Annotated in this window: 73 protein-coding genes, 1 tRNA gene, 1 rRNA gene and 1 pseudogene (1 of these 76 running past the window's edge); 13 read left to right on the forward strand and 63 right to left on the reverse strand. The window is 40.0% G+C overall.

Going from position 1 to position 115,343, the window contains the following annotated elements; translation table 11 throughout:
• Window positions 1-17 precede the first annotated feature (17 nt).
• Both HMPREF9009_RS00005 and HMPREF9009_RS00015 read right to left on the reverse strand, forming a co-directional pair.
• Window positions 18-1,546 (reverse strand): 16S ribosomal RNA (locus HMPREF9009_RS00005).
• 1,086 nt (window positions 1,547-2,632) lie between these two features.
• The gene (locus tag HMPREF9009_RS00015) at window positions 2,633-2,980 is read right to left on the reverse strand and encodes a hypothetical protein (RefSeq protein ID WP_008645116.1); all 348 of its coding nucleotides are present in this window, start codon (window positions 2,978-2,980) and stop codon (window positions 2,633-2,635) included.
• A 360-nt stretch (window positions 2,981-3,340) separates the two neighbouring features.
• Between HMPREF9009_RS00015 and HMPREF9009_RS00020 the strand changes: the two genes are divergently transcribed.
• Both HMPREF9009_RS00020 and HMPREF9009_RS00030 read left to right on the forward strand, forming a co-directional pair.
• Window positions 3,341-4,414 carry an IS110 family RNA-guided transposase gene (locus tag HMPREF9009_RS00020; RefSeq protein ID WP_008645115.1) on the forward strand — a complete coding sequence of 358 codons (1,074 nt, stop codon included), beginning with the start codon at window positions 3,341-3,343 and terminating at the stop codon, window positions 4,412-4,414.
• Window positions 4,415-6,009: 1,595 nt separating this feature from the next.
• The gene (locus tag HMPREF9009_RS00030) at window positions 6,010-7,218 is read left to right on the forward strand and encodes a hexokinase family protein (protein ID WP_008026640.1); all 1,209 of its coding nucleotides are present in this window, start codon (window positions 6,010-6,012) and stop codon (window positions 7,216-7,218) included.
• A 236-nt stretch (window positions 7,219-7,454) separates the two neighbouring features.
• On the opposite strand, the gene HMPREF9009_RS00035 is transcribed toward HMPREF9009_RS00030, so the two are convergent.
• The 9 genes from HMPREF9009_RS00035 to HMPREF9009_RS00075 all read right to left on the reverse strand — a co-directional run bounded on the left by HMPREF9009_RS00035 (window position 7,455) and on the right by HMPREF9009_RS00075 (window position 23,039).
• Window positions 7,455-9,449, reverse strand: a complete 1,995-nt coding sequence (locus HMPREF9009_RS00035) for a glycoside hydrolase family 97 protein (protein WP_049701087.1) — start codon at window positions 9,447-9,449, stop codon at window positions 7,455-7,457.
• Window positions 9,450-9,562: 113 nt separating this feature from the next.
• On the reverse strand, window positions 9,563-10,660 hold the full coding sequence (locus tag HMPREF9009_RS00040; protein WP_049701088.1) for a cellulase family glycosylhydrolase: 1,098 nt from the start codon (window positions 10,658-10,660) through the stop codon (window positions 9,563-9,565).
• 59 nt (window positions 10,661-10,719) lie between these two features.
• Window positions 10,720-12,831: a beta-galactosidase gene (locus HMPREF9009_RS00045; RefSeq protein ID WP_049701089.1), complete on the reverse strand. Its 2,112-nt coding sequence runs from the start codon at window positions 12,829-12,831 to the stop codon at window positions 10,720-10,722.
• Between the two features lie 124 nt (window positions 12,832-12,955).
• Complete coding sequence (locus HMPREF9009_RS00050; protein WP_049701090.1) at window positions 12,956-15,007, reverse strand: SusF/SusE family outer membrane protein; 2,052 nt, start codon at window positions 15,005-15,007, stop codon at window positions 12,956-12,958.
• 26 nt (window positions 15,008-15,033) lie between these two features.
• The gene (locus tag HMPREF9009_RS00055) at window positions 15,034-16,032 is read right to left on the reverse strand and encodes a glycoside hydrolase family protein (protein WP_008026649.1); all 999 of its coding nucleotides are present in this window, start codon (window positions 16,030-16,032) and stop codon (window positions 15,034-15,036) included.
• Between the two features lie 32 nt (window positions 16,033-16,064).
• On the reverse strand, window positions 16,065-17,720 hold the full coding sequence (locus HMPREF9009_RS00060) for a RagB/SusD family nutrient uptake outer membrane protein (RefSeq protein WP_049701091.1): 1,656 nt from the start codon (window positions 17,718-17,720) through the stop codon (window positions 16,065-16,067).
• Between the two features lie 10 nt (window positions 17,721-17,730).
• Window positions 17,731-21,093: a TonB-dependent receptor gene (locus HMPREF9009_RS00065; RefSeq protein ID WP_049701092.1), complete on the reverse strand. Its 3,363-nt coding sequence runs from the start codon at window positions 21,091-21,093 to the stop codon at window positions 17,731-17,733.
• A gap of 270 nt (window positions 21,094-21,363) precedes the next feature.
• Window positions 21,364-22,377 carry a FecR family protein gene (locus tag HMPREF9009_RS00070; RefSeq protein WP_004316847.1) on the reverse strand — a complete coding sequence of 338 codons (1,014 nt, stop codon included), beginning with the start codon at window positions 22,375-22,377 and terminating at the stop codon, window positions 21,364-21,366.
• Window positions 22,378-22,448: 71 nt separating this feature from the next.
• Window positions 22,449-23,039, reverse strand: coding sequence for an RNA polymerase sigma-70 factor (locus HMPREF9009_RS00075; protein WP_049701093.1), 591 nt, complete (start codon window positions 23,037-23,039; stop codon window positions 22,449-22,451).
• A gap of 187 nt (window positions 23,040-23,226) precedes the next feature.
• Between HMPREF9009_RS00075 and HMPREF9009_RS00080 the strand changes: the two genes are divergently transcribed.
• Window positions 23,227-24,741 carry an SLC13 family permease gene (locus tag HMPREF9009_RS00080; RefSeq protein WP_049701094.1) on the forward strand — a complete coding sequence of 505 codons (1,515 nt, stop codon included), beginning with the start codon at window positions 23,227-23,229 and terminating at the stop codon, window positions 24,739-24,741.
• A gap of 61 nt (window positions 24,742-24,802) precedes the next feature.
• On the opposite strand, the gene HMPREF9009_RS00085 is transcribed toward HMPREF9009_RS00080, so the two are convergent.
• The 8 genes from HMPREF9009_RS00085 to HMPREF9009_RS00120 all read right to left on the reverse strand — a co-directional run bounded on the left by HMPREF9009_RS00085 (window position 24,803) and on the right by HMPREF9009_RS00120 (window position 42,102).
• Window positions 24,803-26,089 (reverse strand): histidine-type phosphatase, encoded by a 1,287-nt coding sequence (locus HMPREF9009_RS00085; RefSeq protein ID WP_049702178.1) that lies wholly within the window; start codon window positions 26,087-26,089, stop codon window positions 24,803-24,805.
• A 70-nt stretch (window positions 26,090-26,159) separates the two neighbouring features.
• Window positions 26,160-30,185, reverse strand: a complete 4,026-nt coding sequence (locus HMPREF9009_RS00090; protein ID WP_049701095.1) for a hybrid sensor histidine kinase/response regulator transcription factor — start codon at window positions 30,183-30,185, stop codon at window positions 26,160-26,162.
• Between the two features lie 243 nt (window positions 30,186-30,428).
• Entirely contained in the window at window positions 30,429-32,954 is a 2,526-nt protein-coding gene (locus HMPREF9009_RS00095) for a family 20 glycosylhydrolase (protein ID WP_049701096.1), read from the reverse strand.
• Between the two features lie 7 nt (window positions 32,955-32,961).
• The gene (locus tag HMPREF9009_RS00100) at window positions 32,962-34,035 is read right to left on the reverse strand and encodes a cellulase family glycosylhydrolase (RefSeq protein WP_049701097.1); all 1,074 of its coding nucleotides are present in this window, start codon (window positions 34,033-34,035) and stop codon (window positions 32,962-32,964) included.
• A 34-nt stretch (window positions 34,036-34,069) separates the two neighbouring features.
• The gene (locus HMPREF9009_RS00105; protein ID WP_049701098.1) at window positions 34,070-35,548 is read right to left on the reverse strand and encodes a BACON domain-containing protein; all 1,479 of its coding nucleotides are present in this window, start codon (window positions 35,546-35,548) and stop codon (window positions 34,070-34,072) included.
• 46 nt (window positions 35,549-35,594) lie between these two features.
• A complete protein-coding gene (locus HMPREF9009_RS00110; RefSeq protein WP_049701099.1) occupies window positions 35,595-37,010 on the reverse strand; it encodes a DUF5125 domain-containing protein in 1,416 nt (471 codons plus the stop codon).
• Window positions 37,010-38,653, reverse strand: a complete 1,644-nt coding sequence (locus HMPREF9009_RS00115) for a RagB/SusD family nutrient uptake outer membrane protein (protein WP_049702179.1) — start codon at window positions 38,651-38,653, stop codon at window positions 37,010-37,012. Before HMPREF9009_RS00115 ends, HMPREF9009_RS00110 begins: the two co-directional genes overlap by 1 nt.
• Before the next feature lie 32 nt (window positions 38,654-38,685).
• Window positions 38,686-42,102, reverse strand: coding sequence for a SusC/RagA family TonB-linked outer membrane protein (locus HMPREF9009_RS00120; protein ID WP_049701100.1), 3,417 nt, complete (start codon window positions 42,100-42,102; stop codon window positions 38,686-38,688).
• Window positions 42,103-42,447: 345 nt separating this feature from the next.
• Between HMPREF9009_RS00120 and HMPREF9009_RS00125 the strand changes: the two genes are divergently transcribed.
• Together HMPREF9009_RS00125 and HMPREF9009_RS00130 are read left to right on the forward strand one after the other, a co-directional pair.
• The gene (locus tag HMPREF9009_RS00125) at window positions 42,448-43,035 is read left to right on the forward strand and encodes an RNA polymerase sigma-70 factor (RefSeq protein ID WP_004310625.1); all 588 of its coding nucleotides are present in this window, start codon (window positions 42,448-42,450) and stop codon (window positions 43,033-43,035) included.
• Between the two features lie 54 nt (window positions 43,036-43,089).
• Entirely contained in the window at window positions 43,090-44,136 is a 1,047-nt protein-coding gene (locus tag HMPREF9009_RS00130; protein WP_049701101.1) for a FecR family protein, read from the forward strand.
• A gap of 257 nt (window positions 44,137-44,393) precedes the next feature.
• Here HMPREF9009_RS00130 and HMPREF9009_RS00135 read toward each other — a convergent pair whose 3' ends face one another.
• A complete protein-coding gene (locus HMPREF9009_RS00135; RefSeq protein WP_049701102.1) occupies window positions 44,394-46,592 on the reverse strand; it encodes a GH92 family glycosyl hydrolase in 2,199 nt (732 codons plus the stop codon).
• A gap of 271 nt (window positions 46,593-46,863) precedes the next feature.
• Here HMPREF9009_RS00135 and sppA point away from each other — a divergent pair, with 271 nt between their 5' ends.
• The 6 genes and pseudogenes from sppA to HMPREF9009_RS26340 form a co-directional block, all read left to right on the forward strand.
• A complete protein-coding gene (gene sppA, locus HMPREF9009_RS00140) occupies window positions 46,864-48,642 on the forward strand; it encodes a signal peptide peptidase SppA (protein ID WP_049701103.1) in 1,779 nt (592 codons plus the stop codon).
• A 10-nt stretch (window positions 48,643-48,652) separates the two neighbouring features.
• A complete protein-coding gene (lpxK, locus tag HMPREF9009_RS00145; protein WP_049701104.1) occupies window positions 48,653-49,783 on the forward strand; it encodes a tetraacyldisaccharide 4'-kinase in 1,131 nt (376 codons plus the stop codon).
• Window positions 49,740-50,549, forward strand: a complete 810-nt coding sequence (locus HMPREF9009_RS00150) for a purine-nucleoside phosphorylase (RefSeq protein WP_004316831.1) — start codon at window positions 49,740-49,742, stop codon at window positions 50,547-50,549. The genes lpxK and HMPREF9009_RS00150 overlap by 44 nt, the downstream gene beginning before the upstream one ends.
• A 16-nt stretch (window positions 50,550-50,565) precedes the next feature.
• Complete coding sequence (gene thiL, locus HMPREF9009_RS00155; protein ID WP_049701105.1) at window positions 50,566-51,603, forward strand: thiamine-phosphate kinase; 1,038 nt, start codon at window positions 50,566-50,568, stop codon at window positions 51,601-51,603.
• A 160-nt stretch (window positions 51,604-51,763) separates the two neighbouring features.
• Window positions 51,764-51,836, forward strand: a tRNA-Phe gene (locus tag HMPREF9009_RS00160).
• A gap of 292 nt (window positions 51,837-52,128) precedes the next feature.
• Window positions 52,129-52,257, forward strand: a pseudogene (locus tag HMPREF9009_RS26340) (site-specific integrase); the annotation flags it as partial.
• A 24-nt stretch (window positions 52,258-52,281) separates the two neighbouring features.
• On the opposite strand, the gene HMPREF9009_RS25605 reads toward HMPREF9009_RS26340, so the two are convergent.
• The 39 genes from HMPREF9009_RS25605 to HMPREF9009_RS00360 form a co-directional block, all read right to left on the reverse strand.
• Window positions 52,282-53,493, reverse strand: coding sequence for a metallopeptidase domain-containing protein (locus HMPREF9009_RS25605; RefSeq protein ID WP_049701107.1), 1,212 nt, complete (start codon window positions 53,491-53,493; stop codon window positions 52,282-52,284).
• A gap of 25 nt (window positions 53,494-53,518) precedes the next feature.
• Window positions 53,519-55,519 carry a glycoside hydrolase family 97 protein gene (locus HMPREF9009_RS00175; protein ID WP_049701108.1) on the reverse strand — a complete coding sequence of 667 codons (2,001 nt, stop codon included), beginning with the start codon at window positions 55,517-55,519 and terminating at the stop codon, window positions 53,519-53,521.
• A gap of 156 nt (window positions 55,520-55,675) precedes the next feature.
• Complete coding sequence (locus HMPREF9009_RS00180) at window positions 55,676-56,764, reverse strand: hypothetical protein (protein ID WP_049701109.1); 1,089 nt, start codon at window positions 56,762-56,764, stop codon at window positions 55,676-55,678.
• A gap of 9 nt (window positions 56,765-56,773) precedes the next feature.
• Entirely contained in the window at window positions 56,774-58,972 is a 2,199-nt protein-coding gene (locus tag HMPREF9009_RS00185; protein WP_151922078.1) for a glycoside hydrolase family 3 N-terminal domain-containing protein, read from the reverse strand.
• Window positions 58,969-60,471: an MGH1-like glycoside hydrolase domain-containing protein gene (locus HMPREF9009_RS00190; protein ID WP_053095293.1), complete on the reverse strand. Its 1,503-nt coding sequence runs from the start codon at window positions 60,469-60,471 to the stop codon at window positions 58,969-58,971. Before HMPREF9009_RS00190 ends, HMPREF9009_RS00185 begins: the two co-directional genes overlap by 4 nt.
• Window positions 60,472-60,690: 219 nt before the next feature.
• Entirely contained in the window at window positions 60,691-63,549 is a 2,859-nt protein-coding gene (locus tag HMPREF9009_RS00195; RefSeq protein WP_049701110.1) for a sugar-binding domain-containing protein, read from the reverse strand.
• Window positions 63,550-63,672: 123 nt separating this feature from the next.
• Complete coding sequence (locus HMPREF9009_RS00200; protein WP_049701111.1) at window positions 63,673-64,398, reverse strand: gamma-glutamyl-gamma-aminobutyrate hydrolase family protein; 726 nt, start codon at window positions 64,396-64,398, stop codon at window positions 63,673-63,675.
• A gap of 15 nt (window positions 64,399-64,413) precedes the next feature.
• Entirely contained in the window at window positions 64,414-66,603 is a 2,190-nt protein-coding gene (locus HMPREF9009_RS00205) for an alpha-galactosidase (protein ID WP_049701112.1), read from the reverse strand.
• A gap of 46 nt (window positions 66,604-66,649) precedes the next feature.
• Window positions 66,650-67,921 (reverse strand): DUF6055 domain-containing protein, encoded by a 1,272-nt coding sequence (locus HMPREF9009_RS00210; protein WP_232313552.1) that lies wholly within the window; start codon window positions 67,919-67,921, stop codon window positions 66,650-66,652.
• Window positions 67,922-67,999: 78 nt separating this feature from the next.
• The gene (locus HMPREF9009_RS00215) at window positions 68,000-70,297 is read right to left on the reverse strand and encodes a glycosyl hydrolase 115 family protein (RefSeq protein ID WP_049701114.1); all 2,298 of its coding nucleotides are present in this window, start codon (window positions 70,295-70,297) and stop codon (window positions 68,000-68,002) included.
• Window positions 70,298-70,414: 117 nt separating this feature from the next.
• A complete protein-coding gene (locus HMPREF9009_RS00220; RefSeq protein WP_118218998.1) occupies window positions 70,415-71,545 on the reverse strand; it encodes a hypothetical protein in 1,131 nt (376 codons plus the stop codon).
• A gap of 14 nt (window positions 71,546-71,559) precedes the next feature.
• Window positions 71,560-72,732, reverse strand: coding sequence for a hypothetical protein (locus tag HMPREF9009_RS00225; RefSeq protein ID WP_053095294.1), 1,173 nt, complete (start codon window positions 72,730-72,732; stop codon window positions 71,560-71,562).
• A 10-nt stretch (window positions 72,733-72,742) separates the two neighbouring features.
• Window positions 72,743-74,353, reverse strand: a complete 1,611-nt coding sequence (locus tag HMPREF9009_RS00230) for a BACON domain-containing protein (RefSeq protein WP_049701116.1) — start codon at window positions 74,351-74,353, stop codon at window positions 72,743-72,745.
• 30 nt (window positions 74,354-74,383) lie between these two features.
• Window positions 74,384-76,096 carry a DUF1735 domain-containing protein gene (locus HMPREF9009_RS00235; protein WP_049701117.1) on the reverse strand — a complete coding sequence of 571 codons (1,713 nt, stop codon included), beginning with the start codon at window positions 76,094-76,096 and terminating at the stop codon, window positions 74,384-74,386.
• A gap of 11 nt (window positions 76,097-76,107) precedes the next feature.
• Window positions 76,108-77,949: a RagB/SusD family nutrient uptake outer membrane protein gene (locus HMPREF9009_RS00240; RefSeq protein WP_162487415.1), complete on the reverse strand. Its 1,842-nt coding sequence runs from the start codon at window positions 77,947-77,949 to the stop codon at window positions 76,108-76,110.
• Between the two features lie 36 nt (window positions 77,950-77,985).
• Complete coding sequence (locus tag HMPREF9009_RS00245; RefSeq protein ID WP_049701119.1) at window positions 77,986-81,126, reverse strand: SusC/RagA family TonB-linked outer membrane protein; 3,141 nt, start codon at window positions 81,124-81,126, stop codon at window positions 77,986-77,988.
• 350 nt (window positions 81,127-81,476) lie between these two features.
• Entirely contained in the window at window positions 81,477-81,707 is a 231-nt protein-coding gene (locus HMPREF9009_RS00250; protein WP_049701120.1) for a hypothetical protein, read from the reverse strand.
• Between the two features lie 581 nt (window positions 81,708-82,288).
• Window positions 82,289-82,888, reverse strand: a complete 600-nt coding sequence (locus tag HMPREF9009_RS00255; protein ID WP_049701121.1) for an HU family DNA-binding protein — start codon at window positions 82,886-82,888, stop codon at window positions 82,289-82,291.
• Window positions 82,889-83,103: 215 nt separating this feature from the next.
• Complete coding sequence (locus HMPREF9009_RS00260; RefSeq protein WP_083444123.1) at window positions 83,104-84,315, reverse strand: L-serine ammonia-lyase; 1,212 nt, start codon at window positions 84,313-84,315, stop codon at window positions 83,104-83,106.
• 33 nt (window positions 84,316-84,348) lie between these two features.
• Complete coding sequence (locus HMPREF9009_RS00265; protein WP_198154739.1) at window positions 84,349-85,374, reverse strand: 6-bladed beta-propeller; 1,026 nt, start codon at window positions 85,372-85,374, stop codon at window positions 84,349-84,351.
• A gap of 50 nt (window positions 85,375-85,424) precedes the next feature.
• The gene (locus HMPREF9009_RS00270) at window positions 85,425-86,393 is read right to left on the reverse strand and encodes a TraB/GumN family protein (RefSeq protein ID WP_049701124.1); all 969 of its coding nucleotides are present in this window, start codon (window positions 86,391-86,393) and stop codon (window positions 85,425-85,427) included.
• Between the two features lie 73 nt (window positions 86,394-86,466).
• On the reverse strand, window positions 86,467-88,254 hold the full coding sequence (locus HMPREF9009_RS00275; protein ID WP_049701125.1) for a S41 family peptidase: 1,788 nt from the start codon (window positions 88,252-88,254) through the stop codon (window positions 86,467-86,469).
• A gap of 15 nt (window positions 88,255-88,269) precedes the next feature.
• Entirely contained in the window at window positions 88,270-89,577 is a 1,308-nt protein-coding gene (locus tag HMPREF9009_RS00280) for an HlyD family secretion protein (RefSeq protein ID WP_049701126.1), read from the reverse strand.
• A gap of 3 nt (window positions 89,578-89,580) precedes the next feature.
• The gene (locus HMPREF9009_RS00285; protein WP_049701127.1) at window positions 89,581-91,812 is read right to left on the reverse strand and encodes a peptidase domain-containing ABC transporter; all 2,232 of its coding nucleotides are present in this window, start codon (window positions 91,810-91,812) and stop codon (window positions 89,581-89,583) included.
• A 42-nt stretch (window positions 91,813-91,854) separates the two neighbouring features.
• Window positions 91,855-93,090 carry a TIGR04150 pseudo-rSAM protein gene (locus HMPREF9009_RS00290; RefSeq protein WP_049701128.1) on the reverse strand — a complete coding sequence of 412 codons (1,236 nt, stop codon included), beginning with the start codon at window positions 93,088-93,090 and terminating at the stop codon, window positions 91,855-91,857.
• Window positions 93,091-93,100: 10 nt separating this feature from the next.
• On the reverse strand, window positions 93,101-95,743 hold the full coding sequence (locus HMPREF9009_RS00295; RefSeq protein ID WP_049701129.1) for a hypothetical protein: 2,643 nt from the start codon (window positions 95,741-95,743) through the stop codon (window positions 93,101-93,103).
• On the reverse strand, window positions 95,740-96,996 hold the full coding sequence (locus HMPREF9009_RS00300; RefSeq protein WP_232313553.1) for a radical SAM peptide maturase: 1,257 nt from the start codon (window positions 96,994-96,996) through the stop codon (window positions 95,740-95,742). Before HMPREF9009_RS00300 ends, HMPREF9009_RS00295 begins: the two co-directional genes overlap by 4 nt.
• Before the next feature lie 34 nt (window positions 96,997-97,030).
• On the reverse strand, window positions 97,031-97,870 hold the full coding sequence (locus tag HMPREF9009_RS00305) for a GLPGLI family protein (RefSeq protein ID WP_083444124.1): 840 nt from the start codon (window positions 97,868-97,870) through the stop codon (window positions 97,031-97,033).
• Between the two features lie 235 nt (window positions 97,871-98,105).
• A complete protein-coding gene (locus HMPREF9009_RS00310; RefSeq protein ID WP_049701132.1) occupies window positions 98,106-98,960 on the reverse strand; it encodes a GLPGLI family protein in 855 nt (284 codons plus the stop codon).
• 61 nt (window positions 98,961-99,021) lie between these two features.
• Window positions 99,022-99,294, reverse strand: coding sequence for a TIGR04149 family rSAM-modified RiPP (locus HMPREF9009_RS00315; protein WP_049701133.1), 273 nt, complete (start codon window positions 99,292-99,294; stop codon window positions 99,022-99,024).
• A 299-nt stretch (window positions 99,295-99,593) separates the two neighbouring features.
• Window positions 99,594-100,313: a GLPGLI family protein gene (locus HMPREF9009_RS00320; protein WP_083444126.1), complete on the reverse strand. Its 720-nt coding sequence runs from the start codon at window positions 100,311-100,313 to the stop codon at window positions 99,594-99,596.
• A 45-nt stretch (window positions 100,314-100,358) separates the two neighbouring features.
• Window positions 100,359-101,201 carry a GLPGLI family protein gene (locus HMPREF9009_RS00325; protein WP_083444127.1) on the reverse strand — a complete coding sequence of 281 codons (843 nt, stop codon included), beginning with the start codon at window positions 101,199-101,201 and terminating at the stop codon, window positions 100,359-100,361.
• Between the two features lie 155 nt (window positions 101,202-101,356).
• Complete coding sequence (locus tag HMPREF9009_RS00330) at window positions 101,357-101,605, reverse strand: TIGR04149 family rSAM-modified RiPP (protein WP_049701136.1); 249 nt, start codon at window positions 101,603-101,605, stop codon at window positions 101,357-101,359.
• Between the two features lie 48 nt (window positions 101,606-101,653).
• The gene (locus HMPREF9009_RS00335; protein WP_049701137.1) at window positions 101,654-102,523 is read right to left on the reverse strand and encodes a GLPGLI family protein; all 870 of its coding nucleotides are present in this window, start codon (window positions 102,521-102,523) and stop codon (window positions 101,654-101,656) included.
• A gap of 87 nt (window positions 102,524-102,610) precedes the next feature.
• On the reverse strand, window positions 102,611-102,868 hold the full coding sequence (locus HMPREF9009_RS00340; protein ID WP_049701138.1) for a TIGR04149 family rSAM-modified RiPP: 258 nt from the start codon (window positions 102,866-102,868) through the stop codon (window positions 102,611-102,613).
• A 118-nt stretch (window positions 102,869-102,986) separates the two neighbouring features.
• Window positions 102,987-103,826: a glycosyltransferase family 92 protein gene (locus HMPREF9009_RS00345; RefSeq protein ID WP_198154740.1), complete on the reverse strand. Its 840-nt coding sequence runs from the start codon at window positions 103,824-103,826 to the stop codon at window positions 102,987-102,989.
• A 13-nt stretch (window positions 103,827-103,839) separates the two neighbouring features.
• Complete coding sequence (locus HMPREF9009_RS00350; protein WP_147351515.1) at window positions 103,840-104,898, reverse strand: hypothetical protein; 1,059 nt, start codon at window positions 104,896-104,898, stop codon at window positions 103,840-103,842.
• Window positions 104,899-104,918: 20 nt separating this feature from the next.
• A complete protein-coding gene (locus HMPREF9009_RS00355) occupies window positions 104,919-106,154 on the reverse strand; it encodes a TIGR04157 family glycosyltransferase (RefSeq protein ID WP_049701141.1) in 1,236 nt (411 codons plus the stop codon).
• Window positions 106,151-106,795 (reverse strand): lanthionine synthetase LanC family protein, encoded by a 645-nt coding sequence (locus tag HMPREF9009_RS00360; RefSeq protein WP_083444128.1) that lies wholly within the window; start codon window positions 106,793-106,795, stop codon window positions 106,151-106,153. Before HMPREF9009_RS00360 ends, HMPREF9009_RS00355 begins: the two co-directional genes overlap by 4 nt.
• Before the next feature lie 349 nt (window positions 106,796-107,144).
• Between HMPREF9009_RS00360 and HMPREF9009_RS00370 the strand changes: the two genes are divergently transcribed.
• Complete coding sequence (locus HMPREF9009_RS00370; RefSeq protein WP_049701144.1) at window positions 107,145-111,221, forward strand: hybrid sensor histidine kinase/response regulator transcription factor; 4,077 nt, start codon at window positions 107,145-107,147, stop codon at window positions 111,219-111,221.
• A 131-nt stretch (window positions 111,222-111,352) separates the two neighbouring features.
• On the opposite strand, the gene HMPREF9009_RS00375 is transcribed toward HMPREF9009_RS00370, so the two are convergent.
• From HMPREF9009_RS00375 to HMPREF9009_RS00385, 3 genes are all read right to left on the reverse strand, one after another.
• A complete protein-coding gene (locus HMPREF9009_RS00375; RefSeq protein ID WP_049701145.1) occupies window positions 111,353-111,841 on the reverse strand; it encodes a cold-shock protein in 489 nt (162 codons plus the stop codon).
• A 54-nt stretch (window positions 111,842-111,895) separates the two neighbouring features.
• Window positions 111,896-113,020, reverse strand: coding sequence for a DEAD/DEAH box helicase (locus HMPREF9009_RS00380; protein ID WP_049701146.1), 1,125 nt, complete (start codon window positions 113,018-113,020; stop codon window positions 111,896-111,898).
• A 376-nt stretch (window positions 113,021-113,396) separates the two neighbouring features.
• Complete coding sequence (locus HMPREF9009_RS00385) at window positions 113,397-113,699, reverse strand: RNA recognition motif domain-containing protein (protein ID WP_049701147.1); 303 nt, start codon at window positions 113,697-113,699, stop codon at window positions 113,397-113,399.
• Between the two features lie 316 nt (window positions 113,700-114,015).
• On the opposite strand from HMPREF9009_RS00385, the gene HMPREF9009_RS00390 reads away from it, so the two are divergent.
• Complete coding sequence (locus tag HMPREF9009_RS00390; RefSeq protein WP_049701148.1) at window positions 114,016-114,786, forward strand: LuxR C-terminal-related transcriptional regulator; 771 nt, start codon at window positions 114,016-114,018, stop codon at window positions 114,784-114,786.
• Between the two features lie 39 nt (window positions 114,787-114,825).
• On the opposite strand, the gene HMPREF9009_RS00395 is transcribed toward HMPREF9009_RS00390, so the two are convergent.
• Window positions 114,826-115,343 carry the 3' portion of a hypothetical protein gene (locus tag HMPREF9009_RS00395; protein WP_049701149.1) on the reverse strand. 67 nt of this gene lie beyond the right edge of the window, so the window shows 518 of its 585 coding nt (coding positions 68-585); its start codon lies off the right edge, out of view; its stop codon occupies window positions 114,826-114,828.

A 115,343-nucleotide genomic window follows, 5' to 3' on the forward strand; every position in this document is an offset into this window, starting at 1 on the left:
TTACGACATCGCTCCAGAAAGGAGGTGTTCCAGCCGCACCTTCCGGTACGGCTACCTTGTTACGACTTAGCCCCAATTACCAGTTTTACCCTAGGACGCTCCTTGCGGTTACGTACTTCAGGTACCCCCGGCTTTCATGGCTTGACGGGCGGTGTGTACAAGGCCCGGGAACGTATTCACCGCGCCATGGCTGATGCGCGATTACTAGCGAATCCAGCTTCACGAAGTCGGGTTGCAGACTTCGATCCGAACTGAGAGAGGTTTTTGGGATTAGCATCCTGTCACCAGGTAGCTGCCTTCTGTACCCCCCATTGTAACACGTGTGTAGCCCCGGACGTAAGGGCCGTGCTGATTTGACGTCATCCCCACCTTCCTCACATCTTACGACGGCAGTCTCTCTAGAGTCCTCAGCATGACCTGTTAGTAACTAAAGATAAGGGTTGCGCTCGTTATGGCACTTAAGCCGACACCTCACGGCACGAGCTGACGACAACCATGCAGCACCTTCACATTTGCCTTGCGGCTAACCTGTTTCCAGATTATTCAAATGCAATTTAAGCCCGGGTAAGGTTCCTCGCGTATCATCGAATTAAACCACATGTTCCTCCGCTTGTGCGGGCCCCCGTCAATTCCTTTGAGTTTCACCGTTGCCGGCGTACTCCCCAGGTGGAATACTTAATGCTTTCGCTTGGCCGCTTACTGTATATCGCAAACAGCGAGTATTCATCGTTTACTGTGTGGACTACCAGGGTATCTAATCCTGTTTGATACCCACACTTTCGAGCATCAGTGTCAGTTGCAGTCTAGTGAGCTGCCTTCGCAATCGGAGTTCTTCGTGATATCTAAGCATTTCACCGCTACACCACGAATTCCGCCCACCTCTACTGTACTCAAGACTGCCAGTTTCAACTGCAATTTTACGGTTGAGCCGCAAACTTTCACAACTGACTTAACAATCCACCTACGCTCCCTTTAAACCCAATAAATCCGGATAACGCTCGGATCCTCCGTATTACCGCGGCTGCTGGCACGGAGTTAGCCGATCCTTATTCATATGGTACATACAAAATCCCACACGTGGAATACTTTATTCCCATATAAAAGAAGTTTACAACCCATAGGGCAGTCATCCTTCACGCTACTTGGCTGGTTCAGACTCTCGTCCATTGACCAATATTCCTCACTGCTGCCTCCCGTAGGAGTTTGGACCGTGTCTCAGTTCCAATGTGGGGGACCTTCCTCTCAGAACCCCTATCCATCGTAGTCTTGGTGGGCCGTTACCCCGCCAACAAACTAATGGAACGCATCCCCATCGATAACCGAAATTCTTTAATAGTAAAACCATGCGGTTTTAATATACCATCGGATATTAATCTTTCTTTCGAAAGGCTATCCCCGAGTTATCGGCAGGTTGGATACGTGTTACTCACCCGTGCGCCGGTCGCCATCTTTAGTTTGCAAGCAAACTAAAATGCTGCCCCTCGACTTGCATGTGTTAAGCCTGTAGCTAGCGTTCATCCTGAGCCAGGATCAAACTCTTCATTGTAAAAGTATCTTTTCATCTGTTAAGATGATTTTTTGCTCTGTTCAGGACGCCGTAATTTATTGACCTTATTCAAATACCTATTATCTTCAATCGTATCGCTACTCTCTCGGACAAGTATTGACGGTTCTATTTTTTACTTGTACTACTTGTATTGTTTATCAATATTTCAAAGAACTTGCTGCTTTCGTTTTAAAAGCGGGTGCAAAGGTAAAGGCTTTATTTTTAACTACCAAACTTTTTCGGAAGTTTTTTTTCATTTTTTCTTTTTACTCATTTCTCAGGCTCTCTATGCGAAAGGGAAAGAATGTATAAAAGAAAAAACAAAGGCCGTTTTCTTTGCGAATCGGGCTGCAAAGATAAGAACTTTATTTATTATCCTCCAAAACTTTTCGGAAGTTTTTTTGTTCTTTTCTTTAAGCACAATTTCGCTTTTTCACTATGTCAATTCTGCAAGGCTTTCTTCTCTTGGAAAGCGGGTGCAAAAGTACGCCCTTTTAGTATACAATCCAAATATATTAAACTCTTTTTTCTAAGTTTTTTTGAAAGAATCGGCTAAAGTGCTGAAGGATAATGATGTTGTAGAACATATTTTTTTATCATGAGTGGATTGGGGGCGGAAACGGTACACATGAGACACATTATTATATCACACGCGGGCGCGTAGGCGAACGCAAGAGAGAAAAAGATGCAGAAGAAAGAAATAACAAAATTACAGTCGAATTACAGCTGAGAAAAAGACAACAGGAAGAAAGAGACAAGAAGATGATATAGAAGGAAAACAAGAAAAAGAACGAAATGTAAAAAGAATACTAGGGATATACCACAAAGGGACATTACAAAAGGAGATTATTAAAGGGGATGGATTAAAGAGGATTATTAAAGAGGATGGATTAATTGGAATGGTTAATTGGGCATGACTAATAGAGTAATTAACAGGATATATAGAAAAATATTATAAAAGCAAGAGAATTTATTGTCAACCGTTAGAATACTTGTTCTAAGCAGTCTAACGGTTGACTATTCCATATAGATATGCCGGATAAATACTGAGTATACCGATCAGATTCTATATACAAAATCAGAATATCATTCTTTTTTAGGATTCTCGATCCGCAGGCTGACAAGTTCAACCCACTTCTTTATGCCCAAATCAAAGCCGCCTTTTTCTAATAGATGAAGAGCGCCCGCATAATGAAGGGCAGTTTCCTCCCTACTACAGTTGATCTTACAAGACAACTCACCCAGATAATACTCCAGGCGAGCCATTTGGATATAGTCCAATAAAGTATAATCACCTTCAGTTGACAAATCAATCAATTCTCTTATCAAAGCATAGGCCAGTTCACATTCCGTATAGGTTAAATCCGAGAGAGGTTTGTGCATGACAGGATGCTGAACCAGCTGAACAACAATGCGATTAAAGTCTCCGTACATAGGTTGCGTTATTTACCGCATCAGTTCCCGATGGTGCGAGGGTTTATAAAAAAGAAAGAGCTCTAAGTTTGCAGTTAATAGATAAGAGGTCGGAAATTTATTTTAAAAAAGTCAAGCGAGACGAATAATTACCTCCGCATCTTATCAGGAAAATATCAGTCTTATTATCTTTGTTGTATTAAGATAAAGACTGATAGGCGGGAAGAGGACACCATAAAAGAGAAAGCACTTGAGGCTAGCCCACGTAACGGCCTCTCTCCGCCAAGCTGCAAAGCTCCGATAGAATATCAAGGTTGCGAGCCTATTTAGAGTTTAGAGTTCAAACAGCTTTTACCAGTCTTAGAAAAGTACAGCAAAAATATGAAAAAATTATTTATTGGAATTGATTTTTCAAAGGAGAAACTTGACGCGACGATAATTCTCGCATGTGGAATGAACGAAATAGGCTCCCGTGAGTATGGGTGTTTCCCAAATAACACTACGGGCTACCGCAAGTTATGTAATTGGGTTAAAACAAACGCTTGGAATACAATTGCTGAGGAATGGCTATTCTGTGGAGAAGACACAGGTTCATGTAGTATAGGACTGAGCAAATGGCTTTACGGAAAAGGCTATGACATATGGATTGAGAACGCTTACGCCATAAAACATAGCAGTGGTATCCAGCGTGTGAAAAACGATAAGGCGGACTCAGCAATCATTGCTGAATACGCATGGAGGCAACAGGACAAGGTTGTACCCTTTGAACCATTGAATGAATCCCTTGCGCAACTAAGGGAGATTTTCCTCTATAGGCATAAGCTAGTTGGGCAAAGAGTGGCAATGGAATTACGAAAAGAGGACAAATCACAATCAAACAAGTCAAAAGCAATATCCTTCATCAACCGCAAGAGCAAACACCTTATTGCGGAGATAAACAAAACAATTGCCGAATGCGATAAGGCCATTGATAGCATAATAGAGGCGGATGAGGAACTGAAAGAAAATTATGCTATTATAACCTCAATAAAAGGCGTAGCCAGGCAAAACGCAACCTGTATGTTGGTCTACACAAACAACTTCAAAAAATTCGGATATGACCCAAGAAAGATTGCATGCTATTATGGAGTTGCCCCCTTTGGTAAACAATCCGGAACGAGTGTAAATACACCTGCTCATACAAGCCATTTCGCCAATAAACTTATTAAATCATTATTAGGACAAGCAGCTCATATAGCCAAAATATATAATCCCGAAATTAGAGATTACTATCAAAGACTGATTAGTAAGGGAAAGAAGCCTCAAGTGGCTTTAAATAATGTCAAGAACAAACTCATAAGAATCATAGTGGCATTAGTCAGGAAGAAAGTACCATATGATCAAAATACATACAAATATTATGAAGAACGAGAAGTTATAGAAAGGAAAAAGAACGAGAAGTTAATTTATTGTTAAACGGAATAAGAGATTAGGATATTAGCATAGAATACGTGGAAACTATCTGCTCATGCCAATCATAGGTATCCGCTAAGACCCCCAGTGAACACAAGTGATAGTCCCACGCCCAATTGTGTATATAACAAAGTATATATGCAAAGGTGCGCGAGACCTGTCACTCATTGTCATTCACTGGTAAAAAATTAGCGGATTTTTATGATTGAATGCAACAAATAACCGTTCTCAATAAAAATATTAAAAAGTTACCTTCATCGCTCGAAAGTAAACTACGACAAAAGTAGCAATTTATATTTAGCAAACAAACAATTTTGACAAAGAAATAGGTATGAGACATAAAATTATTATAGCTATATATTGGCAACTTTCAAATCCCCACTAATTTGTCCTTACGACTTAAAGCAATGTATTGATGAATTAAACTCAGGCGGACGTTTGCCCTGATTGTATCAAAATAAAAACGCTCAGGGCAGGTTCCTGCAAACGATTTTCAATTTTCATTTCTCATATTCTCATAGTAAATACAATAACTATATATAAATCAAATGCATAACACTATGAGAAATACTATTCAAAACGGCATTTCTCATAGTATTACCAGCGTTTTATCCATAAAACAACGTATTTCTCATACCTTTTCATCACTTTCAAAAACATTTCTCATAGATTTTCCAAGCGATTCCAAATACTTTTTTACTTGTTTTGCAGAGTATTCAAGTTATTCTTCGACAAAACCGTAATAGTTAGCATGGACTGCAACGAAACACTCAGTAAAAAAAGAGTCTACTACAAGGCAAAGGAAGCATCAGACTATTATGAAGTCAAGCCAAGCTAGAGATGTAATCAGGTAATACTTAAATAATAGATTATAAAATGGACATGCAGAGTATAGAGAGTAGACATTAGCATATTTATGTATAAGCAGCCATATCGTTCCACTAGAGTGGAAAGGTCTGTGCACTAGAGTAGACAGTACCGTTCACTAGAGTGCAATGATCTGCCCACTCCAGTGAAACGATACAAATACTTATAGCAAAACACAACAATGATTAGGATAAAATATAAAGGGATAAGGAGAACTTAATACAGGAAAGCAGTAAAGTAAGGCAAGGTAATTGCTTTATAAAAAGTTACTTATATAAAAAAGGAAGAATAACAATCAGTCCGGAAAAAGACTGGGAGGAACAGAATGACGACCACAAAAAACAAGAAATAGAGAAAATGCATAAAAGGAATATGAGAATAAAAAAAAAGTCTATGAGAAATACACTATTTTCAGCATAAAAAGCTGGTAATATTATGAGAAATGCCGTTTTGAAAAGTATTTCTCATAATATATCTATTTGATTATCTTTCGTTTATCGAAAAACAATGAGAATATGAGAAATGCAAGTGAAAAATAGGCGACAGGAGAAAGTGTGCGTAAGTAACCTGAATTTTGCGTTTTTTAAGAAAGAGCAAAAAGGAAAAGAGCAAAAAGAAAGAGATAAATCCAGAAATCCGGCCGGAGCCATATACTGTATACCCACCGAGCAAAATTCCTTTTCAGTTGTTATTCATACATAAACATATTCTATACAATAAAAAATAATATCATGGAGAAAAATATTTTTCAGTTAGATAATGAGCAGCTCAAAGAAATTGCTCGCTCATTTAAAGCGAAAGTAGAAGAAGGTTTGAACACTGAAAATGCAGAGATACAATGCATTCCCACTTTCATCACTCCGAAAGCAAGTGGTATCAATGGCAAATCATTAGTACTCGACTTGGGAGGAACGAATTACCGGGTAGCAATCGTTGACTTCAGCAAAATGCCTCCCACCATTCATCCTAACAATGGTTGGAAAAAGGACATGTCGATTATGAAAACTCCCGGTTATACCCGAGAGGAGTTGTTCAAAGAAATGGCAGATATGATAACCGGAATAAAACGGGAAAAAGAGATGCCAATTGGATATTGTTTTTCTTATCCGACAGAGTCCGTCCCAGGTGGAGATGCCAAACTGCTACGTTGGACCAAAGGAGTTGATATAAAAGAGATGATCGGAGAAGTTGTTGGAAAACCTTTACTCGACTATCTGAATGAAAGAAATAAAATCAAGTTTACGAACATAAAAGTGCTCAATGACACTGTTGCCAGTTTATTTGCCGGACTTACCGACAGTAGTTACGATGCGTATATAGGTCTGATTGTAGGAACAGGCACCAATATGGCAACTTTTATTCCGGCTGACAAAATTAAAAAATTAAATCCGTCACATAAAGTAGATGGATTGATTCCCGTCAATCTGGAATCCGGAAATTTTCACCCACCGTTCCTCACTGCAGTGGATAATACAGTAGATGGAATCTCCGGGAATCCGGGAAAACAACGTTTCGAAAAAGCTGTATCCGGTATGTACCTGGGAGATATTCTAAAAGCCACTTTCCCATTGGAGGAGTTCGAAGAAAAGTTTGATGCACAAAAGCTCACCTCTATTATGAACTATCCCGATATTTATAAGGAGGTGTATGTAGAAGTAGCACAGTGGATATATAGTAGATCAGCACAGTTAGTTGCAGCTTCACTGACAGGGCTTATCATGTTGTTGAAGTCATACAACAAGAATATACGAAAAATTTGCCTGGTTGCCGAAGGTAGCCTTTTTTGGAGCAAGAACAGAAAAGACAAGAACTATAACATGATTGTCATGGAAAAATTACGGGAGCTTTTCAGTTTGTTTGGTTTGGAAGATGTAGAGGTCGATATCAAAAGCATGAATAATGCCAATTTGATAGGGACAGGTATTGCGGCTTTATCCTGACACCTCCCTGCCTATCATCGTCATTACAGGGTGATCCTCCCAATCGACTTGCTTATAAGAATCTGACAGGAATGTGCCAGAACTCTCTTTTTAATGTAATAGCCCTCGCTACAGATAGTTGTAACGAGGGTTATTCTTCGTTTATAAAGATTTGCACGCACCCTTATCTAACCTATTGCAGATATATCAAATCTATTTCAAGATTTAATATACAATGTAGTGTGTAAAGTGGTTGTTTACTTAATCTTCAAAGCAAAACCACCTCCGGGTGCCAAATGAATCTTCAACTTACTGTCATTTTTTATCCGGATGGATTCACATTTATAATCACGCCCGATCCGGTGAGCATTTGCTCCGTCTTTAAACAATGTAGCGTCATACGTCTTACCACCCAGGAAAGAGCAATCCACTTCGATGTCACGTGCCGTCCAATCGGTGATTCCACCTACATACCAGACATTTCCACTCCGGCGTGCTGTTACGATATACTCTCCCATCTTACCATCAAGCACGATACTTTCATCCCACACTGTCGGAACATCAGCAATAAATCCTGTTGATTCCGGTTCGCGCATATAGTTGCTCGGCGTATCACACAACATATTGAAAGGAGATTCAAATACAACATACAGAGCAAGTTGACGGCAACGAGTTCCCTGACTCATCGGTTCTGAATTGCAAGGATAATAGTTACCTTTCGAAGCATTGCGCATCGCTCCTTGAGTGTAGTCCATCGGACCGGATACTTGACGAGTGAAAGGAATCATCACGTCATACTTCACCTGATCCACCGAAGCTGGGCTCCATTTCATCTGTTCCAGACCATTGACACCTTCAAAGTTCAATACATTCGGGTAAGTACGATTCAAACCGGCCGGTTTGTGCGTTCCGTGCAAGTCGAGGATCAGTTTGTATTTAGCACACATTTCGGCAGCCCGATAATTGAACGCAGTCATAAGCTGATCGTCACGATCCATAAAATCGACCTTAAAACCTTTTACTCCCATGTCGGCATAATGACGGCAAACGTTCTCCATATCACGCTCGAAAGCATAATAACCGGCCCAAAGAATGATGCCTACATTTTTGGAGGCTGCATAATCTACCAATTCTTTCAGATTAATCTCTTTCACCACTTGCATCAAATCCGCTTGCAGATTTACCGCCCAGCCTTCATCAAGTATCACATACTCAATGCCGTTTGCAGAAGCAAAATCAATGTAGGCTTTATAAGTCGGATTATTGACTCCGGTCACAAAATCAACGCCATCCAAATTCCAGTCATTCCACCAGTCCCATGCTACTTTGCCGGGTTTGATCCATGAAAGATCCGTCAAACGGGAAGGGGCAGCCAATAAATAGCTCAAGTTGCTTGCTGCCAAATCCTTATCGGAAGTGGTAACAATGCTCATGCGCCACGGGAAATTCCGGGGTTTATCTACTTTGGCAATGTAAGTTTCATGCTCTTTCACCAACATTTGAAGTTGATTGTGTCCGCCTTGCACCATCTTCTTGGGGTATGGAGCGAAACGTCCCGTCAACCGGTTGTCTCCTTCAGCAGCAGACAAATAGAGACCGGGATAATTTTCCAGATCGGATTCTGTGATACAAATCTTAACGCCTTCGCCGGCATCTACGACTAATGGCAAAAACATCAAACGTTTTTTGTTCAGCTTCGACAATGGATCGGTAGCATAAGTATTTTCGAAGGAATTGAAATATTGAGAGTCATAATCACCGTCCTTTCCAGCTTTTACATACGGCACAGAAGCCACCATATCGGATGGGAAATGATAATCTACTGTTTCATCTACCACGTTGAAAGGCTTCTTCGCACGGCTGACAAAGCGGTAAGCAATACCATCATTGTACGCACGGAACTCTACATTCCAGTCTTTTTTAAACCGAAGAGTCAGTTCATTATAGTGGTCTCTCAATTCACTGGCACGATAGAAAGGAGAAGGAATCATCTGATCTACTTTTTTCCCGGAAGTGCCGGACAACTTTGCTTTCTCTCCCCAGACTTCTCCGTTATCCAATGTCATCGAAATTGGAGAAGGAGCAAGGATCTGCCGTCCGTTACAGTGGATGTCATAAGTCAGCTTATCACCTACGGTAATCGTCGTTTGAAGCTTTCCATCCGGAGAGCTCAAAGTAAATTGTTTTTGCGCCTGTACCGTAAGCGTACATGCAACAATACATAAGAATAATAAAATCTTCAGTTTTTTCATGGTTTTAATTATAGTAGTTATCAAATTATAGAAGAACGATACAAAAATAAAATAATATAGTATAGCAACCTATATGAAAACTAAAAAACAGAGATAAAAAAGAATACGTGATTCTATCTTTTTCCTGTCAGGAATTGAATACAATCGACTTCTTCCTGCTGATAAGGTACTCCGGTAGGACGATAGATATCATGAAACCATAATTCCGGTTCTTCACCCGACGGAATGACGTCATCCCAGGCAAAAATAGTATTTGTCTTTCCTGCAACAAATCCCCAATTGATGGCGCCTACCTTTTCTTTTTTCATCAAAGGAAGAACATTACAAAAGCGGCTGTCATTGCGACGGGCCATATATTCGGTACAGATCAACGGACGGTTAAGCATCTTCAGAAATTTGATACATTCGCCATGCCGTTCCTCATTATCGTAATTATGATAAGAGATGATGTCCGAATGATTCAACACAAACGCATTCAGAACATTCTTCCGGGGAGAATTATAGTCCCATACACCGGCAGTAATCGGTTGTGACGGTTTACAATCGCGCACCCAACGAAAGACATTCGTCAATAAGGGCAAAGAAGTTTCCTCGTGTTTACTATTTCCGGGTTCATTATACAAATCCCACATCAATATCCGGTCATCGTTAGCATAGGTTCGGACAATATCTTTTACATACTCTTGTAGAAAAGGATACAACGTCAGTGTGTCTTTACGCAAACTACACGAAGGGTCCTGCACCCAGCCGGAATTATGTACACCCGTCTTCGGTTCCGGTTGCTTGCCATAAGCCGACTCCGGATTCCAACAATCATCAAAGAACACAAACATAGGGCGGATTGAATATTGCCCGCAAATATTCAAAAAATCATCCATACGTTTCTTCATTCCTGCCGCATCATTTTGCCATACGACACTGCTCAAGAATACGCGTAAGGTATTAAAGCCCAGTTCATGCGCCCATGATAGCTCTTTATCAATCTGTTCAGGATCGAAAGTATCCGCACTCCACATTTCTATCTGATTGATTGCCGTTGCCGGAATATAATTGCAACCTACCAGCCAAGGCTGATTGTCATACCATTCTTGTATCTTCTCTTCCGTCCAACGACTGTTGTTTGAAGAATTAGAATCCTGTGTACAAGCGCATACACATATCCCCACTAAAAAGAATAAAAACACAACATTAACACACCATTTATTTTTCATGCTATTTTCAATTGATTAATATAAAAGATTTCTTGTTCTTTTAATCCCCGTTTATTTGATTATTTATGCCTGTCGTCTGACTGTTCCTTCCACACCACTACTCCTGCAGGTTCGAGGCGTGCACTGCCGATCAATATCTCCGCCTCATCGGGAATGGCTATTTCCTGAATGTCCGATGTATAATTCAAAGCGATGTAAAAACCATCCCGCCATTCCTTCACTACTCCGTATGGTAAATCTTCAGTCGGTACGCCGGCTTCCTCATATACACGACGTACTACTTCTTTCTCCAACTTCCCGTCATCGGTATCCGTTCCGATATAGGTGACCGTTCCTTTACCCAGCCTACGGTGTATCACAGAAGCAGCTCCCTTATAAAACTGGTCCGCATACACAGCCCAAACATCTGTTCCGGCAGCCGGAGTTAGTACGTCCGCCCAATTGTTCCAGGCGTATTCCTCACCGCCGAAATCTACTTTTCCGTAGAGACTGTGAGGCAGATGGTCATAGTACAAGCTGTTTATTCCGGCCAGTTGGTGGATGGGAGCAGCTAAAGGAGCCTCCCACAGTTTGGCATTACGGTCTTTCTGTCCGGTACGGCAGGTCAGAATCAGATGTCCTCCATTCTTCACGTATTCAGTCCAACGTTCTACCAAATTGTTATCAAGCAACTGATAAGCCGGCGCAATCAGGAAGGGATAACCCGAAAAATCCTCCTTCTCCGAGATCACATCGACAGGAGCGGCAAAGGACTTCAACAGGTTGTAATACTTATGTATGTGCGGCATCGTCCACCACTGGTCTGTCTGACGCTGGAACTCCATTTCCCAATAGTTGTTCATATCGAAAAGCAGTCCAATGCGTCGGGAAGCCAGCTGTTTGGGCATACGGTTTTTCTTATCGTAGGCGGCACGAAGCTTTTTCATCTCCTGCGCAATACATACATATTCTTCACCACCTGGAGAAAGAGTCACCCCGTCGGTCATTATCATGCCATAATGGTATTGTTCACTGCCTTTCAGAGGTTGACGGAAACGGTAATTGCACACAAACTTCCCGCCACCTGCAAAAACGTGATACACCCACATACGCACAGCGCCGGGTAGGGGTTGTGGATTATACACTCCCCAGTTCACCTGACCGGGTTGTAGTTCCATCACTCCGAATGTTTTGCCTACACGGTTACGAAACTGGTCATTAGAAAACCCGAGATCTTCGGGAATTCCCATTCGAAAGCCCTGGCTGCCTATTCCTTGATTATGTCCGGTCACCAGATAGCGGGTGTAGGTCAGAAAGTCCGTATGATCGATCCGTACCGGGTCAACCGGATTGAAAACAGGAATCAGGTTGGTAGTGATCCATTGGTCTTTATTAATATGCTGCCGGAGTATATCTGCCTGCATATTAACAAAGCCCGCCAATTCGTCGGCCATGAAACGGTTCAGATCGAGCATGGCATGAGGATTGGGCTTATCGGGTACTTCCTGCTGACTGGGAAGACGCACTTGGTCGAAGTCCTGATAAGTTTCACTCCAGAAAGAGGTTCCCCATGTATCATTCAGTTTGTCGATAGTTCCATATTTCTTTTGTAGCCAGATGCGGAATTTTAGTTGTGCATTTTCACTGTAATCCACTACTCCGTAGTGTCCCGGCTCATTGTCAATCTGCCAGCCGATAACAGCAGAGTGATTGCCATAACGAATTGCCAGACGGGAAACAATGTTTTCTACATAACGACGGTAACGGTCGCTACTCCAGGAAGCATGCTGACGCCGTCCGTGCTGAATGGAAACTCCATTATCCCGCTGAATCAATATATCGGGGGACTTTTTCGACAGCCAGGCAGGAGGTGTAGGAGTAGGCGTACACATGATTACTTTCAAACCATATTTCTCCGCCAAAGAGACTGCACGATCCAGCCACTCAAAATCATACTTTCCTTCTTCCGGCTCCATCATGGCCCAAGCGAACTCCGCAAAATGGGTGAACTTGATCCCCATCTCCGACATTTTCTTCAGATCACGTTCCCATTGGGAGGAATCCCATTGCTCGGGGTAATAATAAGAACCCAAAGCAAACAACTCTTCCGGAGGAAAAGACTTATCGACCGGAGACTGGGAAAAGGTTGCCAATGAAAACAATAAAGCTAAAACCAATAAAGATTTCTTCATGGATATTATTTTTAGAATCTATATAATAAGACATTTCTAAAAGAGAAAACCACATAGCCATTTATATAAAGAGGTCGTGTTTTGTATAAAACCGGCCTCTTTATGTTATGCTATACTAATATAACTAGTATTTCTTTGTAAACGTGCAGGTATTTGTATTCATATCCAGCTTGACATGATATATACCGGCTCTGAAATTAGCTCCCGGTCCGAAGTTTTCTGTTTCCTGCCATTGATCTCCGTTCCAATAACCGCCCCGGGCTATTAAATCACCTTCAGACACAATAGTCACGTCAAACGAAGTAATTTCATTATTCCAACCTTTTTTCTTATAAAATCTGAACATAAAGTCATTGTTTAAAAATAGATTGGTTTCAAAAATACGATCCCCGGTCTTCACACAACAGATAAAATCTTTCGGGTTTTCCCATCCCCAATTTCCAATATCATCAGCAAGAAGTCCGCTGATTCTAGGATGCCCGAAGGTAGCCCCAGTGATCCATACAGTTTCGGGGAATTCCGCACCAGTCGTTTTCTCTACATATATAAGTTCCCTATTCTTATTATAGGAGATCTTATACTTGCCATCCGGAGCATTAAACTTGTATTGGCCGTTTTCATTCGTAAAGTATTCCGGTTGAAGCATATAATCCAGATAACTAAAACCTTCAAAATCGACAGTCTGCCCTTTCGTGAGATTCAACTCTACACCGATATAATTGGGATCATTAGATTGAGTCAGCTCTGTACCGTTTATTTTATAAAATTCTTCTCCAAGCTGCCCTTCGTCTACCTTATCAATAAACATACATATATTCTTATTCAGATCTATCCGGACACGGTATACTCCCGGCGTGAAATCCGGTCCGGCTACAAAATCACCGGTAAAATGTCCGCCACCAGTACCACCTGTTGCCGGATCACTGTAATACCAGCCTTTACCTAATAGATTTATAGGATAAGGATTAACAGTGGTGCTAGCCAGTTCACCTCCCCACGGACGTTGCTTATAGAATTTAAACTGGAAATCTTTAACCAGATAAAGAGTTGTTTCAAAAACATTATCCGATATCTTCACGCACTGGAATGCATCACTCGGCAAATTGAAGGTCCATGTGGCAACAGTCACCCGTCCGGCTTGAGGATGTCCGAAATTAGAACCGCAAACCCATAAACCATTCGGGTAGTTTACTGAACGATTTTCTAAATATATCAGTTTGTTTACCGGATCGTAAAACAGTTTATAGTTTCCGTCCGCCCCTATAAATGTGGCTTTATCCTTTGTTATATCTTCAAAGAAATCCGGTTGAAGCATCTTTCTCACATCACCGAAATTGCCGAAAGTCACTTCATCGCCTTCATGAAGTTCCAAAGCAATACCCAGGTAAGACGAAGCCTCTTCTAATATACCCATTTCATGCCCGTTAACAAGGAAGGTTTGCTCCTGAATATTTTCATCTTTTGCTTCAAAAGCACAAGTATTATTATTCAAATCAAGCGTAATAAGATATACTCCGGGTTGGAACAGCGGTCCAGGGATAAAATCTCCCCCACTCTTTCCTGCAACCAGGAATGGGGTGGTAAGTGTTATATTGTCTTCCGGTAAAGTGGTAATCTCATTATCACCTTCTCCCCAACCTCTATGTTTGAAGAACTTGAATGAGAAGTTATTAGCCAGATATACAGTGAGCTGAAAAACGTTGTCAGCACTTTTATAACAATAAAGCACATTGTTGGCTCCGTCCATACTCCAGCCACTTGTAGTAACCACTCCCGCTTGAGGATGCCCCCAGTTAGCACCACAGAACCATAATCCTTCCGGATAAGTTGCACCGGCTTTTTCTACATACAGAAGTTCATTAACGGGATCATAAAGCACACTATAATCGCCTGTCTCTCCTTTAAAACGAGCTTTATTTCCGGACAAGTATTCAAAGTAATCCGGTGAGAGGATTGATTCTATACCGTCGGTTCCCGAAAATTCGATTTCCTGTCCCTTTTCCAAATGAAGCTTCTTCCCCTGAAAATTGGAGTAAATTTCTTCATCCAACACATTCCCCCCTACGGAAAGAGGAGAGGCAAGTTTCCATTCCGGCCAATTATCCCATTTCTGTACGTCATCGCTACAGGATGCCGCCAACAGAAGCAGAAAAATCGTATATATATAATATTTCATAATACAGTCATATTAAGATTATACATTTATTTTTTATATGCTTTCAACAAAGCCTGATAAACCGTTTCGTTCACCTTCACAATGCAGCCGTGTCGTGCACCCGGTCTGTCCGTGCCATCCTTTACATTAGGCCCGGAGAAGGTACGCTCTTTCCACGGTCCGTCCATAGAGGTCGACTGAAACAAATGATAGCCATAAGGTTTGGCGGCATAAGACTCCGCATAAATGAACCAACCGCTATGATTGGGCCGTTCGATAAAAATAGGTGCTTCGCGCATCATATCATTCGGAGTGACGGGTGCTCCCGGATTGGTGTAAGGACCGGTCAGATTGGAAGAGGTGGCAATACGGACTGTTTTCCCGGTTTCCGGAGCAACAGCCGGATCGCGTTCATCTTTCAAGATTGCATAATAAACACCGTTTACCTTCCGGATAATGGCATCAATAATAGCCATGTTCTCATCTGTACCAGTGAAGTTGAACAGTTTCTGCGGTTCTGTATACGTCTCAAAATCTTTTGTCAACACATAGAGAGTACGCATACTGTCCCAGTCATCCTTATCCGGATCGTTGCAGGCATGCCAGCTTATAATATATTGTCCGCTGTCCTTGTCATAAAACATCTTGGGTGCTCCCCAATAATAAGTAGTATAAAATCCCTGCGCATTACTACGATTAAAAATCATTTCATCCAACGGGGCAGACGTCCATGTCACCAAATCTTCCGACCGCCACAAAGCCAACGGATTGACTGCTATCATATAAAAAGCCCCATCATGTCCCTGACAAATATCTGGATGCCCAATGTAAGCACTATTGATTATCCGACCTTTATTCAGCGTCTCCCAATTTACACCATCCCGGGAAGCTGCATAATACAGCTTTCCATAATTAGCATTCGTCATGTGAGCAAATAAATATCCGCCATCTGTTTCTACCGGAATTTCTTCTCTGCCTGTTTCTACATCATCCGAGCATGCCCAACTCATTAAAGACAATAATAGACCAATTATATAGTAACTCATACGTTTCATATCTTTATATTCAGTTAATAGGTTTAATTTATATTTTGCTGCGCTTTGCTCTTATCTTCCGCCCAACCCGGACGTTCCCAAGTCTGCTTCAGCTCTTTTCCATAAGAAACCGCCTGTTCGACTGCATAATTAGGAATCGGCATGTACTGATGCGTCGGCATTACTCCCTTCGCTTTATACATTTCCTGCGCATATTTATTAAAACGGATCAAGTCAATTTTACGATTACCTTCATAAAAGAGTTCATGTCCCCGTTCGATCAGGATCGCATCCAGAAAAGCATCTTTGGTATTGGTTGCCACAGCCGGCAAATTTGCCAATCCGGCTCTGTTCCTTACTTGATTTACTGCATTTATAGCAGCCACAGAAGGAACGGTTCCTGTTTTGCGTACTTCTGCCTCTGCATACATCAATAATACATCGGCCCATCTTGCCAAAGGAATATCGGTCCCCTGGAAAGTTGTCATGGTTTCCTGCGGAAATTTATTCATAATATATCCATTCCATCTCACCCCCAGATTGTCTTTATTAATGATAACACCATTCTTGTCTTTATAACTAGTCACAATTGTTTTCAAACGACCGTCGTTACTTTCGAAAGCATCATAGTATTTCTTATCCATACTGAAAGCCTGAAACCATCCGCCTCCCACTGGGAAAGGATCCCCTTTTGCCACATCGGAAGGTAAAGCCCACATCAGGAAAGGATTCGCATTTCCATGTTTCGGGTTACCATCGGCAGCCGGGCTACAACTGACAGCCATAATGATTTCTTTATTGAATTTATTGGCATTCTTGAACAGGTCAACGTATGGGGTACTTCCAGTTCTAAACAAATCATATTTACCTGTATTGAGTTCATTATACATATCCATCGCTCTCTGATAATAGCCTTCCATGTGTTCTCCCTCGTTCAGACAGTGTTTCATCAGGCAGAAACGGGCATAGTCACGCGTATAGCGTCCCAAATCCGGAGCCACCTCGGGAGCATTCTTTGCGGCAAACTCCAAGTCATCCGTAATCCATTGAGTCATTTCGTCCAAAGAAGGACGCACGGTATTCGATAACACTTCCGGATCAATTACTTTTTCAGGGTCCAGAATGACCGGTACAGGACCGTAAACATGTAACAGAAAATACATCATCAATCCACGGCACAGACGCGCTTCTCCAAGCAGATTATTCTTTTTTTCTTCTGTAAGAGCAGTCAGAGGAGCTTTCTCCAAAGTTCCAATGATTTCAGTCATACGGGTTATTTGAGCTGTTTTCGGGAAATGGTTGAGGTTACTGCCATCATCTACATTTCCACGCCAGTAATAAAAGCAATTACTGTAGTCTCCTTTAGTAAAGCGTTCCCAGTCTGCACCTACTGTGGTAGCAGATGCACATATATCAGAAGTGGAATCAAACATACGTACCGTTCCTCCCGACTGTATATGAATACCGTGCTGCAAACCGCCTGAACCCATATCATACGTCCAAACCGTAGTGTATGGCAAGTAGCAAATCATCATATAGGAAACATACTCCTGCTCTGTAGAAGGATATTCTCCCTGCAACAAAGCTCCATAAATATAAGGATCAAAATTATTCTCACAACTACCGAATAATAGTTGCAAAGAAACAAGCATCGGTAAAAAAATCTTCTTTTTCATACGACATAATTTGTTAGATTTCATAGCTTGAAGTTTAGAAGGTTAATTTTGCACCTATTGAATAAACTCTCATTTGAGGATATTGCCCTCCGGTCAAATTAGAAGAGGAAGTGTTGATTTCAGGGTCATATCCTTTGTATTTGGTAAAGGTCAAAGGATTCTGAAAATCGACAAACACACGTATTCCTCTAATATATCCTTTAAATACAGATAACTCTTTGGGACCCAGATTATATCCCAGTGTGATGTTTCTTACACGTATATAAGAGGCATTTTCTCTTGTATAATCAAAGCCCAGATTTTCGGGTAAAGCCACTGATTTACTGATTGCGATACCCGGGAAGCGTCCGTTCGTGTTTGTCTGGGTATTCCAAATATTATAAGAATAGATACCAACATTGTGCGCATCCACTCCTCTGGAGAGACCTCCGACATCTATACTATTGCCATATGCATCATTCCATTTCTTTACTCCCAATTGACCATACATGAATATATCCAAATCAAAGTTCTTCCATGTAAATGTATTCCCGAAACCAAAATATAATTTAGGTAACGTATTATCCATATAAGAGTCATTCACATCAATGATTCCATCACCATTTTTATCTTCAACAATAGGATATCCCGGCATACAAGCAGCAGGACCTAACGAACGTTGCGATTCGGGCATATTACTCTTATCCACATTGATGATACCGGTCGTTTTATAATAATAGAATGCATTCATCGGTTCATTTTTCCTTTTCTGATATTTTTGATAATCATAGTTGGGCATACGTTCTATCCATACCGCATTATAATGGGACAGTGTAATTTGAGAGGTCCATTTGAAATCATGTGTTTGAAGATTCAGCGAATTCAAACTCACATCTACTCCGGTACGTTTATAATGTCCTCCATTGATAGGACGTGTTCCGTGCATTCCCAATAATTCAGTCGGTGCTGTACCCAACAAATGGGTTACGTCATTACGGAATACATCTACACTACCCCAGATTCTATCTCTAAGAACGGAAAAATCCAATCCGATATTTTTCATAACCGTCTTTTGCCAGGTTACATCTTCATAGTTGGCACCAGACAATATGTAAGGAATATAGGTAACTGAATTATTATTGAACTGAACATCTTCACGGGTAGTTGTTACAATACCATATAGTGTTGTACCTAAATTGTCACTACCAGTTTCACCATAACTGGCTCTTAGTTTCAACATATTAATCCAGGAGATATTCTTTATAAATGATTCTTCGTTCATTTTCCATGCTAGAGAAACAGATGGAAAGAGAGCATATTTCTTACTGGGAAAGAATTTATCCGTACCGTCACGGCGCAATGAAGCAGATACTACATAGCGACCCAATAAGTCGAAATTTCCTCTGACAAACTGTGACCTCTTTTCATTTTTATATTTATAAGAAGTCGGATAGAAAGGACCGTCTGCCATGCCTACACTGCTTCCCTGTATATGATCATTCGCATTTTCGTATGATATATCCGAACCATCGCCACTATCGAGATAACGTCCCATACCGGCCATCAGATTCATATCCAACAGCTCTCCAAACTTATGTTGAAATGTCAATGTACCTTCGAGAGTGCTTTGTTGCCTTTTTCCATATCCTAAGTTTCCTCTGGATTTACGTTGCAATGCGTAGTAAACATCAGAAGGTATGTATGAATCACGAGAGGTATTTTCCTTGTTCAATCCATACAACACTTTTGCCGAAAGCATATTCTTTATAATATCAACATCCAATGAGAAATTCATGTAGTAACCACTTTGCTCGGACTTATCATTAATATCATGCATGGAAACAGGGTTAGGCGTCCGGCTAAATACATTATATTTCCCTTCGGCATCGTATACAGGAAGATAGGAAGGATAGAAAATTGCTCCGAAAAGTGCTCCGGCTCCCTGATCTCCTAAGTTCCCAACATCCCCGCCAACAGTAGAGTTCGTGTAATTATTCTGATTCAAATTGACGATTGTTGTCAGTTTCAAAAAGTTAGTCAGTTGGGAGGTGATATTTGTACGCAAAGAGTAGCGCTCCATATCCGAATTATGAACGGTAGCATCTTCTTTATAGTAGTTAACACCCAGATAATATTTAAACTTTTCAGAACCACCGCTAATCGTCAGATTATGATTAGTCACCGCACCTGTTTTCAGCACTTTGTCCAACCAGTCCGTAGTCGGAGCATTGGCTATTTGTGTCGGTGTAAAGATAGGTGTCCACTTATCATCATAAGCGGTATTTCCATAAGGATACTGACCTTTGTCATATAAATAATTCTCCTTACTGAAAACATTGACCATGTTCATCAATTCGGGACCACTCAATACCTCCAGATAAGGATAATGTTTCTGTATGGAATAACTTCCTTCATACACTATGGTCGGTTTTCCTTCTTTTCCCTTTTTGGTAGTCACCAAAATAACACCATCGGCAGCTCCGATACCATAAATGGCGGCAGAAGCATCTTTCAGGATTTCAATAGATTCAATATCGTTGGGATTTAATCCTGCCAATCCTGCACGGTTGACGGAGGAAGGAAGTGATGTGCTCCCCGTACCGACTTCAAAAGAGCCGCTAGGCATAACCACTCCATCTACCACATAAATCGGTGTACCACCTCCACGAATGGAGATATTGATGCCTCCCCCCGGCTGGGGACTGGATACGGTTGCCTGCAAACCGGCAGCACGCCCCAACAACATTCCGGAAATATTACTGGTAGCTGCTTTCGATATTTTTTCTGTTTTTACCGTAGCAATAGAAGTAGTCAGATTTTTGCGGGAAGTCGTACCATATCCCACCACTACCACCTCATCTAAAATTTGCTGATTTTCAGCCAAGGTCACGGATAAAGAGGTCCGGTCGCCCACTTTTACTTCCTGTGTCTGATAACCAATATAGGAAATCTCTAATACGGCTCCCGGTGATACTTCCAACGAGAACTTCGCATCCAAATCAGATGCGGTTCCGTTAGCCGTTCCTTTTTCCTTGATGGTAGCACCGATGATCGGTTCACCATTAGCATCATTCACCACACCTGTGATTTTACGCTTTTTAGTGTCTTTAGAGGTATTCTGCCGTTGCCCTTTCTGGACAACAATATTCTTACCTTTTACCTCATAAACAACATCTTGCCCGTACAATATCTGATCGATAGCCTCATTCAACTGCTTTGCCTTTACACTCACAATTTTCTTTGTATCCAGATCTCCCACTTTATATACGAAAGAATATCCGCTTTTATTCTTCAGTTGCGTCATTGCTTCTTTCACTGAAACATTATTCATTTTCAATGAAACGGCCTGGGCTAGCATTGCTATGTTAAGGCAAAAGAGAGCCACGACCATTAATATGGCCTTCTTCCTGTAATTCATAAAATAAACAAATTATTTAATTAAAACTTGAATAACTCGTTTTAAAAGAGATGTATTTTGCTACCTTTGCATTATCTCTTTTGAAAACATGCTCACGTTTGAAAGTTGTTGAAGAAGAGATTCAGGAGCCGGAAGATGTTCGAGATCTTCCGGTTTTTATTTTTCTCTCCTTATTCATTCACTAAAGACTATTCTGTATTATTTTCTTCCTTCATATTCTTCAATTTCTAAGGTTAAACAATCATAGTATTATAAATCTCTGGTAACCGGTTAATAGATAGTTATATTGCGTTCTTCAATCTTATATTGTATTTTCTCCGTAGATGCCAACGCATCCAATACTTCCTGAATACTTTGCTCCCGACGGACAAAATTACCGTAGAACCGGAAGGTATTTAAAGAATCATTGGCGATGCGAATAGTTACATTGTAGCTACGTTCCAATTCTTTCACGATGTCCGGCAGAAGCTCTTCATCAAAAAACAGGTAACCGTCCGTCCATTGCGAAGCATTAGAGGCTGTGACTGTTTCTACTGTCATCCGTCCGTTCGTTTTATTCAATATTGCTCTCTCATCAGGCGCAAGAATTGCTTCTTTCTCTTTTTTCAGTAAATTATTCAGTTCTACTTTCCCTTCCAATAAAGATACTACAACTTCATGATCCTCCGGGTAATCGCGAAAATTAAATTTTGTTCCCAGTACTTGCAATTGTAAATCCTTAGTCTTTACAAAGAAAGGGAGTTTCTCATTCCGCCGGACTTCAAAATATCCCTCACCTTCCAGTTCGATCATACGATTATCGACTCCGAAACCTTGTGAGTAAGTCATTCGTGAACCGGCATTCAGCCAAACTAATGTACCATCCGGCAAATAAAGCTTTGTCCTCGATCCTAAAGGAGCTTCTACGGATATATCCGCGAATGTGTCTTTTACGTTCACTCCTCCCTGCCAATAAGAGAAGCAGCCGACTGCAAGTATGACTGCAATAATCGCTGCATAACGCCACAACATTGACAACCGGAATCCATGATGAGACGTTTTTTCTATTTCCTTCCGATTTCCGATACGTTTCTTAAATGTATCGAACGCTTTATCTTTATTGTATTTCGACGCAGCTTCACGACTGACAGCAGAAAACCAGACTTCCCGCTGCTGAATAAAGTAATTCTTATTTTCAGGTGATGCAGCTATCCATGCTTTCAGTTCGGCTAAAGCATTTTTGTCCAAACCTTCCGTCAGATAGGTTGCAATCAATTCATCAATATGTTTCTTTTCTTCTTCCATTTTTCTGCGTTCTATAAAGGAGACAGTAGTTTTTTAATTGAGGGTAGTCTGAAAATGACTTTTTTTCGTTTTTACCCGAAAAAAAATAAAAGTAGAGTAATCAGATATTTACTTAGATTCATTTGTAAAGATGCTAATGCATTCTTTATATGATATTTAACCGTATTGACAGAGATGCCTAACTCTTGAGAAATTTCTTCGTATGATTTTCCTTCAAAACGACTTTTATCGAACACGCGACGACATTCGTTCGGCAATTTATCAATGGCTTTATATATTTCCTCTTCCAGTTCACGCTCCAGCAATGCACCTAACGGATGCGAATCGGAGATCGTCATTTTATCGTCTGTTATCTCATCAGGCATTAGAGATGAAAACGCGATCTCACGCTTTTCCCATTCAGAATTCAGATAGTTGATACAACGATTACGGACGGCTCTCACCAAATAGCTACGGATAGAAACGGAAATCGCTAACGTTTCACGAATTTCCCATAAATGAAAAATAGTATCTCCGACAATGGTTTCCGCGAGGAATTGATCTTTTACATAGCCACTTGCGACATGACACAGCAGAGCATAGTGACGGTCATATATGTATTGATAGGCGTCTTCGTTGCCTATCTTCAACTGCTCTACTATTAAAGTTTCAGTGTGCTCCATGAATGTATTAGTCGAGTTAATGGCACAAATTTAGAGAAATTGCAGCAGACTACCTAATATCCATATTAATATCTTCAAGGACATCACAATCCAAAAGAATTATAAAAAACTTCTCTCGTTGATTTACGAGATATAGAATAAAAAGTTATTTTTGCACCGTTTTTTAATTTTATCTTAAACTAGTATTATGTACAAGATTTTTCACGGCTTCCATCTAGTGGAAGCTTATCAGGACTTAAAGAAAGCCAAACGGTTGGCAAAAAATCAGACAGTGGCCAGATGTATAAAGCTAACCGTAGCTATTACCCTTTCCCTTATTTTATGGCTCCTCCCTATTGACACATTTGGTATAGAAGGGTTAACAGTTATAGAACAAAGACTTATTTCTATCTTTATTTTTGCCACACTGATGTGGGTATTCGAGGCTGTCCCTGCATGGACCATTTCTGTATTGATTGTCGTTTTATTGTTACTCACCGTTTCCGATAGCAGCTTATGGTTCCTTACTCAAGGAATCTCAACAGAAGAATTGGGACAGACTGTCAAATATAAATCCATTATGCATTGCTTTGCCGATCCAATCATTATGTTATTTATTGGTGGGTTCATACTTGCCATCGCAGCAACCAAAAGCGGATTGGACGTATTGTTGGCACGCGTCATGCTAAGACCTTTCGGAACCCAATCACGCTATGTACTATTAGGATTCATTCTTGTTACAGCTGTATTTTCAATGTTCCTTAGCAACACGGCTACAGCTGCCATGATGCTCACTTTCCTAACTCCTGTATTAAAAGTACTTCCGGCAGACGGTAAAGGAAAAATTGGTCTGGCTATGGCTATTCCTGTAGCTGCTAATGTGGGTGGCATGGGAACTCCTATCGGCACACCGCCCAACGCAATTGCCTTAAAATACCTGAATGATCCGGAGGGACTGAACCTAAATATCGGTTTCGGAGAATGGATGAGTTTTATGTTACCCTATACTATTATTGTATTGTTTATCGCTTGGTTCATACTTTTACGATTGTTTCCCTTTAAACAAAAAAATATTGAATTACAAATTGAAGGTGAAGCCAAAAAAGACTGGCGTTCCATTGTGGTTTATATCACTTTTGCTATCACAGTCATACTTTGGATGTTTGACAAGGTGACGGGAGTAAACTCTAATGTAGTAGCTATGATTCCGGTAGCCGTTTTCTGTATAACGGGAGTCATCACCAAACGCGATCTGGAAGAAATCAGTTGGAGCGTACTTTGGATGGTAGCCGGCGGCTTCGCTCTGGGCGTTGCTTTACAGGAAACCGGACTAGCGAAACATATGATTGAAGCTATCCCATTCAACACATGGCCTCCTGTATTAATGATTGTCGGCTCCGGACTTATTTGCTATGCTATGGCTAATTTCATCTCACATACAGCTACTGCCGCATTGCTCGTCCCCATCCTGGCCATTGCAGGAAGCAGCATGCGTGAGAACCTATCTTCCTTAGGTGGAGTAGAGACTTTATTGATCGGAGTAGCAATCGGTTCATCATTAGCAATGATATTGCCTATCAGTACTCCTCCCAACGCATTGGCACATGCCACAGGCATGATTCAGCAAAAGGATATGGAAAAAGTCGGAATAATCATGGGAATCATCGGACTGATATTGGGATATACCATGTTGATTATACTTGGTTCCAACAAATTATTATAAAAAATTCTCTTCCCATACAAATAAGCCCTATGAGAAGCAATCATTCTTATAGGGCTTTTTGCTAATCAGTTTTACTTGAAAATCTGGAAAGAATCTCTTTTGATATTGCTATCCGTTGTTTCAGATAGTGGCATACTTCTTCCCACCGATAATATGGGAAAAAGGATGTGACCACCGGAATGGTTGCTTCTTGCTCATTCAAAAGTATTTTGACCCAGACTTGACAGTCCTTATCACGATAAAACACCCATTGCACATTAGCTGCCATCGGAGCAATCTCATAATCTTGCCAATAAATGGATACGGAATCAGGTGATACTATCTGTATATCCGTTTTTCCTATACCCATCAATGCTACAAAAGGAATGACAGTTTCTGCATGCGCAAAACGAAGATCCACCCGATTGTCCGATTGCCCGTTAATTGCCTGCTCTGTCGTTTGAATAAACTCTGAAAGTAACGGCCATGCAATTGCAACCGGCAACATATTTCCAACTGGTGCTGCACTTTTAGTCAGATATTGCCGCAAGTTTTGTGTTTGCCAATAACCATACCATTCTTTATCCTTAAGAATACCTTTCATATTAAAAGATAAGCCTGTATCAGGAAGTATAGCTGCTATTGAGAACAAAGCCATGACAAACTCCCGTTTTTCCTGTTCTGTTTCTTGTCCTGAGGTGAGAAAAATCTTTTTCATGACAGGTGTAAAAACTATCTTATCTTGCACAAATGATTCATACAAAGAAATCCAGTCACCTTTCTCTTTATAATAAACATAAGGCTTGTTCAAATCAAAAAAACGAAGAAGTGGGTTATATTGCTTTCCTGCACTTTTCTTTATTACCAATGAGGAATCCTGTTTTTCCATACCAGAAAGAAAAGCATCCATACTACTAATACAACGAGGAATATAGGAAGCTATCGCTTCAATTCGCGCCGAATCTACAAATATTTCTGGATAATGCAATAGCATACGCTCTGCTATTCCCTTTTGTTCCTGTTCTCCTACTGCCGACAATTCTCCCCATTGTCCTTCGAAAGCTTCGGATAGCCGTAATACCGTAGCAAGCAGTTCCTGACCTTTTACAGTCAATCTTTTTTCCTGCTCCGCCAATATAAGTACATTTCTAACCTTCTCTAATGCTTTTCCCGAAGTCGGGAACCGTGCTCCGTGCCTTCCTAAATGATTGATATAAAAAGGAACCATACCATCATGGTTCAAAACAGATAGATTCTTTATAAAAGGATACGGCATAGCCGTTCCCGCATATTTCTGAATTGCACTTTGCCCGAATAAAAAAGTTATAGGGAAAAGCAGACCAGCTAAAAATATCAATATTGCTTTCATCCGGCAGAATATATATTTGTTTGCCAAACATAACAACCGGACATAGAACAATGTTTATATACGCCACCTACTATTTCTCATTTTTTAAATTGATTGCCGGATAAGATCCTGTCTTTTCCGACTCTCCATACTTGCTCGGACTTACACCATAATATTTTTTAAATACCTCACGGAAATATTTCGCATCCGAGAACCCGACCATATCGGTAATTTCCGCTATTGTATATTCGCCCTGCTTTAGCAATTGTGCAGCATGTTGCAAACGTATCATCCGGATATAATCAGCCGGAGCATAACCTGTCAAGACCTTTAATTTATTAAAGAAACTCGTACGACTCATGTGATGGCGACTGCTAAGCATTTCTACATTAAAATCCGGATCCCCCATGTTCTTCTCTATACATTCCTTGACCGAAGCTATAAATTTCCAGTCCAAAGTATTAGTACAATTAACCAGAAAATTCTGTTCTTCCTCTTCGATACTATTATAAACCTGACGAAGCAAAGCACGATTCGCCAGTAAATTCTTAATCGTTGCCTTGAGTATTCCTACACTGAAAGGCTTGGTGATATAAGCATCCGCTCCGATTTCCAGCCCTTCGAGCATATTCTTCTCGTCTCCCAATGCTGTCAGCAAAACGACCGGAATATGAGACATCTCAAGATCCCCTTTTATCGCTGAACAAAGTTCATCTCCGCTCATTTCAGGCATCATTATATCGGATATAACAAGATCCGGATTAAATTCCCTGATTATGATAAGTGCATCCTTTCCATTCGGACAAGCCTGAATATTATAACTCGTCTTCAGCATATCCACCAGATAATTGCGCAAATCATCATTATCCTCCACTATCAGGATCCGTTGTAAGGAACTGTTTATCTGGGATATTTCCATAGCCGGCAAATCAGAAATACTACCCGGTATGATAGTCTCCGGACGTTCATCCGGCAGCTTGGGAGAAATAAATTTAGCTTTATGAAGATGGCTATTTCCTTTCGGGAAAGTAACTCGTACACAAGTGCCTTGTTGTTCATTGCTCTGAATCTGAATCTTGCCTTTATGTAATTTGACTAGTTTGTATACCAACATCAGCCCTATTCCGCTACCTGTCACTTTTAGATTGACAACATTACTACCTCTAAAACAGTTCCTGAACAATTTCTTCTGTTCGCACGAAGGAATACCAATTCCCGTATCTTTCACCTCAATGCTCCACGTGTTTCCTTCCTCACAAGCGGAAATGCAGACACTACCTTCTTCAGGTGTATACTTCAATGCATTCGACAAGATATTTTTCAGAATAGATCCCATCTTGTCACTATCAAACCACACATTCAGATAGTCAAAATTGCTTTCATAAACAAACCTGACATGTTTCATTTCAGCATATTTGCGAAAAGCAGCACAAACATCATTCATAAAAGTATTCAGCTCATACTCGGAAACATAAAGAGTGGATGAATAGACATCTATCCGTTCGAAATTTATCAAGTTCGTTGTCAGCTGAAGCAATGTATTTACATTCTTAAGAGCCATATTCATATGGGGTAACGCCTGTTCGGTCACCATACGATTTTCTATGACTTCCTCCAGCGGAGCTTTTATCAACGTAAGCGGCGTACGTATGTCATGAGCCGTATTAATGAAGAACCGTGTCTTCTCATCCGACACTTTCTTCTGCTTTTGCAACATGATGATACGAAAGATGATAATCATAACCAATACCAACAGAATTGCATATCCCACCATAGCCCACAAACTGGCCCATACCGGAGGTGTTATAACAATCTGAATGTTCCTTGTCTCATAAGTCTTATACTTCTCTTCATTGGATACGGCACGAATTTGTAACGTATAACTGCCAGGAGGCAGATTTCTGACAAGAATCCGGTTATCCTGACTTGGACGACTCCATTCTTTATGATAACCATCAATTTTCCATGAATAAAGAATGTTGGAAGGATAATCATAATTAATGGATGCCACATCAAGGGAAAATGTATTTTGTCCGTAAGCTAGTTCCAGCCGGTCAGTTTCGTCAATGTCCTTCTTCAAAGGAGATCCGTCATCACCCGGATAAACAGGATGATAAGCAATCATAAAATCACGTAATAACAGGCGTGAGTAATGCGGTTCCGGTATCTGTATATTTGTCGGGAACTTAACTGCACCTTCATTACCGCCAAAAACAAGTGTGCTTTTATTCCAGGCGGTGGCAGAACCTGCATTAAAATTGACACTCATCAATCCTTGTTCCCGTGTCCAATTACGAAAAGAATGTTTCTGGGGGGAATAGATTGTAATACCGGTTTCCGTACCCATCAGAAGACTCTCGTCCTGACGTGGAAGAATTGTATAAATATTGTCAGAAATCAACGCACAGTTATCAGTACGATATTGATGGATAAACTTTTTCTTATTAATGTCATAAACAAGAAGTCCGGCTCCACGGGTACCAATATATAGGATACCGTCTTCTCTCTGGTATAATGCACATATATAGGGAGATTCAACAGGCAGGTCAATATATTGGTAACTCCCGGATTCCTTATCAATCAGGTAGAGTCCCATTCGCGTACCAATCCACATCAGCCGGTCATCCTTCTCCTGAATGGTAGTAATAGAACTTACTCCCGGATATAAACGTACATTTTTAGTCTCAAGATTGATACGCTTCAGATGATAATATCCACCGGACCAGATATCACCTCCCGAATCTTTTTTAATGTCATAAATATATTGGTCGGGACGTACTCCTGCAATGGCGGCAGGAGAAAGATAAGTTACCTTAAAACCTTTCTTCTTCTCTATCTTGTAAATACCCGATGTATAACCACCAGCCCACATTACACCGGGAGAGACTTCACACAGCGCTAAAAAAATGTGATTCTCATCATTCGGTACCGGATCAAAGGAGCTAAAGAAGGAACGCCATTCTTTTGTATCAGTCTGATAGAAACTAATACCGTTACTGGTTGCAAACCAGAGGTCACCGTCACTATCTTCCACTACATCATGAACCTGATCGTTCACCAGTGACCGGGTATTACCAAGAGAATGTCTTATCAGGTCATAACTTCCATAACGGTTGTTACGGATTGTAATGCCAGTGGGATAATTTGCGAGCCAGATGCGATCTTCTTCATCCACATAGACATCATTAATATTATTTCCATTCATCCCGTTATAACTGCTATAATCAGCTGTTATATAGGGTTCACTCATGTAGGTATTCACATCCAGCTTATATACACCTTTTCCTCCTGTAGCCACTAGAAGTTCATGAGCGTTTAAAGCAACGATCTGGTTAACCTCTACATGATTGGGAAATTGACAAGAGATGATTTCTCCTGTTCCCCCCATGTCATATATAAGTATTCCCTCTTTATAGTTTCCCACAAATAACTGTTTTGAAACAGCATGGTAATAAAGTTCATGTACCGGAGCGATGCTTTCCAACGCTTCATCAGGAACCAGCCTTAACTTCCCCTCTTCTATTTCAGCACGAAATAAACCACTCCCCGTACCTATAAAAAAAAGATTACTATCTGTCTGTTCAATGGTAGTTATTTCACCGTCAATCGGCACCGACATATTTAGCACTGTTCCGGTATGGGTATCATACCAGGTAATGTTATCTTTACAACACAACCATATACGGTCATTATTGTCCAAATAACCATAATTCAGAAATGCTTGCGACTTATTTCTGATCAGCTCCGGATGCACATAAGCCAGTTCAAACTTGTCATGCTGCGAATCATACCTAAAAATACGACCTTTCTGACCAATTACCCATAATACATTTCCGTTGTCCATATAAAGCCAATTCAAGGCAATCCGTGAATCCAACGTCATGTTATCGTCTGAAAAGTTGTAATGCTTGATATGTTTGCCATCATAACGGTCTATCCCTTCTTGAGTCAGAAACCACATATACCCCCGTCGGTCTTTTGGGATATGGTATATTTTCTGATTATTCAACCCATCTTCCAGTCCTATGTACTTATAAATCTGTCCCTTGCTTACAGTACCATTAATGAGAAGAAGTACAAACAAAAAGAATCTTCTCATTTTTACAAAACTACTCATGTCTTTCACTAATATTCAAAAAAATACTCTGCAAAAATATGAAAAAATTAATTAAAACGCAAGTCGAAAATGTATTTATATTTTAACCATCAATTATTATTAATACTCATACTCCCAGTTTTAAATTTGTTGAATATTGTAAAGAAGAGCTAGAATTTCAGTTACCCCTTAATCTGTAAAATTTCATAAATGCATAAATAAAAAGCTATTCTAATATTATTAAAATAGCTTTTTATTCATATATCATCTATTAAACAATGCGGTAGTTACACTCTCTTTTCCTAGGTAAAAAGCCTTTGCTTTTATCAGTGGAGCATTACATGCTACCGGAGTTTGCCATTCTATGGAACTTTCCGTAGGCTCACTACCATCGGTTGTGTAGCGGATTACCGCATTGGGAATGGCAGTATTAGCCAGTAGTAATCCATCCCTTATCATAATACCGGGAGGAGACACCCGGAAATTTATTCCCCGCTTTGCCAAACGTGGCAATTCATAATCTACAATACCGGCATTATATTTCCGTTTGGCATCCATATATACTTTGCCGTCCGGAGATAATGCCCACGATGGTTGAACATTCCAAGCACGTTCTACCAATCCGAAGACTTTTGGGAAAAGATAATATTCTACCTGTTCAAAACTACGGATAGTTTCCGACCATATTTGTCCGGATAGACCTTTGATATTCTGATAACCTTCTTTTGTCAAGGGCTGTTTTCCGTTTGAAGCAGCTTTCACATCAACAGGTTCACCTTTCAAATTCCGTCGTAAAGACTTATAAATATCAAAAGGCAACATATCAAACGTCACATATTCATCCACATAACCGCCCCAACGCAATCCCGGTTCTTCCACATGATAGCAATATGCCATGTCTAGATAAAAGTTACCCACATTACAGAGTATAATCGGATAGCCCGCATTAGCTAGCTTATACGGCACTTCATCCCCACCCTGCTCCGGAATGGTGTTCCAGCAATAATTTAATACCTTACTGTTTCTGAAATGTTCATTAACGGTATTATCCGGATTCATAACAATGTCCTGCCATCCGACTGCCTGTATGTTACGTTTGTCCAGCATTTCCAATATTTGTTCCAGAAAATAATCCTTCAGATCCCGTATCTTAGTCAGTCCGTTCTCTTGCATAAAAGTGCGGCAGATAGAAGAACCTTCCCAAATACCTTCCGGCACTTCATCTCCACCCACATGGAAAGCAGTCAGTTCTACTCCTGCATCCTGATACATCCGTACGATTTCATCAATCACTTTTTCAAGAAAATGATAAGTGGAAGGCATGGCAACATTAATCACATTATCTGTGAAATTCTGTGCCGACAGATATTGGGAAGTATCTGCAAAGTCAGTCAAAAGATATTCTTCCGCTTTCGGTTGGTCTGTAGCTATGTATTTCTGATAACGGGCATTCATGGCTTTAATCGCTGCCCGGGAATGTCCGGGAATGTCTATTTCGGGAATAACTCTGATATGCCTTTCTTTCGCATATTTCAAAATATCCATGAAGTCACTGCGAGAATAATATCCATTAGCCAATGAAGCAGTATCTGTCTCATTCCATCCCCAGGCATACGCAGGATAAAGACATGTCTGTTCATCTATGGTATGTCCTCTGCGAGAAGCTATTTCTGTCAATTCCTCCAATCCGGGTATTTCCACACGCCAGGCCTCATCATCACTCAAATGCAAATGCAGTACATTCATCTTATAGAATGATAATATATCGATCAGTTTCAGCAGGTCCGCTTTCTTTGTAAAGTTGCGGGATACATCCAACATAATTCCCCGATGCCCCATGTCCGGATAATCGGTTATATGAAGATTAGGTATCGGAGAAGAAGTTAGTTCCATGTTATCTAATAAGGCAAGCAATGTTTGACAAGCATTAAATATGCCATGTGTATCACTAGCTTTCAAAGTCAACCGGTTATTCTTTATCACGATTTCGTAATATTCATCGGGATATTGACAGGTAATAGGAACCTCCATTTTCTTCAATTCAATGATTGTTTCTTCATCCTTATCGGAAACGCTGCATCTTAATAATGAAGTCAATTGACTTTTCAATAAAAGAGCTTCCTCTTTAAACGCATCATCAAACTTCAGACAAACCTTTTGAGAGAAAGAAGAAACACCGCCCGTCTTTTCCACTTTTTTAGGAGCAGGAAAAAGAAAAAGTATATCACAATCTACCGGTTTGCTGAAATCATCATTCTGCTTATAGAAATAATTTCCATCTGCATAGGGAAAGCTGTTCCTCGAGCTAATCCATTGGGCATCGGGCTTAAAAAGCTCAATCTCAATGGGGACATTTTGCGGTTGTAACGGTTTTCCTTTTTCATCGGTAGTTACCATATAAGCCCCTTCAGGAACCGAGGACACATTAATCACATTTCCTTCACTCAATATGGTAAAAGTGATTGTTTCACCCGGTGGCAATGCCTGGTAGTGTTCAGTCGGGTACATTTTATAGTAAGTCGAACCCAAACATTCAATTTCCAGCGGTGCATTAATAGGTTGCTGATAATAAATAGGTGTCTGATTAAAATAGATCACCCAATTATTAGTCAAGGATTTATTCCCATTATTCGTCAGACAGAATGTATTCTTAAAATATCTGGCCTCCACACTATCTTTTTCCAGTTTCCATGTTAAGGATAGCTGTGAGGAAGGGGGCTGTTTACCAGCCCCGCAACCAAACAGGCATATCCCCAACATCATTATCCATATATTCCTCATAGTTATCATAAGGGAATTATTTAGTTAATGAACGAATACATTCCACCTCTTCTGCCGAATAAGGGGTTCCATCACTACGGAATATATCGTGGAACCACAATGGAGGTTCAACAACATCAGGCAATGGAGTATCCCATGCAAAGATCGTATTTGTTTTTCCGGCTACAAGGCCCCAGTTGATTGCACCGATATTTTCTCTCTTCAGCATTGGCATAATATCCTGGAAAGTACTATTTTGAGTACGTGCCATATATTCTGTACAAATCATCGGGCGACCGTATTGCTTCAATGTATCAATGAGTTGCTGATGCGAATTCACGCCTTCATACGTGTGGTATGTTATCACATCCGAATTTTCCAATTGGAACTTATTCAGATTAGTCAGGCTCATATCCCAAACTCCGGCCGACAGAGGTTGTGACGGATTCACCGTTCGTCCCCACGTAAATATTTTCTGCAATAACGGCAAACTTCTTTCACCGTATCTATATCCTCCCGAACCTCCGGGTTCATTATATAAGTCCCATAATACGATTCTCTTATCATCCTTAAAGGTAGTCAGGATATCTTTCACATAGCTTTCCAATACCGGAAGTATCACTGCCGTATCGCCTTTATAATACAGATCACCCGGGTCACGTGCCCATCCCGAATTGTGTACTCCCGGCTGTGGTTCCGGCTGTTTGCCAGCCTGATATACAGGATTCCAGCAATCATCCAGGAAGACGAAGATGGTAGAGATATGATGCTTGTCGGCAATAGCAAGGTATTCATTGATACGTTTCTTAAAGCCTTCCTTATCTGTTTCCCAAACCAGGTGATGCAAATATACGCGCATACAGTTCATGCCTATTTCTTCCGCCCAACCCAGTTCACGATCAATAGTCACCGGATCAAAAGTATCTGCCTGCCACATCTCCATTTGGTTGATTGCCGTGCTCGGAATAAAATCGCATCCACGAAGCCATCCCCATTGTTTATACCACTCATTAGCCTGCTCTTTTGTCCAGACTTCACGAACAGAGACAGTTTTCTGGTTGCAGGCAATCAACATAACACCAATAAAAAAGGAAAGTAATATCTTTTTCATATAATCGTTTTACTTTATCAAATTAAAAATCTTTTTATTTTCTCCACGTAAATATTACCATATCACCCGGTTCGACTGCTATCGTAGAACCGTCCGGAGTAATCGTTGAACCATTTTTCAACACTCTGCTAACAGAACTATCCACATCAATAGACAGGTTCATCACATTACGAAAATTTCTATTTACTACCACAAGATATTGATTACCATCTTTCTCCAGGACAGAAACAACAGCACCTGTATCACTCGTAGTCAATGATTTTATAGGAGTCGGCAGACTTCCCAAAGCCTTCGTACCTTCAGGTATTTCACTTCCGGTGTGAGATACTGAAATAACCTGTGCTCCCAAGAATATACCCGCAAGTTGCTGTACTTCCTGATTAACTGTCTTGACCAAATCATACACTTCAGTCGGTTCGTCATGTTGAAGTCCGCGATAGGTAAAATACTGGATTGCCTGCGCACCATAAGCCAAATCACTGAAAACTTGTAATCTCAACTCGGGCAATGTCGGTATCTTATAAAAATGAGTTTCATCAAGCTTATGGGAAAGTGCAAGTGCAAATGCCCAGAACGGCTTATTATTCTCTTTAGCTGCAGCCGATATTTCTTCCAGATTCCGATACCAGTCCGGACGGACAATGCTTGGAGCACCATTTATAGATACAATAGGATAATTGTCAAACGAAATAAACGGAACAGGAACTTGTTCTATAAATGATTTTACATTTTCTGAATAAAGCTCTTTTCCCCATGCCCAGTTAGGGTACAGATTTATATAACAAGGATGATGGCTGTCGATGGTTTTAATCTTCTTCACCAATTCGCCCAAACCCGGCAAATCATTCACTTCCGGTTCATCCTTCAAATGATAGGCATACAAAGCCGGATGATTCATCATCGCTTTTACAACCTCTTCGGCAGTAGCAACAGACAAGAGATCCTTACAAGAAGTTATCATTTTCACTCCGGTCTTCTGTGCGGCGTCAAGCACCTTCAATGTTGTTTCCAAATCATCGTACCATCCCAGATAAATATTAATGCCGGATGCTTTCATCACCGGGAATTTCTCCAGCGACTTGTCTGCTTCCACTCCGGTCCATGCTATAATCGGGAATTCTCCATCAGTTGTAGGGATATAAGAATTACCCTGAATAATCTCAATTTCTTGTGTCTTTACTCCATTAGGTACTACGCGGAATACAGCCGTACGTCCGGTTCCTGTATTTGCATTTGCAGTAATTGTCACAGTTCCGTTTCCACTCCCTTTGGCCGGTGAAATGGTAACCCAAGACTGATCCGTCTCGTTTACAAATTTCCATTCCGTATTAGACTTTATCGAATAAACCTCCGTAAAACCGTCATTACCGATCTGTAACTTCTCCAAATTCCCGGAAATTGAGAAAGAAGCTTTCTCCGGATCCATCGAACAAGACATTAATAACATTGGCAACATCGAGAAAAAGAACGTAACCAGAAATTTCTTACTATATGTTTTCATTGATATATACATAATTCTATTGAATATTAAATTAAAGACTATTAATCATGATCCCCTCTTAATTGTAAGGAGTCAATCGTATCACTTCACTGGCTTTATCAATATGTATTGTATAAAGTCCGGCTTTAAAATCAGGACCGGGAATCAAATCACCGGGAGCATTTCTCGTTATCAGGTTAGCAGGCTCAACCGTATATAGATTCTTCGTGTCTTCCTCTTGCGCCCAACCATATCCCCGATAGAACTTAAATCCCATAGTTTGGTCAATGTAAACGACTGCTTCAAAAGCACTTGCCCCTACCTTCTTAAAGAAGAACCATTGGTGAGGATATGCGAAGTCCCAAGCAAGCGTAGCCACATAAGGTTCGCGTGGAAATCCGACTCCAGTACCGAGAATATACATCACCTCCGGATAGAAAACATCCCGTGGACGTTCCATATACATGAAACCATTTGATGTATTATATTTCAAGTTATAAAGTACCGACGGACCATCGAATTTTGCTTTGCTCCCTGAAACATTTTTAAAGAATTCCGGCCGGAGCATATTGGTGACATCACTACCAAAACCTATAAAATTAATCTTGGCACTTTCTACCAACTGAACATCTAATTGAACATATCCTCCTCCCACATCAAAGAAGCGGGACTTATCAATATCAATGCTGTATGTCAGAGTCTTATCAGCCAGGAAGCTCAACATATCAAAAGTGATATTCTCCAATGTATAGCTCCCTACCTTAGGAGTCGGAATCGAAGTAGCTGCATCATCAGTCACAATCGCGATCTTATCGTCTGAATATCCCCATACCAAACCGGAATAATCAGGTTTATTATTTATTATCTTTTCGGCAACTTTAAAATGGTCGCCAATCCCTGCCAAATCCGCCGCACTCGTCCGGAAACTATAATCCGTTTCATTCTGACTCTCCTTGTCCATTTCATACACATTTCCCAAATCATCAACAAGGTATAATTTGGAAGGTGTTTCCGGACGGGTCACCGCCACACTTGCGACCTCATCCAAAGTCAGAGTCGACTCATTGCCACCTAAATCGTTTACAGCTTTTATAGTCACCACAGGACGTCCATTCTGGAAACCGGCAACAAAAGGTAAAGTAGCTTCCTCTTCAATAACCGCAGAACGTCCGCTCAAGCCTTTAGACAAATTCAAGATTTCGGCTCCATCCATTGTCACTAATAATTGGAATGAAACCAAATCATTATATTCATCACTGACCTGTGCGGTGAACTTCACTTTATCACCAGCCGCCACAACCGTTTCACCATTCACTCCCCGCAATACGGCATTTTCTATTTTAGGTTTTGAAGGTGTAGGCCACTCCGGCCATTCACTTGGCTTACTAACATCATCTTTTGCACACGAAAGGAGCAATAACGACGACATGAATAATACATATATCTTTTTCATTTTTCTTAAGATCTCTAGTTTAACAATAATGAATGATGACATTAATTGCGAGCTGCCGCAAGATCCGCTTTCCATCCCTCACGTTCAAATGTCTGTACCAACACTTTTCCATAAGATTCCGAAGCTTGTTGAACCGCATAATTAGGAATAGGCACATATTGATGTGTAGGAGCCACTCCTTTGATCTTCGCTGTACGTTGCGCATACTGATTAAAACGGATGAGATCTATTTTACGCATCCCTTCATACAACATTTCATGTCCTCTTTCCGTAAGTAAAGCATCCAGGAAAGCTTCAACATTCGCTGTTGCCGATGACGGGAGATCACTCAGTCCGGCACGCTTACGCACCTCATTGACCGCAGCAATAGCGTCAGCGGACGGAGCCGCATTGTTTTTACGTACTTCGGCTTCCGCATACATGAGTAATACATCTGCCCAACGAGCTAACGGTATATCAGTCCCCTGAAAAGCCGTAGCTGTTTCCACCGGGAATTTATTAATGATAAACCCGTCCCATGTAGTAGTATTCCGGTCAATCCAGGTTCCTGCAGTCGTATAATATTTAGTCAGGATCACTTCACGACGTTTGTCCGAAGGATCATACGTATCCCAAAATTTCGGAGACACATTGAAAGTTTGTCCCCATCCCTGCCCTTGCAGATAGAAAGGAGTAGGATTTCCCTGATCGTCCACTCGGGCTGCATTATCGGGAGTAGCAAGCATCATCAGCGGGTTAAAGTTGCCGGACTTATTCGTACCATCCGCCGTTTCATCGCAACTGACAGCCATAATCACTTCCGAATTAAAGTTATTAGCATTTTTAAATTGCTCGATATAAGGATTGTCCCCTTTCTTGAAAAGACTATATCGTCCCTTCAACTCGTTATACATATCAATCGCTTTCTGATAATAACCGGACATATAATAGCCTTCATTCAGGCAATGCCGCATGATGCATACACGTGCATAGTCTTTATTGTAACGTCCCTGTTCCGGCTGCGTATCTGCAATATACTGATAAGCATAATCAAAATCAGCCATAATCCACTCCGTCATTTGCTGCAATGTCGGACGCACCAGATTTTCCAGTTTTGAAGGATTAATCAAATCGTCCGGATCGACAATCAAAGGAACAGGACCATATACATGCAATAAATAATACATCATCAATCCACGACAAAGACGGGCTTCAGCAATAAATTCCCTTTTACGCTCTTCGGAAACCACTTCGGTAGAAGCTTTCTCCAGTGTACCGATCACATTGGTGAAGTAGGAAATCTCACTTACTTTCGGAAAGTGGTTCGGGTTTTCATCGCTTAATGTACCGCTTGTATAATAAACACACTGACTGAAATCGGCTTTAGAAAGGAAATAATATCCGCCTCCCCAACCATTATTCCACACAGCCACCTCATCTGTCGGATAATCAAAGAACTTCAGTACACCTCCGGCAGGAATATACCAACCGTGCTGATTGCCACTTGTTCCGGCACCGATCCAATAGGTCCATGTTGTCGTAAAAGGCATATAGCAGGTCATCATAAATGATTCGTATTCGGCTTCAGTCACCGGATAATTAGATACATTCAACGTGCCATACATCTTGGGATCAAAATTATCCTCACAACTGCACATGATAAATGCAATCATGACAAACACCTTAAATAATTTATTCTTGTTCATATTTTCAATCTTTTCTTTCGTTACAGGTTTTCTTAGAAACATATTTTTGCTCCGAAGGAGTATGTTCTCGTCATCGGATACTCCGCTTTGGAGCCGTCGCCACCCGTCTTTATTTCAGGATCGACACCTACAAACTTGGTAAAAGTAAACGGATTCTGACAGTCGATAAAAACTCTGATAGAACTCACATAATCACCCACTCTTCCCAGCTTCTTTCCTGAAAGGTTGTATCCTAAAGTGATATTCCTGACACGTACGAACGAAGCATTCTGATAATCTTCCTCAAAGCCTACGTTACCAGGTAAAGCGACAGCCTTTGTTGAAGCAATACCACGCCGGTTTCCATTCTGATTGGTTTGGGAATTCCAGATAGTATATACATATTTGTTTGAATTCTTGGGACTCGTGTAATACACATCTCCGACAAGTGCCCAACGATATGCATAGTTATAGCGTGTACGTCCGAATTGTCCATACATAAATACATCCAGATCAAAATCTTTGTATACAAATGTATTTCCAAAGCCTATGTGAATTTTTGGAAGTGTATTCCGCATCTTTACATCATCAATCGTTATTTTATTATCCCCATTTGCATCCTTAATAATCGGATAACCGGGCTGTTGCGCATCTGCCGGCAAAGATTTCTGCGATTCGGGCATATTGCTTTTATCTATGTTGATAACGCCTTCCGTTTCATAGTAATAATAAGCATTCACCGGTTCGTTCTTGCGGATTCGATATTCTTCATAATAATAGTTGGGCATCCGTTCTTTCCAAACGGCATTATGATGTGATAAGGTCAATTGTGAGGTCCACTTAAACACACGGGGGATTTCAAAGTTAAGTGAGTTAATAGTCGCATCCCATCCGTAACGTACATAATGTCCATAATTCATCGGGACGGAAGATGTCATACTAAGCGGAGAGGCAGAGTCATATCCCAGCAAGTTGGTTACATCATTGCGGAACATATCAAAACTTCCCCAGATTCTATCTTTCAAGACTGAAAAGTCTATACCTATATTTTTCATGGTAGTCTTTTCCCAGGTAACATTCGGGTAATCAGGACCGCTAAGCAAATAAGGCACATAAGTCACTGAATTGTTAGAGAACTTGATATATTGGGCTGCCAGACTGAAAGTGCCATAAAGCGAACTACCCAGATTATCATTACCTGTCTGTCCATAACTACCACGAATCTTCAACTGGTCAATCCATGATATATGCTTCATAAACGGCTCGTTAGATAATTTCCAGGCCAATGATACTGAAGGGAAATAGGCATATTTCTTTCCCGGGAAAAATTTATCCGTTCCATCGCGGCGAATAGTAGCGGCAACTACATATCTGTCGAGCACATCCACACTTGCCCTGGCAAATTGAGAACGACGTTCATCGGCTGCTCTGAAAGAAGTCGGGTAGAAAGCGCCTTCCGCAGCTTCCACCTTATCAGCAGCAATGTGATCGTTAATCTGTTCGTAGTCAAGTTCAAGTCCATTTGAATCGTTCGTATATCTTCCCATACCGACTACGGCATCGACACGTAACAAATCTCCAAACTGCTTTTTGAAAGTCAACGTGCCTTCCATGGTTTGGTTTCTACGTTCAACATATCCCAAATGCCCTCTTGATTTATACATGTCCATAAAATATATATCAGAAGGAATATACAGATTACGATTAGCATTCTCCTTATTAATGCCATACATCAAACGGAAGGACAACATATCCTTGATTATATCCACATCGGCAGCAAAGTTTAGATAATAACCGCTTGTTTTAGTCCGGTCACTAACTTTTATCATCTCGGCCGGATTGGGGTAATTTGAATATAAGGTAGGTTTTCCATCCTCACCTCTGATTGGTAAATAAGAAGGATAAGTCAATGCTGATTGTATGGCATCGTACCCATTTCCACCACCTCCGCCACCGGAAGTTGAATTTGTATATTCATTTTCATTTACATTGACAATTGCTGTCAACTTAAGAAATGGAAGCAATTGTGAAGAAATGTTTGTCCGAAGAGCATAACGTTCCATAGCGGAGTTTTCTACCGTACCTTCCTGTTTGTAATAATTTCCGGACAGATAATATTTCAGCAGTTTAGAACCACCCGTAATTGTGATATTATGATTATTGATGCTACCATCCTTTAATACACAATCCAGCCATTCTGTTGTTTGAGCGGCAGCTATCTGTTGAGGTGAGAATTGAGGTACCCATTTATTATCAAAAGGTTTATCACCGTAAGGATACATACCGTTCGTAAATAAATAGTTTTCTTTATTGAAAATGTTGGCAACATTCATATATTCTTCCCCACTCAAAGGTTCCAGATACGGATAGTTTTTCACGATAGAATAATTTCCTTCATAAGTGATTTGGGGACGAGTTTCAGTACCTTTCTTTGTAGTGATTAAAACGACACCATTGGCTGCACCAATTCCATAAATGGAGGCAGATGCATCCTTTAAAACTTCGATAGATTCAATATCGGCAGGGTTAAGTCCGGCCAATCCCGAACGATTGATAGAGTTGGGCATAACCTGGTTTCCGTTTCCAACCTCTAAAGAAGTGGAAGGCATCATTACTCCATCCACTATAAAGATAGGAGTACCTGCCCCACGAATTGAAAGGTCAACTGCTCCACCCGGTTGCGGGCTTGTCAACGTAGCTTCCAGTCCGGCAGCCCGCCCAAGCAACATCTGTGACATATTACTTGTTGCGGCTCGCGATATTTTTTCCGTTTTTACCGTTGCAATGGATGTTGTCAGATTCTTACGGGTGGTCGTTCCATATCCTACCACAACAACTTCATCCAATTGTTTTGAATCTTCTTTCATCGTCACATTCAACGTCATCGGTCGGGTAATTTTCTGCGTGTATGTAGTGTAACCTATTGAAGTAAATTTCAGTATCGAGCCTTCCGGAACTTGCAACTGGTAATTGCCATCTATACCGGTAATGGTTCCTTGAGTAGCCCCTTCTATCATAACAGTCACTCCCGGAAGAACCTCGCCGGATTCGTCCACTACCTTTCCGGTCACTTTGACCGGCTGTTTGTTATCCTGTGGTTGAGATGAAACTTTGTTTAATACAATCTGACGTTTTTCAATCGTATAAGATACTCCTTCGCCTTTAAAAAGTTTATCCAGTACCAGAGTCATCCGTTCATTTTTCACAGTAATGCTTACTATACGACTTACATCAACAATATCTTTGTTGTATAAGAAACGATATTCTGTCTGATTTTCGATACTAGTCAAGACCTCCTCTACAGTCACATTCTTCAGTCGCAATGTAATTTTGGCGGATTGTGCCAGGATAGGTATACTGATAGCTTGCAAAGCTATACAAAACAACCATATAGCACAGATTCTCCCCATTTTTACATTCGCAGGTACATTAATTCTCTTTTTCATTTTTCTAATTGAAATAAGTTTCATACCTTTACATGTTTGGTTATTGGTTCTACAAATAAGTTGATTAACGAATAACTGAATCTTTGGAAAGGAAGGTGAGTCAGACCTTCCTTTTTTTTATCAGTTGTCGGAAGCTGAATTCACTGATTATGTCTTTCTCATGGCTTGTATTATTTAAAGGTTAATAAATGTGTTTTTCTCTCGTTTCTATCAATAAGACGTTTCTATCAATAAGACGTTTCTAAAAATAAAAGCCACATTGGATATCGCATTATTTTTTCATCTGCATTATTTTTTCATCAAACTATCGTTTATCCCAAATAATCTTTCTATTTTTACCCCCGACAATAGAACCTTTACTACAATACTATGCCGAATATCCAACAACAGACTTCCGACGACCGTTTTCTGGTAATAGCACTGAAACAGGATGATAAACAGGCTTTTACCCGATTATTCCATGCTTATTATAAAGATTTGGTATTGTTTGGCGGTACTTACATTCCGGAGAAATCTACCTGTGAAGATATTGTACAAAATATCTTTCTCAAACTATGGAATGACCGGAAATCATTGGTAATTGAGAACTCACTAAAATCATATTTACTGAAAGCGGTCAGGAATTACTGTCTGGACGAATTACGCCATCGCAGGATTATAGATGAGCACATTGCTTACGAACTTAAATCGGATTCTATAGATATAGATACGACAGAAAACTACATACTGTATTCTGATTTATGCCGGCAACTTAAAAATGCATTGGAACAATTACCTCCTCAAGAAAGAGAAGTGTTCGAGATGAGCCGATTAGAAAATATTAAATATCAGGAAATAGCCAATCGCCTGAATATCTCTGTCAGAACGGTAGAAGTACGTATCAGCAAAGCATTGAAGCAGCTCCGCATCTTATTAAAAGATTTTTATTTACTACTTTTTTTATTTCTTTTCCACTAATGAATGTGGGATTTTCTTTCTGAAACGTCTATTATATATAAGGTAAAATGCATTATGATAAATAAAGATTCAGACATAGAAATTATAATCTCCAGATATCTCTCGAAAGAGGCTACACCAGAAGAAATAAAGGTACTGGATGATTGGATATCGGCTACTCCCGAAAACTATAGGAGCTTTCTATCACAAAAGAATGTGTGGGAAGTCAGTCACCCGGCTTTTAATCCGGAAGAGATAGATGTGGACAATGCGCACAGAAAAGTAATGGAGCAGATTCTCCATCCAAACCAGCCGTTTTCCGTTCGTCCTAAGTTGTCCTTCCTACACTATTGGCAGCAAGTGGCAGCTATCTTACTTCTTCCTTTACTGATATTATCTGCTTATCTTTATTTTAAACCCGCTTCTCAAATTGCAGAGACTTATCAGGAGCTATTCACTCCTTATGGCACTTGGTCGGTAGTTAATCTGCCTGACGGTTCTAAGGTTTGGCTAAATGCCGGAAGTTCTTTAAAGTATCCGACTCAATTCAATGATAAGCAAAGAGTTGTTTCGATGCAAGGTGAAGCCTATTTTGAAGTAGAATCCGATAAAGAGCATCCCTTCATCGTAAAAACAAAACAACTGACTGTAGAAGCTACCGGCACTGCATTCAATGTGAACGCATACGCTCCGGATCATGTAGCAGCAGTGACGTTAGTAAAAGGAAAGGTCGCAGTCACTCTTGACCAGAAAAAGACGATTTCCCTTTCACCGGGAGAGAAAATTGACTATAATTTGGCCACTTCCTTATATAACGTCAATAAGACCAATACTTATAAATGGTGCTCATGGAAAGATGGAATACTCATTTTTAGAGATGACCCGCTGGAATATGTATTCAAACGTTTGGGACAGACTTATAACGTGGAATTTATTCTGAAAGACGCCGAATTAGGAAAGTATTCCTATAAAGCGACTTTTGAAGGTGAATCTTTAAATGAGATTTTGCGCTTGCTTGAAATGAGTGCACCTATTCGCTGTAAAGAGGTTAGTAACCGCAACAGCAATAATGAGAAGTTTGAAAAGCAGCGTATAGAGGTGAGTAGGATTGTAGGGAAATAAGTTTGTATTAGTACAAACTTAATCGTATGGCTTCAAATTAATTTCATTTGGTAGTATTAAGTTGTACGACACCCGGGTCTCATGCACACCGACACCCGGGTGTTGAACATGCTGACACCCGGGTGTCAAGCAGCATGAGACCCGGGTGTCGTACAATTTATTCTTGCAGTATCTTTTTTTCTTCTCTACTATAAGTTATGATCCCAACCACTATTAATTAAAGTCATTAGTCCCATAACAGTACAGAAACGAATTTATTACTTCATCTTGTATACCAGCGTTCCTCCTTTTACAATATCCTCATGCGAGATTGTTTTCTTCGTATATGGTTCGCCATTCAATGTAATACTATCTACATATTTATGTTCTTTCGACAAATTCTCCGCAATAATCGTGAAAGTCTTGCCATCGGCCAGATGCAAGGTCATCTTCGGCAACTGTGGAGCACCGAATACATATTCCGCACTTACCGGATCTACCGGATAGAATCCCATCGCACTAAGCATATACCAGGCAGACATCTGTCCGCAATCATCATTTCCGCAAAGTCCGTCGGGTTTGTTTTTGTATTGAGTATCAAATATTTCACGAACCAATTCCTGTGTACGTTCCGGACGACCAGCCAGTGCATACAAATAAGTCACATGATGGCTTGGCTCATTTCCATGAGCATATTGCCCGATTAATCCAGTAACATCTGCTAAACTTTCACCTTCTAGCTTAACCGTAAACAATGAGTCTAATTTATTCAAGAAAGGTTTTTCTCCCCCAAACAACTGGATTAATCCTGGAACATCATGTTGTACATGCCAAGTATATTGCCATGCATTTCCTTCCGTATAATCTCCACCGACACTTTCAGAATGTGCCAACGCACTTGGGTTAAACGGAGCTTTCCAAGTTCCGTCAGCTTTGCGCGGACGCATGAACTTCGTCTCCGGATCGAAAAGATTCTTATAATAGTCAGCACGTTTCGCGAAGTAAGCGGCATCTTCCTCTTTACCCATACGACGTGCCATATCGGCAGCAGCATAATCATCATATACAGATTCTAAAGTGGAAGATACAGATTCTGCTTTTATCAGGTCTGTCGGGAAATAACCATATTTCGTATAAACCTCCCAATCCGACTTCAACGGATGAGATACAGTCTGCGTCTTCTTTATTATATTGAAAGCACGTTCAGCGTCAAAGCCACGGAATCCTTTGCGATAAGCCTCGGCAATGACTGATACGCCGTGATTACCAATCATACAGAAATTCTCTTTTCCCCACAATCCCCAAATAGGCAGGAAGCCTTGCACTTCACCCTGTTCGATGAGAGAATTCACAAAACCGTCCACACGTTCGGGAATCACCAATGTATAAAATGGATGAGCGGCACGGTAAGTATCCCACAAAGAGAACGTAGAATAGAAAGCACCAGTTCCGGCTTTTACAATAGAGTCGGCGGCATTACGATACATACCGTCTACGTCCGAAATTTGATTAGGCTGAATCAATGCGTGGTAGAAACAAGTATAGAAATTTGTCTTTTCATCATCGGTACCCTCTATTTCAATACGGCTCAAATAGTTATTCCATTCATTGTGGGCGGTAGCTCTTACTCCTTCAAAATCCCAGGCAGGAATTTCTGCTTCCAGATTCTTTTTAGCCCCATCTATGCTGGTGGTGGAAAGAGCCACTTTCATCATCAGCTCGTCTCCCGGCTGCATGTCAAAAGAGGCAATGATGCGTTTTCCTTTTTCTGTTTCGCCCATCGGAAGATAAAGTGAATCGACTACCGGACGGTTGAATTTCATCACAAAGAAATAATCCTGATTGACCCATACCGTGTTATTGACATGCCCTGTCAGTGTTTGAGCATCTTCCCAGTTCACTTCACAACTATTAACTTGTGAATGATATTGTTCTTCTCTCCATGCAGGACCATGTTGCAAGTCAATCAATATAGAGGCAGAATCAGCCTTGTGATAAGTATAGCGGTGAAGGGCAGCATGGATAGAGGCAGTCAGTTCCGCTTTTACCTGTGGATCAGAGAGCTCTGCGGTGTAATATCCCGGAGTAGCCGCTTCTTTATCTTTAGGGAAATGACTACGATAAGCATCCCACGCACGTACACGTGTACCGGTGACCGGCATCACCAAAATATCACCTAAGTCCATACATCCCGTTCCATTCAGATGTGTTTGAGTAAATCCCCAAATCAGGGAATCCTCATAAACATATTCAGAACAGTAGCGCCAACCAACTGCTCCCGTCACAGGACTGGTCTGAATCATACCGAAAGGATAACACGCGCCGGGAAATGTATGGCCATTATCTGCAGCACCGATAAAGGTATTAACGTATTGAGTATAATCCTTTGTTTCCGCTTTTTCAGTCGGAGTACAGGAAGAATAGAAGAACAAGCCTGCTGCTAAAGCTGCAGCCACAAAAGGGGTTTTTCTTTTCATGGTAATATAATGTTAAGTTAATGTCGCATTACATATGCTGATATTTATTTAATTTTTCACGATAATAGTTGTGCCACAAAATTAGAGAATTCTTCTCATTTAAAAGGATTAGATACAGACAAATATACTTAAATCTTACAGGAAAGAAGCTTCTATTTATATCGATTCGCTGTGATAAAACAAAAATTCGTACGACTTATTGAATAAATATCAACTCAATTATTTATCTTTGTTAGCTTAATAACAAGCTGACGCAAAAACAATAAGTATAATGAAAGATTTCTTGAAATTTACACTTGCCACGGTGACAGGTATCATTTTGTCAAGTATTGTATTATTTATAATCAGCATGGTAACGCTGTTTGGCATCATGTCCGCTTCGGACACGGAAACAATCGTAAAAAAGAATTCCGTAATGATACTCGACTTAAACGGAACGTTAGTTGAACGTACGCAAGAAGATCCGCTAGGTATTTTATCACAGTTGTTTGGTGACGAATCTAACACGTACGGACTGGACGATATTCTCTCTTCCATCCAGAAGGCTAAAGAAAACGAAAATATCAAAGGGATTTATTTGCAAGCAAGTTCATTAGGTACCTCCTATGCTTCCTTACAAGAAATCCGCAACGCACTGCTCGATTTCAAGGAGAGTGGAAAGTTCGTCATTGCTTATGCCGACTCCTATACGCAGGGGCTTTATTATCTTTCCAGCGCAGCCGATAAGGTGCTGCTCAATCCCAAAGGAATGATTGAATGGAGAGGTATCGCTTCCGCTCCCCTGTTCTACAAAGACCTGCTACAAAAAATAGGAGTTGAGATGCAGGTGTTCAAGGTGGGAACTTACAAATCTGCCGTGGAACCGTTTATTGCAACAGAAATGAGCCCTGCCAATCGCGAACAAGTGACAGCATTTATCACTTCCATCTGGGGCCAGGTGACGGAGGGGGTTTCTGCTTCCCGCAATATTCCAGTAGATTCTCTGAATGTTTATGCCGATCGTATGTTAATGTTCTATCCGTCAGAAGAAAGTGTAAAGTGCGGATTGGCTGATACTTTGATTTATCGCAATGATGTGCGCAATTATCTTAAAAAACTGGTAGAGATAGATGAGGATGACAATCTCCCGATGGTAGGATTAAGCGACATGATGAACGTAAAGAAGAATGTACCCAAAGACAAAAGCGGCAATATCGTAGCTGTTTATTATGCATCCGGTGAAATTACAGACTATCCGAGCTCCGCAACTTCCGAGGACGGAATTGTTGGTTCGAAAGTCATTCGTGACCTGCGTAAATTGAAAGATGATAATGATGTGAAAGCTGTTGTACTCCGTGTCAATTCTCCGGGGGGAAGTGCTTTTGCTTCAGAACAAATATGGCATGCAGTGAAAGAGTTGAAAACAAAGAAACCGGTCATTGTCTCTATGGGTGATTATGCTGCGTCAGGAGGGTACTATATCTCTTGCGTTGCCGACACGATTGTTGCAGAGCCTACTACCCTGACCGGTTCTATCGGAATATTCGGCATCATTCCCAATGTAAAAGGATTGACTGATAAAATCGGTTTAAGTTATGATGTAGTTAAGACGAATAAATATGCTGATTTCGGGAATATCATGCGCCCGTTCAACGAGGATGAAAGATCATTGCTTCAAATGATGATTACCGAAGGATACGACACCTTTGTCAGCCGTTGTGCCGAAGGACGCCACATGACAAAGGAAGCGATCGAAAAGATTGCCGAAGGCCGTGTATGGACTGGGGAGACTGCTAAAAAGTTAGGACTGGTAGACGAATTAGGCGGCATTGACAAAGCACTGGATATTGCCGTGGCAAAAGCCGGTATCGAGGGCTACACCGTTGTTTCTTATCCTGCAAAACAAAATTTTTTTTCTTCCCTGCTTGATACGAAACCGACGAATTACGTAGAATCACAATTGCTGAAAAGTAAGTTAGGTGAGTTCTACCAACAATTCGGTTTACTGAAAAATCTGCAAGAACAATCCATGATTCAGGCTCGTATTCCGTTCGAACTGAATATTAAATAAACTGCCATACATGGACGAACACTTTATCAAGATACATAAGTGGCTCTACCCTGCCTCCTGGCTCTACGGAGCAGCGGTAATGATGAGAAATAAACTCTTTGACTGGGAAGTGCTCCAATCAAAGAGTTTTGATATACCTATCATCAGCGTAGGTAATCTTGCTGTTGGAGGAACAGGGAAAACTCCGCACACTGAATATCTGATAAAGTCTCTTTGTAATCAATATAATGTAGCTGTATTAAGTCGGGGATACAAACGGCATACGAAAGGTTATGTGCTGGCTACTCCGGAAAGTACGGCAAGAAGCATTGGCGACGAACCGTACCAGATGCATCAAAAATTCCCGTCTGTCACAGTAGCTGTCGACGAAAAGCGTTGTCATGGCATAGAAAAGCTGCTTGCCCTGCAAAAGCCTTCAATAGATGTTATCCTGTTGGATGACGCTTTCCAGCACCGATATGTCAAACCGGGATTGAGTATTCTGTTAACGGATTATCACCGGCTGTTTTGTGACGACACTTTGCTCCCCGCAGGACGACTTCGTGAGCCAATTAACGGCAAAAACCGGGCACAAATCGTTATTGTCACCAAATGTCCGCAGGACATCAAGCCTATTGATTATAATATCATCACGAAACGACTGAACCTTTATCCATATCAACAGTTATTCTTTTCATCGTTCCGGTATGGCAACCTGCAACCTGTGTTTCCTATGATGGTTCCGGACACAGATACCCCTTCGGCAAACAATGAAATTGCTTTGTCCTCACTGACAAATACAAATATATTATTGATGACCGGAATTGCCTCACCGGCTCCCATTCTTGAAAGGCTGAAAGATTGTACCCAACAAATAGATTTGCTATCGTTTGACGATCATCACAATTTCAGCCATCGGGATATCCAGCTTATCAAAGAACGGTTTCATAGGCTGAAAGGAGAACGCCGATTGATTATTACTACCGAAAAAGATGCAACACGCCTGATTAACCATCCGGCTTTGGACAAGGAATTGAAACCATTTATCTATGCCTTGCCTATTGAAATAGAAATATTACAGAATCAACAAGATAAATTTAACCAACATATTATTGACTATGTTAGAGAAAATACAAGAAACCGCAGCTTATCTGAAAGGTAAGATGCACACCAGCCCGGAAACAGCCATTATACTTGGTACCGGACTTGGCAGTTTGGCAAACGAAATCACCGAGAAGTATGAAATAAAGTATTCGGATATCCCGAACTTCCCGGTATCTACCGTCGAAGGTCATAGCGGTAAGCTGATTTTCGGCAAACTAGGCAATAAGGATATCATGGCTATGCAAGGACGCTTCCACTATTACGAGGGTTATTCGATGAAAGAAGTGACTTTCCCTGTACGTGTGATGCGCGAATTAGGAATCAAAACCTTGTTTGTATCCAACGCCAGTGGCGGAACAAATGCAGACTTCGAAATCGGTGATTTGATGATTATCACCGACCATATCAACTATTTCCCCGAACATCCGCTTCGTGGAAAAAATATCCCATACGGTCCTCGTTTCCCGGACATGAGCGAAGCATACAGCAAGGAACTGATCTGTAAAGCTGATGAGATTGCCAAAGAAAAAGGAATCAAAGTACAACACGGAGTGTATATCGGTACACAAGGCCCTACTTTCGAAACTCCTGCCGAGTATAAACTATTCCATATCCTTGGCGCCGACGCTGTTGGTATGTCTACCGTTCCGGAAGTAATTGTAGCCAACCATTGTGGTATCAAAGTATTTGGTATTTCCGTCATTACCGACTTGGGAGTAGAAGGAAAAATCGTAGAAGTAACGCACGAAGAAGTTCAGAAAGCAGCCGATGCCGCTCAACCGAAAATGACAACAATCATGCGCGAACTTATCAACCGTGCCTAAACAATCACCCCGATTTATGAGAACTGAAATAGCATCTCTCGGTGAGTTTGGTCTGATCGACCGCCTCACCGAGGGAATCAAACTAGAAAACGAATCCAGTAAATATGGAGTGGGCGACGATGCCGCCGTTCTCTCCTACCCTTCAGAAAAGCAAGTATTGGTAACAACCGACCTGCTTATGGAAGGTGTACATTTTGATCTGACTTATGTTCCCTTGAAACATTTGGGATATAAATCAGCAGTCGTTAATTTCTCCGATATTTATGCCATGAACGGCACTCCCCGGCAGATTACGGTATCTCTTGGCCTTTCCAAGCGTTTCAGCGTAGAGGATATGGACGAGCTTTATTCTGGTATTCGTCTGGCTTGCCAGCAATATAATGTCGACATTGTGGGAGGTGATACAACTTCCTCCCTTACAGGACTTGCTATCAGCATCACTTGTATCGGCGATGCTGACAAGGATAAAGTGGTGTACCGTAATGGAGCAAAAGAAACTGACCTGATCTGCGTCAGCGGTGACTTGGGAGCAGCCTATATGGGTTTACAACTATTGGAACGTGAGAAAGTCGTACTAAAAGGTGATAAAGACATTCAACCGGACTTCACCGGCAAAGAATACTTGTTAGAACGCCAGTTAAAACCGGAAGCACGTAAGGATATCATTGAGAAACTAGCTGCCGCCAATATTGTCCCAACCTCTATGATGGATATTTCGGACGGCCTGTCATCAGAATTGATGCATATCTGCAAACAAAGCAATGCCGGTTGCCGCGTGTACGAAGAACATATTCCGATCGATTATCAGACGGCTGTTATGGCTGAAGAGTTTAACATGAATCTGACGACTTGCGCCTTGAATGGCGGAGAAGATTATGAACTACTCTTTACCGTTTCTATCGCCGATCATGAGAAAGTATCACAAATGGAAGGAGTGCGCCTCATCGGACATATCACCAAACCCGAACTTGGCTGTGCATTGATTACGCGTGACGGCCAAGAATTTGAATTGAAAGCACAAGGATGGAATCCATTGAAGGAGGATAAACAATAGATTTCATTATATACTTGAAATATTTTTATCCTATACAGCACTGATAATAAGCCGACTAGCTTTTTATCAGTGTTTTTTATTTCCAGAAGACTTGCAGAATCCAAAAGTTTCACTACCTTTGCAACCGCAAAAGAGATATTACCGGACCGAACAACCACAAGGTGCCATAGCTCAGTTGGTAGAGCAAAGGACTGAAAATCCTTGTGTCCCCGGTTCGATTCCTGGTGGCACCACTATCGATTCGGTAATTTCTCAGAACCCATTGAAATTCAGTCATTTCAATGGGTTTTCTTTTATACTCCAATACGCAAATTCCAGCCGAAAAAGAAAAGCAAAAAAGATTCTTCCTTTACTGACAAATATAAGATGAAGGAAAACAAAGAGAATCTTAGAACTAAAAAATCGGTGTTTTTTCAGACCATGTCTACAAAAAACCACCGATTTTTAACTTTTTTACCGACTTCCTGCTCATCTTTCAAGTTGACAGAATAACTAATTGTACTTACCAACTTAAAGAAAAAGATTATGAAACAAGGAACAATGAAGATTCTGTTTTTCGTTCTCAAAACGAAATTATTAAAAAATGGCGAAGCACCTATTCTAATGAGAATCACAATTAACGGTCAATACGAAGAAACAAGAATCCATTTTTCCAACTTATTTTTTACACTTAAAACATTAATCACCCACTTTAAAGTTCATTATCGCACCCGGGGCGCTGATATCAGTAATATTGAGACTAGGAATAGAACCATCCAACCAAGATAGCATTGGGTTTATTCTACCATTAACCGATTTTACTTTTTTGCCAAAAAGAACACGGTTATCATTACCGGTTGCTACAGGCGGTTTTGTTGAAGTATCGTTCATCAAGTCTATCCCGTCAGCCTGAACAAGACGGAACCAAGGAGACATGGGAGCTTTATCATCTTCCACTACATGCCAAATAGCCAATCCTATATCCATTGGATGACCCGCTACATTATGTGTAGGATACCATTTACTATGATTAAGTGCCTGGATAACAAAATATTCTTTCGGATTTCTACGATTCACGTAGCGATATAATGTATCTCTCGCATTGGACTTAATTGATATTTCTCCTTTAAAATCAGATGAAATATCAATCACTTCTGCTGTTTTCAAAGTAAGCAATATAGGTGCACAATAATCAATGGGCGCATTCTTACTACCAGCATTCCATCCCATCATACAAAAAGAACCGGCACTTCCTTTGATAGATAGATTATCCCCCTTTTGATATCCTACATCGGGAAGGCGAAAAATTGCATGAGAGGATTCATGAGCCATTATCCTTACCATATAGTCCGGTCCTTTTCCTATGTCACACAATCCAATATGGTTCATCGGAATATACTCATTACCACTTTTAAATGGAATGGCAGAATGAACCCCATACGCTGAATATCCAAACGGCACCAATACTAACCACGAAGCAATTCCATTATCAGGTTTTCCTTTGTATCGGGTTAATCCGGGAATACCATCAGGATACTTCTCTTGTACTTTCAGAATCACCGAGTCGGCAAATGCCTGTCCCCAATCCCACGGTTTATTCGTGTCCGGATTTTTACCTGTAGAGTTTCTAAAGTAACTCATATTTTTATTAAAGCGAATGCGAACAATTGTATGGGTGACTTCATATTTCCCATTTGTCTGGTCCTTAAAATACTCATACAACGATCCGACATTATTCGACTTATTATAGCCACTCTTTTGATTGAGTAAACTATCAATAGCAGCGTCGGATGCCTCATATTGAAAATCATCAAATTCGGTAATAACAGCCAGACCGTGAATTTTTTCCTGCGCATATATCCCTAAAGAGAGAATTAGGAACAAGGCTAGAAAAAAAGTATTTTTCTTCATGCGAAAACTCATTTTTAAAATATACCTATTTTGTTATCTTCACTACAAATCCGCCACCGGGAGCCATGTGTAATTTCAACGTCTTATCTGATGAAACTTTTATTACTTCCCGTTTATAGTCTTTTCCTACTCTATCAGCATTGATACCGTCCTTGAAAATCTCAGCATTAAATTCACCTTCTCCCAAGAAGGACAAGTCAACTTCCATATCACGAGCTTTCCAATCGGTCAATCCACCTATATACCACGTATCTCCTTTCTGACGGACCATAACAATATACTCTCCTATTTTACCGCTGATAGGAAGAGTCTGATCCCATGCAGTAGGAATGGAAGCGATAAACTTCGTACACTCTTCCTCTTTCATATAGTTGGTAGGAGCATCACACAACATATTGATAGGAGAATCGAAAATTGTGTAAAGTGCCAACTGACGGCAACGGGTTCCCTGGCTCATTGGTTCTGTATATACCGCATGGAAGTTCTTCATAATCACGTTATTCATTGCTCCCTGTGTATAGTCCATCGGACCGGCTACCATACGGATGAAGGGTACAGTCACATCATAGAGCACCTGATCCGTTCCCGGTTCAGCCCATTTCAGTTCTTCCAACCCGTGAACTCCTTCAAAATTGATTGTATTCGGATAGGTGCGTTGAAGCCCTGTCGGCTTGGACGTACCGTGGAGATCAATCAGCAGTTTATATTTTGCTCCTGTTTCGGCTGCTTTACGATTGAAATCAATGACACATTGGTCATCACGGTCCATAAAGTCAATCTTAAAGCCCTTAATTCCCATAGCTGCATAATGCTTGCATACACGGTCCATATCCTTCTCGAAAGCACGATAACCCGCCCATAATATCAAATCCACATTTTTACTTTTCGCATAGCTGACCAATTCTTCCAAATCAATTTCAGGAATAACCTGGAACAAATCAGCTTTACCGGGAACTGCCCAACCTTCATCCAATATCACATATTCGATGCCGAACCTAGACGCGAAATCAATGTAATATTTATAGGTTTCATTATTGATTCCTGCACGGAAATCCACATTATAGATATTCCAGTCATTCCACCAATCCCAGGCAACCTTACCCGGTTTAATCCATGAAAAATCGGTGAATTGAGCCGGAGTAGCCAGTTTATAGACCATATCATTGCACAACAACTCTGTGTCATTCTTTGAAATGACCATTACACGCCAGGGAAAAGCGGTAGCTCCCTCCACTTTGGCAATATAAGATTCACGGGATTTCACTACGCCTTTAAGTCCACGTACTTCGTCCACCACTTTCTTGGGATAAGCGGCAAACGTACCTTCCAAAGAAAAACCGGAATCCCCATGCTTTACGTACATACCCGGATAATCCAATAAATCGGCCTCGGTAATACATATTTTCTTTTGATTCGCTCCCTCTACCAAAACTGGTAAAAAGGCAATCTGCTCCTTGTCCCATGCAGACAAAGCTGTCTCTACATACGTATTTTGGAAAGAACTGTAAAAAGGATCTTTTTTGCCCTCGTTCATTCTTCCTTTCGGAGAAGCCACGAATAGTTTCGGGTCATTCGGGAAACTAAAAACTGCCTGTTCACTTTCTACCATAAACGGCTTTTTCAAACTGGAAACAAAACGATAGGCGACACCGTCTTCGTATGCTCTAAATACTAGGCTATATCCACCCTTAAAGTCAATCGTCAGTTCATTGAACCTATCTTCGATTGACTTCTTTTTGTAGACAGGCGGGTAAATCGTTTCATTCACCGACCGCCTGCTGACTTTCCTGACTTTCGGATCCACGCCGAAAGCTGTTCCGTCCGTCAGTTTCATGGAGACAGGAGAGTGGTCTATCATCACATCCCCTTCGTGGAGAACAGAGTATTCAACATTCTTATCATTTACACTCACATTCACCTGCACCCTGCCGGATGCATCCTTCAGTTCATACACTTTTTGCGCACAAACGGTCAAAGGCGCGACAGCCATTAGAACCGGCAAAAGTCTTCTCATCATACGTTTCATAAACTAATACTTTTTATATCTTACATTCTTTTTATTTACATCTTAATTGCGTTACGGCTTACGGATAAGGACAAAAGGCGAATATAACAGAAAGAAATTCCTGTTAAGAAAGTATTCAAAAAGCCTTCTTCTGTTTACCCCTGTTACACTGTCCGTTTAGAAATCAATTGTCACCTGATAGGTATCCTTATTCTCAAAGAAAGTTTGTTGCACTTCGTACTCGGGAAGCCAGACATATTTCTTCTCTCCTTTATATTCCGCCTCGAGCAGGAAGGTGAACCAGCGATTGTAAGGCAACTCGTCAGTGTGTAAAGGCGGAGCCGGTTTATCATATAAGCCAGGAACGCCGGTAATCAGATATTCTCCCTTTTTATCCGTCTCATAAGTGCGATAGGGAGTTGCAATCAAGTCATTGAACTTTGCACGCGAACCGTACAGGTTTAATTTCACTCCCTTCTTCTTTTTGCCTTTCACCGTTACAGATACTTGAATATTTTCAGGAAACATCTGCTTGAAAAATCCGGGGAAGTCACGGCCCGGACGTTTGGACTTTGCCGTATAATTAATGATATTGACGGCATAGGGACTCCATTTATACGTCTTATAATGATTGTTCATAACGCAAGAGTCCGGTTCATACTGCAAATTATTCACCGGATTGTTTTTCGCCCGGATTCTGTCGGCATATAAATCCGTCACTCCACGATAGTGTCCGAACTCATGCGCCACTCCTCTATGGAAATAGTCGATTCCGAACAAATCTTCATGTTCCGTTTTACTACGGCCACGGCAAACAACCATATTCAAATTGTCCGCACCGCCGCTACAATACCACCCTTTCGCACTTTCTTCATCATCAAAATCGAGTATGGAATCAATAATCAACAGTACGTCATGGTCAGGAAAGCCTGCGCTCCTCTTATAGACATTCTCCAACTGCCGGGAAGAGCAATCATAGGTCACCTGCCAATCGGGAACATAACGGAAATAATACTTGAGGCGTCCTTCTCCGGCCTTATTCCAGAAGTCATTCACTTGCCCGAAGAAAGCATCCAGTTTTTTCTGATAGGCCGCCTTTCCGCCCCAATGCTCTACTCCCGCTTTATCAACGGCAATAAATACCCGATATTCAATCGTATCCAACGGCTGTGGAGCTACCTCTCCCTGCATTGGTTTCGCATCCAGCCCCAAGAAAGAAGGCAGTAATGCAGGAATGAGCAACCATTTTCTCCAGTTATTTTTCATATTTGTTATTTAGTTAAGTGTGTATTTTATTTCTTGCAAGTCACGGCTATTTCCACCGACCATAAAAGTAAAGTCCCCCTTCTCAACCACAAACTTCATCTGATTATTGTAGAAACCGAGCTGTTCGTCTTTCACATCAAACGTCACCGTCCTGCTTTCGCCCACTTTCAGCTTAATCTTATCAAATCCCTTCAACTCCTTGATAGGACGGGTAATCGAAGCTACTTCATCACGGACATACAACTGGACAACTTCTTCACCTTCATACTTTCCCGTATTCTTCACAGTTACAGCTACACGCGCATAAGTATCTTTTCCATTACCCGGAAGCAGCTTCACATCCGAATAATCGAAAGTGGTATATGACAGACCATAGCCGAACGGATAAGCCGGTTCGGTCGGAATATCAATGTATTTCGCACACCATCCGCCCAATGCGGTAGGACGTCCGGTACTCTTATACTGATAGTACAGAGGAATCTGCCCGTTATGCTGCGGGAAAGTCATCGGGAGTTTCCCTGAAGGATTGTAATCCCCGAACAATACATTACAGATGGCATTACCGGCTTCGCTTCCCAACCACCAGGTACATAAGATAGCGGGAGCATCCCGGCGCACTTCATTGAAAATGACAGGACGGCCGCACATCATCAGTACAACCACAGGTTTGCCCGTCTTTACGAGTTCGGAAACCAGTTTCTGCTGCTCCGAAGAAATGGAGATATCCCCTTTTGAACGCATCTCTCCACTCTCCCATGCCTGTTCGCCCATCGCTATCACAACTACATCCGACTGGCGGGCAGCAGCCAATGTCTGTTCCAGATTCACGATCTGATTCTTTTTCAAGTCGTATCCGTCATTATAATTGACAGTTACCCCCCGCTTTTCCATTGCCTCATACAAAGTGACTACCTTACTCACCTCGGCACAAGACCATGCGCCACACATATCTTTCTGTGATTTAGCCAATGCACCAACCAAAGCAACTTTCTTAATGGAAGGAGAAAGCGGAAGCACAGCGCCTTCATTCTTCAAAAGTACAACGGAACGTTCGGCCACATAACACGCTTCCTTGCGTGATTCTTCCGAACCGATCACCGTACGCTCTCTTTCCTCATCACAATAGCGGAACGGATCATCAAATAATCCCAGCTTATATTTCTGTTCAAGAATACGTCTGACCGCATCATCCACCAGTTTCACTGATACTTTGCCTTCCTTTATCAGGGTAATCAGATTCTTGGAATAGCATTCACTTACCATTTCCATATCCAGACCGGCTTTTATGCCTTTATAAGCAGCCTCTTTCTCATCTTTCGCATAACGGTGGTTTATCATTTCACCTACCGAACCCCAGTCGGAGACTACGAATCCTTTGAATCCCCATTGATTTTTCAGAAGTTCTCTCAACAAGAAGCTACTTCCGGTAGCCGGTTCATTATTAAAATCATTGAATGCACTCATAAATGTGGCGGCACCCGCCTCAGCACCCGCCTTATAAGGCGGCATATAGAAATTGGCGAACTGTCCCATCGACATATCCACGCTATTGTAGTCTTTTCCCGCAGTAGAAGCTCCATATCCCGCAAAATGCTTGATACAAGAAAGAATCGTATTTTCTTTCGACAAATCATCTCCCTGCAAACCGCGTACACGTACCATAGCCACCAGTGAGCCATAATAGGGGTCTTCTCCTGCCCCTTCCATAACACGTCCCCAACGGGCATCCCAACTGATATCCACCATCGGAGCAAACGTCCAGTGCAATCCGGCTGCCGACGCTTCCTTCGCCGCACACCTCGAACCTCTTTCTATGGCATCCAAGTCAAAACTGGCAGCCTCAGCCAAAGGTAACGGAAAACCTGTACGGAAACCATGAATGACATCCAACCCGAAAATCAAAGGAATCCGCAGGCGCGATTTCATCGCAGCCTCTTGATATTTGCGGGTATTGGCAGCACCGGATACGTTCAAGAGGGAGCCTATCAAGCCTTTGCTTATGTCTTCCGTACGGCTAATGCGCGTATTATCGGGTCCTGTGGCAAAGCCGCCGGAACATTGGCTCAACTGTCCCACCTTCTCTTCCAGTGTCATCTTCTTCATCAGACCGGACACGAAACGGTTCATCTTACTCTCGTCTGTTTGACTTTGCGCCGCACTAGTCAGCACAAAAATCATCATACACAAATATGCTATCAGTTTCTTCATGGTTTTATAGTAATAATTTGTTCGCCTTCTTTTATTCTATATTTCTTGCCGTTTATCTTCAGGGTATAAGGTTTATTGCTTTTCACCTGCACTTGCTGACCATTGGCTACAATATCAGTTATAGTACTTCCAAACCTAAGATTCCGCAATCCCTGCTCACCCTGACCTTTCTTATGCCATTCAATCAAATCCCGGGTAGCGTCAATATTATAAAAGCCCAATACATTTTCAATAAAAAGAGAAATCGGCCCCAATGCAGACCAGCCGCAAAAATCATGTCTCACCAACTCCCGTTTATCCTTATACTGCCGTTCGGACGGTCGGGGAGCCGAAGGAGAGTAACATTCCCAAACGGTTGCCGGCTTAAAAGTCCGATAAGTTTCGGACATCTGGGACAACAGTTTATAAGAGTTCTCATAAGCAATATCATAATATCCGTAAGTCTCAAGCGCCTTGGTAGACATATAAGCAAGTGGAAGCCATACGGCGCCCCGCCAATAATCCCCAATCTCATGATTATAGTCCTTGTCACTTCTGGCAACAGACGGCCAAGGATATTTTCCACCAAATTCGTCCGGAGCATCAGCATATTTCACCAGACGTTCCGCTTGTCCCTTATCAGGTATTTCGGCAAGCATCGACCAATACACCGCCGGAGTTCTGACTTTCACAAATGACGTATCTTTCTCGGAAAGGTCATAATAAAATCCGTCCTTTTCATCCCAGTAGTATTTATTCAACAAAGCCTTATTCTCTTTATATAGGGCTGCAAACTCCTTAGCAGTCCGCTTGTCTCCGAGTTCCTTTGCCAGACGTTCGATATACAAAGCCGAAAGAGCCTGTTGTGATACCGCATCCATCCACAACAATTCTCCTTTACGACCTCTGCCACGGGGAGTGTTGTCCATACCACTCTGCACCCAGCCCCACCGATAACCGATGTCACTTTTCTCCAAAGCAATCCATGCGTGTCTGAAATGCAACTTAGTCCCGCGTTTCAAAGAGTCGAACCAATAATAGTGGCGTTGCAGGAACTGCTCATCTTGCAACACTTTCCTAATACGTTCCTTATTCCCCGTCATCTTATAATATTCATATTCCACCCATGAATAGAAAGGCGGATTATCCGGATGCTGTATTCTGAGTGAAGAAGATTTTTTATTCAAGATTGACTCATAAAAGTTATCCAAGCTCTCTATTCCGGGAAAAACAGCAGGAGCATACCGACAGAACAAAACCATAAATTCCGTATCCCAAATCCAAATCGTATCATCCCAAAGATTCTCGTCCATATAAGGAGACTGGAATACACCTTCCTGATATTTCACCCGTCCCCAAGCGAGTTCCCAAGTTTTCCAATAAAGGTCGACAAAGTGAGGATTCTCCGGGAAAACAGGTTGAGGCAGCAATTCCCTCTTCAGTTCTCCTTTCATGAGTTCCTGCGCGTCCAGTTGAGTAGGAATGAATAATAATAAGATATATACTATTAGTTTGTTCATAACTGGTATTGATTTAAAAGTTGATGTTTACACAAAACCGAATCGTCTTTTCAGCTTTGCATCACAAAGATAGCCGCCCGGTAAATTCATCAAGGCGAATTGCGTACAAAAGGACAATAATATCGTAAACCACCCTCTTTTTTCGGTCTTCCAAACTTTGCAGAGAAGTATGCTTGTCTGTTTTTCGCCTGAACTTATACAATTTTAGCCTTCAAACATCTAGTCGTACGAGATATTATCCAGTACTTTAATTCCTTCCTTTTGTACACCTGCCACAAACAAATTCTTTAAAGACTCTGTTGAAACAGACATAGCCGGTTTAAATTCCGGAGAGTTCATATATTCCAGCAAACTGGCGTAGAATTGCAACCCTTCGGGAGTATTGCGTGCAGTCTCCAAATCAGCCATGCAGACTAACAGTTTACCGCCACCGACATTCAAATCGAATACCAGGCCCAGTTTATGATTACGCTCAACATTGTCAATCACTTGTACAATAGGACGGTATTCTTCTGGCATATTGTCCAAAATCAGCGGATAACTATTCTTGATTATCGGATACCACTGCCAGTTTGTATGGAAATCCGTTGGGAAGTCCTTGAACAAGGCATGTTCGGGATTAGTCAAGATTCCTAATGTACCCGGCGATGCAGGTTTCTTAATACGGTCACATATACTCTTGAACATACGATAATTCCAATAATCAGTTTGAAAGAGTCCGCCTACTGTTACTTCCTTACAATCCTCTTTGCCCGGCATCAGCAAAACTTTTCGACCTTGTTTCAGAGCACTCAACACCTCATCCGTTAATTGACGGGCAACGACTATACCCTCCGTATTCAACTGCTTCTTTGCCGGATATATCCATAAAGGATAAGTATTGCGATACGAAGTTCCGGCAATCTTCAAAGATAATTCCGCCTTACACGCTTTTTCAATATCCGGTAATGTCAGACGAATCGTACCGGCAGTTAACAATCCCAAACCGGAAGGAACAGACATTTTACCTTTACCGAGTGACCGCTTTCCTGTTTTCAATTCCCACGACACACTTTTTCCTTTCAAAGAATGTTCTCCATAATTAGCTATTTCAACATTCCCCTCAAAGGTTTCCTGTCCGGTCCAGCAAAATTTGGCTGTTGTCAGCAAAGGAACAACCTCACAACAAAATTCTCTCCATTTCTTCGGTTCAATCAATCCTTTACTGTCCATGAACGCGTCCAGGATTCCGACATAAGCCGAACCTTGCCCCGGATAATCCTGCAAATCGAGTAACTGAAAACCTGCCATTCGTTCAGAGCGCAAATTCATCTCAATATCTGCCCGATAAAGTTCCACAGACCATGTACCGGACGCTTTAAAGAAATCATCAGCCTGTTCCAGCATACCCGCTTTCTTCAATCGGTCACGAAAGACTTCAAAGTTCCAAGGTGCCAATACACCTATATATTTTTTCATTTCTTCATAATCCGGATAAGTCTGAAACTGCCCCGTTTCATGTCCTATCACCGGAACGGGAGACTTCTCTAAAGCTGCGTCAAAATTCATCACCGAGTTAGGATAGGTATTATTCAGATAACCTCCCTCTGCCGCATCTGCAAAAGAAAAAGATGCACGGGCATGTGTTGAATATCCCTCACCACTACCTACACGGCAGGTTACTAAGAAATCTTCTCCCGGGATATGTCCTTTCGACCCTAAAAAGATATTCGAGCCATAAGTATAAAGATGCCTCGGTTCTATCGAACGGAAGCGGTTCACGAAATCTTTCATCACATTAATATCTCCCCCCAACTCATTACCTAAAGCAAAAAGAACGAAGGAAGCATGATTGCTATATTCACGCATGATATTTTCACCGTCTTTCATCAAGAAGTCCATTAGTTCGGCTGATTCTTTCTTGAAACCTCCCCAAATAGGTAGTTCCGGTTGCAAATAAATTCCTTCCAAATCAGCAGCTTCAAAACAAGCGGCAGGCGGACACCATGAATGAAAACGACAGTGGTTCAAGCCATACTCTTTACAGATTCTGAAATAACGACGCCATTGTTCCAAGTCCATTGCCGTATATCCGGTCAATGGAAATACACAGGCGTCATGCTTTCCTCTAAGAAAAGTCTTTGCTCCATTGATGGTGAAATGAGTCTGCTCCGCCTTAAAATCACGCAATCCGAAACGGACAGTCCGTTCGTCAATGCCATTGATTTCTGCCTTTAGCTGATACAAAGCCGGTTGAAGATCACTCCAAAACAATGCTTTACTGCCTAGTTGATAAACAAACTCATATTCCTTACAGCCCTCTTTCAGGGCATATTCCGTAGCCTTTACTTTATGCTTTCTGGAAGAATTAAACGCAGCAGCCGACAGGCGGATTTGTTTTCCGTTGATACCATACTCTTTCGATAATGTGATTTTCACTTTTACAGAACGGTCTGCCACCGAAGGGAAAGTTTGGATGGATTCCATAAACAACGGATTCATTGCCTGCAACTCTATCCGTCCGATAATACCATTCCAATTGGTCTGGGTAGACTCCGTACAAGCATGTGAACTTGAACGAATCTGTTTAGGAATACTTTTTCCGTTATCAATGCGAATGGTCAGTTTATGTGAACCGGGAGTCAGGAAATGAGTCAAGTCATATTCCTGTGGGGTAGACAAATAATTATTCTTACCCACTTCCTGACCGTCGATCCATACTGTTGACGGGCGGGTACGTTCCAAGAACAGCACGATATGCTTACCTTTCCAGTCGGCAGGAATCTCTATATTCCTGCTATACCATGCAGCACCCTCGTATTTATAATATCTGGATAAATAAGTTGTTTCCGATTTATTGGTATTGGCAATCCCTTTCTTATTAGAGTCAGTTGTGCCAGGCAACACTACCTCCTCCGGCAAACTCATATCCCAAAACTTTTCCTGTTCACCTTTCTCCTGAGGATCCAATGCAAAATTCCACACGCCACTCAGATCAATTGTCCGACGCGAATCCGCCGTCTGCGACCATGACGAACATAAAAAAACAAATGATAATAGAAGAGCTCCGATTAATCGACAACGCGTAACTTCATTCATAATAATACGATTTAATGTTATTGATATTTATCTGATGACAAAGATAAAGCGGAGAGCAAATCAACAAGACGAATACCGTACAAAAAAACAATAATATCGTAAAGAGACACACTATTTACCCATTCAAAGCAACATATCCTTTGCCCGACGGATAAAATATCCAAATATCCCTTTCATTGCTTCATCCCCTTCCACAGCCTGCAACTCCGGATGAAACTGAACACCCCAAACATTTTTCACAGCAACAGATTCGATAGCCTCCACTATCCCGTCGTCAGCAAAAGCAGTTGCCTTAAATCCGTCCGCCAGTTTCCTGACAGCCTGATGATGAATGGAACTAATCATTACTTCTTTTTTCCCAAGCATTCGATATAATTCACTGTCCACCCGGCAATGAATGTTATGCCGTGAGACAACAGAAGCGTCCAGAGATTTATGAAGAACATCCGACGGGCATTGTTCCGGCAAATCCTGATATAATGTTCCACCAAAATAAGTATTAATAAGCTGCATTCCCCGGCAAATACCCAAAACAGGAATCTGCTGTTTACAAGCAAACCGCAACAGGGCATAATCAAACTCATCTCTTTCCTCACAAATACCACTACACTTGGAAAGAGGTATTTCGCCATACATGGAAGGCGATACGTCACCGCCACCCGTTAAAAGCAAAGCATCGACAAGAGAAACAACAGACCGCAAAATCTGCATATCATCCGTAAAAGGGATAAGGAAAGGGATGCCCCCGGCCTGGACGACAGCATCCACATATTTCTTTTTCACTGCTATTCTCTCAGGAATGTCAATCTCGGTAGAAATACCTATAACGGGAGATTCTCCTTTCATCATCCTTCTCGGTACTTTTTAATCCACAGCCTGAAGTTCCAATGCAAGACTGGAATATTCACCTTTCAGCAAAGACTTCAGCACAATACCTTCTTGCATCAGCAGTCTGCCACTAATCACCTTACCATTTATGCCACAAGGTTTACCTTTATCTGCCGGAGTCAAGTCCGTAATCCGGTAATTCTTTGCCGGGTCAAGCCCATTCATTTGTACATTCGGCACAATCATATTGATAAAATGTGAAATCTTATAAGCATAGAAAACCGCCCTGTTCTTTTCGGGAGTAACATACATCAAAGAAGCCACCCCTTTATTCTCATACGGTGACATTAGTCTGTACAAGTCTCCGAGCTGTACTACAGGGCGAATGTCTTTATAAGCCTCAATAGCACGTTTAGCAAACGCCTTGTCAGCATCACTCATATCCTTGGGCTGAATTTCCATTCCCAGACGCCCGGACATCGCCACATCAAACCGGAATTTCAACGGAATGCGACGGCCTGTCTGATGATTCTTATCCGCACTTACATGTGAAGCCATGGCTACAGCCGGGAAAAAACTGGAAACGCCCCACTGCATATATATTCTCTGCAAGGCATCCGTATCATCACTGGTCCAAAACTCATCAAAGTAGGGAAGCAGTCCATAATTCACACGTCCGCCGCCACCGGCACACAATTGAATTACCAGACTCGGATATTTGTTACGGATCCGTTCAAGCACTTTCACCAAACAGCGGTTATATTCGATATATAAATGCGATTGTTTATTTTTAGGTAAATATGAAGAACCATAATCCAACAAACTACAATTGTCATCCCACTTCATATAAGCAATCTCCGGATGTTTAGTCATCAGGTTATCCACAACGCCGAAAACAAAATCCTGCACCTTCGGGTTGGTCAAATCCAGCACCACCTGAGTTCCGCCACGTCCGGTAGACAAAGGACGGTTGTCAATTTTCAATATCCAGTCAGGATGCTTCTCAAACAACTCACTTTTAGTATTCGCCATTTCCGGCTCAATCCAGATACCAAACTTGATACCATGTTTTCTAGCAGAAGCCAATAATCCCTCAATTCCTTCCGGTAGTTTCTCACGACAGACCTCCCAGTCGCCCAAACTGCTATTTCCACCATTACGAGGGTATTTATTTCCAAACCATCCATCATCCATGACAAACAATTCACCTCCCATGGCAGAAAAAGCCGCCATCATCTCGTCCATTCCCTTCTGGTTGACTTTGAAATAAACACCTTCCCAACTGTTCAGCAAAATATCGTGCGGCCTGTTTCCTTGATTCATCTTATACTGGCGTGCCCAACGATGAAAAGTCCGGCTTACCCCTCCTTTACCATTCATACTATAAGTCATGGCAAATTCGGGCGTTTTGAACACCTCTTTCGGTTCCAGTATATAGTGAGAATTTTCTTCATTCATACCGGCTATAATGCTTAGTGCCGTGTTGCAAACATTTAGTTTCAGTTTATAGTTACCACCCCAAGCCAATATTCCTCCGAGAACCCTTCCGGTTTCCTCCTGTGGCTTACCGTCCAAGGACAACATGAAAGAAGGATTATCAGTTTCCGTATTCACCAAACCGTCTTTGTTGGTGATCACTTTTTGTCCATTAGTCAGTTTCTCTTCTTCCATTGTACACTCAGCTCCCCAAGCACCGTGGAAATGAGTCAACCAGTTATCCCCCCGATACATGGGAAGGTAAGCAGAAGCAAACTGATATAGTGTAACAGGCTTCTTCCCTTCATTGATTACTTCCGTCCAAGTTCCGATGACATCCGTTCCCGAATAAATCTTGTAGCATTGCTTTATTTTAATAGGATACACCTTATCTTTCAATATTACTTCAGTAATTTCTCCATCCGCAACCTTATGCTGATTCACAGTCTCCACTCCCAAGTCAAGTGACATATTGCCATCCGGCTGGGTCATAGCAATAGCTTTTTCACCCAACGACCGCAAACCAAATGCCGGATAACTTTCCGAATTCAACGCTAACCCGGCATCATAAATATGTTGTATTTGCTCGGGAGTTATAGCCACTCCATAATACTGTATTTTTGATTTCTCACCAGCCTCCGCCGAAATCAGCAAAGACGTCCGGGAAGTTGAAATCAAATAATCTTTAGCAAATAAAGAAGAAGACAACAACATAGCCATTGCTGTCATTAAACAATTTTTTGTATTCATATCTTTGTTCTATTCTTTTTGATTTCTATTTGGAGGAGAAACAACATCACATGGTCGTAGCATGCAAAAAAGTACCTTCCAATTTTATTTTGTAAGGCCATTCCGCCACCTTCTCCATTTTTTTATGATATGCTATATGTTTATCCGGTGCTCCGGTTACCACAAGCCACAGGAATTGAGTATTATCAGGCAAAACAAATTTCACAGATTGATTCACGCCATTCACCGCTTTATTCATCTTGCCATACACCCTTTTACCATCCTGCTTCACTGCCACAAAGCCATATCTCCATCCTGCATTCTCTTTTGCCTCCGTATAGAAGTCTTTGTCGCCCGCAATACCTTCAAAAGTTAACCGCACTTCTGTTCCACCACGTGGAACTTTCAATCTGACAGCGTTATACCCATAACTTTGCGGACATTTCTCCTTTGCTATCTGATACCAACCGGCATCGGCTTTCACCAACTTACATTGATGCTGATTGGCATAAGAACTGCAAACAGACTTGATGCGGGGAAGGTCCCAAGTTACAAAACGGCTTGCCGCATCATAAATTTCTTCATTAAACTGCTCTTGAGAAGTTTTTGTGATTCGCATATAAGTAGATGCCGCATCTTCATCTTTCAACGCTTCCCTCCACAACCGACCGATTATTGGCAGTCCATGTTTATAAGACCAATACTCCAGGAACTGTGGTGCACAATAATGATTTGCCTTATGGAATAATGTATAATGCGTTTGTTTCATATAATTATTCAGATGATAATTTTCAAGAGTTACCCAATCGGGATGCACCTGCCAAAGCATCCATTGAGACGTATACTCATAAAGTGTTGTCCCCGGAAACCCTCTTCCACTGTCGTCATCGGATATATATTGAAAAGCATGACCTAACTCGTGAGCAAGTGCACAATAAGGATAGCTATTTATCCTGCACGGACGAAACCAGCACATTCCCACTTTATCATGGGCACCACCATAGACAGTTCTCTCCTCGTCGTCGTACATCCATATAATCATTTTATACTTATCAGTATATGATTTACCCTTCTGTACAAATTTCATCTTGTCAACAAAATATTTATAATACCGCTCTCCCTCAGTCAATATTTCATCCGGATAAAAGCGTTTACCCTCATCCATATTTATCGCAGGGTCTTTACCAAAAGACTTCTCCCAGAAGAGAACCAAATTTTCGGATTCGGCCTTATAATCATATCCAAATCTTCCATCGGAAACATTTAAGCCATGTTTCTTTATATCTCTTTCCGGAACAAATACGACTTTACTTACTGATTTAGCTTGCAATATTTGCATATTTAGGACAAGCATTAATCCTAAAAAAGACAAAATAAGATTTTTCTTTTTACACATCTGAATATTAGCTTATTTATATTACTTGCTTATCACTTTTATACAATCAATAATAATATCATCATCTAATGCCTTTACAACAAGAGTGTGTTCCTTCATATTATCCAATGGTTGCTTCAAAGTAACGATTGCCTGATGACGTGCAACATTTACACGCCAAGGATCTGTAAAAGGCTTTTCCCATATAGAGTGAATCCCCGTATCTTTACCATCTATAGTAACTTGTACACGCAAATCCCCCCCTGTAGCCGGTTGCATAGGCAGAAAACCCAACTGTATTTCATATTCCCCCTCTTCGTTTACCTTTAATTTATACTCCAATGAAGAATCTTTACCTATTTCAGTAGCCTGATAACTATGTCCCAAACCTTTGATTACTCGATTAAAGCCAGTCTGTTTGACAAACTCATTCCCTTTGATAACATATTTACTCTTTGGATTAGGATGACAAATCTTTGTATTCACATGCGTATAAACTGGGGACTCAAACACCGGCAACCGACGTGGCTTCATATCCATAATTAGATTCCACTTTCCATTGGATATCTTTTTATTATAGCATTCTGTTAATTTAACGATCTCATTATACGCATTCAATGCCGGCTGACCGGCAAGCAACAATTTTTTATTCATTTGTGAAGCAGCCCTGACCGGATATTCTACCAACTGGTAATAAGCATCAGTACGATCTGGCGAGATAGAAGCAGCAAGCTCTGTAGCCGCTTTTTCTATTTTTTCATAGTCGGCAAGTCGTTCTCGTGCCTCATCTTCGGTAAAATCAGGTTTTCCTACCGGCATCAGTCCTCCTCGGGGATAACCACTAATTTCCACCCGATTAAATCCCATGTGCTCAGGGCGGCGAACAGCAGCCAAACGGTAATACTCATTCATTATGTTAGCAACTGACTTTGCATTCTCCTTACCAAATTCACGCGCAGCCCAATTTTCCAGATGATTTCCCAAATTTGTATAATCAATGGCATCAATATTCCAAGCCATATCCATAAAAAGCTCCGTATCATACTCAGCAGGTTTAATATCACCAACATTCAAAATCCAAAGTTTACGTGCATTATGCTCCCACGCACGACGCATTTGCAGATAAACAAGTGCCGGGGGAGTAGAACATAACCAGAGGTAATCGTGAGGGGAGCCCCAATATGAGACATGATAATAAACCCCTGCCCCTCCTTTTCTTTTCTGCTCTTCGGCATTACTCAAATTGGTAATATAACCATTGTTATCGTCAGTCCACATCAAAGTCACATAGTCGGGCACATTCAGACTATCCTTATACACATTCAATACTTCTTTGTAAAGAACCATTGTTTGTGGTATTTTCTCTACATCAGGATTGATATATTTTGCCAGTAACTCTTTCTGTACGTCAAACACTTCATGAAGCGCATCCCTATACTCTGTTGTAGTATTCACTCCTTCCATTCTTCCATCATGAACACCTCGCATGCCTACAGTCATAAATGTCTCCGTACCGGCAACTTCTTTCAGTCGTTCCGCCCAATAGTTGATTACATTTTCCCGGTTAGTCTTAAAATTATATCTCCCCAACCGGGCCTTATACCATTCACCAGCATTGTTCCTCATCATAGGTTCACAATGGGAAGTTCCCACTACTATACCATACTTTTGCGCAGCCTCTTTATTTCCTTTGATAGTATAAAAAGGTGTTGTACTCTCATGCATCGCAGGCCATATCGTATTAGCTCGCAAACGCAACAACAATTCAAATATTTTAGAATAGGTTTTAGGCCCTATATGATTAGGGATGGAACTAGGCTCAAACGTCCTACAACTCCAAGGCACCAACCCCCAGTCCTCATCATTGAGAAATATTCCGCGATATTCTACTGACGGACTTTGTATTGTAACCACTCCCTTCTTTATTTTCACAGACGATTGAGGCTTTGGAGTAACATCCGCCCACCATTCCCATGGAGAAACACCTATCATACGTGACAGTTCCAGAACACCGTATGCAGTGCCTCTGGGGGTGCTACCCACAACGACAAGCTGTTTGTCATTCAAACATATTATTTTAAAAGCCTCCCACTTATTAGTAATCTCCTTAACAGAAATCTTCCGTTTACTTATCAATCGATCGGCTGTTGAGCCGCTACCTATAGTTCCTATGATAATTTCTGTACCTGATTCAAGTATATCTTTACCTGCTACTTTTGTAAGATCGGAAGTAAAAATATCAATAGCCGTTACCACAACTTCTTGCTCCGTTCCATCCGCAATAATACGATGTTTGCCGATTAAATCAAATCCCGAAGCACAGACAGGCAAGAAGCTCATCAAAAAGATATTTAGAAAAAAAAGGTGTTTTTTCATGATGAATAATGATATATAATTCAAGATTAATCTATTCTAATAATACCTACTGAAAACCTATAAATAATCAACCTTTAATCCCTAAAAAGTCACATCAATCTTATACGTATCCTTACCTTCAAAATGAGGCATTTGAACTTCCCACTCCGGCATCCATACATATTTTTTGCTGTTTCCTGAAATAACCTCTGCCAGAAAACCAAACCAGCGTCCATAAGGCAAGTCATCCGGTACATTAGCAAACCCATTGGCCTTTGGGTTAAAATATTTTTTAACATCATTCAACACATACTGACCATTAGTATCAGTTTTTCCCTCAACAAACACTTCAGGATAAATATCACGGTTACGACCGGTAGCTCCTGCACGAGAACCATATATTTTAACAACAGCTCCTTTTTCCGGTTTTCCTGATACGGTGACATTTATTTCTATTTTCTTCGGATATAAACTATTAAAAAAATCAGGGAACACTTTTCCGATCTGCTTTGCTCCTGCCGACAGGTTCATACAATTGACAGCATACTCACTCCATACACCATCACTTGTCCATTTCATAATGCAAGGGGGGACATCAAATGATTGATGACTAACCGGATTGTCCTTTGCATCAATAAGGTACTGATACATATCCGTCACTCCACGATAATGCCCCAACTCATGGGCTAAAGTCTTATATGTATCATCGGTGAAAATTTCCTTTTTCTTTCCTGGATTAGCAAAAACAGTAACGACTGAACGGTTATCACTACCACCACCATGCGCTGCACCACCATTACCTGTTTCACCATTATCTTGCAGACAATCGAATAATACAGTAACATCATACTTGCTAAAATCTATCGGGTCGTTATAAACTCTTTTTCGAAAAGTTGCATCTTGCGATGATCCCTGATAAACAACTATATCTGCTACCGTATAACTATATTTATATTTCAGTTCTTTAGATCCGGCATTGAAAAAATTGCTTGTTTTACTGAATAATATATCCATTTCCGATTTTACTCTTCGCTCACTGCCTCCCAAATGCCCTTTTACACTCGCTTCATCCACATACACCAATACTCTAAATTCCAATTCATCAGGCTCTTCCACCACAGGAGGCTCGGGAGGCGGAAGTTGTTCCGGTTCAGAATCACTGCTACAAGCGCAGAATACAAACGTCATCATAAGACCGACCGCAAAAAACCAAATAGATTTCATTGTTTTCATAAGCTTACATTTTATCACAATTTAATTTCAAACACATAAGGTTCTTCTTGCCCACCATTCAAATACTCGGGGACAATATCCAGATCTGACAACCATACATACTTCGATTCTCCATTATCCAGCTCTACCTCTACGACAAAACAATACCAACGGGTAAAAGGGAATTCATCTACCGGGCTCTTAGGAGGCAAATTCGGCGCACCATTGTTTTTATATTCCGGAATAAACATCCGATATATATCATTAATAGTAAACTCGCCATTCCCATTAGTTTTCTTGGTCATATAAGGAGCTCTCTCCGGGTCGTTGTATATATCCCTGAAGGTAGCACGTGATCCCCAGAATTTGACTGTGGTACGTTGCGGTTTTCCATCTTTGGTTACCCGGACCAACATTTGTTTTGGATATGTACTCTGAGTCATATCCGAAGTTATTTGTTTATATTGAGCATTATGATTAAATATAGCCGAACAATAGTCACTCCATTCCTGATAGCCTGTCCCCATATTACATTTAGGATAGTCATAAGCCTCATGACTGACGGGATTATTTTTGGCTTCAATCATATACTGATATAAATCCTGTGCACCGCGAACATGCCCATATTCATGGCCCAGATTACTATATGTACCTTTTTCCGGCCATTTCTCTTTAAAAATATTCTGCTCTCCATCAAAATAGGCCTGCACTACAGACTGCTTACTTTTTCCGCCTCCTCCACAAGAGAGTCCGCCTTCACCTTTGGGACAATGTAAAGCCAAGAAAAGAACAAAATCATACTTATCAGTATTCAATTCACCATAAGCCTTATCCTTGAATTTATTATATTGCGTTTTACTCTTTTCACCGGGCCCAATCTCATAAATGACCAGATTATCATCTCCTTCTCCTACAACCCATTCGAAATAGTAATTAAACTTATTGGGGCTCTCATTCCAAAAAATAGTAGTATTACGAAACATGGTTGCCAAATTTTGTCTGAATTGACGCTCGCCTCCATACAACTCCTCTATATCATTCTTCTCTGCCCACACCTGCGCACGATAGGTAATTGTCTCACCTATCTGTGGTTGTTCCGGTTTCTTATCAGGAGCCGGAGTAGTGTCCGGCTCGGTATCAGAACTACATGCAGCCCCAATAATAAGGCTGCATGCAATTAATGTACATATTTTCAAGTTCTTTATCATAACCATTATTCTATTCTACAACAGCTGAACGGTCCGCAACAAATACTTCGTCCAAGCAAAGGACATGCCCCTTCGAATTTGTCCAATGAGTTTCATAGACAGACAAACGAATATAACGCTTCTGTTGAACTCCTAAATCAAACCAACGAACTATACCTTCATAATGATCGTCATTAGTATTACTTTCGCCTTTCAATTCTGCCACCGTAAAGCCATTACCCGATACTTTGTCCACAACCGTCTCCCAACTATTGCCATCGGCACTAACCTCTATCTTCACAGTCTTCGGAGCCGGAGCAGTCCATTGCAATCTAGGCATCAATCCCAAATGGGTATACTCACGTGAAATATCGCCCAAATCAAAAACAAAAATATAAGGATTTGAATCATTTCCGCCATCAAATTGTACATGCTTCTGATTACTCTTATTAGGAGTCCATTCATTATTGATTAATTTCTTTATAGATCCATCATTTACTTGTGTCTGAACATTAGAGCTACATTTCTCACCTAGTATTTTCCAAGAAGTTTTATCAAGGACAATACCATAACCATACATTCCTTGTTTCAGAGTTTTTTTCGCCGTACTACCGGATTTCTTGTTTTTAATCACAATTTCAGAAGAACGTTCTTGATTAGTGCTATTGTTAACAGCAAGCTTCGCATATACTTTTCCTTCTTCTTGCGTTAACTCCAGCCATTCTTTACCTCCTGTGACTTCCAAATCTGCCGGATTTATATTCTCACAAGTAGCAATCAGAAGTCTTTCATTAGCATCCGAAGAAACTATAAATTGAGTTTCTGACTGAGAGTACTCTTCATTCCACACTATTTTTTCCTCTCCATACTGAACAATCTTTACTGTCTTCTCAATTGTAAGTTCACCGGCAGTTGCTGTAAATTTCACCAATGCCTCACGATAAACATTAGCCGTATTTTCTTTGATAGTCAGAGCCAATGTCTTAACTTCCCGTCCACCAGGTAGCATGACCGGCTCAGCAGCTTTTACGACCCAATCCCCATGCTCCTCGTTCGGAAACGTAATTTCCACATCACATGAAGCAGTTCCTCCATAAGTCAAAATGTTCAAGTCTCTTTCACCCGAAGAAGTAAAATCTCTAGGCAAAGTTACTAACAAAGCACTTGTAGCATCTTTTGTAACAGAAATATTTTCCGGAAAATCCTGTTCATCAATCGTTCCAACGCTTAACAGTTCCTCCACATTTCCTTGAATGATAGTCACCATTTTCTTTACCGGTACTTCCCCTTTTGTAGTAATCACTACCGAAGCCTTCCGGTCTTTAGAAGTTCCATTATCAGCTATATTTAATAACAGTGTAGCTGCGCCATTTCCTTCCTGCGTTGAAGGGGCAATCCATTCTTCTTCCTCATTAGACATATAGACTACCTCTACTCCCCAAGCCTTATCAGTCTGAATATCCAGTTTCACAGCACCCTGATATTCTGTGGGCAACGTCACCTTCCAATGGCCATCTCCCGCTTCTTCCAACAATTCGTTGGAAGATACGGTTAATGCATCGGGAGTCCAGTCCACTTCTTTATCATCATTACAAGCCTGCAAACCAAGCAGACATAACAGTAATAAATATATATATTTCATATTCCTTCTGTTTTAAAAGTTTTCAATACGTCAATCTTTCAATGAAACAAAGATTTCATCCAGACAAATAGTACCACTCCACGTTCCCCATAAAGAGAGCCGAATATACCGATGAACCATACTACCTCCTAACTGATGCCAAGCTATAAATAACTTATTCATCCACAAGTTACTCTGTCCATTAGGATTTTTATTTATTTGTTCATCTGTGAATGCGATTCTACTTTCATCACCAACAAGCCTCCAGTCAATATTATCATCACTGAGCTCTATTTTCATATATTTAGGAGAATTTCCTATCCATTGAAGCCGCGGCATTAATCCTACCGCATTATAGGCATGAGGATTTTCACCCAAGTCAAAGACAAATTGCACCGGTGTACCTTCCGAAGCTTTATCTACTTCTATATAAGAAAGAGAGTTCTTCGCGCCCGTATCGGACTGTGCTCTGTTTGCAGGCCAGAAATTATCATACAGTTTAAAGAAAGTATTTGCCTTGCCGGCAACATTATCACTATAACCGACAATATTCCATAAGGCCTTATTCAACGTAAGTCCAGCATCTTTAATTCCTTGTCGGACAGTAATATCTTTCTCCAGCCAGTTTACATTATCCTTCAAAGTAATCGTCGCAACACGTTCTTGCCATATTGATGAGTTCTTGCTATCTACCGTAATCTGAATTTCACCATTTTCCTGTTTCGGCGTTAACCAATTTGCACCTTCCGAATTATAGGTAACAGTAAATGAAAAGTCCGAACTTTCACTTATACGAGCAATAGTTTCATCTGTCAACGTATTTTCTGAAGACAGAATAACGTCGCTTCCTTGTAAATAATCTGATGTTTCAAAAGTAATCTGCGCATCCAGCGTTCCTTTGACAACAGTCAACTTCAACCAGTTCGCATCTTTATCTGTTCCGACTTTTTCATTAGTAGTACCCATGCGTATAGGAAGAATCCATTTACCATCCGGCATTTCCGAGGGCTTCAATGTAAGGTAATTTTCTGCGTATTTTTCGCCAACAGCAAGATTCACACTCTCTGCATAGTCAAATCCTTCCTCCAATAGATGTTCTTTTTCCTCTTCTGTCAACAAACTTTCATCAATGCTATACGTAACAGACAGGTCTTCCGTTGTATTAATATCAAGCCTTGACGTAATGTCAATTTCATAATCGGTGGTTGATTCAGAAAAATCTACAAAAACTTCTCCCCGTTGTTCACCATCAGTGCCATCGAGTGCCAAAACCGGCTTCTTAACCTCCAATGCTAGAATAAAATGAGCCTTATCAACATACACATCTTCTCCCGGCGTGCGGCTGTTAACGGACAGAGGAACATAATAAACTCCATATCCTTTTTCGGTCAAGAGCTGTTCTATTTTCAACGTCAAGGGTACAGCTACCTCATCACTTCCGGCTTCAATAACAAAATCACGTTCAAATGAATAATATTTAGCGTCCAGCATCTCATAGTTGGTGCCATTATCCGTATTATACTGAATCAGATAATTATAATCCAGCTCTACTTTCCCGGCAAATTTACCTTGATAATAACCGGCCTTATGAATCCAAACATTGTGAACGTAATCATTAGCATTCATCACATAAAGGGTTTCCTTTTGCAAATCACTGTTCGGAAAGTAAACTGTATCCTCCATCATATAATCAGTCCGAGTATCGGAGCAGGAGGTGCCCAGTAAAAGAGCTGCAAATAAAAAACTTATATATTTTTTCATCATTCTCATCCTTTTTACCATTTATAATTCTGTACCAAAGACTGGTTTTTGTTAATTGCACTCTGCGGAATAGGGAACAAGTAGAAACCAGGTGTAAACACACGTTTCTCTACAACTGTCCGCTGGAAGAATTCATTCGGATATTCCTCTTTACCGGGAGTCCCCTTAGCCTGAATATTCATGCCATGGATATTCCCCTTTTCTGTGGACTCCGCAGTCAACCAACGACGGCAATCATAAAAGTTAATACCTTCAAAAGCAAACTCTACACGACGCTCACGATGAATCAAGTCTCTCAGTTTTGCCTGATCATTCATTGCCTCCGGATATGCTTCCTCAATATTATTCAATCCGGCACGGCTACGAACTTCATTCCAATATTGCAGCAACAACGGATCATCCAAATCACCAACTTCTATTGCAGCCTCTACATAGTTCAACAGAATCTCTGCATAACGCATGTAAGGCAATTCACGCTTTACACTTTTTTTAGGACTGGCCTCAAACTCCTCCATCGCAAATTTAGCCATATTATACCCTGTCGTAAAATGATTATGAGAGGCATCCGGACCATTATTGCCATTCTTGTACATTTCCAAATAAATTCGTTCTGTAGCTTTCTTCGGAATAAACCAGGACATACCTCCATACACTACAGACACATAAAAACGGGGCTCACGACCTACATACATATTATAAGTCTTTCTTTCTTTACCTTCACAAGGATTTGTAAACTGGGTAAACCCATCTTCCACGTATCCGGCATCAGGATCAACAATCGGTGTAGTACGGTCTTCATCAAGGTATCCTGTAATAGGAAAGCGTCCGGTTCCAGACATGGCATAAGAGTCTACAATTTCCTGAGTAGGATTGTATCCTCCTCCCCAACCACCATTACTATTGGGAGCAAGACGTTGATCCATCCAACCGTCATCTTCCAGAAAAGAAAAAATCATTTCTGTATTTTGCGATGTAGTAAATACCGATTTATAAGATGCATAAGGATCTATCTCGCCTTCATTAGCCCCCTCTTTATACAAAACCTTAACAAGTTCATAAGCATTCTCTTCTATAAGGTCATAAGCTGCCTGACGAGCTTTCTCCCATTTTTTGGGGTCCGGTGTTGTCGGAAATAAAGGAGTTCCGTCTGCATTACGAATATTGGCATACTTAGGATTACCATTAAATTGCGGACTGGCCGATTGCAGCAGAATACGGGCTTTGTACGCCATCGCAATACGCTTATTCATACGAGCATACGTTTCTCCCGTCGACTTCAGAGGCAGATAAGAATTATAAATCAGGTCATCAAACTCATCAGTGATCCATTCGACACATTCATCCCAAGTGTTACGCTCACGTAGCATATCTATACCTGAAAAATCCGGTTGTTCATCTTTCAGTAATATAACGGGACCATACATACGCATCAACTGTGCATAAAAATAAGCACGTACACAACGCACTTCCGCTTTCCATTGCTCACGAAGATCATCGGTCAGACGCGGATCCGGACATTTATCCATATTCTGTAGAAAATACGTTGCCTCACGAATAGCCTTATAGAAAGTATACCATCTATCATACTGTGCGGACGAAGCACTCCATACTCCCATATCAAAGGTTCCCACGTTAGTATAAGCCACATCTACATCACTGGTACTATACGTATCGGGCATTTCATAAGGACGAGTTCCCCGGATGTAAGAATATACCCCGAACATTGCATTCTGCGTAGACGAATAAGTCTCATAAATCTGGTCGGGAGAACGCAAATCCTCAGGAGACGTATCCAAGAACGAGTCACAAGATGACATAGTTATGGCAGCAACAGCCAAAAGCATTATACGTTTCATATATTTAGATTTCATAATCAACATATCTTTATAGTATTAGAAATTAATATTTAAACCTACATTAAATACACGTGTGGGCGGGTATTTTCTTCCGTCTCCGGAACCCAGCTCCGGGTCAAACAGCTTTACATCCGGTGCCCAAGTGAGCAAGTTCACTCCCGACACGTATAGACGTAGATTCTGTAAAGCCATCTTTTCCACCCATCTTTTGGGGAATGTATAACCGATTTCTGCATTCTTCAGACGAAGAAAAGCCGCATTACGTACCCAAAAAGACGATTTCTTCGTATTATTATTATCCAAAGCGTCACTCGGACGAATGGTACGCGGATAACGTGCATTCGGATTAGGATTGTCTATCGTCCAACGATCTTCCATCACACCTTTCAAGAATCCATTGTTATTTTTATAACCGGAAGTGAAAGGAACTATAGTCGAACCTTCTTCAAATATAGAGACACGTGCCGTACCCTGGAAAAATATAGAGACATCAAAACCTTTCCATTCTACAGCCCCACCAAATCCATAAGTAATTTCAGGTATATCACAGAATCCGATAGGCATCTTATCATAATCATCAATCCTTCCATCACCATTCAAATCACGATATTTGATATCACCCGGACGCAAACGGCTATGGTTACCTTCACTGAACTGTATTGGGCTGCGGTCTATTTCTTCCTGTGATTCGAACAATCCGACTGCCTGCCAACCAAATTTTTGATAAATTTTCTGTCCTACAGAGTTCATCCATGGATACTTATTCAAAGCATCACCATTACGAAGGATCTCATTATTGGCATAAGTAAACGTACCACGCCCGGTCACATTCACCTGCCCGATTTTATCATGATACTCCAATGAACCATCAAAACCCCAACTCTTCATCTTACCCACATTCACCATCGGCATGGTAGTCATACCAACATAAGCAGGAATATTATTATTGCGCACAAAAATATGGTCACGCACATCATGATACCAATCCCCCTGAATTTCCAACTTATTAAACAATCCCAGTTCAAAACCATAATTCTGCTTGGTTGAAACCTCCCAGCCAACATTCGGATTGGCCACTTCATTTACACGTTCACCCTTCGTCTTTGTATAGTTACCATATACATAATCCCCCGTAGTAGCTACTGTTCCTAAATAAATAAAGCGTACATCTCCACCAATCTGGTCGTTACCTACTTGTCCGACAGACGCCTTCAACTTCAACTTGGAAACCACATCCGTCAATGGGGCAAAGAATTTTTCATTGGATATATACCATCCTACAGCTACAGCAGGAAAAAAACCGACGCGATGACCCGCTGCAAAGTTTTCCGAACCGTTATACCCGAAGTTTCCTTCAATAAAATAACGGCTGTCATAATCGTATGTCAGACGTCCCGCAAGACCTTGATTCTTATAAGGCAGCGATTTGATAGAAGTTATATTATCTTTATAATTTGAATTCCTATAGGTTTCATTCTTTACCCGTTGATTATATAAGAACATTCCACCTACGCGATGTTTACCAAACAAACGGTTATAAGTGATAGAAGCTTCTAAATAAGTAGCATTATTACCTCCCGACTTATTATCAAACCATGGACCTCCCTTCGCATTTTCAGGTTCAGAGTTAAATACCAAATCCCCATTGGCGTCACGACGAATGGCATGCCAGATTTCATCTTGTTGTGTATGCTTGTTACCATGCCATGCTTGCGTGTCAAATGCAAACTTGACATTGGCTTTTAAACCTTCGGTTATAAAAGAGAAGTCCTGATCCAAACTAACCATAGAGTTCAACGTACTCTTCCAGTCTTCCATATATCCGGATCTGGTAACCTGCCAATAAGGATTAGTCACTCCTTTTTCTCCGGCCCAGTATCCGTTGGAATATTGAATGGGGAAAGCATTAGGATCCAAAATAAAGGCACTTTTCCAAACTCCATCCGAATCAGCAGCATCTCTTTTCTTAGTCAGGAATCCCCCTAAGGTCAATGATAGTACTGTCGTAGGATGCAAGTTAATATCTACATTCGAACGGAAGTTATAACGTTGATAATCCGGATTACCATTATAAGAATCTCCCTTTTTCCCGGTTTCAAACAAACCATCCTCATGGTAATACCCGGCAGAGATAAAATAGCGTGCTATCTCACCACCACCGCTTACGTTGGCCGTCACTCTCTGATTGAATGTATGCTTCCTAAAAACAGACTTCAACCAATTTACATTCGGATATAAATCCGGATCCGTACCATTTCTATAATAATCAATTTCCTCCGGACTATATGTCCCCGGGGCACCTTCATTATACATTGTTGCAAAGTCCACCGCATCTGCCATTTCCGGAACTTTGGTAGGCTGCACCATACCGGCTTCCATCTTTATTGAGATTTTAGGTTTTCCTTCGGAACCGCGTTTTGTTTTAATCAATACCACACCGTTTGCACCACGAACACCATAGAGTGCTGTTGCAGTAGCATCCTTCAATAAAGAAAAACTTTCAATTTCTTCCGGATCAAGAAGGTCGAGCGAGCGTTCCACACCATCGACCAAAATCAACGGTGTTTTATTGGCACCGAATGTAGAAATACCACGAATCCAGAATTCTGCCGAACTACCCGGAGAACCATCACGCTGAATAGAAACAACACCACCCAACTGTCCTGCCAAATTAGTGGAAATAGAGGCACTCGGCACTTTTAGACTCCCAACGTTTAACGTACTGATAGAACCAATCACACTTTCTTTACGTTGTGTACCATAACCGACCACCTGCACCTCTTCAAGTACAGTATCATCCGCCTGCATTTCAATAAGCAAATTATTGGCGGAAGGAGAGACTTCCTTCTCTATATTAGCATACCCTATATAACTGATTACAAGGGTTACAGTTTTTCCACCGGGAATAGTAATATTAAAATTACCATCCATATCAGTAGTAGCTCCCACACTAGTATCTTTCAACCACACACTGGCTCCAATAAGAGTCTCTTTCGTTCCTTTATCTATTATTTTACCAGTCAGCTTTCTTGTAGTTTTTTTCCCTTCTTGATATACTTCAGCCACCGTATCGGAAGCCCGTACCAACACGAAAGGTGCCGCAAAAAGATAAATAATGATAAAGACACTAACCAATCGTTGCAATGAGAAATTTAACTTTCGTGCAATTCCATTCATAATACATGATTTAATGTTATTAATTTAAGTTTTTAATGTTTTTAGATTGTTGCAACCAAATTCTAAATTACATCCACAAAGTTAAGCAAGAATGAAAATAATGTTGGCGAATTCCGTACAAAAGAACAATAATATAGTAAAGCTACATTATTTTTTCTCATTTCTACAAGCTAATCACCAATGTTTATCCTAAAAATGAACGATTTTACCTATCAAAAAAAATACGGGTTATCTTTAACCACATAAGGTTTGCCTGTAGCAAGCCCTACATCACAATAATCTCATCTACTGACATGACTCCATCTCCCGCTTTTACTTTCATTTTTATATACCTGACATTCCAATGACCATTAAAAACATACTCCTGATACTGTAATGCCGGAATATCTTTCAAGCTTTTCTTTCGAACAATCCCTCCGGAAAAATAATTCTCCCCCATCATTGGAGAAGAGGATTTCCACCTGTTGGGGTAAATGTCGCCGTGCTCCTGCCCTCAACTGCATCCAACGGGTGAAAACAATACGAATCTCCTGTTCTTCGCCCAAATCCATTATAAGCTCCTGCTCCCCATAGAGATTCATCCAACTACCATCTAAATATGTTTTTCCTCCGGTATAGCCATCAGCAAGAATTTGGCATGAATGTTCCGCATGGAAGATTATACTTTCTTTCCGATGCCTTTGTGATAATAAAAATATCGGGTAAATACATCACCCTGCATATTTCCTTTTTTAAATGCTGCAGCTTTCACACATAATCACACATTTAACTTTAGGAGAAAGGGCACCGGAGAATATTGCCAACAAGTCTATCGAAAAATATCCTTTTTGTAATTCATACTCCATAGGTATAGGAATAACAGAGATAGTTCGCTCCTTTTTACTAAATGAACAAGATGCGAATAGAAGAAAAAAATAAAACTGATAAAACGCTCTTTTGTAGAAAGAAACGAGGCATGGCAACAAGACCAAACCATAGTAATAAAATGTCATTCGTTAGATATTAGTATCCAAATTAAAAATAATATTCATCCCACAAAGATAAGCTTACGAATAACACACAAAGAAAACTTGCGTACAAAAGAACAACAATATTGTACAGCCTAATAACATCTCTTATCTTGAAGTTGAGCCGTATTAATGGACGGCGCTATCTTGCCTTCCTATTTTATATAAACTACAGAACGTCCCGAACCGTATTTTTTCAGTATGCCTTCTTCGAGGAAAGCACGGATATCCTGCAATGCCTGAGGTTTGGTTTTTCCCACAAGCATGGCATAATCCTGACGGTTGATACACGGATGTTCTTCCAAAAAACTTTCCAACCGCTCCAGGCATCTTTCTCTATCCAACGGATTCTTTACACGAAAAGGCGAATGATAGCGTTGTAGCACAAGCTCGCTCTCAATATCCTTTTTAAACTGGCGGTTCACACGAAAATTGATATCTTTCAGAGATACGGACGGTGAACGTAAATCTTCGGCATTCATCACCTTTTTATCAACAGTCACTGAAAGAGTAAAATAACCGACGTCGCCCAATTCAACAGAAAACCCTTTTAAAAGTAAATGTTTCAATTCTTTCGATATTGCCTCAATGACACCCACTACTTGCGCGTGAGGCACATGCTGCATAGCAACAACCTGCTCTACAAATTCTTCAGCTGTATAGCTGCCTTTCAATACTACGCGCGCATGCAAAGGTTGATCTTCCCCGCTTTTTGTGAGATCGGGAGTCTCATAAAGATCATAATTTACGCTCATTGCCTATTAGTTTTTTTGTAGAAAAGACTTATTTCTTTTCTCACATAGATTAATTTTCTAAAGCACATTCCGGTTTTCGTTTGACTATAGTCAAACGATAGTTCAACTTAAGTCATTCTTTCGTTCGACTATAGTTGAACGAAAACTGGAATGCTAATGAGACAAATATACGTAGAATATACGTATACTAATTTATATGGAGCAGGATTTTATTCTTAGAATCTCATCTGTTCATAATTCTTAGCCAACCCTCCCTCACTTGTTTCCTTATATAAAGAAGGCAAATCATGACCGGTCTGTTTCATGACTTCAACTACCTTATCAAATGATACCCGATGTACACCATCGGTAAAAGCTGAATAAATATTCGCATCCAAAGCGCGCGCGGCAGCATAAGCATTACGTTCAATGCAGGGAATCTGCACCAAGCCACACACAGGATCACAAGTCATACCCAGATGATGCTCCAAACCCATTTCCGCCGCATACTCTATTTGCGACGGACTGCCTCCGAACAATTGACTGGCAGCACCGGACGCCATTGCGCAAGCTACACCTACCTCGCCTTGGCATCCGACTTCAGCACCCGAAATAGAGGCATTATGTTTTACTATATTTCCGATCAGTCCTGCCGTTGCTAATGCCCGCAAGATACGGATGTCACTAAATCCACGAGTTTTCCACAAATGATAAAGCACAGCAGGAAGTACTCCGCAGGAACCACAAGTAGGAGCAGTGACGATAATCCCTCCCGAAGCGTTTTCCTCACTTACCGCCAACGCGTAAGCAAAAACCAGTCCTCTGGAACGAAGAGATTCTTTATATCCCATCGCCTTAATATAATAAGAAGAAGATTTCCTCTGAAGATTCAATGCTCCCGGAAGTGTACCCTCCGTTTCCAATCCCCGCTCGACTGCTGCTTTCATAGCTTTCCACACTTCGCCCAGATAATCCCAGATAGAAGAGCCTTCACATTGCTCCACATATTCCCAGTAATTCTTTCCGGAATGCTGGCACCAAGAATAAATCTCAGTCATGGTGTTCATATCGTAAAGTTCGGGAGACATTTCTTTAGAAGTCCCTTCCTCTTCCAAAGCACCTCCTCCCACACTAAAAACGGTCCACTTACCTATCAACTTTCCTTTTTCATCAAAAGCTTCAAAAAGCATTCCATTCGGATGAAAAGGAAGAAAGACATCCGGCTTCCAAATCAATGTCACCGGTGCATGAGGTTGCAATACTTCCAAAATTGCCGTATCAGTCATGTGGCCTTTTCCTGTGGCAGCAAGACTTCCATACAAAGTGACCTGAAACTTTTTTGAACCGAGATTTCTGTTCAGAAATAAAATAGCGGCATTGCGTGGTCCCATCGTATGGCTACTGGACGGACCAATACCTATTCGATATAATTCTTTAATTGATTTCATTCTAGGATGATAATACTTAATATTTATGAGAATTTACTTAAATGTACCTATTAACACCTTAAGCGTATCGCCTTTGACTATGGATCTTACAGAATATTTGTCTTGAAGTAAAGCAGGGTTAAAATTCTTTTCATCGAAATGAAACAATTTTGTAGAGTTATCTGAAGCAGGAGCAATGTACGCTTGATCTTCTTTCTTACTGTAATATCCCCAACGCAATCCTTTAGCCGTTATATAACTAAAATAGATTCTATTTTTGGTTTCCCGTACTACAAATAATTTCCATTCATCTTTATTACTTTGGTTATCTCTATTCAAGTCCTGAAATTCATAAATTGGCATTTTATCGCCCACATAAAAGTAAATATGCGGATATAGAATATTATCGCCTATTTCATATACAGTTGTTCCCCAAAATGGCTCTAAACAAAAATAACGAGACTCATATTCATAAAAAGAGCCGGGGAAATATGGAGTATCAAAATTAGCTTTAGTATAAACTCTATTATTCGGTTCCCGATAAAGAATATTTCCCCTGCTATCAAAAATGGCGAACAAAGTAGTACAATTACCAGATTGATTGTTGACATATCCAATATATTTATCATCAGATATTTGCATAAAATTAGCAATTTGCTCCTTAAATTGCTTCGGCTTTGTAACTTGTTTCACTATTTTATTAGTTTGAACATCCATGCCAATCCAATCTTTAAAGTTGTCTCCATATAAGATATTCCTCTTCACATCAAAATGTTTGCAAGGCCAACCAATGTGATTGCCATAGATTTCTTTTATAAATTTCCCATGTATATCAAATAGATAACTCTCATGATTAAATTGGGTCGCAACTAAGTATTTCTTATCTCTTGTTAAATAAAAAAACGCATTTTTCAATACAACTGTATCTGGTATCATTACATTAATAGTCTTAATATCATATAAGACATCTGAGATAGAAATCTCTTTAACAATAGCTTTTGTTATATCAACCTTATATTGCTGTGCTATGCAAAACAAGCTGCTACTTAGCGTTAAAAGGAAAGCGATAAACTTATTCATAATATTAATAGCATACATAATAATATGGAAAACTCTGATCACCACTACTATCATCTACAGGGATATGGTTTTACGTTATATCCCATTTTTCTCAACTGGTTAATAAGTCCTGCATTTCCTGGAAGATGCATAGCACCTACAGCGATTAGAGTGGAACCTTGGTTTATTAATATGGGAATTTTAAGCATCCAGGCATCATTGCGCTCTTTTATTAATTTTAATTTATATTCATTCTGGAAATTACATTCTTCTGAATCGGCTTTTATTACCTGCCCGTTTGATTCCATAAACTCTTTCATCTGGTTTTCAAAACTCAAGCAACTTAATTGTCGGGCACGATATAGAGAGTCCAAGTGTTTGTAAGCATTATTAATCATGTCAGCATTCTTCAAAATAAAAAGTAGACTCGAAGCTTGCTCTTTCAATGCAACTTTATACTTGGATATATTGACCTTTTCATTCTTACTTGCAATCTCCTCTATAGTTTCAAGAAAAAATATTTTTTTCGAACTGTGGTGTGCAAGCCGTAATAAATAAAAATCCATGCTACTTTCTTTTTTTATCCTATTATATATGTTGTATCTAATATAGATATTCTGCCAAAATGCAGGAACACGTTCAGCATAACGAGGATTTCCTGATGACAAAACAGAATCTACAAAAGCAAGGTCCTTAGTATTGTACAACATCGAATAAGTGGTATCCGAAGGCATAAGAAAATAATCGTTAGAAATGGTTGGTGTCTTTCTTCGAATCGAATCGAGAGCCATCATATCTATTTCTGTAGCAACTTGCTCTACAACAGAAAGAACTTTCCGCATTCCGGGAATACTATCAAACATAAAACTGAATTCAACAGTATGCATTGTACCTAACAGATAAGATGATTTCTGCAACCCATTTCCGGAAATCTCCCACAACAAAGCATCTTCCAGCTTTACAGGTGTTTCCGTTACTTGTGCCTGACTGAGTATGCTACTCAATAAGGTAATAACTAATAGTTTTTTTATGATTTTCATTTTTTATATTTATAGATTACTTTACCAAAATAAGATACCAAAGAAAATGTCTTAGATAAAAAAGCATTTAAGTTCACCTTACTTCTTCAGTATTTAAATACTTTATAGCAGCTTCTAAAACCTCATCACGTCCTTCACGTATCCCCTGAATTGTACTTTTAACTTCAATATCAGGAAGAATACCGATTTGCTGGGTTTCCGACTTATCGGGATAGTAAACGCCAAGCCCTGTAAATGTAGCTCTAAAGTTACCCGGCAAAATGAGAAAGGAACAATTGCCATCGGCACCGGCAGTCGTACTTCCCATAACAACTGTGTTTGGGGTACATCTATATTTCATAGTCATGAACTCCGCATGGCTTTGTGTTGTTTCATTTATCAAAATTACTTTTTTACCTTGATAATAATCTTCATTCTCTTTTCCCACCTTTACTACAGGACCGAAAGTGAACAATCCCGGTTGCAAAAGGCTTCCGTGGGTAAATGTTGCAAAATCTGTAGAAGACGGATACAGAAGATTATACTCCCAATATCCATTAATTTTCTCCATTACAGGATAGGCTCTCAAATCAATAATCATACCCTTAGATTTTATTTCTTGGGGAACTTCTCCACCGATGGTACTTCCCATATACAGATATAAAATATCCGGAGAAAGGTAGGAAATAAGCGGCTGCGGCTTTTGAAAGACGGTAGATTCGCACATTTGATTCGGCACGCATCTGATTCTTGTTTTTTCAATAGCCCCGTTTCTTTCATAATCCACATACAATAGTGTATCATTGGACCATAGAAGTTCATTTACAGCTATCTGTCTCTGCAAAGTTGCTTCATTAGAAGCTGATATATAGGGCGTGATACGTTTTACTATGGAATCTACCTCTTCACTGTTGACACGTACAATTACATCTCCAGGCTGCAAAGTCCGATCCTCTTCACCCTTGAAACTAGATTTCAATTCATAATATTCTGTCACTACCGCTTTGTCTTCAATAAAACGTATCACAACAGGCACTAAATATTTTTTTATCGGTCCGCCATAAATACCGGCATGAGTATCATGGACTTCTGCTATAAATCTTTTCAAGGCATTCTCATAATCCATTCTGTCCGTTATTTCTAAAAACGCAGGTATATTATCCAGCAATACATCATCCCAACTGTTCTTAAGAAGATATTTATAAGGAAAATAATACTGAATTGCATTCCATAATCGGAATAAAGATAAGAGCTGATAACTAATATTCGGAAAGATACATTTAGAATATCTTTCCTCATGCGTAAATACGGCCTTTCCTATATTCTCATTTCCTAAGTTCACGTAATAACTTGTCGTATCTCTCTTGGCATCCCGAATTTCTTTTAATTTATCCGACAGCACCGTTCCCAGACTGCCTTTATCTTCTATCCATTTCAAATCGGGAAGTAACTTTATAGAGTCCGATGTGCACAAAGTATAATTTCCACGCTTCTTTTTAAAATCAAATTGGTCTATCCATTCTACTAAAACCTCATTTCGTTTTTCTTTTGAGGGGAGAGATACTAAAGAAGGCATTACGCAAAGCAATTCGTGATCCCAATCATACTTTCCTGCACGTACTTCTGGATGATAATATTTCATGAATCCCCAAATCTTACATAATAAAGATAAATTTTCCACATCTGAATCAGTATATTCCCACATGGACATTTCTACCGGCACGTTATTATTCCTGGGTGAGAAAGTACAAGAAGAAAGCCACACTAGCATTGCAATAAATATAAATCCGCATTTTGTGTCGTAAAGTAAAATTCTTTTCTCTTTAAATTCGACATATACATTTGATTTTAAAGCAAACCAAAAACCTTTCTTTTCCATCATATTTATCTCCTTATTTTAATTTAATCCTTCCGTTATCACCTTCCGTATCGGCATCAGGAATCTTTGCAGTAAGGAAATGTCTTCGGTTATGATATCCGCCTGTCCCTCCATCTCGGGCAAGAAGGGCAATTCTTTATCATAACTGGTCCTCAACCCGGAGGGAAGCTGAATGTCTACCATATAGCTTTTAATATTCTGCCCGTCCACCACCGGTATTAAAGAGATGTTCTTCACCGTCCCTCTCACAACACCAAACTCTTTATCCGGATAATTGCTGAACCGTATATTCACTTTCTGACTTTTTTTTACTTTTCCCGAACGTTCCGTAGGCAACAGTGCCTTCCCGATAATCTCTCCCTTATACGCGGGTACGATATTAAAAACGATACTCCCCGCAGTTACATTCTGATTGTTTGTCCAATACTGTGTCAGCGTAATCTCGCCATCCACCGGAGTAATCAACGCATAGTTTATCTCCCAGGCATCTATTTCCGCCCTTAATTGATTGATTAGCGAGCGCAGCCGCGTTTCCAGCGTGTTCTTCTGGTCCAGATATTGATATTCGGTATCATACAGGGACTCGTTCATCTGCGCCAGTTGAATCTGCAGGTTCTCCAAGGAGCGGTCCATATTTTCCGCCGAAAGAAAAGATTGCAGGTACCTGCTGTAAGATTCTTCAACGGCTTCTTTAGAGATAAGCCCCTTGACGCCCAGCAGCGAGTCTCGGGCATATTGCTGGTGAGCGATCTTCGTCTGGGCTTCCGACAGCTCTTTCTGTTTCAACATATTCGTATAATAAACTTCATTCTGCACTATCCGCGCCTTTACCAAACCGATCTTTTTCAAATGATACGCCACTTCCTTAAACTGCCGGTATTCGGACATCGACAGATAGAAAGAAGAATAAAGAGACTGCAAACCGCCAAGCTGAAGCTGCCGGGAGGGAACTAAAGAAATGGTATCCAAATTGCCCTCCGCCTGCCCCACCAACTCCTTGAGCCGCAGTATATCCTCCGTCTTTGCAGGATTCTCTATCACTGCAAGCAGGGTGTTCGCCGCAACCTGCTGGTTGTTCTCCACATACAGTTCCTGCAACTTTCCCGAAGTCCTCGCCACCACGGCGGATACAGGCGTAGTCCCCGTCAGGGTGACTGTAGAGCTGATGATATCCGGATATTTGAACACGGCACTCCCTATTAGCAGAATCACAACGACACAAGCTATCATCGTTATCCCCCAACGAAGAATCCAGGAGGGAACAGCACTCAATACCTCATTGAATTCTTCACTTCTCAATTCTATTTCCCGTTTCTTGTCTTCCATACGCTATACCCCCAATTCCAGTTGATTCTTCACCAGCGTGTAGTAGGCACCTTTCTTGGCCGTCAGTTCCTTATGGGTGCCCGACTCAATCACCTTGCCGGCATCCATCACGACAATATTATCTGCACTTTGCACCGTACTGAGCCGGTGCGCCACTACTACCACCGTCTTGCCCTTATAAAACTGCGTCAGATTATCCAGGATAATCTTTTCATTATTAGCATCCAAAGCATTGGTGGCTTCGTCGAAGAACAGATACGTCGGGTTCTTATAAATGGCACGCGCTATCAGCAACCGCTGCTTTTGCCCCTGGCTCACACCGTTCCCCTCCATACCGATCTTGCTGTTGTACTTCTGCGGAAGCGATTCGATAAAGTCCTTGATATTGGCTGTCTCTACGGCATTCAATAACTTTTTTGTGTCTGCCGACTCGTCACTGATAGTAATGTTTTTAGCGATAGAGTCGGAGAAAAGAAAACCTTCCTGCATCACGGCTCCGGTGTTCTGCCTCCACAGATGGGGATTGATGTCTTTGAGCGAATACTTGCCCACTTTAATGTCTCCCTTCACCGGATTATAGAATCCCAGCAGAAGCTTGATTACCGTCGTCTTGCCGCTGCCGCTGGCACCCACAATGGCGGTCACCTTATCATGCGGAATGGTAAGACTCAGGTTCTCCAGCACATAGTCCCTTTCCGCACTGTCATAACTGAAACACACATTCTCCAACGTTATATCCCTGTTCTCCGGCAGCACATTTATCTTATCATCCACCGACCCGATTTCTTCTTCCTTATTATTAATCTCATTGAGCCGTTCAAGACTTATCTTGGCATCCTGAAGGGATTGGCTGAAGCTTATCACCTGACCGATAGGACCCGACAATTGCCCGATGATGTAGCTGATGGACATCATCATACCCAACGTGATATCCCCATCCACCACCGCTTTTGCCGAAAGGAAAGAGATAAGGAGCGAAGTGGTCTGGCTAAAGAAGATGGAACCCACTTGTTGAACCTGCCCCAACGCGGTGCCTTTGATACTTATCTTGAACAGTTTCACCTGTATGGATTCCCATTTCCAACGTTGTTGTTTCTCACAGTTGTTCAGTTTGATTTCCTGCATACCGGTAATGAGCTGCACCATATTGCTCTGGTTGGCGGCGGCTTGGGCAAAGCGGGCGTTGTCCAGCTTGCGGCGGTAACGCATGAAGGACAGGATCCATGCGACATACAAAGCATTCCCCACCAGAAAGACTATTAATATGGACAGGTTATAATAAGCCATGATGCCGGCGAAGATAAAGAAGTTGAAAAAGGAAAAGAGGGTGGACAGCGTGGTTCCGGTCATGAAGGATTGAATACGCCCGTGGTCACCAATGCGTTGCAGGATATCCCCTATGTTTTTTGCATCGAAAAAGCGGATAGGCAACCGCATCAGTTTGGCTATGAAGTCGGAAATCAGGGTGATGCTTATCCGGGTATTCATGTGAAGGCTGATCCAGCTCTGGATGAAGCCCACTCCCATTTGGGTAATCGACAGCACCAACTGCGATATGAGTATCAGCGTAATAAAGTTCAGATTATTGTTCCCGATACCCTGGTCCACCATAGCTTGGGTCAGGAAAGGAAGGATGAGCGAGAAAACACTGCCCAGCAGCATTCCGACCATAAGCTGGAACAATTGCGACTTGTAGGGGAACAGGTAGCGCAGGTAGAAAGAGAGGTTTTTCTTTTGTTGCTCCTGGTCGTCTATGCGTTCGTGGAATTCGGGGGTTGGGGTCAGTAACAAAGCAAATCCGGCTTCCTTTCCTTCGTCTTTGGTGCTTATCCAGCATTTCTCAAATCCGGCTTTGTCGATAGGATACTTTCCTTTGGCGGGATCGGATATGCTGAACGTGTAGTCTTCCGTTTTACTTCTCCATAAAAGGTTTTTCTTCTTCCGAATGTCATACAGGACTACAAAATGATTCTGGTTCCAATGAAGGATACAGGGTAGAGGGACATCCTCAATTAGTTGTTGCAAACTGATACGCACTCCCTGCGTACGCATGCCGATGCTTTCGGCAGCATCGCTGATGCCCAGCATGGAAACTCCCTGACGGGTGATGAAGCTTCTTTCCCTCAGATTTTGGAGGGAATAGCAACGGCCATAGTATTTGGCGATCATGCGCAGACAAGAGGGACCGCAGTCCATCGAGTCTAGTTGCTGGTAGTGAGGAAAAGCTTTAATCATTCTTATTACTTACTCTACTGTAATGTTGCTTAATCACTTAAATCATTCTACCTGTTTTAACTGACACAGATTATTCTGCCCAATAGCTCTTTCATAGTCAGATGGAGCCGGACAAAAAAACTGATAAATACATTCACTGCAAGGTTGCGAGTTACGCACAACTCTCCATGCTGTGTTTACTGTCAATTCTTGATAAATAATATCTAAAATCTTATCTGTACCTATATTTCCTAAAATTGAGGTATCGATATTAGCTTTGACGGATCCATCCGGTAAAATATACAATGTTCCAAAAAAATTAGAATTAAGTTTCTGGTTTCTAAAAATTTCTCTCATCGAAATAACTTTAGAAAAAATATCCTCTTTATTTAAAAAAATACTCTTCTCAAAGAAACTTAAATTTCTTCCATTGAAAAATGGATGTATTTCGTATTTTTCTATGTTGAATGAACCTAGCAAATTTTCGGCCATATAATATTGTTCCTCATCTTCTACAATCAAGTGTAACTGAGTATTTTCCCTCTCCACGACTTGCCATATTTCTTGAAATTTCTTTCTTTTTATGGGGAACGTGACAATTAATTCCAATTGTTGGGAATCGATTAATTTATGCTTCTGGTAATTCTCATAATGCATATAAAGATGCAAAACCTTCGGATACAAAGCTGACAATCTACACAACTCCTCTAAGTGAACATATTTCAAGATATTGCCGCCTAATATATTGATTTTTTTTATAGGGAAATAGTGAAGTTGTTCAAATATCACTTGTAAGTTTTCAACAGATAATTCTTCCTTAGCATTATTTGTTGTACAACAATGTATTTGCTTATTATAATTCATACACTCCTTACAAGTGTTTTCACAAGTTGCATTCAAATATATATTTATTTCAAGAAGATATTTACTGATATTTTTTCCGAGAAAGATTCTTTTATCCTCGTGTTGCCTATGTTTATCTATATCTTTTTGCAGATTCAAAATCGGCACTAATCGAACCGGCTTTGGAAGATTCTCTTTTATATTTATCAAATCTCCCATTTTCTTATCAATTATCTCGTGAATAAAAACACCCACATCGGTTTGTAATTCATCTTGAATTAAAATGACTCCCAAATTTTCCGGTTCATATAACCGAACAATAAGTGCAATATTTTCCTCTTGCTCCGTTTCAATATTCTCACCGAATTTTGTGTCGTAAAGTAAAATTCTTTTCTCTTTAAATTCGACATATACATTTGATTTTAAAGCAAACCAAAAACTTTTCTTTTCCATCATATTTATCTCCTTATTTTAATTTAAACCTGAATTTCAGAAGAGCGCTGAGAGGCCGCAAATCATATTTATAATAATGGGTACTTACATCACTATAGGACGCAGATATATATCGCTTTGCATTAAACAAATTGTTTACTCCCAGCTCTATATCAATACGTTTATTTTTCCACTTGATGCCAGCGTCAGCAAAGGTGGTATAGCGTTCGTTGGTTGAATTATTATATTGATGTTCTATATTAAGATTCATAGTGATTGCCTTGGTAGGAAAAATATTTATTCCTATAGTTTGCGAAGTTCGCTTAATAGAAGGAAACTCGGAGGAAAGCCCTGCCACATAACTTCGACTCCAATTCCAGAAAAAAGAATAATTCAAGCTTAAGAACGAAAATGGACTAACATTCAGACTGCTACCTGCTCCATAATTACGAGAGCGAAAATCTAATATTTCATTTTGAATTAGTTGTTGCCCGTCTACCCAATTACAATTGCCAGATGCTTTCCACGTAGCCGACCAGAAGTTCAGTCCTTTGTTTAAACTCAAATTGATCCCGTAATTTTCTGAGGTCACAGGATGTTCAATCGTAGTTTTAACACTCATAATGCCCAGATAGTCGTAACCATATAAAAGATTCTTCCATAAATGCTTATAGTTAGCCGTAAGATTAGCAAATAATGCCTTAAAAACGTTCCGGTAGCTCACAGATATACTGGCATCGGCAGAACGTGATTCAAAAAGCTTGTCTGCCGTATTACGCAATAAACTGCGGTAACCTTGCATAATGAACCCCGTATAACTTGAATTCATATCCCCAAGACTTTTACTTATTTTGCTACTAGTATAAAGGGCAAAGTCACCATATTCGTACTTTAAGGCAACAGACGGGTTGATTAATAGCCGGTCATAATGAGACGTTATATCCGGAACTTTGTCATTATCTGTCAGCCTGTAATAGACGAGAGGTATATTAAAGGATACTCTAAAATTTCCTTTATCATAGGTGTAACCTTGAAATAAACCTGCTTGAAATGTATTATACCAAAGATCATTACGTAGTGAGTCTGCCGGATTATTGGATATACCTTCCATTTTTACCTCAGTTAACTCCGTATCCAAATGTCGAATATCTGCACGTCCCCATAAAGAATAATTCAACCGGAAATCTTTTATACTATAACCATATGATAGCCTCAGCATGGATGAAAAATCTCTCGCATCCAATTTTTGACTAAGAGATTTTATAGATGTATCTCCCCAATAGTTAACGGGAGATACCGTCAACGTATGCGGTTTTTGACAATACCCTGTTGAAAAATAAATTGTATAAGTGTGTTTCCTTCTTGTTTTGACCAAATTCATAGTGTTGTCAACAGACAAAAAAGGATGATTAAGATGCTGGGTTATCAAATCATCTTTCAAATCCGTATTACTACGTGTTCTTCCCGTACCAGTATCGTTGTCCCAATTAGCTTTCAGATTAAAAGCATTACTAAAATAATGCTCTTTGGCGTTTACATTAAGCCTGGATACCACTTCCGCATTGTGAATGTGGCTAACGGAATTTATCCGTTCCTCAATAACAAGCTTGTCATTTGAAGGTAAATATTGCTCATAAAGTGAATAGCCTTCTTTTTTGATACGATCGTCATAATACAGAATGCTCGTCGTTAATTCCGTATCTTCATTAGGTTTTACCAGATGGTTGGTTGTCACAGCATTTGAACGATTGTCCATGTAACGTTTCTGAGGAATGGGAGGAGTACCAGGCATTTGTATATGAAGCGGACTCCCGGATGGCATATATACTCGTTCATAATCATAGTGAGTGCGGAACTCGGAAGCAACATTGTCCCCTGAATTATTACCTTTATATATAGTCATATTTTGTTTTTTCTTACTGAAATACAAAGCCGTCAGTTCAGCATTCCAAAGTATAGGCTGGTAACCTCCTCCCGCTAATCCCATGAGAGAAAGTGTGCCTTTAGCGCTATCTTTCAATCTAAGATTAATGGCAACGTCATTGGTCGGCAACTTTCCTCGCAACGCTTTGATAGGCTGATGATTTTCAAGAACCTGAACAATGGAAACAGCCTTAACCGGAATGTTATTGGTCGCAAGACCATATTTCCCTTGAAGTAAATCCATATTTTCCACATAGAATTTACTGATTTCTCTTCCATTATAAGAGATTTTACCATTTTCCGCAACATCAATTCCCGGCATTTTTTTCAGAGCATCTCCTATCACGCGGTCGCTCTGATCGGTATAAGCACCTACTAGATAATCCAGCGTATCTTTGGTTTGCTTTATCTTAAATGCATTCACCCTTACTTCTTTCAGCTGCATAGCTTGTTCGCTGATAACAAAATCAACTCGCTGCGTACGATTCGCTACCGTTTTGCTATGCTTGCCAATAAGCATTCCCGTTACAGTTAATGTAATGCTATCAGCTTTTCCTTTATAAATAATAGTATAGTTTCCTTTTGCATCACTTTTACTGAATCCCGAAATGGCAGGGCTTCCCTTACCCTGTATGGTAACATTAGCCATAACCGGTTCTCCCGACTTATTTTGCACATTGCCGGTGAAAGTAGTTTGTGCCGATATTCGACATACAAACAACAAAAAAATATGTATAGTCAATACATGTTTCATACAGTAAACACTTCTTCCATTATTTTTTTATAAGCCTCTGGGTGCTTTTTTAAAAAGTGCATCTGATGACTTACATAGTTTTGAAAATTCTGTTCATTCATATACCCATAGCAAACAGGCTTGCTATCTATATTTTCCAGATTAAAGATACACTGGATACATGCCCTGCTATTTCTGCACTTGCTACATTGAGATTCTACACGAGCATAATATTCATTATACTTATCTGCAATCCACTCGGGATTCAATTCTATTTCATTTTCCGTGATTTTACCTAAAGCGAATTGATGTCCAATACGCTCACATGGAAGAATTTTCCCATTTACCGTAACAAACATCTTCTTCGAGAAGGGTAAGCAAGTTCCTGTTGGAATGTTTTGAAGCTTTTCCTTTTTCTCGAAAAGCAAATCTGTATAGTCGTTATATACAAATCCACTGTATTGATGAAGAAACAGAGTAAGACTACGATAATTGCCCGTATTCATAAACATATCTCTTTCTATTTCTTCATAATGTTCGGCTTGGTGCAAACTTTCCTGTGAGTTTTTATATGTCCGTTTGAACTCCTCAAGTTTATCTTTCCGAATACCTACATTATTCAATTCACCAATTCGTGGAATTTTGTCATATTCTTCCTTAAAAAAACGATATATCTCTTCCACTGAATTCTTATTATGCAAAACTGCATTAAAATTAACATGGGTACGAAAGTAGTGCGGATACTTTTCTTTCAGTTTATTTACATTTGTCACAATACGTTCAAAAGCACAATTTCCTGCCTTGTCCACCCGATATTCAGTATTTTCTTTATTTCCATCCAGACTAATCAACAAATAAAATTCATTTTCTTGTAAAAAATCCATATACTTGTGAAGTAGCAATGCGTTGGTAGTCATCGAAAATGAAAATTTCCGATGCGGGCAATGAACCTTATGCTTTATATGATGCACAATCGTTTCAATAAAAGAAAAATTTAATAAAGGCTCTCCTCCATAAAATGAGATAGTGAGATTACTCGTAGCGGAAGTATTTAATCCTGAGTTCCACAGCTTCTCTAAATAATTGATTAGTAGAATAGCCCGCCCAGCTGTCAGCATTTTATCTTCCCGCATATCATAATCCTCATAAAACTCTCCATAAGCACAATATTTGCATCGGAGATTACAAGCATCAGTAACTTCAAAGACCAATTGTGGTAAATTTGCAAGGGCAGAAACCACATTATCAGATGTTATATACTTAATATTATCCATATTTCTTTTCATTATCAGGTATGTATTTGAAATTTTATTCTAATTCTAAAGGTTCATAATCTATTTTCTTTAATGGCTTGGTACTAGTAAACTTTATACCAGCAACTTCAAAATAGTTTTCATTGAGTTGTTTTACTAATTGTAACAGCTGCTTTCTATCAATAAGTCTATAGCCCATATAAGAATACTTTTTTATTGGAAAACTTATTTTGCTTTTTTCTATTTTTACACATTCAAAATCATACAGTTTTTTATCATCATAGACCTTCAAAATGAGTCCGGGAAGTCCTGCAAATTTCCAAGGACCATTTTCAATAGGGATATCCATAGTAAACCATGCTACATAACTACGTCCCCGAAAGTAACACATAGCCTTTTGGCATAAATAACCATTTATAAGTAATGTATCTTCTTTGATTTGCCAGTTTTGAGAAGTATTTTTTTCAATAGACCAATATCCATTTTTAATACCATATGGCATACGGACATATTCGAGCAATACGCCTTTACGAAAATCTTTATAGAACTCAGAATAAGTATAACACAACCATTTATTAGGATATCTACCAAGTTCACCCAAACGAGGAACAGACTGTGCATGAGGATGCTTTGCTTTCCAATCAGCAATAAGTGAATCCGAATTAAAAACAAACGAACTATAGTATTTCGACGAATATTTTCCTATTTCTAAACACTGCAAATCTTCATAGGTACCAAGAGTATTTATATCAAGCGCATTCAATGCATAATACACCTTTATATTCCCCCAATCTATTGTTTCCATTGTAGACATATTTCTCGACAAAGGTCGCATAGGTACTTGGGATAGTGCATTTACCGATACCAATAACATTATTATATTTAAATACTTCATAATTTAATTTTATACATTTATAGCCGCGTCGAAATAAGAATTAAAACTCATCAATAGAATTACACTCCCTTTTCAACACGACTAAATTTAGTTATTCTACAGAATACTCCAATAGTTAGCTACTCTATTGCTCATAGCCCTGCAAATTGACTATGATATTTTAATGTCATCAATTAAATATTTCATTCCACAAACCATATAGTCAGATATTTCATACTTTCTGTTCAACCATTACTTACTCCAATTCTAAAGGTTCGTAAGAAACAGGTCCGGGTAATTTTCCACCATTAAGCCTGCGTACCCCCATTACCTTATAGAAATCCTCATTAAGCATTCTTTGCAGTTTCAGTAATTTCAATCGTTCCACAGGTTTATAATGGCTAAAATCATATCGCTTCAAAGGGAATTTAAAAGGCTCAATTTTGATACATTCCCAAGTATAGAATTGATTGTTATCGTATATTTTTAATATAAGTCCCGGCAAACCTCCAAACTTCCAGGGGCCATTACTGATCGGAATATCCTTGGCAAACCATGCAGTATAATATCTACCGCGAAAAAAGCATGTTGCTTGCTGACATAAATATCCAATCACAGACAGTGTATCGCTGCCAATATTCCAATCCTGCACAGGTATCTTTTCTGAAGATTGGTAACTAGGTACGCCATGCGGCATACGTGCGTACTCAGTCAGCAGATTTTCTTTGTAATCTTTGAAATATTCTGAGTATTGATATTCAGACCAATAATCAGGTATCCTACCTAAAGGACCTAACCTAATAGGACTTGATTGTGCGTTCGGATATTTTTTATTCCATTCATGTACCAATAAATTATTATTAGATACCCAATAGCTATAATGTCTTGACAAATTTGTTCCTATATCTAAATATTGAAGATCAATATATGTATCCGGTTTGTTAATATCCAATGCATTAAAGGCAAATGCTATTCGCACAAAAGCTGTATCTACAGCCCTTGACTCTTGAAATTCAGGCAATGGAGCATAAGCTTTTCCTTGTTTTTCCTGAGATTGAGCATATCCAATTATAATAAATATGAATATCGTTAGCAATAGTGATGTTTTCATTTCTTTTTTGTTTAAGAGGACAGATAGAATAGAAAAACATTCCATCTGTCCTACATTTTGGTTAACCGTGTATATCAAACCACTCGGGATCGATGAATTCTGTATATTCAGGATCACCTCCACAATTTACATACTGATTGCATCCTTGTAAGGAATATCCACCATCACCAATCTTAGAATTCGCACTACTATTGTCTGAAGAAGAACTTCCTCCTTGATCTTCCCAATAACACGAACAAGTACAACAGTTCCCACCCCTTAAGGCGTTCATTTCTTTGTCTTCCAGACTTGCTTCAGACAAAGCATTCAACTTCAATTTTCTTAGCTTTTTCATTACACTAAATTTAGTTATGCTGCAGAATACTCCAATAGTTAGCTACTCTATTGTTCATAGCCCTGCAAATTGACTATGATATTTTAATGTCAACAATTATTTTTCTTACAGCAATTACAGAATCAGATATTTAGCACTTTCAGTTGTATAATACATTTACTTCATTGTTCTAGTTCCAAATAGAAATGACGCTTTTGCTCAGGCAACTTTCCACTTCTTAGAGTTACACCTGCGATTTTAAGATAATTTTCATTGACCTCACGCTGTAATTGCAATACTTTTTCTCTCTTTCGTTTCCTCTATCTATTATAGTCATTATAGATCTTTATCGGAAATTTATTTTTATTTTGCTCAATTCTTACACACTCATAAACAAACAAACGTTCCACATCGAATACCTTTAATATTAATCCGGGTAGCCCACCAAACTTCCAAGGGCCATTAGAGATGGGAATATCCATACTAAACCATGCGGTATATTCCCGACCTCTAAAAGTACAAGTCGCTTTTTGACAACAGTGCCCTAAAATCATTAAAGTATCCGCATGGATTTCCCAATTCTGAATAGGTATTTGTTCTGTATATTGACTATTTTCTTGGTATAAATACATCGGCATTCGAGAATATTCTGTAAATGAATTTAAGGAAAAACATTTAAAATACTCTGAATACACGTATTCTGACCAACTTGAAATCTTCCCCTTTTCTCCAAGTCGACTAGGAATACTTTGAGCATCTCTATTCTGTTTTCCCCATTCTGTTACAAGCGAATCTGAGTTGTACACAAAATAGCTGTAATATTTTGATAGATGTGACCCAATATCCAGCCTCTGCAAATCATCGTATGTCTTAGGATCAGATATTTTAAGTGGATTCAAAGCATACCAGATCCTGATAAATCCAGAATCGACAATGGTCATACACTCTGTGTTTTTAGGTAGGGGAATAGGTGGAATTTGAGCCTTTCCCAAAATACTACATGATAGTAAAAGACAGAGCGGTAATATACGATACTTCATAATACATTATTTATTATATTGTTGCCTACCTAAAAATCTCAACTTTCATTCTAATTCAAGAGAATGATAGGGAATCTTTTCGTAGCGTTCGTGAATCTCTCTTTGGAATTCTAGAAGTTTTAATCGATCGATTTTCTTATAGCTTTCATAATTGTATTTTTTAATTGGAATTTTTTCCTTAAATATTTCAATTTTGACACATTCAAATGAATATAGATTATCGATGTCATTGATTTTCAATATTAGGCCAGGCAATCCATTAAACTTCCAAGGTCCATTACTAATGGGAATATCCATCGCAAACCATGCTTCATATTCTCTTCCCCTAAAAAAGCATTTTGCTTTTTGACATAAATAGCCCATTAATAATTTAGTATCATCATATATATTCCAATTTTGAATTGGAATAATCTCCGTAGTCTGGCTATTTCGGTTTCTCAAGAAAAAAGGCATTCGACTATATTCTGTAATTTGTTTTTTTGAATAATCGATGAAATATTCAGAGTATTTATATTCAGACCAGTGATCTGGATCCTTTCCCCCAGGTCCTAACCGACGTGGTCTACTCTCAGTATGTGGATTATGATTAATCCAAGCTGTACAAAGAGAATCTGAATTAAAAATAAAATAACTATAATATTTAGCTACTTTATCTCCTATTTCTAAACGATGAAAATCAATATATGTATTTGGATTATTTATACTGTCAGCATTGAATGCATACCAAACTCTAATATAACAAGAATCTATAACAGACATTTGATCTGTATTCTTTGAAGAAGGAGAAATAATTATACCCTTACGAGTTTGAGCACATAGATTTGAACACACACATAAAATCAGATAAAATATACTGGTTATCAGAGAGGATTTCATTACATATTCCATTCTTTATTTCTATTTCCTAAATATTTACAAAACACAATACAAGGAGATTATCAAAAAACTATTTAATATCAATTAAAAAAACAGCTATTATACAATATTTTCAATAACCTCCTCGGAAGTGCAGTTTCAACTATTAACTTGTACCTATATATACCTTAATAATTAGAAGGCAATGGTACAACTTCATTTGGCTCATCACAATAGACAAATTCATTGCAACCTTGAGTAGATTCAGCGCCAGTTTTATAATTGGCTTTCATATTATCATTTGAATCTGAACCACCACGGTTTTCCCAATAACAGGAACATGTGCAACAGGTACCGCCTTTTAAGGCGTTCATTTCTTTGTCTTCCAGACTCACTTCAGACAAAGCATTCAGCTTTAATTTTTTTAGTTTTTTCATTATTGCTAAAATTAGTTGTTCTGCAGATTTTTCCAATAGATAGCTACTCTATTGTAACTCTAATGGTTCATATAAAACTGACGAAGGAAAACGACCACCATTTATTGGCATCAATCCTGCTGCTTTATAGAAATTTTCATTGAGCATTCTTTGGTATTTTAATAGTTTTAATCGACCTATCTGTTTGTATTCCTGAAAATCATACCTTTTAATTGGAAACTTAAAGTGTTCGACCTCTACACACTCAAAAGTATATAGCTGTTCATGATCATACACTTTAAGTATTAATCCAGGAAGACCGCCAAACTTCCAAGGTCCATTACTAATAGGAATATCCATTGAGAACCATGCTATATAGTTTCTACCTCGAAATTCACACGTAGCTTTTTGGCATAAATAACCGTTCACTGTTAATGTATCATTTTGAATCACCCAGTTTTGCACAGGAATATATTCAGAATATTTACAATTTGGAATTCTATGCTGACGAGGCATACGCGCATATTCTGTTAACAAATTAGCCTTATAATCTTTGAAATATTCTGAATATTTATACTCTGACCAAAATGCAGGTTTACTACCTAGAGGGCCTATTTTCATAGGAACAGTCCGAGAGTTGGGATGCTTCTTTAACCAAGTCCAAACAAGTGAATCATTATTAAAAACAAACTGACTATAGTATTTAGAATAGTATTTGCCTATTTCCAAACGTTGCAAATCAATATAAGTTTCCGGATTATTTATATCTTCTGCATTAAAAGCATATAAAATTCGGATATAAGCAGTATCAATAGCAAGCATTCTTTCAACATTTCTTCTCCCTGAAAGCGGTGCAACCACTTTCCCTTGTAATCGTTGCGCTACAATATTGCTGCTAACAGATAACAAAATACCAATAAAATAAATTCCTATTTTCATTACATATGCTAATTCAAATTTATTTTTGAAAGGAGAAAAGAAAGTTTATGCATATCCTCCTCTTCTCCTTTTAAGATTTACCAAACATTATGCATGTGCTTCAAAGTCATAGAATTGTCCTTCATAACCTTCACCACACCATCCATATTGATTACAGCCTTGAGCCGAATCAGTCCAAGACTCATGATTAGCTCCCATATTATCCTTTGACGAGGAACCTCCTTGTCCTTCCCAATAACAAGAACACCCACAGCAAAGCTCTCCTCCTCTAAGAGAACTCATATCTTTGTCTCCTAGACTTACCTCAGACAAAGCATTCAGTTTTAATTTTTTTAGTTTTTTCATTATTGCTAAAATTAGTTATTCTGCAGAATTTTCCAATAGATAGCTACACTATCGTCCATAGTCCTGCAAATTGACTATGATATTTTATTGTTAACAATTAAAATTTTCTTTTGAAAGTTCACATCATTCTATATGCCATGATTCTGCTCTCAATCTCCTCTTTATACTTCAGCATATAATCATCCACATACTCATTGCAATACAAGGCTATATTACTGATAAATTCTTTCAAACATTCATCTTCCGAAAAACGCCATTTATGAATATCAGGATAGTCTTTCGTTATAAAAAGAGAATCTCCACGATTTACCCTATTCATCCAATTCTTAAAAGACCTACACATATAGTGGTTTATATTAGCTATATCGGTTCTTCCCGGATATTTCTTTTCTTGAAAGATACGTTTGTTGACATCCACATGCAGATGCCCATTCTTATATCTAAAAAAATGAGGAGAATTTATTGTCTCAATTGCCTGAGGTCTTGAGAATGTTTTCACATCCCTACCCGGTAGATACATTCTCCTCGTTAATGAGGATGTGATAAGACCTTGAGGATTCTCAAAATAACCATTGTGTCCAAACACATGCCAGTCCAAGGATACAGCAGAATAATCCGCATAATCCTTCAAAAAGGATTTAATATCTTCATGTTTTCTTAATGTGATAAACTCATCACCGTCTATATATACTACCCAATCATAACTGTAACAATAATTTTTCAGAGCATGTCGATAAGCAAAGAATTGATTTTCTCTTTTCCCATCTGGAGAAGATTTATACCAATTAACAACAGTTACAAATTCCTTATAAGGTTTGAGGAAATCTCGCAAAGGAAAATCAGGATTATCATCATACAAATAAAAATGGTCGATACCCAACATCCGATGATATACTATCCATTCATCAAGGAATGGTTCTTCATATTTTAATATAGCTGCAAGACAAACAGTTTCCATATTTTCTAAGTATTTATAATAGATATAGAGGTAATACATCAAAAATATCTTCCGGACATGCGCCCATCAAATAAAGTAATGCTAATCCTATTTGCGAATAACCGTTCCAATCTTTCAATGAGGTTCTGTCTTGATATACACCTACAATAATATCCTCATATTTCTGTAAAGAATAGGTAAGCCATTGTTCCGACAATTGCAAATAGTTATCATTATTGAGGCTTTTACCCAAATAATGATAAAGAACACTCCATTTAAAGCCACCGGAAGATAGACCATCTATATCTAAACTTAAAAATTTCCGAAAGCCAGGTTCATATACATCCAAAAACGATTTGACCATTTCCAAACAATTTATTTTCGAATGACTGCAAGCCCCAACTAACATTGCACACACCTCGAGAGGCTTAAGCGTAATCAAACAATTTTCTTGCTTAATATTCGCAGAAACGATTGCTTCAATTTGATTGAGGAAATTCTTCACATGATTCTTAGCAGTTTCAGCATTTACTATGTTCAATGCTGATAGTTCTGCCATAACATCAACCAAACTAATCAGTTCACCATAATGTCTTGGCGGATTTACATTATTCACCATCTTCTCCAAACATGTTCTTCCGGCAAGCGAAACAGTCGGTTCTGCCATATTCAACGAATAATGTAATCGCATACTGAGATACTTCCCACATCCGACAATTTGATAAGTATGCATTTTAGAATAATAAGGCCTCCAACTTTCTAATAACAAATCAAGTTCTTCAAGAAGTTCATTCGTGTCAATATCTATTATACGATGTCCAACCAAATACTCCACTGCTGTTCCAAATCCAAGCAAGCCATCCAGATAATTTACGGGAGTTTTTTCATTTATCTCCTCGCACAAGGCTTCCAGTAATTCTTCTCCCTGTGCTTTCATATTTTGATTCTGACTATATTTTGCATAAAATAAGAGGAAAAGTATCATTCCCATCTTTCCTTCCGCAATACCGATATTCGATACTTGATAACTTTGCTTCAAAAGAACTGAAACAATATTATCCAAACATTTTTTTATACTATCTCTATTTTTCATACTATCAAACGTCTAACAAATTACAGTCTACCATAAAAGGCGAGCATCTTATCCTTCATAACTGACAACGAGAACTTATGCTCAAATATTAATCGTCCATTTTTTCCTGCCTTGCGCGGAAAACTCTCCGTTAAGAGTTGAACTAATGTATGGGCTAAATTCTCTACAGACAATGATACATTATTTGCTTCTTCAAAGATTTTCATCATGTATTTCTGGTTGTCTCCTAACATTTCTTTCAATCCTGTAGAATCAGTGCCAATTAGAGGAATGCCATACATCATCATCTCAATGGCTACATAGCTACATTGCTCATGAAAAGAAGGCATCACTCCTACATCAGCTATCTGATAGAATCTTTGAAGTGTTTTTTGGTCTAGCTTACCTGTAAACGTTACTCTATGCCAAATATGCACACATTCTTTCAGGAAAGTGTCATATTTTCCCTCCCCTACAATCACCAGTCGGCTCTCCGGTATCTTTTCCAATAGAAGCCGGAATGCCCTGATCAGATATTCCACTCCCTTTATATCGTCCAGCCTTCCCACAAAAAGAATAACGCGTTCATTATCTCCAAAAAGCAACTGCCTTTTTCTTCTTAGTCGAATGGATTTATTCCAAGATATAGATTTTTCTTTCAAGCCATTGTATATAACTTCTATTTTATTACCGGATATGCCATAATCCGTCTCCAATAGTTCCTCAGTATATTGGCACAAACAGATTACTTTATCTGCTTTTTCGAAAGCCTTTTGGTCAGAAGCATATTCCGTGGCTATTAGTTTTTCCTGCGGATTCCTTTCAGACTCACTTTTCTGTATAATCTCTCTAAATTGAGTTTTATTCCCCTTTAGTACAAAACACCAATTCAGATAATGAATAGTTAGCACAACGATAGCATCCGGCCATTTGCTTTTTAACAAATCAAACAGAGAGTAATGATATTGGTAATTAAAATGAAAGATATTCTTTTCTGAAGAAGAAATGTAAGGAGCGAGCAGATATATTATATTCCTGTAGAACCGTTCGTTATCTTTAAGGGTCCCACGGGTTTGTGTGCCGGGAATTAATAATCGTCTTATGTTTTTTCTTTTATCTACAATAACCTTAAATTCTCGCACATCAGAGTTTATTTCGATTAATGAAAGGCAAAAGGCATCATTGCCTTTCAGACATTCCTGCATTTGTTTGATATAAGTGCCTATACCATACTGTGCAGCGCGGGTTGTGCTATTAATAAGATAGATATGTTTCATTTTACCAATATTTTAAGACCTGCCTGCCAGGATAATTCTTCTTTGCGCTTTTTACTTGATAGTAGCACTATTTTTTCCAATATATCATCAAAAGAATAAGCAACCTTTTGAGATTCCATATACTGCAACAAGGCAACTACACCTTCAGGAAGCTCGCTATTTTGTTTTGAACTTTGGCAGGCTGTTTTCAAATCTCTCAGATATCGGTCATCAAAAGGAATACTTCCACTGCGAGGGGACGTTAGACGGCTTAATACGTACCAGGCTATACCTTCCAATCCTGTTTCAAACGTAAAATCAGAAATCCGGAGAGGATCCCACTTCATAATTTTCGTATCTAAATCGGATAATACCTCATCTGATTCTCCTTCCATATAGCCTTGCTGCAAGAGATATTCTATACCCCAAGCTATCCCGGACAATCCATTTGAAAAATAAACAGGCATTTCAGTATGGATATCCTCATAGATTTCATCCAAGATTTCACCTGCAAAATCATCGTATATACTATTATTGGTATATTTTGCATAATGGACAAAGAATAGTACCGATCCCATTTTGCCATAGAATAAACCTAAGTTTGTCATAAAGCTGGTATGCAACAGCAAATGGTTTGCAATGGATAGTAACTGTTTTCTCATTCGTATGTTATTAATAAGGTTAAACCGATAAAGTCTGATAACGACGAAAAACAAAATGTTTTTCAAGCATTATTAGTGATGACAAAGATAGCTGACGCATTATTAGGACGTAGACAAAATCGTACAAATAAACAAGAATATCACAAAGCAACATTTATTAAGAGACAAGTAGATATCAAAAGACGAGAATATTCACCAATAATTATCCAAGATTTGAACGATTTTTTTGTTCATTCTCAAAACTTCATTTTCGCTTCTAAAAAATTCAGCTATCATTTGTTTTTGCAACTAATTCTTTCTAATATTGTCCTGAGCTAACTGAAAAACAATACGATAAAAACAAGTCCACATGAAAAAACTCTTTTTTTTAATAGCTATACAGTTGATGTGCGTACATACATTCGTTGTGAACGCGCAACGCATTTTCTCCACCTCATACACGATGGATGATGGACTGGCAGCTAACAGAGTATACAGTATCCTGCAAGACTCATGCGGTTTCATGTGGTTCGGGACCGATGACGGACTGAGCAGATTTGACGGCATCACATTTAAAAATTACTACCTGTCGGAATACGTCAATGCTACAACAAGCAACAGTGTCAAGAAAATATTTATCGACAGTAGAGGTAGAATGTGGATCGGACTAGACAGTGGGATTGTCATTTATGACTCCAAAACAGATACATTTCAACCTTTTCACGCTAAAACGGAAACTGGTGAAATGATACAAACTTATGTTACCGACATGATAGAAGACAATGACGGAGAAGTTTGGATTACCACTAATGGGAAAGGACTCTACCGCTTCTCCCCTTCCGGAGAAGTCAGACTGAAAGTATACAGGAATATTCCCGGAGAAACAAATTGTATTTCGCAAAATATGCTCATGACATTGCAGCAGGACAGCAAACAAAACATCTGGATAGGGACTTACTCGGAAGGGCTATGCTGTTTTAACAAACAGACAGAAACATTTACAACTTATAAGAAAACGAATCACACCGGTAGCTTGTCCGACAATTCTATACAAAAAATTTTAGAGGATACACATGGAAATCTATGGATAGGGACTTTTCAACATGGACTGGATTTATTCAATCCGGAAACAAACAATTTTACCAACTATCAGGACAAGAGTTCGGTCAACTTGCTAGACCATATCCACGATATTAAAGAATACAGTCCCGGAGAACTTCTTATATCGTCCGATAACGGTATAGGAATCTTTAAAGTTGGAAAAGGAGAAATCATACAATCCGACAGTCCGAATCTAAAAATAAGAATCAGTGCGAACAAGTTCATTTATGCCATTTACATAGATAAAGAAGAAAGCCTCTGGCTGGGTTCTTATTTCGATGGCATCAAATTTTATTCGGCATTCCAAAATAACTTTAAATATTACAGTTGTTCACCGGCTTCCAATATACAAGCAGGGAAAGTTATCAATGTAATCAAAGAAGATAAGAATGACTGTTATTGGATAGGCACCGACGACAATGGTATTTTCCGGTTTAATGCCAAAACACAAGAAATTACTCCTTTCCGGGATGCGGCAAGCATAGGTACAACCTACTATTGCATACATGACCTGTTGATAGACGAAGATAAACTATATGCAGCAACTTATGGCAGAGGCCTGGAAGTGATTCATCTAAAAACAGGAAAAGTAGAAAGTTACCTCAACAATCCTAAAGATTCTACCTCAATTCCCTCTTCACGGGTATTCAGCTTGTACAAAGCCAGCAACGGGTGTATTTATGTCGGTACATCCGCCGGTTTCTGTTGCTATAATCCTGAAAAAAACAATTTTACCAGAATCGGTTCTTTCAGTAGCAAGGTGTCTGCCATCATCGAAGATTATTCCGGAAGAATATGGATAGGGACAGGTATAAGCGGACTTTATTCATACAACGTCAGAACTAAAAAGATATCTTCTTATCAACGTTCGGATAAATTGAACTCACTCACAAAAAATGTTATCACTACACTAGCCATCGACAGTAAGAAACGTCTGTGGATTGGAACGTATGGGCAAGGACTTTGCAGATACAATGATGAGACCGATGATTTCACCAGATATGATCATCTGAAACTACCGAATAAAATCATCACATCAATCATCCCCAAAGGAGACCTATTATGGATCAGCACCAACAAGGGGCTTGCCGTATATAATCCGGATACGGAATACCTGAAAACCTATTCTAAATCAAACGGACTTTATAATGAACAATTTACTCCGCGCTCGGGAGTAGAAGTCTCGGACGGTCGACTGTTCCTTGGTTCGACAGACGGCTTTTGTTATTTCTTCCCACAAGAACTACGCGAAAACACCTACAACCCGCCTGTCATCCTCACCAATATGAGCATTTTGGGAAAAGACATACAGGCAGACACCTTAAACTCACCTATCCGACAATCCATAGGATATACAAATGAAATCGTATTGAAATACAATCAGTCCATGATCGGATTTAATTTTGCTGCACTAAGCTATATAGCTCCCAAAGAGAATGATTACCAGTATATGATGGAAGGTCTGGACAACGAATGGCAGTTTACTAAAGGAAGTAACAACCACCTTTCGTATGCAAATTTGCCCGTCGGTGAATATGTATTGAAAATTAAGGGAACCAACAGCGATAAAATATGGAGTGACAATGAAGTTAAATTAAAAATAAAAGTTCTGCCACCATTCTTCCGGTCACAACTGGCTTATCTGATTTATGTCATTGTTCTGCTATTTGTAACTATGCTCACCATACGGTATTACATGAAACGTACGGAGAAACGCCAGAAAGAACGTATCAAAAGGATAAATGATGAAAAGGAGAAAGAGCTCTATAACTCCAAAATCGATTTCTTCACCAATATTGCGCATGAAATCCGGACTCCGCTAAGTCTTATCATCGGTCCGTTGGAATTCCTTATGAAGACTTCAAGTATCAACAATGTATATGGAGAATACTTAAGTATCATTGAGCAGAATTACAAACGCCTGTATGCGCTTGTCACTCAATTACTGGATTTCCGCAAAGTGGATACAGGCTCTTACAAATTATCGTATGATTCCTACCGGATCAAAGAAATTATCAGCAAAGTGGCCTGCATATTCGAACTATCCGCCCGACAAAAAAAAGTGGTTATTGACACTTCTGCCATACCGGAAGACATGAGCGTAGTCACAGACGAGGAAGCTTTCACCAAAATCATCAGTAACCTGCTGAGTAACGCTCTGAAATACGCCAAAAGTTCGATTTGCATCACAGCCATCGAAAAAGATTCCGATATAGTAATCACAGTAACAGATGACGGTATAGGAATTACCGATCAAGAAAAAACAAAAATATTCGATGCATTCTACCAAGTCAAGAACAACAGTGAACTGAACAAACTGGGAATCGGTATCGGTCTCCACATGACGCGTTCTCTCGTCCAACTGATGAACGGGAAGATTGAAGCGAACGACAGGGAAGACGGAGAAAGCGGTGTTGCCATTTCCGTCTACCTTCCCAAACAGACAGCTATCAGTCAAACTGTCCAAGCTGTTAAACGTTTAGAAGACACCATTATTCCGGAGAATAACTCGGAGAATATGGAAGAACACGGCCTGAAAACAATTCTTTCGGACGAACCGCTGAAAAAACAATACGCAGTAATGGTCGTTGATGACAATCCGGAAATACTGGATTTCCTTTCTAAAATCCTGTCCGAAGAATATTTTGTCATTTCAGCGTCCTGCGGAGAAGAAGCGATACAAATTTTAGAAAAGAACAGTATAGACCTTATTATCAGCGATGTAATGATGGCAGAAATGGATGGGTTCGAACTCTGTGAAAAAATAAAAAATAATATCAATATTTCCCACGTTCCTGTTATCCTGCTGACTGCCAAAACGGATACAGAAAGTAAAATTAAAGGATTGGAAGCCGGTGCAGATGCATATATAGAGAAACCATTCTCTCCTTTCCATCTGAAAGCGCAACTGTTGAACCTGCTAAAAAAGAGGGAAAAACTGCAAAAAACATATGCTTCCACCCCATTATCAGACTTGCACTCTACGGTTCATAACACGCTGGATGAAGAGTTCATGAACAAATGTTCCGAGATTATTCAGAACAATATCGAGGATACTGAATTCTCTGTAAATACATTGGCACAGGAACTAGGCATGAGTCGTACTTCCGTATTCACTAAAATCAAAGGGATTATCGGAATGACACCCAATGATTTTATCAAAGTCACCCGATTGAAAAAGGCTTGCCGGATGATGATAGAAGGAGAATACAGAGTAACAGAAATTGGTTTCCTTGTCGGCTTTAGTTCTTCTTCCTATTTTGCCAAATGTTTCCAAAAGCAATTCGGAATGTTACCAACGGAATTTCTCAAGAAAGCGAAAGAAGATCCGACTATATTAAAGTAATTCCCTCAACTCAATATATTTTTTTATTATCCTAGCTATGAACATATAATCCCCCCAGTAAGTTCCTATAATAAAGATAAATCAAAAACGTCTTGTCTCCACGTTCCAGCTTACGTTTTTCAAAGAAGTTCTTATTCAGATTCAGGTTTAGCCTGATCTGAATTTTCCGATTTAGATTTGTTTTCCAAACATATATTGACCGCATTCATCCCTTTTACTCCACGCTCAAGGTCAAATGTAACGATATTATTTTCCGCAATGGTACCAACAACATTGTTTACATGAAAGAAGTACTTTTCAACTCCTGAAAGGTCTTTAATAAAACCAAAGCCTCTTGTTTCATTAAAGAATTCAACACGACCTCGCAAGATAGCCAGTTCTTCTTCCTCTTTCTTCGGTGTTGCTATGATTATCTCATCCAGACTGATTTCTTCCTTTTGAATATTGTCGGCCGGTGGAGTCGAAGTAATCATTCCATTCTCGTCCACATAAGCAATCATATCATCAAAGCTGCTAGTACCCGATAATTTCCTACTTTCTTTCTTCTTTAGTTTTTCTTCTCGTTTAGCGATTCTTTTCTTTTCATTTTCACGTTTACCAACTGTCATGGATTTTGCCATAGAATTTATATTTAGTTTTATATTATACTTTAAAGAGATTGTAAATTGCTGATTTTAAATAATAAAATCAACCTTATTCAGTTTCTTACCCGTCAGCTTCTGAATATCATTGACGAACTTGCGTTCTTCCTGCGAACAGAACGTTAGTGCTGTTCCTTCATTACCTGCCCTTCCAGTACGCCCGATACGGTGTACATACGTTTCGGGTACATCAGGAAGATCATAATTGATAACCAACGGCAATTCGTTAATATCAATTCCTCTGGAAGCAATATCGGTTGCTACCATTACTCTGGTTTTTCCCGATTTAAAGTTTCCCAATGCTGACTGTCTGGCTGCCTGGCTCTTATTTCCATGAATAGCCTGACTGCCAATACCTGCTTTACCTAATATTCTGACGATCTTATCAGCATTATGCTTCGTGCGCGAGAAAACTAATACCGATTGCTCTTCCGCTTTCTGCAAAATTGAGATTAAGAGCTGACTCTTCTCCTTCTTTTCTACAAAATAAATGATTTGCTTTATTGAGTCTACCGTAGATGATTTCGGTGTGATATAAATCTTCACCGGGTTCTTCAACAGAGATTTTGTTAAGGCAATAATGCTATCCGGCATTGTCGCAGAGAAAAACAAGGTCTGCTTTTCTTTCGGGAGCTTTGGCAATATCCGCTTAATATCATGAATAAATCCCATATCGAGCATGCGGTCTGCCTCATCAAGCACAAAATATTGTATCTTGTCCAAGTGTATATGTCCCTGGCTCATCAAATCAAGCAAGCGTCCCGGAGTTGCGACCAGAATATCAATGCCTTTATGCAACATATCAACCTGTGGACGCTGATTCACACCGCCAAAGATACCCCCGTGACGCACACGGGTATATTTTGAATAATCATCAATACACTCACTGATTTGCAAAGCCAGCTCACGGGTAGGCGTTAATATCAGTGCTTTGATACCCTGACGCTTACCAGGCTCTTTGTTTTCATGTAAATGCTGGATGATAGGGATTGCAAACGAAGCAGTCTTCCCTGTTCCCGTTTGTGCGCAACCTAATATATCCCTTTTCGCCAATGCGGCAGGAATCGCTTTTTCCTGAATAGGAGTCGGCCTAGTATATCCTTTTTCTTCAATTGCTTTTAAAATCGGTTCGGTTATTTTTAAATCTTTAAATGTCATAAATGTAATTTGCTATACCTGTACTTACGCCGGAGCATCTGAGAACATTTCATGCAAATGTTTACGATCATGCCAGCACAATTATCAATATAGACTTTGTGATATAATTATTAAACTTACACTCTTGATTTTCAAGAGTCTTCAAATTGCAATAAAGCCTAATAATTCTTCTTTAGACATGAAAAGATCAGGATCTGGGGTATCCTAGTTGCACTACACAGAGGAGTGAGAATTAGCAGAACTTAATTGTTAGATGATTTTCATTTCCGGCAGTCAGACTAAGACAGCCTCCGCAGAGATATCATAAAAGCGGATATAGAAAGACTTTATAGAAAAGCAGAAGAAGGATTTCCTCCGCTTTCCCAAAGTCCGGATATTAATATCTTCTGGAATTGTTGTAACCACCTCCACGGTTTCCACCGTATGACGGTTTTTCTGCACGAGGGCGTGCTACGCTTACTGAAATAACCTTCTGGTCATATTCAACGCCATTCAATTCATCAATTGCTTTTTGTCCTTCTTCGTCGTTCGCCATTTCCACGAAAGCGAATCCTCTGGATTTACCAGTTTCTCTATCCATAATTACTTTGGCTGAAGAAACTTCTCCAAACTCTGCAAATAAATTTGTTAAGTCGGCATCATTAGTGCCATAGCTTAAACCTGAAATGTAAATGTTCATTTAAAATTTTATTAAAATAAATACTAATTTGGAGTGAGGAGGATAATTAAGGACAAGGACTGCTTGCTAATAAAATATTATAAAGAAGAACTATACGATAATGATTCGTAACTCAAACTCTTGGTACAAAGATAATGTAATAAATCAGAAAAATACGTTTATATTCATTCTTTTTCGGAAGAAAGACTATAATTATCATTTGTTAGCATATAGAATATCAATAAACAGATCATTCACCATCTTTTTTCATTCATTTCTGATAAATTCCCACAATATACTTATTTTTGCCACAGCATAACTAACAAAGAATATATCCATGAATAAACCAACAAATACCACCCGAGAAGAAATGTGGGCAAAACAGCATCTATCCGCCGTCGACATTGACTATGCCGTATGGGAACGGGATAAGTCCATGCTTCATCAACTCTCGAAAATGGGTCGTAACTGTACATTTGTTGTCGATGTTTATAAATGCAAATATGCTTACGCCTCTCCGAATTTTGTTGATTTACTGGGATACGACAGCCACAAGATAGAAACATTAGAAAGACAGGGGGATTATCTGGAATCGCGCATCCATCCCGATGATCGCGCACAACTGGCGGCACTACAGGTCACACTAAGCCAATTCATCTATAGCCTGCCTTTTGAGCAACGGAATAACTACTCTAACATTTACAGTTTTCGTATGCTTAATGCGAAACAACAGTACATACGTGTCACCAGCAGACATCAGGTATTGGAACAAGACCATAACGGTAAAGCCTGGCTTATAATAGGAAACATGGACATATCGCCTGACCAAAAAAAATCAGAAATGGTAGATTGCACCGTCCTGAATCTAAAAAATGGAGAGCTATTCTCTCCTTCTCTCTCATTTCAACCTTCTACTAATCTTACTAACCGGGAAATAGAAGTATTACGTCTTATTCAAAAAGGCCTGTTAAGTAAAGAAATCGCAGACAAACTATGCATCAGTATTCATACAGTTAATATTCATCGACAAAATCTGTTACGGAAGTTAGGTGTACAGAATTCCATTGAAGCCATTCGTTTAGGACAAAAGAGTGGATTGCTAGGTTAACACATGCAATCTCTCTCCCCGCACAGTGATCCAATCTGGCTAGGGCATCCATTCCACCACACCCACCACCGGGTGCAATCTTCTCCATTCCTCAAATTCCGGATAACTACGTACACCGCCCTGAATCACAGCTTGATAATACTCCACTCCCATAATCTTTTCCGTATCAGGCGTTTCGTATTTTAATTTCAGGATAGCCAGCCTCATTTCATCTGTCAATACTGCAGAAATGCGTTCGGCCCCCCTTTCAAAATAGCCATCATAACGAGAGCCTTCTTGGATATGAATCATATCCATTTGCCAGAGTTCTCCTTCCATATCCTGATACCATGCATGCCACTCTATACACGCTTCTGCTGTATGTAATAAATTCGTATATTCAATCTTCTTTACGGACGTATTTTCCGCCAATTCAGCCATCGCCCGAAAGCTGGCAGACAAATCCAAAGGGGAAGTATAAATATGAAAATCAATATCCCGATGTTTCATCAATAATCCTGTACGCAACGAACCTACCAGATTCACTTTGGCACCCATCCCCTCCCATATCCGAACAA

Origin of the sequence: Bacteroides sp. 3_1_13, from assembly GCF_001185845.1 — a bacterium.
GTDB lineage: Bacteria > Bacteroidota > Bacteroidia > Bacteroidales > Bacteroidaceae > Bacteroides > Bacteroides xylanisolvens.

Excerpts from the sequence above, each read along its gene's own strand:
- HMPREF9009_RS00015 (WP_008645116.1), bottom strand. The coding sequence starts at position 2,980 with ATGTACGGAGACTTTAATCGCATTGTTGTTCAGCTGGTTCAGCATCCT.
- HMPREF9009_RS00020 (WP_008645115.1), top strand. The coding sequence starts at position 3,341 with ATGAAAAAATTATTTATTGGAATTGATTTTTCAAAGGAGAAACTTGAC.
- HMPREF9009_RS00030 (WP_008026640.1), top strand. The coding sequence starts at position 6,010 with ATGGAGAAAAATATTTTTCAGTTAGATAATGAGCAGCTCAAAGAAATT.
- HMPREF9009_RS00035 (WP_049701087.1), bottom strand. The coding sequence starts at position 9,449 with ATGAAAAAACTGAAGATTTTATTATTCTTATGTATTGTTGCATGTACG.
- HMPREF9009_RS00040 (WP_049701088.1), bottom strand. The coding sequence starts at position 10,660 with ATGAAAAATAAATGGTGTGTTAATGTTGTGTTTTTATTCTTTTTAGTG.
- HMPREF9009_RS00045 (WP_049701089.1), bottom strand. The coding sequence starts at position 12,831 with ATGAAGAAATCTTTATTGGTTTTAGCTTTATTGTTTTCATTGGCAACC.
- HMPREF9009_RS00050 (WP_049701090.1), bottom strand. The coding sequence starts at position 15,007 with ATGAAATATTATATATATACGATTTTTCTGCTTCTGTTGGCGGCATCC.
- HMPREF9009_RS00055 (WP_008026649.1), bottom strand. The coding sequence starts at position 16,032 with ATGAGTTACTATATAATTGGTCTATTATTGTCTTTAATGAGTTGGGCA.
- HMPREF9009_RS00060 (WP_049701091.1), bottom strand. The coding sequence starts at position 17,720 with ATGAAATCTAACAAATTATGTCGTATGAAAAAGAAGATTTTTTTACCG.
- HMPREF9009_RS00065 (WP_049701092.1), bottom strand. The coding sequence starts at position 21,093 with ATGAATTACAGGAAGAAGGCCATATTAATGGTCGTGGCTCTCTTTTGC.
- HMPREF9009_RS00070 (WP_004316847.1), bottom strand. The coding sequence starts at position 22,377 with ATGGAAGAAGAAAAGAAACATATTGATGAATTGATTGCAACCTATCTG.
- HMPREF9009_RS00075 (WP_049701093.1), bottom strand. The coding sequence starts at position 23,039 with ATGGAGCACACTGAAACTTTAATAGTAGAGCAGTTGAAGATAGGCAAC.
- HMPREF9009_RS00080 (WP_049701094.1), top strand. The coding sequence starts at position 23,227 with ATGTACAAGATTTTTCACGGCTTCCATCTAGTGGAAGCTTATCAGGAC.
- HMPREF9009_RS00085 (WP_049702178.1), bottom strand. The coding sequence starts at position 26,089 with ATGAAAGCAATATTGATATTTTTAGCTGGTCTGCTTTTCCCTATAACT.
- HMPREF9009_RS00090 (WP_049701095.1), bottom strand. The coding sequence starts at position 30,185 with ATGAGTAGTTTTGTAAAAATGAGAAGATTCTTTTTGTTTGTACTTCTT.
- HMPREF9009_RS00095 (WP_049701096.1), bottom strand. The coding sequence starts at position 32,954 with ATGATAACTATGAGGAATATATGGATAATGATGTTGGGGATATGCCTG.
- HMPREF9009_RS00100 (WP_049701097.1), bottom strand. The coding sequence starts at position 34,035 with ATGAAAAAGATATTACTTTCCTTTTTTATTGGTGTTATGTTGATTGCC.
- HMPREF9009_RS00105 (WP_049701098.1), bottom strand. The coding sequence starts at position 35,548 with ATGTATATATCAATGAAAACATATAGTAAGAAATTTCTGGTTACGTTC.
- HMPREF9009_RS00110 (WP_049701099.1), bottom strand. The coding sequence starts at position 37,010 with ATGTCATCATTCATTATTGTTAAACTAGAGATCTTAAGAAAAATGAAA.
- HMPREF9009_RS00115 (WP_049702179.1), bottom strand. The coding sequence starts at position 38,653 with ATGAACAAGAATAAATTATTTAAGGTGTTTGTCATGATTGCATTTATC.
- HMPREF9009_RS00120 (WP_049701100.1), bottom strand. The coding sequence starts at position 42,102 with ATGAAACTTATTTCAATTAGAAAAATGAAAAAGAGAATTAATGTACCT.
- HMPREF9009_RS00125 (WP_004310625.1), top strand. The coding sequence starts at position 42,448 with ATGCCGAATATCCAACAACAGACTTCCGACGACCGTTTTCTGGTAATA.
- HMPREF9009_RS00130 (WP_049701101.1), top strand. The coding sequence starts at position 43,090 with ATGATAAATAAAGATTCAGACATAGAAATTATAATCTCCAGATATCTC.
- HMPREF9009_RS00135 (WP_049701102.1), bottom strand. The coding sequence starts at position 46,592 with ATGAAAAGAAAAACCCCTTTTGTGGCTGCAGCTTTAGCAGCAGGCTTG.
- sppA (WP_049701103.1), top strand. The coding sequence starts at position 46,864 with ATGAAAGATTTCTTGAAATTTACACTTGCCACGGTGACAGGTATCATT.
- lpxK (WP_049701104.1), top strand. The coding sequence starts at position 48,653 with ATGGACGAACACTTTATCAAGATACATAAGTGGCTCTACCCTGCCTCC.
- HMPREF9009_RS00150 (WP_004316831.1), top strand. The coding sequence starts at position 49,740 with ATGTTAGAGAAAATACAAGAAACCGCAGCTTATCTGAAAGGTAAGATG.
- thiL (WP_049701105.1), top strand. The coding sequence starts at position 50,566 with ATGAGAACTGAAATAGCATCTCTCGGTGAGTTTGGTCTGATCGACCGC.
- HMPREF9009_RS25605 (WP_049701107.1), bottom strand. The coding sequence starts at position 53,493 with ATGAAGAAAAATACTTTTTTTCTAGCCTTGTTCCTAATTCTCTCTTTA.
- HMPREF9009_RS00175 (WP_049701108.1), bottom strand. The coding sequence starts at position 55,519 with ATGAAACGTATGATGAGAAGACTTTTGCCGGTTCTAATGGCTGTCGCG.
- HMPREF9009_RS00180 (WP_049701109.1), bottom strand. The coding sequence starts at position 56,764 with ATGAAAAATAACTGGAGAAAATGGTTGCTCATTCCTGCATTACTGCCT.
- HMPREF9009_RS00185 (WP_151922078.1), bottom strand. The coding sequence starts at position 58,972 with ATGAAGAAACTGATAGCATATTTGTGTATGATGATTTTTGTGCTGACT.
- HMPREF9009_RS00190 (WP_053095293.1), bottom strand. The coding sequence starts at position 60,471 with ATGAACAAACTAATAGTATATATCTTATTATTATTCATTCCTACTCAA.
- HMPREF9009_RS00195 (WP_049701110.1), bottom strand. The coding sequence starts at position 63,549 with ATGAATGAAGTTACGCGTTGTCGATTAATCGGAGCTCTTCTATTATCA.
- HMPREF9009_RS00200 (WP_049701111.1), bottom strand. The coding sequence starts at position 64,398 with ATGATGAAAGGAGAATCTCCCGTTATAGGTATTTCTACCGAGATTGAC.
- HMPREF9009_RS00205 (WP_049701112.1), bottom strand. The coding sequence starts at position 66,603 with ATGAATACAAAAAATTGTTTAATGACAGCAATGGCTATGTTGTTGTCT.
- HMPREF9009_RS00210 (WP_232313552.1), bottom strand. The coding sequence starts at position 67,921 with ATGCAAATATTGCAAGCTAAATCAGTAAGTAAAGTCGTATTTGTTCCG.
- HMPREF9009_RS00215 (WP_049701114.1), bottom strand. The coding sequence starts at position 70,297 with ATGAGCTTCTTGCCTGTCTGTGCTTCGGGATTTGATTTAATCGGCAAA.
- HMPREF9009_RS00220 (WP_118218998.1), bottom strand. The coding sequence starts at position 71,545 with ATGAAAACAATGAAATCTATTTGGTTTTTTGCGGTCGGTCTTATGATG.
- HMPREF9009_RS00225 (WP_053095294.1), bottom strand. The coding sequence starts at position 72,732 with ATGATAAAGAACTTGAAAATATGTACATTAATTGCATGCAGCCTTATT.
- HMPREF9009_RS00230 (WP_049701116.1), bottom strand. The coding sequence starts at position 74,353 with ATGAAATATATATATTTATTACTGTTATGTCTGCTTGGTTTGCAGGCT.
- HMPREF9009_RS00235 (WP_049701117.1), bottom strand. The coding sequence starts at position 76,096 with ATGATGAAAAAATATATAAGTTTTTTATTTGCAGCTCTTTTACTGGGC.
- HMPREF9009_RS00240 (WP_162487415.1), bottom strand. The coding sequence starts at position 77,949 with ATGAAACGTATAATGCTTTTGGCTGTTGCTGCCATAACTATGTCATCT.
- HMPREF9009_RS00245 (WP_049701119.1), bottom strand. The coding sequence starts at position 81,126 with ATGAATGGAATTGCACGAAAGTTAAATTTCTCATTGCAACGATTGGTT.
- HMPREF9009_RS00250 (WP_049701120.1), bottom strand. The coding sequence starts at position 81,707 with ATGAATCTCTATGGGGAGCAGGAGCTTATAATGGATTTGGGCGAAGAA.
- HMPREF9009_RS00255 (WP_049701121.1), bottom strand. The coding sequence starts at position 82,888 with ATGAGCGTAAATTATGATCTTTATGAGACTCCCGATCTCACAAAAAGC.
- HMPREF9009_RS00260 (WP_083444123.1), bottom strand. The coding sequence starts at position 84,315 with ATGAAATCAATTAAAGAATTATATCGAATAGGTATTGGTCCGTCCAGT.
- HMPREF9009_RS00265 (WP_198154739.1), bottom strand. The coding sequence starts at position 85,374 with ATGAATAAGTTTATCGCTTTCCTTTTAACGCTAAGTAGCAGCTTGTTT.
- HMPREF9009_RS00270 (WP_049701124.1), bottom strand. The coding sequence starts at position 86,393 with ATGAAAATCATAAAAAAACTATTAGTTATTACCTTATTGAGTAGCATA.
- HMPREF9009_RS00275 (WP_049701125.1), bottom strand. The coding sequence starts at position 88,254 with ATGATGGAAAAGAAAGGTTTTTGGTTTGCTTTAAAATCAAATGTATAT.
- HMPREF9009_RS00280 (WP_049701126.1), bottom strand. The coding sequence starts at position 89,577 with ATGGAAGACAAGAAACGGGAAATAGAATTGAGAAGTGAAGAATTCAAT.
- HMPREF9009_RS00285 (WP_049701127.1), bottom strand. The coding sequence starts at position 91,812 with ATGATTAAAGCTTTTCCTCACTACCAGCAACTAGACTCGATGGACTGC.
- HMPREF9009_RS00290 (WP_049701128.1), bottom strand. The coding sequence starts at position 93,090 with ATGATGGAAAAGAAAAGTTTTTGGTTTGCTTTAAAATCAAATGTATAT.
- HMPREF9009_RS00295 (WP_049701129.1), bottom strand. The coding sequence starts at position 95,743 with ATGAAACATGTATTGACTATACATATTTTTTTGTTGTTTGTATGTCGA.
- HMPREF9009_RS00300 (WP_232313553.1), bottom strand. The coding sequence starts at position 96,996 with ATGGATAATATTAAGTATATAACATCTGATAATGTGGTTTCTGCCCTT.
- HMPREF9009_RS00305 (WP_083444124.1), bottom strand. The coding sequence starts at position 97,870 with ATGAAGTATTTAAATATAATAATGTTATTGGTATCGGTAAATGCACTA.
- HMPREF9009_RS00310 (WP_049701132.1), bottom strand. The coding sequence starts at position 98,960 with ATGAAAACATCACTATTGCTAACGATATTCATATTTATTATAATTGGA.
- HMPREF9009_RS00315 (WP_049701133.1), bottom strand. The coding sequence starts at position 99,294 with ATGAAAAAGCTAAGAAAATTGAAGTTGAATGCTTTGTCTGAAGCAAGT.
- HMPREF9009_RS00320 (WP_083444126.1), bottom strand. The coding sequence starts at position 100,313 with ATGAAGTATCGTATATTACCGCTCTGTCTTTTACTATCATGTAGTATT.
- HMPREF9009_RS00325 (WP_083444127.1), bottom strand. The coding sequence starts at position 101,201 with ATGGAATATGTAATGAAATCCTCTCTGATAACCAGTATATTTTATCTG.
- HMPREF9009_RS00330 (WP_049701136.1), bottom strand. The coding sequence starts at position 101,605 with ATGAAAAAACTAAAAAAATTAAAGCTGAATGCTTTGTCTGAAGTGAGT.
- HMPREF9009_RS00335 (WP_049701137.1), bottom strand. The coding sequence starts at position 102,523 with ATGAAAATAGGAATTTATTTTATTGGTATTTTGTTATCTGTTAGCAGC.
- HMPREF9009_RS00340 (WP_049701138.1), bottom strand. The coding sequence starts at position 102,868 with ATGAAAAAACTAAAAAAATTAAAACTGAATGCTTTGTCTGAGGTAAGT.
- HMPREF9009_RS00345 (WP_198154740.1), bottom strand. The coding sequence starts at position 103,826 with ATGGAAACTGTTTGTCTTGCAGCTATATTAAAATATGAAGAACCATTC.
- HMPREF9009_RS00350 (WP_147351515.1), bottom strand. The coding sequence starts at position 104,898 with ATGAAAAATAGAGATAGTATAAAAAAATGTTTGGATAATATTGTTTCA.
- HMPREF9009_RS00355 (WP_049701141.1), bottom strand. The coding sequence starts at position 106,154 with ATGAAACATATCTATCTTATTAATAGCACAACCCGCGCTGCACAGTAT.
- HMPREF9009_RS00360 (WP_083444128.1), bottom strand. The coding sequence starts at position 106,795 with ATGAGAAAACAGTTACTATCCATTGCAAACCATTTGCTGTTGCATACC.
- HMPREF9009_RS00370 (WP_049701144.1), top strand. The coding sequence starts at position 107,145 with ATGAAAAAACTCTTTTTTTTAATAGCTATACAGTTGATGTGCGTACAT.
- HMPREF9009_RS00375 (WP_049701145.1), bottom strand. The coding sequence starts at position 111,841 with ATGGCAAAATCCATGACAGTTGGTAAACGTGAAAATGAAAAGAAAAGA.
- HMPREF9009_RS00380 (WP_049701146.1), bottom strand. The coding sequence starts at position 113,020 with ATGACATTTAAAGATTTAAAAATAACCGAACCGATTTTAAAAGCAATT.
- HMPREF9009_RS00385 (WP_049701147.1), bottom strand. The coding sequence starts at position 113,699 with ATGAACATTTACATTTCAGGTTTAAGCTATGGCACTAATGATGCCGAC.
- HMPREF9009_RS00390 (WP_049701148.1), top strand. The coding sequence starts at position 114,016 with ATGAATAAACCAACAAATACCACCCGAGAAGAAATGTGGGCAAAACAG.